Source organism: Halorarius halobius, from assembly GCF_024298865.1.
In the GTDB taxonomy this organism is placed as follows: Archaea; Halobacteriota; Halobacteria; order Halobacteriales; family Haloarculaceae; genus Halorarius; species Halorarius halobius.
Genome location: NZ_CP101161.1, coordinates 605,280 through 712,406, shown reverse-complemented (window position 1 = coordinate 712,406; position 107,127 = coordinate 605,280). Strand labels below are relative to the sequence as shown.

Below are 107,127 nucleotides of genomic sequence, written 5' to 3'. Positions count from 1 at the left end.
TTCGTCGTGCAGGGGCTACTGCTGTTCCGGTGGGTGACCGACCGGTGGTGGTGACCAGCCGGGAGGCCCCGCTCGCTCGCGCGTACGACCGGGTCGCGGCCCGGCCGGCATGGGCGGCCTGCATCGCCGTCGTGGCCGCGTCGGCGGCATCGGCGCTGGCCGGCGTGTCGCCGTCGCCGGCGGTCCGGTACGCGCCGCTGGCGGTCAGCGTCGTCCTGCTCGGACTCCCGCACGGCGCCGTCGACCACCTCGTCCCCGCCCGCGCCGGCGCGACGACGCGGCGCCGCTCGGTCCTCGCCGTCGGCCTCGTCTACCTGTTTCTCGGCGGCGCGTACGCGGCGCTGTGGCTGGTCGCGCCGGTACCGGCGGCGCTGTCGTTCGTCGCGCTCACGTGGCTCCACTGGGGGCAGGGCGACGTCCACGCGCTGACGGCGTTCGTCGGCGCGCCCCACCTCCGCGACCGGTGGCGCCGTGTCGTGACCCTCCTGGTCCGGGGCGGCCCGCCGATGGTCGTTCCCCTGCTCGCCTTTCCGGACCGCTATCGGGCCGTCGTCGCCGCGTGGGTCGGCCTGTTCGGCCGCTCGCTGGAGGTGGCGTGGCTGTTCGCGCCCACGACGCGGGCCGCCCTCGGGGTCGGACTGGCGGCCGCGACGCTGGCGACGCTCGCGGCAGGCTACCGGGTCGCGGGCCCGACCCGCGGCTGGCGGGTCGACGCCGGCGAGACGGCGCTTCTGTGGCTGCTGTTCCTGACGGTGCCGCCGCTGGTCGCCGTCGGGACGTACTTCTGCGTGTGGCACTCCCTGCGGCACGTCCTCCGGGTCGCCGCCGTCGACCGGCCGGCGTCGGCCGCGGGCGCGCTCCGTGGGTTCGCCCGCGACGCGGCACCGCTGACGGCGCTGGCGCTGGTGCTGTTGGGCGGGTTCGGCCTCCTCGTGCCGGCCGAGCCGTCGACGCTGTCGGAGTTGGGGGCGCTGTATCTCGTGTTCGTCGCCGTGGTGACGCTCCCGCACGTCGCCGTCGTGACGTGGCTCGACGACCGCGAGGGCGTGTGGGCCTGAGCCGCCAGTCCACGCGCTTTTACGTCAGCGCGCGGTAGAGCCGCCAATGAGTACCTCACGCGTCGCGGTCGCGTGTCCCTCGTGTTCGCCCGAGGAGCCGACCGCCCACGAAGTTCTGAAGGAGGCCGGGCTGTCGACGGTCCGGTGTACGGAGTGTGACCACGTCCACAAGGAGGACCTGTCGGGTCCCGAGACGGTCGAGCGACAGGTCGTCGTCTCGCAGGACGGCGACTCCTTCTCGGCGCGCCACGAGTTCCCGCCGGGGACGGAACTGGAGACGGGCGACGAGTTCCTGCTGGACGCGCCGGAGGCGCTGATGCAGGTGCGAATCACGTCGCTTCAGAAGGAGAGCGAACAGCGGGTCGACCGCATCGACGTCGAGACGGTCCAGACGGTGTGGACTCGCGCCGTCGGCAACGTCTCGGTCGACCTGACGCTCCACCCGAAAGGCGGCGAGGACGAGGAGACGCGGTCGCTGAAACTGCAGGTGCCCGGCGACGAGAAGTTCGAGGTCGGCGAGGTCGCGGAGTACGGCGGCGAGGAGTTCGAGATAGAGGGATTCGTCGTCCGCGACGGCGCCGAGGGGTACACCCTCTCGCAGTACGACCACGACGGCGACTGGGCGTTCGCCAAGGACCTCAAGCGGGTGTACGGGCGCGACCAGACCACGAGCGCGTGGTCGGCCTGGTAGGATGAGCCGCGAGGCGGCCCGCGGGCGGCTGGTCGACCGACTCGTCGAGACCGGCCGCATCGACGACGGCCGGGTCGCCGACGCGCTCCGGGCGGTGCCGCGCCACGAGTTCGTCCCCGAGTCGGTCCGTGGGCAGGCGTACCGCGACCGCCCGCTCTCCATCGGCGAGGGTCAGACAGTCTCCGCGCCCCACATGGTCGCGGTGATGTGTGACCTGCTTGACCTCGACAGGGGTGAGCGCGTCCTCGAAATCGGCACCGGCTGTGGCTACCACGCCGCCGTCACCGCGGAACTCGTCGGCCCGGGCAACGTCTACTCCGTCGAGTACCACGACGCGCTCGCCGAGCAAGCCCACGACCGGCTCGACCGACTCGAGTACGATGTCCACGTCCAGGCGGGCGACGGCCGCGAGGGCTGGCCCGAGCACGCGCCCTTCGACGCCTGCTACCTGACGTGTGCCGCCCGCGAGGTGCCCGACGCGTTGTTCGAGCAGGTGCGCGACTGCGGGCGACTGCTCGCGCCGGTCGGCGACCAGCGGCAGACGCTGTATCTGTTCGACCACGACGGCGACGGGTGGACGCGGACGGACCACGGTGGCGTCCGGTTCGTCCCGCTTCTCGGTTAGTCGAACAGCCCCTTGACGTCGTTCTCGCGGCTCCGCCGACGCTCGACCGCCTGTTCGAGCCGCTGGACGACGACGGGGAGCCGGTCGCCTCCGTTCAGGAAGTCGAGGACGAACGTCTCGAACTGTGTCAGCGTCCCCTCGTCGGCCCGGTCGGCCAGCCCGTACGTCGCGGCCTCCGCCAGCAGGTCGGGGTCGTAGCCCCGCGCCTCCGCGACCAGCGGCGCGGCGACGGCGGCCAGTTTGAAATCGGGACCGAACCGGAGCGGCTCCCCGCGGTGAGTCAGCTCCAGCACCGGCTCGCGCTCGAGGAGTTCCGGGTCGCGTTCGAGTCGCGCGAGCCAGTCGCGGACCTCGCCGACGTTCACGTCGTGGTCGTCGTCGAGGTCGGCGAGGTACTCGCGGGCACTCGCGGCGAGCCCGGTCGCGCCCGCCCAGTTCCGCTCGCGGGCGTGGTGGACGGCGGCGGTGAACTGGATGAGCCCCTGGAGGAGGTCCTTCTCGTCACCCTCTTCTAGGTCGAGCCAGCGGTCCTCCCAGGCGTCGTGGGCGGCGTGGTGGTACCCCTCGTTGTGGATGGCGATGCCGGCCCGGAGGTAGTCGACCGGCTCCAGCACGTCGGGGCGCTCCATACCCCCTGTTTCGGGTGCGACGGCTAAAGCGCGGCGAACGTTTATCCCCCGAGGCGTCCCCCGTCCGACGATGCCAGAGGAGTATTTCGAGGACCTGGAAGTCGGCGACAGCCGCGAGTTCGGTAGCTACGAGGTGACGAAGGAGGAGGTCGTGGAGTTCGCCGAGCAGTACGACCCCCAGCCGTTCCACGTCGACGAGGAGAAGGCCGAGGAGTCGCTGTTCGGGGGGCTCATCGCCTCCGGCTGGCACACCGCCGCGATGACGATGCGGATGCTCGTCGAGAACGTGATGAACGACTCGAAAGCCAGCGGTGCGGTCGGCGTCGACGAACTGCGGTGGAAACAGCCGGTGCGCCCGGGCGACACGCTCACCGCCGAGACGGAGATACTGGAGAAGGAGCCGAACTACATGCCCGGGATGGGGCTGGTCCACTCGGGGACGACCGTCTATGCGGACGGGACCGAGGTGATGTCGTACGTGGGGTTGGTGCTGTACGAGATGCGCGAGGCGTGAGCGAAGCGAACGCCTCGGAACGTCGAACGGCGAGCGGGGCGAGCCGTGAGATGCGGGAGCCGTGAGCGCAGCGAACGGCTCCGGATGAGCGAGCGGGAGCGACCGGCGGGAGCGACACGCGAGCGTCGCGGGGACGAGTGAGCGAGGCGGACGCCTCGACAGAGGTGTTCAGGCGTACATCCGCCGTTCGACGCGTCGTCGTGTGGTCGCCACCGCGTCGCCGAGGTCCGCGAGCGCCGCGAGCGCGGGGTAGCGGTCGTCGAGCGGGTCGTAGAGGTACGTCTGGAGGTCGGGGAACTCGTCGGACAGGCCCAGTTCGTCCCGGTTCTTCCGGATGTCGGCCTGTCGGTCGGCGGCGGCGGCGTCGCAATGCTCCCGGAGCACGTCGAGGCGCGCCCGGAGCGCGTCGAGCGCGCCGAACCCCCGGTCGGACAGCGGTTCCCCGTCGACCCGCTCCAGCTCCGTCACCGTCTCCGTGACGAACTCGCGAACCCCGTCCAGCGACTCGCGTTCGGCGTCGAGGGCACCGACGAGACGCGCCCGCTCGCGGCGCGCCTCGCGGGCGGCCGACAGCAGGCCGCGTTTCGTCCGGTCGTCGAAGCCGCCGTCGAGCGCCGCCGCCACGGGGGCGCCGAACTCCGCGCGGAGGCTCGCGTCGGTGTCGTCGCCGTAGTCCTCGTCGTAGTGGGGGACACTCATCACCGTCGCCTCGTAGGCGTCGCGGACGCGCTGGGTGCCGGTCGCCGGTCGCTCGACGAGGGCGGTGCCGGCACCGAGCTCCGGCGTGGCGTCCGCCGGAATCGACGCGACCCGGTCGGCGAAGGCGGTGACCGCCTCCCGCTCGTCGACGACCCGGCGGCGCTCGCGCCGCAGGAGCCGGTCGGCGTCCGCGAGGCGGTCGGTCACGGCTCCACCCGATCGTCGCCGCCCGCTCGCGCCAGGTAGTCGGTTGCCATCCTCGAGCGGGCGTGCGACGAGCGCGCCCAAAAGCGGTCGTATGTGGGGTACGTCCCGGTCGGGTCGGCCACGTTCGGCTCCGAACCGCTATAGAGTCAGCCCGCGCTCCCGACGTAGACGACGAGCAGGGCGACGGCGGTGAGCAGTCCCGCGAGCGCCGTCGGCGCGACTCGGCCGACGGTCAGCGGCGCGGTGAACCCTCCGCGGTCGTCCGGGCGGTCGTACCGGAGTTTCAGCAGGGCGGCGTTGACGAGCACGAAGACGACGAGCAGGGCGGCGTTGGCGACGCCCGCGACGGCCCCGAGGTCGCCGACCAGCACGAACGGCACGGTGGCGCCGGCGACGAGCGCGATGGCCGCGTACGGCGTCCGGCGGTCGGGATGGACCCGCGAGAACAGCGTCGGGAGCGACCGGTACTCGGATTTCGCCACGCCGTACACCAGCCGTGAGGTGGACACCAGCAGGATGAGCACCGTGTTCGCGGTGGAGGCCAGCGCGATGGCCGCGACCAGCGAGCCGGCGGCCCGGCCCGCGGCGGTGCCTGCCACGAGCGCCAGCGGCGAGGAGGACGCGCCGAGCACGCGCCAGTCGACGACGCCGACGGCCGAGAGCGCGACAGCGACGTACAGCACCGTCGTCGTGGCGATGGCGAGCACGATGGCCCGCGGGATGGTCCGCGTGGGGTCGGTCGTCTCCTCGGCGACGGTGACGATCGACCCGAACCCGAGGTACGCGAAGAACACGAGGAACGCCGCCTCGACGACGGCGGGCACGCCGCCCGGTGCGTCCAGCACCGCGACCGACCCCCACGTCCCCCAGCCGACGTAGACGACGACGAACAGGCCGGCCACCTCCGCGGCCGTCAGCGCGAGGTTCAGCCGCGCGGACGCCTCGATGCCCCAGTAGTTGACGAACGAGGCGGCCGCCACCAGCGCGAGCGCCGCCGGCACGGTCGGAACGGGCGCGAACGACGAGAGGTAGCCCGCAAAGGCGAGCGCGACGGCCGCCGTCGACACGGCGCCGACGAACACGCGCAACAGCGCGGTCAGTTCGGCCAGTCGCTTGCTGGCGAACGCCTCGCGGACGTACACGTAGTCGCCCTCGCCCTTCGGGAACCGGGAGGCGAGTTCCGCGTACGAGAGACCGGTGAAGGAGGCGACGACGGCCGCGACGAGGAACGCCAGCGCCACAGCCTCGCCAGCGAGTGCGGTGGCCTCCCCGAGGATGGCGTAGATGCCCGCTCCGAGGATGAGGCCGACGCCGTACACCGTCGCCTCGAACAGCCCCAGCGACCGCTGGAGCGACGGGGCGGCGGCCTCGCTCGCGCCCGGGCCGTCGGCGCCCGTCATCCCTTCCGGACGACCACGAAGTAGTAGATGGCGAACACCACGAGGAAGCCGACGAGGCTCAACAGCAGGGACGCCAGTCCCATCACGCCGGCCCACAGCGCCGCGTTCACGCCGGGCCGCTTCTCGGCGTCGCGGTAGGTGAAGTACGCGACGATGGCGGCGACGAGGAGGTTGAGCACCAGGAGCTCCGGCCCGACTGGCACGCCCATCTGGAGTAGCATACGCGGCGGTTCGACGTGCTCCGGTATCAGAATGGGGGCGACCCGAACGGGAGGGCCGCGAACGAGCACACGCTACGCGGCTCTCACGGCGCTGGTTCGTGGCAGAAACGTCCTGACGGAGATTTGAACTCCGGTCCCTGGCTCCGCAAGCCAAGAGGATAGTCCACTACCCTATCAGGACTCACTCTACGATACCCCGCTGGTGGGTAAAGGGGTTACGATTCGCCCCCCGGCGAGGGTTCAAGTAGCATGCCGCGGCCACCCGACGCATGACGAGGCGACCACGCCGCGGAAAACCGCTCGACTGCACCGGTGTGCCCGCACAACGACAATACTTAATCGGGACGCTACCATGCCATCGGTAGGAATGGGCGACATCGAGGACATCTACGAAGACCTCGACGCCGACGTGGAACTCGAGGAGTTCCGCGAGGCGGTCGAGGCCAAGGTCGAGCAGATGGGGGGGCTGGCCGACGAGGAGACGGCGGCCATGCTCATCGCACACGACCTCACCGAGGGGGAGGTCGAGGGCATCGCGGACATCGAGGCGGGCATGGAGGAGGTGAAGTTCGTCGGCAAGGTGATCTCGGTCGGCGACCTCCGGACGTTCGAGCGCGACGGCGATGACGACGAGGGCCGGGTCTGCAACATCGAGGTGGCCGACGAGACCGGCCGGATTCGGGTCGCGCTGTGGGACGACGACGCCGCGGCCGCCCAGGAGGAACTGGCGACGGGGCAGGTGCTCCGGGTCGCCGGCCGGCCCAAGGAGGGGTACAACGGGCTGGAGGTCTCCGCGGACCGCGTCGAGGGCGACGACGAGGTCGACGTGGACGTGGAGGTCGGCGAGACGGCTACCGCCGAATCGCTGTCGCTCGGCCAGTCGGACGTGAACCTCGCGGGCCGGGTGCTCGGCACCGACGAGGTGCGGACGTTCTCGCGGGACGACGGCTCCGAGGGCCGAGTCGCCAACATCACGCTCGGCGACGAGACGGGCCGCGTGCGCGTCACGCTGTGGGACGGCAAGGCCGACCTCGCGGCGGAACTCGACGAGGGCGTCTCCGTGGAGGTCGTCGACGGCTACGTCCGCGAGCGCGACGGCTCGCTGGAGCTCCACGTCGGCGACCGCGGCGCGGTCGAGCAACTCGACGAGGACGTGACGTACGTCCCCGACACCACGGCCATCGACGCGGTCGAGATCGGCGAGACGGTCGACATCGCGGGCGTCGTCCGCTCGGCCGACCCCAAGCGCACGTTCGACCGCGACGACGGCTCCGAGGGGCAGGTGCGGAACCTCCGCCTGCAGGACGACTCGGGCGACATCCGCGTCGCGCTGTGGGGCGACAAGGCGGACAAGGATATCGGCCCCGGCGACGAGGTGCTGTGTACGGACGTGGAGATACAGGACGGCTGGCAGGACGAACTCGAAGCGTCGGCGGGGTGGCGTTCCACCGTCTCGCTACTCGACGACGGCGCGACGGCCACGGCGGACGTGGACGCCGGGGGCGACGCGAACGACGACGCCGACGAGGAACCGAGCGAGCAGGGACTTGGCGCGTTCGCGGACGGCGAATCCCCGGATACCGGCCCCGAGGACGCGACCGACGATGCTCCCGATGCGGGCGAGACGACCGAGTTCACCGGCACGGTCGTCCAGACGGGCGACCCCGTGATGCTCGATAACGGCGAGGAGGCCGTCACCGTCGAGACGAGCGCGAACGTGAAACTCGGCGAGGAGGTCACCGCTCGCGGCCGGATGGACGGCGACCGACTGGACGCCGACGAGGTCTTCTAAACCACTTTTTGCTCGGGGGTCTCGCGCCTTCGGCGCCCGGCGGATGCTTGCTGTGATTTCCCGTCTCACCGAGCGTGTGAGCGGTTCGGACTCTGGTGACTGCGCGTAACGGAGTGGCCGTACTCACTTCGGTATCGCTTCAGGTATGGATTGGCTGTCGCTCGTGGTCGGTAGAGAGACGGGGTAGGACAGCCAGCGGCACTCCCACGTGACAATCACGTGAGTTGAAAGGTGGCTGACTGACCGTGCCGTCTACCTTGGTATCGTTGCTATCGCGATAAAACTGCTCCGGTATGAAGATACTCTGTATCGACCACAGCATCCGCCGAGTGAGGAAGCGAGCGAGGCGGTTCACCGCGCCGAACGCAGTGAGGCGCGGGACCAAGGCGCGACCGTAGGGAGCACCGCCGTGTCTTTTTGCTCCAGCTTTTTGTCGGGCGGCGAGCGGAGCGAGCCGCCCGTGCAGAAAGGTGGGTGCTGGAAAGGTGGGGTATTAAGACGCTCTCGCCCTGCCGAAGGTGTATGAGCGTCGAGTTGCCGTTCGCCCCGGTAGACACCATCATCCGGCGCAACGCGGGCGAGCTTCGCGTGAGCGCCGGCGCCGCCGAGGAGCTGGCTCGCCGCATCCAGATTCGCGGTGCCGAGCTGGCCGTCGAGGCGGCCGAGCGGGCGACCGAGGACGGCCGCAAGACCCTGATGGCCGCGGACTTCGGCGTCGACCCCGGCGACAAGGATGCGCTCGAACTTCCCATCGCGCCGGTCGACCGCATCGCGCGTCTCGACATCGACGACCGCTACCGCGTGTCGATGGACGCGCGGGTGGCGCTGGCCCGCCGACTCGAATCGTACGCCGACACCGTCGCGGCCGCGGCGGCCGTGCTCGCCCGCCACGCCGACCGGCGGACGGTGAAACGCGAGGACGTCGAGACGTACGTCGAACTCGGACCGTACTACGACACCGAATGAGATTCGGCTACCGCGACGACTGTCTCCGCCACGACACCGGCCCCCGGCATCCGGAGACGGCCGACCGCCTCCGGGCCATCCGTCGCGGCCTCTCGAAGGAACACGGCGTCGAGTACGCCGACGGCGGCCCCGCGAGCGTCGACGACGTCGAGGCGGTCCACGACCCCGACTACGTGACCGCCGTCGAGGAGTTCTGCGAGGAGGGCGGCGGCACGTGGGACGCCGACACCGTCGCCGTGGAGGCGACGTGGGAAGCGGCGCTCGCGTCGGCGGGGCTGGCGGCGTGGGCCGCCGACAGCGCGCTCGACGGCGACCAGGGCCGCGACACTCCGTTCTCCATCGGTCGGCCGCCGGGCCACCACGCCGAGTACGCCGACGCGATGGGGTTCTGCTTCTTCAACAACGCCGGCGTCGCCGCCGAGCGCGCCCTGGACCGCGACGGTGTCGACCGGGTCGCCGTCGTCGACTGGGACGTCCACCACGGCAACGGCACGCAGGACATCTTCTACGACCGGCCGGACGTGTTCTACGCCTCCATCCACGAGCGGGGGCTGTTCCCCGGGACGGGCAACCTGAAGGAGACCGGCCGCGACGACGGCCAAGGGACGACGCTGAACGTTCCCTATCCCGGCGGGTGTGGCGACGCGGAGTATCTCGCGGCCGTCGACGACGCCATCGCGCCCGCGCTGGCCCGGTTCGACCCGGACCTGCTTCTGGTGTCGGCGGGGTTCGACGCCCACCGGAACGACCCCATCTCCCGTCAGCGCGTCTCCACCGAAGGGTACGGTCTGCTCGCGCGCCGCCTCGACGAGGTGGCCGACGACGCCGGCGCGCCCATCGCGTTCGTGCTCGAGGGCGGCTACGGGCTGGACGCGCTCTCGGAGTCGGTACGGAAGGTGAACTCGGTGTTCGACGGCTACGACCCGGCGGACCCCGACGATGACGTCGACGGCCGGGCGGGGAGCGTGCTCGCGGATGTCCGCGACGTCCACGACCTCTAGATGTCGGCGACGACGTCAGCGACCTCCGCGACCTGCTCGGCGTCGAACGTCCAGCGGCCGAGCCACTCGTTTTCCGCCTCCTCTATCGCCACCAGCGCCGCCGGCTCACCTTCGCCGTTCGGCGAGTCGAACACGACGAACCACGAGTCGCGGTGGACGGGGGTGCGACCGCCGTGGACGTCCACGGCGTCGGGGAGCATCTCGCGGTCGATGTCGGGCACGCCGTAGACGTGCGTGTCGACGTCCGTGTCGCCCAGCCGTTCGTACACCTCGCGGGTACCGCGCTCGTCGTCGAGCCGCGAGAGCCGCTGGAACGACGACCGGAGCGTCCCGTCGCCGGCATCGAGCGCGAGGCTCTCGATGTGTCGGGAGATGAGCACGAGCAGGAGCTTCTCCTTGTTCGAGTGGGGGAACCCGCGGAGCCGGAAACTGGTGTCGTGCAGTCCGGTGAGTACCTCGGGGGCGGCGTACTTGTCGATGCCGCTGGTCCCCGTCCGATAGAGGTCGCTGTTGACCAGCAGGTAGGCGTCCATCAACTCGTCGAGCGACGAGGAGGCGACCACCTCGCCGTCCACCACGAGCACGACGAGGTCGGTCACCTCCTCGACGTCGCGGGTCACCTCGACGGTGACGTTCTGTGCCTCGAACGCCTGCTCCAGCAGTCGGGGCAACGGGGCGGGTTCCGAGGAGTTGAGCACCACCAGCGAGCGGGACGGCCCCCCGGACCGTTCGGCGAACACGCGGAGCTGTTCGAGCCCGGCGTCGTGCATGTCCCACGTTCGGGCCGCCAGCCGCATAAGTGGCACTGACGTTACGGTTTCGGGTCGAAGTACGTCGCCAGCTCGCTCCCGAACTCGTCGGCCAGGGCGGCCACCTCCTCCCCGGCCAGCACCGCGCGGTCGTCGAGCGCCGAGGCGACGTGAGCCCCGAGCGCCACGTCGAACAGCGCGTCGCTGTCCGCGAACGCCTCCGGCGTTCGGAACTCGCGGGCGCGCTCGACGACGTAGCGGTCGCCGTCGAGGAACGGGCCGTACGCCGCCGACTCGCGGTAGGCGTCGTAGAACCCCTCGGCGTGCTCGCGGACGCCGACCGGCGGTCCCTCGTGGCGCTCGACGGCCGGCAGTTCCGCGACCGCACACTCGACGAACAGCACCGCCGTCTCGTCGGCCGCCCGGAGCGACCGAAGCGGCGCGAACCCCCGCCGGTCGAGTTCGCCTTCCAGCCCCGACAGCGACTTATCCAGTTGCGGATACAGCTGGTCGTCCACGACGTCGGGCGCGTCGAACCTGACGGCGACCGGGTGAGTGCCCCGCTCGCTGACCTGCTCGCGCACCGCCTCGGCCGACAGCGGCTCCGGCTCCCGGGGCTCGAACAGCGCCGTCCGGGGGTCGCGGAGCAGTTCCCGGCTGTAGTGGACGAGTCGCGCGAAGTTCCGCTCGGAGAGTGCCGCCGCCACGTTCCGGCCGGGGTCGGTCGGGTCGACGACGACGAGGGGGTCGTCGAACGACCCCGAGCCGTGGCCCTCGGGGTCGAAACGAACGGGAGGGCTCCAGTCGGCCGCCGCCTCGACCAGTTCGCGGAACCCGCCGTGTTCGAGGACGAGCAGTTCCGTCAGGTAGCCCGCGAACCCGCGGGTGCGGAGGTCAGAGCCGTACGCGCCGATACCAGTCAGGAACGCCTTCGTCACCCGGACCTCGTCGGCAAGCGCGTCGTCGAGGTGCGAGTCGAGATACGCCGTGTGGAACGGCGTCCGGTCGACGGCCGAGCGGATGTCGGCGGCCGTCGCCACGTCGTAACAGGGGACGAGGTCCACGTCGAACCCGTCGACGGTACCCTTCACGTACGGGTGTTCGGCGAACTCCTCGTGGCCGTCCGGGAGGACGGCGTGGCCCACCGCCAGCCCGTACTCCTCCAACTGCTCGCGGGCGAGGTCGGTCGGGAACCGGACGAACAGGTCGACGTCGCGGTCGCCCGCCAGCCACGTCCCGCGGGCCGTGGAGCCGACGAGCAACACGTCGGCCTCGACCGGGAGGTCCGCGACGGCCCGCTCGGCCCGCTCTCGCAGGTCGGCGGTGGCCTGCCGGAGCGCCGCTTCCTCCTCGGCGTCCGGGACGACTCGCTCCCGGACGCGGTCGACGACGGCGGCGAACTCGCTCATGGCTCGCGGTTGGCCGAGCGGTCGTGAAAACGTGTCGATGCGGTCAGTCGGGGTCGGCCTCGCGCTCGCCGAGCGCGCGCGCCAGCGCGACGAGGAACGCCAGCCCCCGCTGGGTCTCCTCGTCGCGGAGCGCACGGAGCGTCGCCAGCGTCCCGAGTTCGTCGTCGGCGTCGCCGGCGGTCTCGACCGCGCGCAGCAGTCGCGCCACGTCGGCCGCCACCTCGGGGTCGCTCGCCAACTCGACGGCGTCGTCGTCGACGGCGTCTTCGACCTTCCGGAGCGTCTCGCCCGCGGCGGCGAGTTCGTCGAGCGTCCCGTTGCGTTCGAGCCGCGACAGCTTCCGGAGCGCGCGCTCGAGGTCCGCGGCGTTCGCGCCGACGGCCGCCGCCAGCGTCGCGGGCGAGCCGTTGCCGTCGCTCCCGCCGCCCAGAAGCATCGAACTCGTCTCCGCGAGGCCGCTGACGAGGTCGTCGTCCAGCGCGGAGGTGGCAAGCGAGGTGGTGTCCAGCACCGCGTTCGCGCGCTCCAGCCGCTCCACGAAGTCGAGCACCTCGCCGGGCCGCTCCTCGATGGCGCGGTCGAGCGCCGCCCGCGCCTCCTCGGGGGTCGCGCGCCGTCGGTCGTCCGAGCCTCCCATCGCTTCGGTACACGTCGTGGTCCCGGGGGGATGTGGTTTGCGGCTGACTCGCGGCCCGACACCGGGTGAACCCCTGTCGCGGTGTGGTCCGAAACGAAATCCATAAGAGGCGAATCGAACTACGTGGGGGTGAGCCGCCTTAGCTCAGATGGTAGAGCACCTCGCTGTTAACGAGGTGGTCCCAGGTTCGAGCCCTGGAGGCGGCGCTTCTCTCGGGGCCAGTTCGATAGCCGCCGGTCGTCGATTCCAGCGTTCTGGGACGCGGGTGGCGCCGCTTTACGTCGGGAGCCCGAACCGTCGGGTATGTACAACGACGTTCTGGTCCCGACCGACGGCAGCGACGCGGCCGACGCGGCCGTCGACCACGCCATCGATCACGCGCTTCGGTACGACGCGACGCTCCACGTCGTCCACGTCGTCGACGAGGAGTCGGTCCCGCCGACGCCCGACGCCGGGCGCGTCCTCGGAGCGCTCGAACAGCAGGGCCGCGACGCCATCGAGCGGGTCGCCCGCCGCGCCGGCGACGCCGGCGTCGACACCGTGGAGAGCGCCGTCGTCAGCGGTCCGCCACACGAGGCGATACTGGAGTACGTCGACGAGAAGGGGGTCGACCTCGTGGTGATGGGCACGCACGGCCGGCGGGGGCTCGACCGCTACCTGCTCGGGAGCGTCACCGAGCGGGTCGTCCGGCTCGCCGACGTCCCCGTCCTCGCGGTCCACCCCGCGGATACGGCGCAGTGAGGCGACGTTTCGACGGCTTTGCCAGAATCCCTTTTGTGAGATACCGGCCCCTCACGGGTGGATGCGCACGAACGACAGCATCGCGCCGTCCACCCCTGCGGGTGGACAGCACCGGCACGACAGACCGACCGACAACCGGGGAGAGAGCCGATGAGTGCCGGCCACAGCACCCGACAGTGGGAGCGGGCCGAGCGCCACCCACGGCTCCCGGGCGAGGACCTCGTCGCGTTCGAACTCGTGGGGAGCGACGACGTCTGCATGTACGACGACGACAACCCCGACGCGTACCTCATCGGGGACGGCGTCGAGGTGGGGACGAGACGGTAGCGGGGCGGGCACACGCTCCCGTCCGTCTCTGCGGGGTTGTGCGTCGTCAGCGACGGCCGCGTCGCTCGCGGGTCGCGTGCGGTGGGGAAGGAGGGGTGGAGACTGGAGGGCTGGAGGGCTGGCAGCCGACCCCTACGCGGGGCGCTTGTGGCCGTGGCCCAGCACCATCGCGGCGACGTTCACGGCGACGAGCGCGCCGAACGTCTCGGGGCGCGTCGTGAGCGCGCCGGTGGCGAGGAGGGGCACGTAGGTCAGCGGGAGGAGAGTGCCGACCCAGAACGTGACGAAGCTCACGAGGCCGACGACGGCGTCGGCGAGGCGTTCGAACGGGGCGAGCGCGTCGGTGACGTGGGGACCGATGGATTCGGACGTGGACATTGGGGTGCTGCCTCCGCTCTCGGCTACTGTCTACGACCCCATATACCGGCCAGACAGTTGCCACGATTTCGGGTGGATTCACCGCGTTATCGGCGGTGTGTTCGCCCGCACCGCTCGTTTTACGACGTGTTCTGCGGGCTGGAGAGATTTTATCGAGCGCGCAGAGCTATTATCGTCACAATCGACGGCATGGCGTCGCCGCGGGCCACGCCCCGCCGCTCGGACGGTCGCTGACCCGTGTGCCGGGGGCCGCGATCGGGTGGCGCGCGGCGGCCGCGCGTCCCGCGGGACCGAACCGTCATCCGTCCGGCGCGCGTACGGGGTGGCGATGGAGACGCTCGAACTTCCGACGGGCGAGGAGGTGACCCCCGAGGACGCCTTCCTGTTCGGCGGCTACCCCTACCGGTTCGTCCCCCGGGAGGGCGAGGGGTTCGCCCTCTCGCCGCTGTACTGGGGCGGCGGCGACATGGACGTGCCGTTCCCGAACCGGGAGGCGCTGGTCGCGGAGTGGGGCGCCGACGGCGAGGCGCGCGGCCCGATGAGCGACGAGGCGTGGCGAGCGTGGGTTGCGGAGGCCCGAGCAGACGACCGGTTCGGCGACGAGGAACTGGACGCGGTGGCTCGCGAACTGGGTATCGAGGAGCGGTCGCTTCTGGGTCGACTCCGCGACCGACTGACTCGCTGACGCGCGCCGTGGTAACTGCTCACGCCGACCTGTCGGATGGAAACCTATTATACCTATGATAGTGTAATGGGGAATAACCATGGCGACACGCCAGCAGTCCGCCACCGGGGCGGCCATGGACGGCTCGTACCACTCGTGTAGTTGCGGGGCCACCTTCGACTCCACGGAGGAACTCCTCGCCCACGCGCGAGAGGAACACGGGCTCTCCCCGGCGTAGGCTGTCGCCGCTCGTTCTCGGTCGGTCGCCGTGCCGTCAGTCGAACACGTCCGCGAACGCGTCGCGGTCCTGTCGTCTGGCCGCCGACATCTCGGCTGTCACGCCCGCGGCGTCGAGTAGCGACTCGAACTCCAGTTGGTAGCGGTAGCCGCGGCGCCGCGCCGCCTCGCGAGCGTCGAGCACCCGCGAGGCGTGGCGGACGGCCGCCTCGCTGACGCCGAGTTCGGCCGCACAGTCAGCGGTCGCGCGCCCCGCACGCCGCAGGGCCGCGAGCGCGCGGTAGTCGACCGGCCCCTCGAGGTCCGCGGGGGCGACCAGTTGCAGGTGGAGGCGCGCGCGGCCGACGACCGGCTCGCTGGCGCCGAGGCCGGCGGCGATGTCGGCGTCCGACCGTCCCGCGTAGAACCCACGGACGACGGCCACGAGGGCGTCGTCGTCGAGCGAGGTGCGGAAGCCGTACTCGGCGCGCATCTCGCGGACGACCGCCCGGAGCCCGGCCGCGAGGCGGCGCTCGTCGGGCGCCGCGTGGGCATCGGCATGCTGGCGCTCGGTGAACGTCGTCTCGCCACCGAGGCGTTCGAGGAGTGTCCTGAGTTCGTCGGTCTTGGTCATCGTAAACTTCTCCCGCCCCGGGGCGGCGACGCCTCGCGGTGCCGACACCGTGCGCTCGGGGCGGAGAATCTACCCTGCAGTACGCGCCCGGAGCTTATCTACTGTTCGCCCCCGCTCGGGAACCGCCGGCCAGGAGAGGGATGGTGCGCGGGGAGCCCGTAGCGCGTCCGCCGTCGCGTTCCCCGTCTGTTCGACGACGTACCGCTGGCCGACCATCGGGTCGAGCAGGCTGTCGACAGGCGCGCGGTCGTCCCGGAGCACGGGCACGTCGCCCGTCTCCGTCGTGCGCCGGTAGTTCCCGACCGCTTCCGAGAGGTCGATGCCGACGTCGCGCTCTCGGTTGCGGACACGGAGGTCGGCCTCCGTCAGCAGGTCGGGGCGCTTCGTCGCCACGAGTTCGACGTTCTGGACGGCGACGCCGCCGACCGTCGGGAACGCGTAGACGCGGGGGAACACGCGGTCCACGGTCTTGTACTCGGCGCGGTAGAACTTCGACGCGGGCCCGGAGGGTGCCGAGATGAGGTTGGCGAACAGGACGCCGTCATCGTCGAGTCGGTCGGCCGCGAGCCGCATGAACTCGACCGTCGTCAACTGGAACGGCACCTTGTCCCGCTTGTACGCGTCCAGCACGATGAGGTCGTACGTCTCGTTCGTCTCCCGGAGGTAGCGGCGGCCGTCCGTGACGTGAACCTCGAGCCGTTCGGACTCCTCGAGTGCGAAATACTCCTTCGCCACCCGCACGACCTCGGGGTCGATTTCGACCACGTCGACGGTGACGTCGTAGTCGTGGACGAACCGCTTCGGCCCGGTGAACCCGCCGCCGCCGATGAACAGCACCTCGTCGATGTCTTCCTCGAAGAGGAGGGGGAGATGGAAGTAGCGAGTGTACTCGAAGCCGTGGCCGGTCGGGTCGTCGAGCGGCATCGCGCTGTGGGGCTGGCCGTCGAGGTACAGCGTCCGCGTGCCGTCGAGGTCGACGACGCGCAGTTCCTGGTACGGCGTCTGCGTCTGGTAGACGACCTGCCCCTCGACGGCGACGCCGACGGCGCCGCTGCCGCCGGCCGCGACCAGCAGGACCCCGGCCGCGAGCACCGCCGCCGTCCCCTCGCGGCGCGGCGCCGACCGGACGAGGACGAGCGCGGTGGCGACCGACAGGAAACCGAACACGAGGCCGATGGTCTCGACCGACAGCGACGGGATGAGCAGGAACGTCGTCCCGAACGCGCCGACGATGCTGCCGACGGTGCCGACGGCGTACACGTGACCCGACGCCTCGCCGAGTCCGCCCTTCCGGGAGAGTTCGGCGGCGTAGGGGCTGACGAACCCGAGCAGGTACGTCGGCGGGCCGAACAGGAGGACGACCGCGGGCAGCGACGCGAACCGGCTGGGGAGGGGGACCGCCGATGCCACTCTGAGGAGGAGGTCCCCCGCAAACACGAGCACGGCGACGTACGCCGCGGTGTAGACGAACAGCCGGGCCATCCGTCGGTTCGAGGCGTCGGTCGCCGCGCGCTGGCCGCCGCGGTGGTAGCCGTAGCTCAGCGCCGCGAGGAACACGCCGATGATCGTCCCCCAGGTGTAGATGCTGCTGCCGAACTGCGGGGCGACGATGCGGCCGGCGAGTATCTCCAGCCCCATGCTCGCCACCCCGGAGACGAACACCGCGAGTTCGGGGAGCGTCGGTCGACGCGCCGCGTCGACCCACCGTGTTGCCATATCTCCCAGTCGAGGCCGCGGCAGTTAACGCTCCCGTCGGGGGCGAAACGCCTAATCGACCGTCTCACATACGGTAGCACATGACGGTCCGCGAGGCGACGGCCGACGACGTCGAGCCGATACGCGAGGTCGCCCGGCGCTCGTGGGAGACCGACTACCCGGACATCGTGAGCCGCGAAACAGTCTCCGAGGGCGTCGAGGCGTGGTACGGGGGCGAGCGACTGGCCGACGCCGTCGAGCGGCCGAGCGCGCTCGTTCACGTCGCAGTGGCCGACGGCGACGTGGTCGGGTTCGCACACGGGGAGCTCTCGGGCCGGACGGGCCACGTCCTGCGCCTGTACGTCGACCCCGAGCGCCGTGGCCGCGGCGTGGGTGGCGAACTGCTCGAGGTGACCCTCGACGCGCTGTTCGACGGCGACGTCGACGCCGTGGAGGCGACGGTGCTCGCGGCGAACGACCCCGGGAACGAGTTCTACCGCGCGCACGGGTTCGAGAAGACCGGAGCGGACACGACGACCATCGGCGACGAGTCCCACCCCGAGAACGTCTACCGGCTTCCCCGCGAAGCGTGGGACGAGCCGTGACGTGGGCGGCGTGCAGTAGCCTGTTCACGCGGACGGTTCGCGGTGGCCGGTACGCCGGGACGCCCGTTTTCGGGGACCGGTGTCCGGTCACTCTTCGAGCCCGTAGTCGCCGCCGTACTTGAGAAACACGTACACGAGCCCCAGCACGGACAGCAGTGCCATCGTCGCCGCCGAGACGACCGACAGTGCCGAGTCGGGCACCTGTGGCACGGGTCGGCCGCCGCCGTCGCCGGCCGGGGTACCACCGCCGGTCCCAACCTCCACGGTGCCGAGCATCCCCGCCGACTCGTGGGGGATACAGAAGTACTCGTAGGTGCCCTCCACCTCGAACGTGTGCTCGTACGACTCGCCGCCCGGGATGTCGCCCTCGGGGTAGCCGCTCCGGGCGGCCGACTCGCCGTCGAAGCCGCCGCTGGCGAAGTAGGCGGCCTCGTCGGGGATGTCGTCCTCGTAGGCGGTCACCGAGTGGCCGACGGTGCCGACGTTCTCCCAGACGACGGTGTCGCCCGGTGCGATGGCGATGCTGTCGGGGTCGAACACCAGGCCGTCGGTCATATCGACCGTGTGGGTCGTCGCCTCCTGTGCGGCGGCCGACCCGGTGGCCGCGGCGGTGCCGACGGCGGTACCCCGGAGGAACGTTCGCCGGGAGACGCTGTCCGGTTCGGCGGTCATCACCGCCCGTTCGACGCGGTCCCGGTTAGTTATCGAGCGCGTTCCGGGCGCCCGCGGCCGCTCCCCAGCCGGTAGTTCGAGCTTTCCGGGCGGTTCAGTCGTCGTGGGGGCCGCGCACGGTCAGTACCGGGACGGGCGCGGTGCGGACGAGCTTCTCGGTCACGCTCCCGAGCAGGTAGCGGTCGACCCCCGTCGTCCCGTGAGTGCCGACGACGAGGAGGTCGACGTCGTTGTCGTCGACGTACTCGAGGACGTTGCGGTGGATGGAGCCGGCGAACCCGACCGTCTCGGTCACCGACTCGACGCCCGCCTCGCGGGCCCGGTCGGCGGCCTCGTCCAGCGTCGATTCGGCGCGCTCCTCGAGGAAGTCGACCTGGACGCCCGTCCGCACGTCGATGCCGAGGCTCGCCACGTCGACGACCGACAGCAGATGGAGCGCCGCGCCCGTCCCCGTCACGACGTCGACGCCGAGCGCCAGCGCCGCGCTCGCGGGCTCGCTCCCGTCGGTCGGCACTAGCACGTCGCGGTAGGGGTAGCGGACGCGTGCGTCCTCGCCGGGCCGGAGCGTCAACACCGGCACGTCCGACCGGCGGACCACCCGTTCGGTCGTGCTACCGAGCAGTAGCCGCTCCAGCCCCCGCCGACCGTGCGTCGGCATCACCACGAGGTCGGCGTGGTCGTCGGCGTACGCGACGATTTCGCGATGGGGCTCGCCTTCCTCCATGGCCGTGACCGTCTCGACGCCGCGGTCGGCGGCCCGCTCGGCCGCGGCCGCGACGAACTCCTCGCCGGTCTCGCGTCGCCGCTCCCCGAGCGCGGAGTTCACCCCGGCGCCCCGCGCCACCCCGGTGTCGACGACGTTGAGGACGTGGAGCGTCGCGCCGCTGTCGGCCGCGAGGTCGAGCGCGTGGTCCAGCGCCGCGGCCGCCCCCTCACTGCCGTCGGTCGGGAACAGGATGCTGTCGAACATACGGCGACTACGACGACCGCGAGCAAAAAGCCGGCGCGCCGCCGACCTCTTTGTCCCGCGGCGCCGAGACGCCGGCATGGTCGACGAGCGCGTCCGCCGGCTCCACGAGCATCTTGCGGCGACCGCCGAACTGCCGCTCGACCGGACGGCGACGCGCTGGGTCGCGGAGGCCGAAGCCGTCGCGGCCGACTGCCGCCACATCGACAACCCGGCGGTGGTCCGCGACCGGGTGCGCGAGGTCGCCGAGCTACTGTCGAACGTCGAGTCGACCGGCCATCCGGAGGCCGACGACCACGTCGCGGCGGCCGCGGAACTCGCGGCCGACGTCGTCGACGAGGCGTGAGTGCCCTCCGGCGGTCGGGGGCGGAAAAGGGGAGCGGAAAAGCGGAGCGGGAAGCGCGAGGTACCCCCGGCATCGCGGGGCGAACTCGGGGGGCCGACTGCCTCACCTGATGGCGTCCGACCCGCAGTCGGGACAGGTCTCGACGCTGTCGTCGAGGCGGGCGAGGTCGTCACGCCCGCAGTCGAGGCAGATGCGGACCCGTGCTGTCGTCCCCATCGAATCGGCGTTCGGTCGGAAGTGGGTTAACCGTTCCCCCGGTTTTTGCCGGTGTGACGCGGGTTCACGCGCGGTTTCGCTCGTCCCCGGCGTCTCACCCGCCCCGGATGACGCTCGTCGCGCCGACCGTCTCCGCGACCACCCACGCGACGAACAGCGCGTACGTCGCGAGCAGGGTGTACGACTCGACGGTCGTCAACGAGAGGTCCGTCCGCAGGATGGTAAACAGGAGGACGGTCGCGGCCGTCAGCGCCGCGAGCATCGGCACCGCGGTGGCGAAGTCGATGGGGACGCTCCCGACGATGAGCACGCCGACCGGCACCGCCACCAGCAGGTCGAACGTGTTCGACCCGAGCACGTTCCCGAGGCTGGTGGCACCGTTGTCGGCGCGGGCCGACCGCACGCTGACGAGGGTGTCCGGGAGGCTCGTGGCGGCCGCCAGGACGGTGACGCCCGCGAGGAACTCGGGAACGCCGAACGTCCGACCGAGCGATTCGAGGCCGCCGACGAGCACGTGGACGGCCACGAGAATGACCAGCAGGCTGGCGGCGAGGCGGCCCCACTCGCGGGCCACCGGCACGTCGACCCGCTCGGCGGCGTGGTCGCTCACGTCCTGCCACTGGATGAACAGGTACAGCCCGTACAGAAGCAGGGGGAGCATCGCCAGCGGCCGGGTCACCTCGCCGACGAGCGTCGTGTCCGGGACGGGGGCGTAGATGACCGCCAGCGCGAACGTGACGACCAGCGCCGAGACGGATATCATGTAGAACTGGGCCTCCTTGTAGACGACCGTCCGGTTCGCCTCCAGCGGTTCGTCCTTCGCCAGCCCAGACAGTCCGGGTATCACGAGCACGTTGAAGATGGCGGAGCCGACGACGGCGCCGACGCCCATCTCGAACACGCCGGCCAGCGCCGCGACGACGACGCTCGCGAGTTCGGGGAAACTGGACCCGACGGCGACGACGACGGAGCCCTGCACGACCGCCGGGAGCCCGTAGTAGGCCGCCAGCCGCTCGGCGGCCTGCTCCAGCCAGCCGCTCCCGACCCAGACGACGCCCGACGCCACCACGATGAGCAGGACGTTCACGATGGGGGTGTCCGGCAGGCCGAGTACCATCGTCGGCCCTTCCGGTATCGGCGGCAAGAACCTACCGGTCGCGTTGTGAACTGGAAAGAACGTTCAGGAGTCGTGGTGCCGTACACGGGGGCATGGGCGACACCGAGGAAGGCCGTGAGAAACAGGCCGACGACGAGGAGCGGTCCCAGCGGGAGCACGAACTCGAGGAGGAACTGGAACAGCGGGAGGCCGACGAGAAGCGCCGTCGGGAGCGCGACGAAGAGGAGGAGGAGATGGACGACGGCGAGTGACTCACTCCCCGCGGAGTTCGTAGGTCACCTCGACGGCCGCCGCGACGGCCACCGGGTCGGGCCGGAACTCGGTGGTGTCCTGCCACTCGATGGACGACTCGACGATGCTCTCGAAGGAGTCGTCGGGCTCCACCTCGACGGCGCGGACGCTCCCGAGACCGCCGTCGGCCGCGGCGGCGGCCGCCTCCGCTTTCCCGTGAGCGGTGGCCATCGCGGCCGTGACCGCCTCGCGCTCCAGCGACTCGCGGGTCTCGGCGGCGACGCCGGTGCCGAGTCGGTGGACCGTCGCACCCGCGTCCGTCGCGGCCACGAGCGCCTCCTCGACGCCGTCGAGCGGCACGTCGACCGACAGCGCCGCCGTCGCGCGGTAGTCGTCCGAGTCGTCGCAGTCGAACCGCTCGGTCGGGTCGTCGAGGCTGAACTCCGTCGACCGGACGTCGTCGACGCCCGCCGTCGCGAGCGCGTCACGGACGCGCGCCTCGTGGTCGCGGGCCCGCTCGCGCGCCTCGGCGGCCGACGCCCCCTCGCCCGTCGCTCGCAGTTCGATACACCCCCGCGTCGGGACGGCGGTCGCCTCGCCGGTCGCCGTCACCGTCACCGTGCGTTCGGTCACGGCTCCCGGTGTGTGCCGTGGTAGCATAAACGCTGGGTGGCGACCGCCTCGCAGTATTTATCACGGTCCACCGAATAGCCGGGACTGCAAGGGCCCTTAGCTTAGTCTGGTTATAGCACCCGGCTCATATCGGGCGCTGACGCGCGTCAGGTCCGTGGGACACCGGGCGGCCGCTGGTTCAAATCCGGCAGGGCCCATCCCTCAGACGGCCGATTCTGGGCCACCACCGAATCTACGCATAGCACCTGCTACCGACCGAAAACAGGAGACTCGACCAGACGAAACCACCCGCTCGGAGTGGGCCCAACTACGGCCATGTAGGGGTCGCGCGCCGTCCCGCGACACTCGTGACCGAACGAGGCGGTGCGGCGTGACGAACGACCGGTGCCGGTGCCAGCACGACGGTGACGTGGGAAGAGGAGCGCGTGGTGGTCTCGACACACTACGGCTCCTCTCGATGAACTCGTATAGATAAATGATATATTGGTGCTATCGCCCGCCGTCTCACATAGGTTGCTTCCGGTGGTTTCGAGTTCCGAGTTGGCCGAGGAGTTTTATAGTACGGACACAGCAGGAGGAATTAACGCGGCGCGTCGGCCCGCTGTGAAGCGTTGCGAATCAGGTCGAGGTGACGCGGGAGAAGACAACATATGCAACTGAAGAATCTGATTACGGACGAGGACGCCGTTTCCCCGGTTATCGGTGTCATTCTGATGGTGGCTATTACAGTTATCCTGGCGGCCGTCATCGGGACGTTCGTCCTCGGCCTCGGCGACCAAGTGCAGAGTAGCGCTCCCAACGCGAACTTCGAGTTCACGTACGAACAGGATACGTCGCCCCCTGGCATTACAATCACTCACACTGGCGGCCAAGACGTTGATGCAGACAATGTGATAATCCAAGGGGCATCTGACGACAGCGACAACGCCGATACCAACAGTTATACTGGTTGGAGTGACTCGACGATCTCCACCGGTTCTGCATGGGACGGTAGTGTAGACAGTAGCGTAGACACCGTCCGTGTTGTGTGGGAGTCTCCCTCGGGTGGAACATCTAACACGATTGGTGAGAGTGAGGTCCCCTCATAAATGCAACTGCAAACCTTGGTCTCTGACGACGATGCCGTCAGCCCTGTTATCGGGGTTATCTTGATGGTTGCCATTACGGTCATTCTGGCGGCCGTCATCGGGACGTTCGTCCTTGGTCTTGGTGACCAAGTACAGAGCAGTGCCCCCAACGCGAACTTCCAGTTCGAGTACTCTGACGCGACAATCGACGATACTTCGAACGGTAATGGGCCGGCTGAAACAAAGGAAGTCGTGGTTACTCACGACGGTGGGCAAGACGTAAACACAGACAACATCGTTGTCCAAATCGATGGGTCGCCAGCATACGGGCTAGATTCCACCACGAATTCTGGCCCTGTGGGTGTCGCATTGCCGTTCGCAGGCGTTGACTCTCTGTCGACCGGCGACAGCGCAACCTTCTATTGGGTGAATACAGACTCGAACACCATTGAAGCAAGTGACACAATCACCGATACTGGCACATCGAGTCTTTCTGCTTCCGGCGGCTCGCCATTCTCTCCTGAAGTGATTGAGAGCGGTGATACTGTTAGAATTGTCTGGCAAGCCCCGGGCGGCGGTTCGTCGAACACCATCGGCGAGTCCGAAGTCCCGTCGTAGCGCCCGCGAATCACCCTCTCACCGTATTCCAGCACCGAACAATGGCTATTCTCGCACTCCAAGCACGTTCGCCGCCTCGGTCGGACTCCTCCCGCGGCCGCCGTCCCGGCGGACGTAGTTCCGTCGGTGCCGAGTAGAGAAAAACGAAGCAATATCGGCAGGGGAACGCCCGGTCAGACGGTCTCTCGGTGGCGTCTCCGGCAGGGGGTCGCCGACTCACTCCGGTCCGTGGATGTTCTGGCGCTCCGCTTCGAGCCGCTGACACCCGACGACCAGCGAGTCCGGAATTTCGGTCGCCGTCGAATGGAGCGCCTCGAACACCACCGCGACCTCCTCGAACCGCTCCCCGCGGGACGCACGCATCGGCTCGGTCTCCCACTCGATGAACCCGCGTTCGGCCAGCAGAGGCAGGTGCTGGTGGTACAACTCGGTCCGGAGCCTGTCGGGGTCCATCGGCACGTTCGGGTTCATCGCGCTCGCGGGAAGCAGTACGGAGCCTTCGGGGTCCGCATCCATCAGCGAGACGATCAACTGGCGGCGTGGCTCGGCCGACGCCGCCTCGAACACCCGGTCCCACCGTTCGATGATCCGTCGTCCGTTGTCGAACCGAACTTTCGTCATAGTTGAACTATCGATATCTTCCGATAATAATGTTCGAGTTCGTTTCGTCGAACCGAGACGGACCCGTCCGATACTCGTGCCGTGCGGTGTCCGCCATCGGTCCACGTGACACGGGTGCCGGCGTCAGAACGCCTTTGAACCTGGACTGTCAAGGCAACCCATGTCATCACACGAGAACGGCGTCGTGCACGCGGTCATCGACGCCGTCGCCGCCCACGAGGGGGTCGACGAGACGGACCTCGACCCGCCGCTGGACGACGCGATAGACGCCGACGCGCTGTCCGCGCTGTACGACGACCACTCCGCTCCGACCGTCCGGTTCAGCTACCGCGACCACACCGTCGTCGTCACCGGGCCCGACGCCGTGGAAGTCGAGACCGGCCCCTCGGCCTGACCAGTCGCCGCCGCGACGGCCGACCTGACTCGGTGGCACACCGGAAAACTGGGGGATTTCGTCGCCGGATGACCTGCCACGAATAATACCATCCGAGCAACTACACCGTGTTCGTCGTGTTCTGCGTGGTGAACGAATCGAGATGGACGACCGGCCGGGGCTCACGTCAGCGACCGTGGGTCACTTCGAGGGCGAACACGGGCTACGCGAGTGACGGCCGCCCCCGTTCCTGACGGGGGTCGCGCCCCGTGGGGCCAGCGACGTCACGTCTCGGCCAGTCGGATGCCGCGCGCGATGACGTACATCAGCACGACCCCCGTACCGACCGCGAGGACGAACTGCGCGACGATGGTAAACAGCGCGCCGACGCCGTTGCCGGCGAACAGGAGCGCGACGACGAACGGGACGAGCGCCAGTCCGCCGAACAGGGCAATCAGCCCCGCCAGCGGGTACGCTTCGCGCTGTATCTGGTCGCTGTCGAGGCCGCCGGTCTCCGGGTCGATGAACGGACGTGTCATCGTTCCCAGGTGAAAGCGTCGCGTGATGAACGTTCGGCTTCGCGTCGGGGGGCGGGGTCGCGTTCGGCCACCCCCCGTCGGTCCTCGCGCCCTCAGTTGAACCGGCCCGCGGGCAACAGTAGTTCCTCGAGCGCGGGGAGGTGTTTCACGTTGAACACCACCTTCGCCTCCTCGGAGGTGGGGGCACTGATACACGAGAGCCGGACCCCTTTCTCCAGCAGTTCCTGCGGCAGGATGTGGCTCTTGGGCATCGGCATCTCCCCCTCGTAGACGGCGACCGCACAGTTGCTACACGCGCCGCCGCGGCACGCGAACGGCCAGTCGAACCCGCGGTTCTCGGCGGCCTCCAGTAGCGACTCGCTCGGTTCGACAAGCAGGCGGCCGTGGTCGGCCGGGTCGAGGTCCGCGGCCGCGGCCTTCTCGAACAGGTCGTCGTCCGCGAGGCTCCAGCCGTGGTCCGCGAGCACGTCGTAGTCGAGATACTCGACGTGCGTCTCCGGTTCCGCCTCCTGTTCGGGGATGTCGACGCCGTCGTCGGCGCTCTCGGGGACGGGGTCGGGTGCGTCCTCGGCGGCCATCGCCGCCTCGTAGGCGCGGCGCACCCGCCGGAACTCCCCGACCGACCCCCCGTGGTCGGGGTGGGCGTCCTTCACGCGCTGGCGGTAGGCGCGCTCGATGGTCTCGGCGTCCGCGTCGGCGTCGACACCGAGGACGTCGAACGGAGAATCCACACGCATCGGTAGGAAACCGGGCGAGTAAAGCCTGCCGTCCCGGGCCAATCCTGCTGGCTGTCGGACGCGCCGACGGTGTCGACGGCCGCGGGCCGCAGGTCGCCCTGGGACCGCAGTTCTGCGGTAACAGATACTTCAGTGGGCTCGCCGTGGGTTGGCGGTAGCTGTATGCCACAGTTCCCCACTCGACGGTGGCTGACCGAGTACGCCCGCCGACTGGACGAGTGCGACGCGCTCGACGAGGTGGCCGCCGGCTGGGGCGAGCGATTCGACGGCGACGTGCTGCTGGTCATCGAGGACCTGCCGGTCGCGGAGACGACCGTCGGCGACCTGCCGCCCGCGATACGGTCGGAGATACCCGGCGCCGTCCGGTCGACCGTCTCGGAACTGACGCTCGCGGAGGCGACCGACTACCTCGACGCCGGCGTTCGGGCGGAACTGCCCGCGTCGGTCGCTGACCTCCTCGACCAGCTCGACCGGTACGTCGCCGACGGCACCGTCCGCGCGTACGTCGGGCTGGAGGAGGGTCGGTGTACCGGCGCGCGACTGCTCGCGCCCGACGAGGAGCCCGAGGTCGGGTTCGAGGTCCGTGGTTCGTACCCGACGTGGCGACAGATACTCGAGGGCCGGCCAGCGCTGTCGGCCGCGGTGGGCAACGACCTCTCGGTGCGGGGCAACGTCGTCCGGCTGGCCCAGTACGCGGCCGTCTTCCACCTGCTCGGGGACGTGGCCGCGGAGGTGGAGACGACCCACCTGTTCGACGGGCCGTCGCCGTCCGCGGGCGACGCGCTACTCGACGGCGCGCTCCGCGGTCCGATAACGGTCCAGCAGGAGGCCCAGCGCCGGGCCGCATGGGTCTCGCGGACGCTCGACCTCGTGTAGTTGCGGTCGGACGGCTCGGGCTACCGCATCTCGGCGAGCGACCGGACGGTGTCGGACATCAGCCACGCGGCGTCGTTGTCCGCCTCGGTCAGGCTCAGCGCGTAGAACGATTCGCGGCCGTCGTCGACGGTGATGCGGTAGCCTTCGGCGGTCAGGGGGGGTCTCTCTGCCTGCTCGGTCTGCTCCACGCCCGCCCCGAAGGGGTGGACGTTGAAGTGGCAGTCGGAACCGTACCAAAACTGCCGCAAACGTGCGGGAGTGGGGCGCTGTCGTCCGATTCTCGACTAGACCCGGACGCGGCGAGGCCCCGCTCGTACGGCCGGCTCACCCCACACGTTTAGCCCCGCCGGGTCGAACGTCCCGCGTCGATGTACCAGGGCCACTTCCCACCGCTGGGACGGGTCGGCGTCGTCGCCCCCCCGCCGCTCGGGTTCTTCGACGGCGAGGAGCGGTACGTCGACCTCCAGGCGTACGGGGAGGGTCCGGTCGACGACGAGCGCGACGCGGTCGTCGAGATGTATCTGACGTTCGACCCACAGTTCCGCACGCTCGGCGTCCCCCCGATTAGCGCGGCGGCCGTCCGCGAGTGGCAGGACGTACTGCTGGACGGCCACTGCGTGCTCGCGTGGCACGGCGACCGCGTGGTCGGGCAGGCGGTGCTCGTCCCCGACGGCGACGGCGACCACGAGTTCGCCATCTTCCTCCATCAGGAGTACCACGGCGCCGGCATCGGGACGCGGCTCACGGAGGCGACGCTGAGCTACGGCCACGAGCGCGGGGTCGACCGGGTGTGGCTCCTCGTCGAGCGCGACAACCGACCGGCGGTGGCGCTGTACCGCGACGTGGGCTTCGCCGTCACGTCGACGGTCGGCGCGGAGATGGAGATGGCGCTGACGATGGACTGGTGACTACTCGGTGCGGGCGGCCGCGACGTGCTCGCGTGCCTCCTCGCGGGTCATCCCGCGGACGCCACACGAGCACGACAGCAGGTCGGGCTCCGCGGGGTCGTCCACCTGCTCGACGGTCTCGCGCCGGAGTTCGCCGGCGTCGGCGTCGTACGCGAACGAGACGCGGTAGCTGACCTGTGTGACGCCCTCGATTGCATGCTCCGCGTCGGGGTCGGGGTTCGCTATCGCGTCGGCGTGTTCCGCCTGCATCGACTCCTTCCACTCCCGGAGCGTCGCCTCCGGGTCGCGCTCGTCGTCCATGTCCGCGGCGTGGCTCGCGGCGCACAAAAAGCCGTCTCACGACGACGCGGCCGCGAACTCGACGAGTTCGGGTTCGCAAATCCGATAGATAGCTTGGCGCCAGCCAAGAGTTCGTTCCCGTTTGGACAATCTTAACACGGGAAGGCGACAACAGTACACCGATGACCAAGTCGAATCAAGACTGGTGGCCCAACCAGTTGAAGCTGAACGTACTCGACCGGAACGAGCGCCCGCGCGACCCGATGGGCGAGGAGTTCGACTACGCGGAGGCGTTTGAGTCGCTCGACCTCGAGTCGGTGAAGGCCGACATCGAGGACGTGATGACCGACTCACAGGAGTGGTGGCCGGCCGACTACGGCCACTACGGGCCGCTGTTCATCCGGATGGCGTGGCACAGCGCCGGCACGTACCGGGTCAAGGACGGCCGCGGCGGCGCGGCCGGCGGCCGACAGCGACTCCCGCCGATCAACAGCTGGCCGGACAACGTGAACCTCGACAAGGCGCGGCGCCTGCTCTGGCCGGTCAAACAGAAGTACGGCCGGCGCCTCTCGTGGGCGGACCTCATCGTCCTCGCGGGCAACGTCGCCCTGGAGTCGATGGGGTTCGAGACGTTCGGCTTCGCCGGCGGCCGCGAGGACGACTACACGGCCGACGAGTCGGTCGACTGGGGCCCCGAAGACGAGTGGGAGACGACCTCCCCCGAACGGTTCGACGAGGAGGGCCACCTCGAACACCCGCTCGGCAACACCGTGATGGGCCTCATCTACGTGAACCCCGAAGGGCCCAACGGCGAGCCGGACGTCGAGGGCTCGGCGACGAACATCCGCGACACGTTCAGCCACATGGCGATGAACGACGAGGAGACGGTCGCGCTCATCGCCGGCGGCCACACGTTCGGCAAGGTCCACGGCGCCGACTCCGGTGACAACCTCGGTCCCGAACCCGAGTCCGCCCCCATCGAGGACCAGGGCCTCGGCTGGGAGAACGAACACGGCACCGGCAAGGGTCCCGACACCATCACCAGCGGCATCGAGGGGCCCTGGACCAGCGCGCCGACCCAGTGGGACATGGGCTACGTCGACAACCTGCTCGACTACGAGTGGGAGGCCCACAAGGGGCCCGGCGGCGCGTGGCAGTGGCGGCCGGCCGGCGAGGGGCCGTCGGCGGACCTCCCGGACGAGGTTCCGGACGCGCACCTCCCCGACCAGATGGTCGACCCGATGATGCTGACGACCGACATCGCCCTGAAGGAGGACGACGACTTCCGGGCGGTCCTGGAGCAGTTCCAGGAGAACCCCGAGCAGTTCCGGGAGTCGTTCGCGAAGGCCTGGTACAAGCTCATCCACCGCGACATGGGCCCGCCCGAGCGGTTCCTCGGCCCGGAGGTCCCCGACGAGACGATGCTCTGGCAGGACCCCATCCCGGAGGCCGACTACGGGCTGGTCGACGACGAGGCGGTCGCCACGCTCGAAGCGGCGCTCCGCGATTCGGAGCTGTCCCGCTCCCAGCTGGTGAAGACCGCCTGGGCGGCGGCGTCGACGTACCGCGACAGCGACAAGCGTGGCGGCGCGAACGGCGCCCGAATCCGGCTCGACCCCCAGCGGAACTGGGAGGTGAACGAGCCCGAGGAGCTGGAGAGCGTGCTCGAGACCCTCGAGGACATCCGCGAGGAGTTCAACGCCTCCCGGTCGGACGGGACGAAGGTGTCGCTCGCCGACCTCGTGGTGCTGGGCGGCAACGTCGCCGTCGAGGACGCGGCCGCCGAAGCCGGCTACGACGTGGACGTGCCGTTCGAGCCCGGCCGCACGGACGCCTCACAGGAGCAGACCGACGTGGAGTCGTTCGAGGTGCTCGAACCGGAGGCCGACGGCTTCCGCAACTACCTCGGCGACGGCTACGACGAACTGCCCGAGGAGAAACTGGTCGACAAGGCGGAACTGCTCGACCTCTCGGTCCCCGAGATGACGGTGCTGGTCGGCGGCATGCGCGCGCTGGGCGCGACCTACGGCGACACCGACCGCGGCGTCCTCACCGACCGGCCGGGCGCGCTGACCAACGACTTCTTCGTCAACGTGCTCGACATGGCCTACGAGTGGGAACCGGTCTCCGAGGACGAGACGGTGTTCGAGGGGTACGACCGCGACACCGGCGACCTCGAGTGGGAGGCGACCCGCTTCGACCTGATATTCGGGTCGAACGCCCGCCTGCGTTCCATCGCGGACGTCTACGGCGGCGACGACGGCGAGGAGAAGTTCGTCGAGGAGTTCGTCGACGCGTGGCACAAGGTGATGACGCTCGACCGGTTCGACCTCGAGTAAAGTCGGCGTCGACGCACCGCGCGTCGCCTACATCAACTGCGATTTCTCGCTCACGTCGAACCGGTAGAGTTCGGGCGCACCGGCCGCGAACGACGGCACCTCGCTCTCGAAGGCGTTGTAGTGGTCGCTGTCCATGTGTGCGTTCAGCGCGTCCGCGTCCTCGTACTGCTCGATGATGCGGACGACGTTCTCGTCCTCGAGGTCCGTCGTGACGCGGTAGTCGATGACGCCGGCCTCCTCGCGGGAAGCCTGCGCGAGGTCGGTGGCGGCGTCGATGGCCTGTTCGCGGCTGTCCGGGTCGACCGGAATCTCGGCGGTGAGTACTATCACGAGCGTCGAGTCGCCGGGAACCGACAAAAACCTTCGTCGCGGCCGAACGTGTTCGGTGCCGGAGCCACGGTCCCCCGGGCCGAACTGGGGGCATGGCCGCGATTCCGGGCGAACTGGAGACCGAGAGCGCGCCGCCGATGGCCGTTCCGCTCCGCCACTTCCTCGTCGGGTTCGGTTTCCTGCTTGCGGGTGCCGGCGCGGGACTGGCGGCCCCGCTGGGGGTCGCTCCCGGACTCGCGACGCTCGCACACGTCCATCTCCTGGTAGCGGGGTGGGTCTGTATCACCATCATGGGGGCGATGACGCAGTTCGTCCCCGTCTGGTCGGGTGTGTCGCTGTACTCGCGGCGTATCGCGCGGTTCGAGTTGCCGCTCGTCGCCGTCGGCGTCGCCGGGATGGCCGCCGCGTTTGCCGCGGGGTCGGTCCACTGGATACACGGGTTCGGCGGTCTCGCTGTCGCCGGGTTCTGGGCGTTCGCGTACAACCTCGCGCGGACGCTGTGGCGCGCCCGCCCGCTCGACGTGACCGAGCGACATTTCGCGCTCGCGCTCGCGTTCTTCCTCGCGGTGCCGGCGCTCGGGTTCACGCTCGCGCTCGACTACACGCTCCCCGTGGCCGGGTGGCTCGGCGTCCCCCGGTCGGGTCTGCGGGGTGCCCACGTCACGCTCGCGGTGTTCGGCGCCGTCCTCACGACGGTGCTCGGGGCGCTGTACCAGCTCGCGACGATGTTCACCGCGACCGACCTCCACGGCGTCGACGAGCCGCTCCGGCGGGTCGAGTCGAGCGCCTACCCGGTGGGGGTGGTGGCGCTCGCCGCCGGCCGCCTGTGGGGCGTCAGCCTCCTCGGGCAGGTCGGGGGCGCGCTCGTCGTCGTCGGCCTGCTGGCGTTCAGCGTCGTCCTCGCGCGGCGCCTGTGGGAGACGCGCCAGCCCTGGACCCCGATGCTGGTCCGCTACGGCGTCGTCGCCGGGGCGCTCGCGGTGTGGGCGGCGCTGGCGCTCCCCGCGTGGCTGACCGACCCGCTGGCGCCGACGGCGCTGTTCGGCGCGCCCGGTACGGTCCACCTGCTACTGCTCGGCGTCGTCGGGTTCGTCGTCTGTGGCACCCTGTATCACGTCGTCCCGTTCGTCGTCTGGGTCCACCGGTACAGCGACCGACTGGGGTTCGAACCCGTCCCGATGATAGACGACCTCTACGACGCGCGGGTCGCGCGCGCGGACCTGCTGTGTCTGCTCGCGGGCACCGGCCTGCTCGCGCTCGCCGACGGGGTCGTGCTCCCGGCGCCCGTCACCGCCGTCGGCGGGGGACTGCTCGTCGCCGGCTTCCTGCTGTTCGTCGGCAACCTCGTGTACGTGCTCCACGAACACGCGCCCGATTCGGTGGTCGGCGTGCTCCTCGGGCGGTTCGGGAGCGAGGCGGGCGTCGCCGGCCCGGGGAACGACCGCGCTTAGAACGGACTGGTGAACTCCTCGGCCGGCGTCGCGTCGTCGTCGGGCGTCGGCACCGTCCCCGTCTCTTCGTACCGGCGTCCGAGCGCCGCGAGTTCGTCGTTGACGGCGCCCGCCTCGTCGTGCATCGGGTGGAGGCGAACCCGGACGACGTCGTAGTCGTGCCGGTCCGAGAGCGCGTTCCACGCCCGGAACGACCCCTTCGTGAGGGTGTGGCTCTGGGGACAGAACGGCGTCGTCGGCGTGAACTCCGCCCACAGCACGCCCGGGTCGTCGGCGTCGGTGGCGTAGCGGTAGCCCGCGTCCGGATGCCGGTCGTCGAGGTTCAGCGCCGCGAGGTTGTAGCCGAACGTCACGTCGTAGACGCCCCGCGCCTCGAACACGTCCCGGGTAGTCCGGTGGACCGCGAGATGCGCCTCGCCCGTCAGCACGTCGTGGTCGTCGAGGAACGGGCCGGGGTCGGGAAGCAGGTCGGGGTCGAACGTGTCGTAGTCGCCGTCAGGGTCGGCGCTCCCGCCGCCGAACCGGGTGGAGAACGGTGGCATACCCGTCCTTGGGTCGCCCGCTTCCTGTGTTCGGGCGCGAACGTGTTCGGTTACACGACCTGGGCGAGCCAGTCGAACTGCGAGGTGAGTTCGTGGCGGCGCTGGCGTTTCACCACCGTCGCGTCGAACACGGGGCCGAGATACCGGACGTCGACGGCGAACTCGGTGGTTGCGGTCACCTCGCTCCCGCCGTCGCGGTCGGCCACCGTATAGCGGGTCTCCATCTCCGAGAAGATGCCGTCCCGCTGGACGTACGCGAGCGCCGCGCCCTCGCGGTTGACCATCTCCAGCGTCAACTCGATGACCAGCAGGCCCACGGCGTTGCGGAGTTCGATGACGTCGCCGTCGACGCCCACCTCGTCGAACCCGCCGGCGCGCATGAACGCCTCGACGTCGGCCATCGCCTCGCGGACCGCGGCCGGCGGCGCGTCCACCTCGCGGCTGACGGTGACTGTCTGCACGGGTTGGCTTCGGGCGCGGGACGGTTGGCCGTTACGCCCGACGGTGGCTCCGGGTCGACCGTCGCCGGCCCCGAACACCTTCGGAACAACCCCCATTCGACGGGTGGCCGTAGCGCCGACATGGTCGAGCGAGAGAGCCGCCAGCGCGTCGGTGACCACCCCCGGGCGGCCGAGCGCCCGGAGTGGGAGGTGTTCGTCCGCGAGAAAGAGGGCGCTCCGCTCCGGTCGGTCGGGAGCGTGTCGGCACAGACCGCCGACGCCGCCCACGAGGCGGCGACGAGACTGTTCGCGTGGGACGCGCCCGAGGTGTGGGTCTGCCCGGCCGACGAGGTGGTCCGTTACTCGACCCACGACCTCGACGACGACGCCACAGTCGCTACGCCCGAGGGAGGCGAGGAGCCCCGGACGGCCGGGTTCGAGCCATGATTTCGGTCAGCAAACTCCTCTGTGGGCTCGACGCCGAGGGCGACGGCCTCCGGTACGACGCGGCCGACGAGTCCGCGGAGCCGCAGATACGCGAGGAGAAACAGCGCCGGCCGGTCGTCGTCTGGAACCTCACGAAGCAGTGCAACCTCTACTGCGACCACTGTTACGCCGCCGCCGACACCGACTGTGCGCCGGGAGAACTCTCCACGGCGGAGGGGAAACGCCTGCTCGACGACCTCGCGGCGTACGGCGTCCCCGTGGTCCTGTTCTCGGGCGGGGAACCGCTCGTCAGGGACGACCTCGCGGAACTGGTCGCGTACGCCAGCGACCGCGGCGTCCGGCCGGTGTTGTCGACGAACGGGACGCTCCTCACGCCCGAGCGCGTCGAGACGCTGAAGGCGGCGGGACTCGCGTACGCGGGCGTCTCCGTCGACGGTCTCGCGGCCCGCAACGACGACTTCCGCGGCCAGCAGGGCGCGTTCGACGCGGCCGTCCGGGGCATCGAGACGTGTCTCGACGCCGGCCTCAAGACCGGGCTCCGGTACACCATCACCGAGGCGACCCTTCCGGACCTCGACGGCGTCGTCGACCTGCTACACGACGTGGGCGTCGACCGGTTCTGCTTCTACCACCTCGACTACGGCGGCCGCGGGAACGACATCCGGGACGCCGACCTCTCTCCCGAGACGCGACGGGAGGCGGTCGAGCGCCTCTGCGAGATGACGCTCGACTACCACGACCGGGGCCACGACATCGAGACGTTGCTGGTGGGCAACTACGCGGACGCGGGCTTCCTCGTCGAGTACGCTCGCCGCGAGTTCGGCGAGGCCCACGCCGCCCGCGTCCACGAGTACCTGCGGCGCAACGGCGGCGACCCGGCCGGCGAACGCGTCGCGGACGTCGACTACCAGGGGAACGTCCACCTCACGCAGTTCTGGCAGGGGTACTCGCTGGGCAACGTCCGCGACCGGCCGTTCTCGGCCATCTGGGAGGACGAGTCGAACCCCCTGTTGCGGACGCTCCGGAACCGCGAGGACCACCTGCGGGGACGGTGTGCCGACTGCGCGTACCGGAGCGTCTGCCGCGGCGGGTCGCGCCTCCGGGCGCTGTCGGTCCACGACGACCCGTTCGCGCCCGACCCGCAGTGTTACCTCACCGAGGACGAACGGGCCGGCCCCGTCCCCTCGCCGGCGGACGGCGGCCCCGCGGACTGACGCCGGCAAAGTTCATTAACAATCGTTATATTTAATGGGGCGGCCGTGGAGACACGAGTCGTGATGCGAGGGACCAGCCCCCCGCCGCTCGTGCCCGAGATGCCGACCGAGACTACCACGACCAGCGACCCCGCACTCGCCGCCGACGGCGGGGAGCGTGGCGCCCGCGAGCAGGTGTTCGACGCACCGCTCGTCCCCGACTGTAGCTGACTACGCCTCCTCGAGGTCGAACAGCGTCGCCACGTAGGCGGCCGCGGCCTCGCTGTCGTCGACCGCCGCCAGCGGCGGGGCCAGCAGGTCGTCGGTCAGCGCCCGCGACAGGTCCGCGACGACCGCCCGCTGGACCTCGGTCAGGTCGCCGGCCGCCTCCAGTCGCGCGAGCGCGCGGTCGAGTTCCCGCTCGCGGTGCCTGTCGCCCCACCGGCGGAGCGCCGCGGCGACGGCCTCCGGGTCGGCCGTGGGGTCGGGCGCCTCGGGGTCGGCCGGTTCCGGTGCCGGCATCGACTCACCCGTGGGAGGGGCCGGGGAGCGGCCCGTCGTAGCCGTCCGGTTCGTACGCACACAGCGGGTCGCTCGCCAGCGCGTCGCCCGTGTGGGCGTACGCCCGGGAGCGACTGCCGCCACAGACGCCCCGGAACTCGCAGGCCCCGCATTTCCCGTGGAGCGCGTCGCGGTCGCGTAGCGCCCGGAACAGGGGGTCCGACCGGTACGTCTCGACGAGCGGGTCCTGCCGGACGTTGCCAGCCGGCTCGGGGAGGAACCCCGAGGGGAAGATTTCGCCGACGTGGCTGACGAACGCGAACCCGTCGCCGGCGGTGATGCCGAGGCGGCGGCCGATGCCGTCGCCGTCGGGCGCGTCGTCGGGCCGTCCCGCCCGCTGGAGCGCGACCCGGCGGTAGTGGGGCGCTTCGGTCGTCTTGACGCCGAACGGCGCCGACTCCGAGACCTCGTGGAGCCACGCCATCACCGACTCGGCCCGGTCGGACGAGACGGGGTCGAGCACCCGCCCGCGGCCGACCGGGACGAGGAAGAACACCGACCACAGCACCGCGCCGAGGTCGGCCACGAGGTCACGAATCGCGGGTAACTCGTCGACGGTCTCCGCACAGACGGTGGTGTTAATCTGGAGCGGAAGCCCCGCGTCGCGGGCGGCCCGCGCGGCCCGCAGGGTCGCCTCGAAACTGCCCGACTCGCCGCGGAACGCGTCGTGGCTGGCGGGCGTGCCGCCGTCGATGCTGAGCGCCATCCGACGGAGGCCGGCGTCGGCGAGTTCGGTGACGGCCGCCTCGTCCAGCGAGTCGGTGCCGCTTGGCGTCATCGTCATCCGCAGTCCCTGCCGGGTGCCGTACTCGACGAGGTCGGTCGCGTCCGTGCGGGCCAGCGGGTCGCCCCCCGACAGCACGACCAGTTGGCCGTCGCCGAACCGCGCGGCCTCGTCGAGCAGGCGCTTCCCCTCACGGGTGGTGAGTTCGTCCGGGTGGCGAGCGGGGTCGGCCTCGGCGCGGCAGTGGTCGCAGGCGAGGTCGCAGGCCTGCGTCAGTTCCCAGACGAGGACGAACGGCCGCTCGTCGGTGTCGACGTCGCGCGGGTTCACGGCGACCGCCCCCGACCCCGCCGGGTCACCTCGGAGACGTGGCCGGCCGCCCGCTCGTCGACGTGCTCCATCTCGACGGCGGTCCCGAACGCCTCCAGCAGGGGGACGAACAGGTATCTCCCCGGGTGGCCGTGCGCGTGTGGCGTGACGAGCCGTACTGTCGCTCTCGCGGGCGCCTCCCGCACGGCGTCGACGGCCGCGGTGACGACGGCCGCCTCCGCCTCGGCGTACCGGTCGCCGGTCAACTCGACCCGTCTCGCCGTCGCGTCGTGTGTTCCGTCCGGCATGCCCGGGCGTACGGCAGGACCGCCCGAAACCGCCGCCCCGAACACGTTCGCCTCAGTCGCGCCAGACGGCGGTGACGACCCCCTCCTCGGTCTCGACGGTGTCGTGGCGGTAGCCCCGCTCGTCGAGTTTGGGAAACAGGTGCTGTGGGACGCGGTCGTTCACCTGCACCAGCACCGTCTCGTCGTCCAGTTCGGCCAGCCGCTCCAGCGACCGACGCAGTGGCTCCGGCGGCGGGAGCTCCCGCGCGTCGAGGTGTTCGACCGGGCGGTCGCCCGGGGCGTCGGTCCCGGCGGTCGGGTCGCTGCGTGACATGTCCGACGAGAGGGCCGGCACCGCCACCAGCCTCGCCCCGAACACGTTCGCTACTTCTTCGGGAGCGTGGCGACGAACTCATCGGGGCCGCGCTCCTCGACGGCGTAGCCGTCGGCGTCGAACGCGTCCACCTCGGCCTGCATCTCGTAGAACAGCGGCTTCGGGTCGTGGTCGTTCACCAGCGTCAGCGCCTCGCCGGCGTCGAGTTCCTCGAACCGCTCGTGGATGAGCGGGTGGCGCTCGGCCGGCGGCACGTCGCGGAGGTCCAGTTCTGCGTCGCTCATGCGTCCGACCGTGGCCGCCGCGACGGGGTAGCCGTTCCCCCGAACACGTTCTACGCGTGCTCGATGGTGACCCGCCACTCGCCGTCGACCTGTTCGGCCTCGTAGCTGAACCCCCGCCGGTCGAGGACGGCGTACAGCGGCTCCGGCTCGAACCCGTTGACGAGGACGAGGCGACCGTCCTCTGGTAGCGACTGAAGCGCCTCCTCGATGGTCCCGAACGGTTCGCCGCCCACCTCGCGGGCGTCGAGTTCCCGGACGTCCTGTGACATGTGGGTCCAGTCGGCCGGCGACCCCGATGACGGTTCCCCCGATGATGTTCGCCGCGGCGAAGGCTGTTGTACGTGGCTCCCGTCTGTGGCGTATGGACCCGCCAGCACTCGACCGGCGTCGCTTCCTCCAGTTGTCCGCGAGCGCCGCGGCCGCGGGGCTGGCCGGCTGTTCGGCCGGCTACACGCCCGCCCAGTCGGAGCCGAAAGGGCGAAGCCAGCAGGAGGAACCCGCTCCCGAGAGCGTGTTCACGCAGGTGTACCGCGAGGTCATCGACAGCGTCGTCCAGATAGAGACCGACGCCAGCGCCGGCACCGCGTTCGTGTTCGACGACGGTCACGTCGTGACGAACGCCCACGTCGTCGGCGACGCGGAGGCGGCGGACGTGCGGTTCCGCGACGGGACCTGGCGCGCGGCGACGGTCGCCGGCACCGACGCGTACAGCGACCTCGCGGCCGTCGCCGTCGACGACCGGCCGGATGCGGCGACGCCGCTCCCGCTCCAGTCGCCCGACCCGGTGGTCGGACAGGAGGTGGTCGCCATCGGCAACCCGTTCGGGCTCTCCGGGTCGCTGACGACGGGCGTCGTCAGCGGCGTCAACCGCTCGATTCCCAGTCCCGCGGGGTTTCGTATCCCCGACTCCGTACAGACGGACGCGGCCGTCAACCCCGGCAACTCCGGCGGCCCGCTCGTCTCGCTGGAGGGGGAGGTGGTCGCGGTCATCAACTCCGGCGGCGGCGACAACGTCGCGTTCGGCATCTCCGCACCGCTCACCCGCCGGGTCGTGCCCGCGCTCATCGCCGACGGCGAGTACGACCACTCCTACGTCGGCGTCGGTCTGCGGCCGGTGACACCCGAGGTCGCGGAGGCGAACGGCCTCGCGGAGCCGGTCGGCATCATCGTGACCGAGGTGTTCCCGGGGACGCCCGCCGCCGGCGTGCTGGAGGGGAGCGACGAGACCGCGGTCGTCGACGGCATCGAGGTGCCGGTCGGCGGCGACGTGGTCGTCGCCATCGACGACGTGCGCATCCTGACCGCGGAGGACCTCGGGAGCTACCTCGCGCTCCACACCAGCCCCGGCCAGACGGTCCGGCTGACGGTGGTGCGGGACGGCACCGAGCGGACGGTGCCGCTGGAACTCGGCGAGCGCCCGCCGCCGGAGTCGTAATCAGTCGGCGTGAGGCGGCGCGCTCCCGACTGCGTGGCTCCGCGTCCGGGCGGTCCGCCGGAACGTCGCGTCGTGGCCCGCTTCGCTGTGTTCGATGAAGTGGTCCCACGCGGCGTCCAGGTCCGCGGTGAACAGCCGCTCGCCGCAACACCGGCAGGTGGAGGTGAACGCTGGCATCCACTCGGTCGGCCGCGCCCGGGCGGAAAAGCCGTTGGTATGTGTGCAGGTGAGGGGTCAGGTGGGCTATTGAGACGCGTCCGGCTCGGCGGCGTCCAGCCCGTCGGCCTCCACGCCCGACAGCCGCATCGCGTTCGCCGTCACCGCGGTCGTCATGCCGGCGTCGCCGACCAGCACCGCCGCCCAGATGGGGACGAGGCCGAACGGGACGCCCGCCGCCAGCAGCGCCTTCGCCGCGAGGCTCGCCCAGACGTTCTGTCTGATGACGCCGTTGGCCGACTGCGAGAGGTCGTAGAGATACGGCAGTTTCGAGAGGTCGTCCGACAGCAGGGCGATGTCGGCCGTCTCGATGGCGGTGTCGGTGCCCGCGGCCCCCATCGCCACGCCCACCGTCGCCGTCGCCAGCGCGGGCGCGTCGTTGATGCCGTCGCCGACCATCGCCACGTCGTGCTCGGCGGTCAGCTTCCCCATCAGGTCGGTCTTCTCTTCGGGGAGCAGTTCGGCGTGGACCTCGTCGACGCCGACCTGCTCGGCGACGGCGCGGGCCGTGCGCTCGTTGTCGCCGGTCAACATCACCGTCTTCTCGACGCCCAACTCCTTCAGGCGGGCGATGGCGCCGCGCGCCTCCGGCCGCACCTCGTCGGCGACGGCGACCACGCCCTCCAGTACCTCGTCGGTGCCGACCAGCACGACCGTCTTCCCCTCGGCCTGGAGTTCGGGTACCGTCTCGTTCAACAGGTCGAGACAGTTGTTCCGCTCGCACAGCTGGCGGCTCGTCCGGGTGACGACGCCGCCGTCGGTCGCGGCGTGGACGTGCGAGAGGTCGAACCCTAGCTCCTCGAACAGGCCGGGCTTGCCGGCGTAGTGTTTCTCGCCCGCGAGGTCGGCCTCGACTCCTTTGCCGGTGATGGACGCGAACTCCTCGACCGTGGGGCCGTCGACGTCGCGGTCGTCGGCCGCCTCGACGATGGCCTCGCCGATGGGGTGTTCAGAGCGGGTTTCCAGCCCGCGGGCACACCGGAGCACGTCCGCTTCGGTGTTGTCGCCGAGCGGCACCACGTCCGTCACCGTCAGTTCGCCGCGGGTGAGCGTCCCCGTCTTGTCGAACGCGACGACGTCCACCTCGCCCATCGCCTCCAGGTGGTTCCCGCCCTTCACGAGCACGCCGTTCTTCGCGGCGCTGGTGATGCCCGAGACGACGGTGACGGGCGTCGAGATGACGAACGCACAGGGGCACGCCAGCACCAGAAGCGTCAGCCCGTAGACGACGGCCGTCGTCCACGTCACGCCGAGCAGGACGGGGGTCGTTAGCGTCACGAGCACCGCGAATCCGACGACGACGGGCGTGTAGTAGCCGGCGAACCGCTCGACGAACTGCTCGCGGTCGGTCTTGTTCGACTGGGCCTCCTCCACGAGGTCGATGACCTTCGAGAGGGTGTCCTCGCCGGCGGGCGCGGTGACCTGCACCTCCAGATACCCCTCCTCGTTGACGGTGCCGGCGTACACTTCGTCGCCGGTGGTCTTGTCGACGGGCACCGACTCGCCGGTGACGGGCGCCTGGTTGACGGCGCTCGTCCCCTCGGTTACCTCGCCGTCGAGCGGCACCTTCTCGCCGGGGCGGACCAGCACCGTCTCGCCCACCTGCACGTCCTCGACCCGAACCGTCCGCTCCTCGCCGTCCCGGCGGACGGTCGCCTCCTCCGGCGAGAGGTCGAGCAGTTCCCGCATCGACTGTCGGGCGCGGTCCATCGAGTTGCGCTCCAGCAACTCGGCGACCGAGAACAGGAAGGCGAGCGTCGCCGCCTCGAAGTAGAGGCGCTCGCCGAAGCCGACGCTGACCGTCAGCGCGCCGAGGATGGCGATGCTCATCAGCAGGTCGATGTCGAGGTTGCGGTTGCGCGCCGAGTAGTAGCCGTTCCGCAGGATGGCCTGCCCACCGGCCGCGACGGCGGCGACGAACAGCAGGTCCGCGAGGTGGACCGCCCGCCCGAGCAGGTCGACGGTCGGGCCCGCGAACAGCCCGCCCGACAGCAGGCCGACCGCGAGCCCGATCGCCACGAGCGCGCCGCTGGCCCACGTCTTGACCGCCCGCGTGCTCGTCCAGACGGACTCACCGCCCGGGTCGGCGGTCGGCTCGCCGTCCCGGCCGGCGACGGGGTAGCCCGCCGCCTCGACGGCCGCGACCACGCGGTCGGCGTCGGTCACGTCGGGGTCGAACTCGACGACGACGCTCCCCTGGGTCGGGCGCGTCTCGTAGCCGGTGACGCCCGCGGCGTCCGCGAGCGCGGTCTCCACCTTGCCGGCACACGACGCGCAGTCCATCTCCGGCACCGACAGCGTCAGCGTCGTCCCCTCGACGACCTCGTAGCCAGCCGCCTCGACCCGCTCGACGACGGCCTCGCGGCTCGTCGCTTCCGGGTCGAACGTCACCACCAGCGTCCCAGTGGTCGCCTGTGGTTCGACGGACACGACGCCCGCTAGCTTCGCCACGCTCGTCTCCACCTTGCCGGCACACGACGCACAGTCCATCTCGGGCACGGACAGCCGGAGCCGCTCGCCCGCTGGCGCCGTGCCGTCGCCGGTCGCGTCGTCGCTCATTACTCGGAGGGAAGCCCTCACCACGTATTAATCCAACTGCTATACATCCCCTCTTCGTACACATATATTATCAATTCGAGCCGATTGGATTGTTAAACAGCGGTCGTCGTCGACCGGGTCGCGCCGGCGTCGTGCGGCTCACTGCATCAGGGCGCGGTGGGTCACAGTCGCTCGGCGGACTCGACAACCGTAGGGATAAGTGTAGCGACCACGGACTCCCGTACATGCAGGTCGGCTCCCGAACGCTGATACTCAACCCCGTGAGCGGCACCGGCGACCACGCCGAGTACGTCGCTCAGAAGGCGCGGGGGAAGGGGTTCGCCGTGTGGCGAACCGAGGGGGCCGGCGACGGAGTCGAACTCGGGAAGCGGGCCGCCCGCGAGGACGTCCGCGAGGTGGCGGTCGCCGGCGGCGACGGCACCGTCAACGAGGTGCTGTGTGGCCTCGCCGCGGAGGACCACCTCGATGCGGTGACGCTGTCGGTGATTCCGGCGGGCACGGCGAACCTGCTGGCGAACAACATCGGCATCCGGGACATCGACCACGCGCTCGACCTGACCGACAGGAGCGACGTGCGGGCACTCGACGTGGGGTTTGCCGCCGACCGGCCGTTCCTCGTCTCCTGTATCGCCGGCCTCCCGGCGAACGCGTCGACGGCCGCCTCGAGCGACCTCAAGGGGAGCCTCGGCACCTTCGCGTTCGTCGTCACCGGGGTCCAGGAGGCGATGGAGTTCGACGGGCTGAACCTCTCGGTCGAGGCGGAAGGCGAGAACGGCGACGAGTTCTGGGAAGGGGAGGCCATCACCGTCCTCGTGGGCAACGCCCGGGAGTTCATCCAGGGCGGCGGGCAGGCGAACATGGAGGACGGTCTGTTCGACGTGGCCGTCGTCGAGCAGATGCCGCCCTCGGGGCTGGTCACGGAGGCGGTCGTCGACCGCCTGCTGGGCGAGAACACCGAGGCGGTCACCCATTTCCGGGCCAGCGAGGTCCGTATCCGGGAGACGGACGACGAGCCCATCACGTTCTCCCGGGACGGCGAACTCGCGGAGCACGAGCATCTGACGCTCCGCAACCGGCGGCGGGCCCTCGACGTGCGCGTCGGCCCCGACTACGAGCCCCCCTGAGACGACCCCGAGCCTTATCGCCCCGCCCGTTGCATCGCCGCCATGGCGAGCGTCGTCGGGAGCGGGCTTCTGTTCGTCGTCGCACTCGCGGCGCTGTTGCTCGCGGCCGACCGGTTCACCGACGCCGCCGAGCGGGTCGGCCTCTCGGTCGGCCTCTCGCCGTTCGTCGTCGGCGTCGTCGTGGTCGGTGCCGGCACCTCCATGCCGGAACTCACCGCGGCGACGCTGGCGTCCGTCCGGGGCGTACCGGGCATCGTCGTCGGCAACGTCGTCGGCGCGAACCTCGCCAACGTCCTGCTCATCCTCGGCGTGGCGGCCGTCGTCGGCCGCGACCTCCGGGTGAACCGCGAACTGATGCGGGTCGACCTCCCGCTGTTGGCGGCGTCGGCGGTCCTGCTGGTCGTGGCCGTCTGGGACTCGCCGTTCGCGCCCGTCGAGGGCCTGCTCGCGCTCGCGGCGCTCGCCGTCTACCTGCATTTCGCCATCTCGGAAAAGGACGAACTCGCGGCGGTCGGCTACGAGCCGACGCCCGCGCCGCCGGTGACTGCGGGCCCCCGGACCTACATCGCGCTCCTCGTCAGCCTGGGCGTCGTGGTGCTCGCCGCACAGGGCGTCGTCACGGCCGTCGTCGCCATCGCGGCACAGGCGGGCGTCGGGACGGAACTCGTCGCCGTCACTGTCCTCTCGGTGGGGACGACCCTGCCGGAACTGTCGGTGACCGCGCTGGCGGCCCACCGGGGCGACACCGAACTCGCCGTCGGCAACCTCACCGGCTCGAACATCTTCAACAGCCTCGCCGTGATGGGGGTGCCGGCGCTGTTCGGTCCGCTTTCCGTCGCCGCAAGCATCCGCACGTACGCGCTCCCGGTGATGGTACTCGCCACGCTACTGTACTTCTTCATCACGCAGGACCGCCGCGTCACCCGCTGGGAAGGGGCGACGCTTCTGGTGCTGTACGCCGTGTTCCTCGTCAACCTCGGGCGGTTCGTCTGACCGGGCGCTCGGGGCCCGCGCTGGGTCGTTCCCGTCGGTCAGTGTGCTCAACCCGTCACGACCCGCGGCGTCGCCCGTCCACTCAAGTCATCGACCCGAACGTGTTCCCGCGCCGTCTCGGGGCCTGAGAACCGGCGTCCGGGTTGATTGTCGTCGTCGGGCAAGCCACGAACGTGAGGTGACGACCCATGGTAACCACACGGCGGCGAATGCTCCAGGGACTCGGCATCGGCGGGACGGCGGCCGTCGCCGGCTGTAGCGCCGGCTACGGCGACGAGACCGAGACGCTCTCCCGGACGCCGAAGGCGTCCCGTGAATCGAAACAGCCGGTCGAGCGGGTGGCGGCGGACCCGACGGACCTCCCCGCGCCCATCGACCGGGACGAACCGACGACCCACGAGATAGAACTGACCGCGCGGGAGGTCCGAGCGGAGATAGAGCCCGGCGTGACGTTCAACTTCATGACGTTCGACGGGCAGGTGCCCGGCCCGATGATTCGGGTCCGGCAGGGTGACCGCGTCGAGTTCACCCTGACGAACGCCGACGGCAACGCGATGCCGCACAACGTCGACATGCACGCAATCTACGGGACGGGTGGCGGGAGCGTCGCCACGATGGCGGCACCCGGGGAGTCGAACGCCGAGGCGTTCACCGCCCGCTACCCCGGTGCGTACATCTACCACTGTGCGGTCCCGAACCTCGATTACCACATCTCCAGCGGGATGTTCGGGATGGTGCTGGTCGAGCCGAAAGAGGGGCTTCCCGAGGTGGACCGGGAGCTCTACTTCGGCCAGCACGAGGTGTACACCGACAGCAAGGCCGGCTCCGAGGGCCACCACGGGTTCGACATGACCCGGATGGCGAAGGAGGACCCCAACTACGTCCTCCTCAACGGCGAGAAGTACGCGTGGGCCGCCGCGCGCCACGGGCCGCTGGAGGCCGAGACGGGCGAGCGCGTCCGGGTGTTCTTCGTCGACGGCGGGCCGAACCTCTCCAGCAACTTCCACCCCATCGGCAACGTCTGGACGAACGCCTACCGCGACGGCGCGCTGGCGAGCGACCCCGAGAAGTACGTCCAGACGATGAAGGTGCCCCCGGGCTCCTGCATGGTCGGGGAGATGGACATGGTCGTCCCCGAGCGCATCAAACTGGTCGACCACGCACTCTCGCGGGTCGCCCGCAAGGGGATGCTCGCGGAGATAGACGTGACAGGCGAGAAGGTGCCCGAGACGTTCGACCCCTCGCCGGACAAGCCGGCCTCCGCCGACGAGGAAGGGCCCATCTACTGACCCGGCCCACCACCGCTGTCCGTCGCGGCCTCCGTTTCGGCGCGCTCACGGCGACTGTCGTGACCCCGGACGCGAAGAGCGAGCGACCGCTCTACACGAACACGCGGACGACGTGGCCGCCACAGCCACACTGCTCGACGTAGCGGTACTCCACGTCCAACTCGTCGAGCACGGGGTAGAGATACGACTCGGGGTGGCCGTGGGTCGCGTGCGTGACGAGGTTGACGTGCGTGCCCTCGGCGGTGTGGTCGACGGCGTCGACGGCCTGCGCGACGACCAGCTCGCGGTCATCGGCGTGTTTCGGCTTCTCGAGGTTCGCGGACCACGACCCCTCGTGGACGCGGTCGGTCACGGGTTCGACGTCGTCGTGGGAGACTCCCATACCCGGAGGTCGGTGCCGCGGACACGTCCGTTCGACCCCGAACATGTTCGGAGCCAACCGTAACCCCGCCTCGCACCTATCGCCCGTATGAGCACGACTGCCGACGCGGACGCCCGGGCGACGACCACTGTCGACGTGAAGGCGACGGGGAAGGTCCGTGACCGTCTCGGCGACCACCGGTTCGAGTTCACGTTCGAGGGGACGACCCTGCGGGAGTTCCTCGAGGCGTTCTTCGCGGAGTACGACTGCGAGGACCTCCTCATGGCGACGAGCGAGGCCGAGACGCACACGAAGGGGTGGGCGCCCTACGAGGGCGACCCGCCGGGCCGCTGGGAGGCGAACCCCGAGGGCGACCGCACCCGCCGGTACGCGCGCGTCCTCGTCAACGGGAAGTTCAACGAACTGCTCGACGGGTTCGACACGGAACTGGAGGACGGCGACCGCGTCGCACTGATGCAGCCGTTCATGTTCTGCTGTTGAGATGGCCGACGACGTCGTCGCGCTCGACGCGCTCGACGGAACGGTCGCCCCCGTGTTCGACGGCGACCCGCGGGTCGTCCGCCTGTCGCTTTCCGCCGGCGAGGAGCGCCCCCGCCACTCCCACCCCGACCGCGTCGTCGTCTGTCACGTCGTAGAGGGACGCCTCGACCTGCGACTCGACGGCGACCCGCTCGAGGTCGGTGCCGGAGAACTGGTGCGGTTCGACGGGGCCCGCGAGGTGGCGCCCCGCGCCCTCGACGACACTCGTGCGGTGCTCGTGCTTGCGGCTACGTCGTGAACGCCTCGTCCTCGAACTCCTCGAGTACCCACTCCAGTTCCTCGATGGCCCGCAGGATGGCTATCTCCGTCTCGTCTTCCAGCGCCGACTTCGGCGGGTCGTGGCGGTCGTACTCCTCCTCGAGATGCTCGATCCGCTCCCGAATCTCCGCTTCGGTTCGCATATCCGTCCGTCCGCGCGGCGCGTCTTGAGACTACCGCCACGACATCCAAGGCGCTCCGGCGCGTACGGGGGGACATGAGCGAGGGCGACAGCGTCCCCAGAACCGACGAGGAGTGGCGCGAGATACTGACCGACGAGGAGTACGAAATCCTCCGCGAGCAGGGCACCGAGCCGAAGTTCACCGGCGAGTTCATCGGCAAGGACGACGACGGGCAGTACACCTGCGCGGGCTGTGGCGCGGTGCTGTTCGACTCCGACACGAAGTTCGACACCGAGGGGTCGGGGTGGCCCTCCTTCTACGACGCCGAGGAGGGTGCAATCGAGTTCCGCGAAGACCGCTCGCACGGGATGGTTCGCACCGAAGTCGTCTGTGCGAACTGCGAGGGCCACCTCGGCCACGTGTTCGACGACGGCCCGGAGCCGACGGGCAAGCGGTTCTGTATCAACTCGGCGGCGCTGGACTTCGAGGGCGAGGACGAGTGAAACGAGTCCTCGGACCGGCGAACGGCGACCAACGGGAGCCGTGAGCGGCGAGGGCGAGCGGGGAGGCCGCGAGACGCGTCACAGGGCGTCCGCCAGTTCGAACAGCGGTTCCACGTCCGCGAGCGCGTAGTCGGTGAGCATCCGCTCCAGTTCCCGGAACGTGAGCGTGTCCGTCGCGCCGACGGCCGCGAGGTCGAGGTAGGCGGCGCCGAACCCCGGCACGTCGCTGTTCTGCACCGTCGGGTCGTCGGTACCGGTCGCGCCCCGCCACGCGCGCGGGTCGCGGCCGTGGTCGTACTCGCGCCATAGCGTCTCGGGCACGTCGACGCCGACCCGGTCGCAGGCGTCCTCGAACCGCGGGCGGCCGCCCCAGCGGTCGACCGCGCGGTCCCGCAGGTCGTCGTGCGCGAGGCCGTCGAGGAACGCGTCGACCCTGTCGGGTACCTCGTCGTCGCCGACCGCCGCGGCCGCGCGCTCGGCCCGGCCGCGGAGATGCAGGAGGTCGAACGCCTCCCCGTTGTACGTCACGAGCGTCTTCGCCGGCCGGGCGTCACACCAGTCGAGTACCCGGTCGAGGAGCGCGAGTTCGCTGGCGGCGTCGGTGCCGTCGCGGAACAGCACCGTCGACTCGACGCCCTCGGGCCGCTCGTAGCCCAGCGCCACTGCGAGCAACTCGAAGTCGTCCGAATCGCGGAAGTCCGGCCGCTCGTCCGGCCCCAGGTCGGGGCTGACCGTCTCGATGTCCAGCGCCAGTCGCACACCCGGAGGGCGACGGCGCCGCACTTCAAACGTCCGGGCGTCACCACGTCGACAGCGCGCCCGCGCCGTGACGGGCGGTGAGCACGGCGAGGAACACGCCGACCGCCGAGAACGCCGCGGCGGCGCCGACGTAGAACACCCACGCCATCCCGACGCCGGTCATGAGCCACCCGCCCAGAAGCGGGGCGGCGACGCTCCCGGGCCGCCAGACGAACTCGCGGATGCCGAACGAGGCGGCGACGCCGCCGTCGTCGTCCGTCTCGCCCTCGTCGGCGAACAGCGCCATGCTCGCCGGTTCGCGAAACGCGTCCGCGACGCCCAGGAGGGCGTTGCAGGCCACCAGCGGGAGGATGGCGGGCGTCAGCGTCGCAACCCCGCCGACGGGGCCAGCGACGCCCAGCGCCGCGACGAGCGGCGTACTCGCCAGCCACGCCGCGCCGGGCAGGCCCGCCGGCAGGCCGAGCGCCTCCCCGATGGCGGGCGTGAACGGGACGACCAGCGCGACCAGTCCGTAGGCGGCGCCGCCCGCCGCGACGAACGCCGCGCGGCCGAACCGGTCGGACAGGCGGCCGGTGTACGGCTGACAGACCATGTTCGCGGCCTTCTCGGCGGTGAACACGACGGCGACGGCGAACGAGCCGTACGCGAGGCCCCCTTTCGCGGCGGCGACGCCCGCGAAGATGGGCACCCACGTCCGGACGAGCGTGACGGCGACGGCGTACTGGCCGCGGAACGTCGACAGCGTCAACAGCCGTTCGTTGAGCGCCAGCGACCCGAACGGGAACCCCTCGATTCGGGTACCGTCGGGGCCGACGAACGCGACGACGGCGACGGCGGCCGCGACCAGAAGCACCGTGATGAGCGTGTAGATGGCGGTGAACCCAAGCGTCTGGTACAGCACGCCCGCCGAGAGCGCGCCGACGATGCCCGCCAGCAGGCGCGCGGCGTTCGCCTTCCCGATGTGGTTCGCCCGCCCGCCGACCGGCGCGCGCTCGCCCACCAGCGCCAGCGAGAGGAGGGACGCGCCGGTGGCGGCCGCGCCCTGGAGTGCCCGCGCGCCGACGAGGTCCCACGAGCCGTCGACGAGCGCGAACGCGACGTACGTCACCGCCGACAGGCCGACGGCCGCAAGCAGGACGCACCGCTTGTCGCCGGCGTCGCCACCCCACGCGAACGGGACGATGGCCGCGGTCTGTGCGAGCGTGAACGCCGCCGTGAACAGGCCGATGACCAGCCCCGAGGGGTCGTAGAGGTCGATGTACGTCGGCAACAGGGTGGCGAGCGTCGCCAGCCCGAACCCGCCCGCAAAGCGCGTGAGATAGAGCGCGGCCAGCTGCCCCCGGTCGGTGTCCATACCGGGCGTCTGACCGTCCGCGGGAAGTCGGTTCCGGAGCGGCGTCCCCTCGGCTCGCCGTTCCCCCGACCGCCGCGAGTGACACCCCTTTTGCCGCTTGCCGCCGACGCCGGACTATGGACACCGACGAGTTCCGCGACCGGGTGGGCGACCTGCTGGTCGAAGCCGAGGGGGACCTCGACGAGGCGACGATGGCGGCCGTGCTGACGGCTTACGCCGCGCGGCTCCGCGACGAGGTGCGGTTTCCGCTGGGGATGGAGCCAGCCGAAGCGCAGGCGCTTCGCGGGGAACTCGACGACCACGTCGGCGAGGTCATCGAACTGGAGGCCGCGGTGACGCCCGAACTGCTCGACCAGTTGGACCTGCAGTTGCGAGCGTTCGAGGGGCCGGCCGACGAAAACAGGGAGTGAGGGTTACAGGTCGGTCGTCGTGCTGCCGGCCTCGCCGGGGTTGGTCGAGGTGCCGACGACGACGTTGGTCTCGGTGCCGCCGTAGGTGGCGGTCGTGCCCTTGAGGTCTGCCTCCGCGTCGATTTCGACCGACGCCGGACCGAACGTGTACTGACCGCTACTGCTCGGCGCCTCGACGAAGTAGCTCCTGACGACCTCGCCGCTCTTGATATCCTCGGCTTTCACCGTACCCAGCGACACCTCGCCGGTGTCGGGGTCGCGGCTGACGCCGTCGTTGCCGAACTCGGTGAGTGCCCACGGCGACTCGTCGTACAGTTCGACCGTGGCGTCGTCGTCGACCTGCGGGCTGATGTCCCGCAGGCGGAGCGTCACCTGGTTGGTCTGCCCGGCGGTGAACGCCGACCCGTCGTCGCTCCGAGCGCCCGACGCCGACAGCGTCGGGAGCGCGGGCGCGGTGTAGCTGACGGTCAACTCGAAGTTCGACCGGACGTCGTAGCCGTTGACCGCGCCGGGGACGTTGACGATTTTGGCGACCACGTAGTACGTCCCCGCGCCGCTGACGGAGACCGAACCGGAGCCCTGTCGTCCCTGCACGCTGGCGACGATGTTTGGTTCGCCGTTCTCGGCGGGGTTGGCGGCGTCGTAGACGAACAGGTCGAGCCACGGGGCATCCTTGGCCATCCCCTTGTTGCCGCCCGAGTAGAACTGATGGGCGATGTCGACCGTGACGGCGTCGCCGTCCTCGAGGTCGAGATAGCCCGCGACCGCACGCGAGTCCTCGGGGATGTAGAGGCCGACCGCCTCCTCGCTGGTGGCGCTGGCGGTGTCGCTCGGGTCGACCGTCGAGGTGTCGACGAGCGCATCGTCGTCGGCCGCGACCAGCGGCCGGGAGACGGCGTCGACGGCGGCGTCGGGGTTGACGCGGCCGTACCCCTCGTAGGGGTCGCGACCGCCGTGCTCGTAGGTCGGCTGGTGGGGCGTCGTCTTGGCGTTGTGGTACGGCGCGGCCGTGAACGGCGTCTCGCTCGCCGTGGCGAGGATGGCCTGCTTCAGCCGCAGGGTCTCCTCGAGGCCGGTCTCGGCCGGCTCGGGTAGCGCGATGTCGTCGGGCGCGTCCTCCTCCATCGCCTGTGCGACCAGTCCCGCGGTGCCGGTGGTGTACGGCGAGGCCATCGACGTGCCGCCGATGGAGAGGAAGTCACGCGGCGGGTCCCCCGCCTCGAACGACTCGTCGGGGCTCGGCGCGAGCGCCGCACGGACGAGTTCGTAGTACGAGGGGACGGGGTGGCTGACGCCCGCGAGCAGGGTGATGACGTCCGGCTTCAGATCGCCGCCGGGCGCGGTGACGTCCGGCTTGCGGTCGACCGGGACGCCGTCCTCGGCGTCCTCGCTTTCGCTCTCGTCGACGGTCGCGAGGCCGCCCGACGAGTAGGAGGCGATGCCGTCGAACGGGCCGGTCGCGACCACGGAGATGGCCTCGTCCTGGCCCGCTGCCGAGCCGTTGCCGTTCGCGGGCGTGATGGCGTTGCCCGCCGAGGCCACGGTGAGGATGCCGCCCTTCGCGATGTTCCGAATCTGGCTCGGAAGGGGGCTGGTCGCCCCGCCCGCGCCGCCGACCGGCGCGCCCAGCAGGAAGCCCCACGACATGTTGACCGCGCGGATGTTGAACGCGTCCGCGAACGTCTCGGCGTGGGCCGCGAGGTCGGCCGTCGGCTCGGAGAGCCCCTGCAGACCGACGATGGACTGGTTGGGCGCGACGCCGCTGTGGACGGCCTGCCCCTGGTCTTCGACCCGCTCGCCGACCGCGTCCACCGGCGAGTGGTAGGTACCGACGGCTATCTCGTCGATGCGGCCCGCGGTGGGGGTCCCCTCCTCGGGGTCGGCGGGTGCGTCCACCGTGCCCACGGGGGCGCCCGCCGCCACGGCGGCGTCCTGCGTCCGCGACGGGCGCACGCGGACGGTGTACGTCGCCGTCCCGGAGTCGTGGACCGCCGGTTCGTCGGCGATGATGCTGTCGAACCGGGCGGGCGAGGTGTGGACGACCTCGTCGTCGTGGACGATCTCGATCTTCACCTGCTCGCCGAAGCCGGAGGCGAACACCGTCTCCTTCGCGCCGACCTCGACTTCGTACTCGATGAAGTCACCCGGCACGAGCACGGTACGCGGTTCGTGGACCGTCGTGTTGTCGTGGTCGACGGTCGAGGCGCGACCGGAGCCGGCCATCGTGGAGGCGACGTGGCTCCCGTGGCCGTCGGGGTCGCGCGGCCGGTCGAAGCTCCCGTAGCGGGTGCCGGCGTCGTACCAGCCGACCGTCTTCGGCGTCGTCGCGTCCGCCGCCGTCGGGTCGTCGGGTACGTCCGCGAACGGGTCGATGCTGTCGGTCGACTCGAACGTGAACTGCGGCCCGCCGTCGCCGCCCTTCACGGTCTTGTTCTGAACCTTCGCGGTCAACTCGTACGTCGCCTGCGCGTTGATGTACGTCTCGATGACCAGCCGGTACTTCACGTCGGGGTCGACCTCGACCGCGATGGTCTCGCCCGCCCCGGTCTGTGGGTTGAAGTTGGTCGACGCGCCGACCTGCTTCCAGTTCCCGTCCACGAACTTCTCGAGGAGGAGTTCGTTGTCCGCCCGCTGGGGCGTCCACGTCAGGTTCGCATCGATGTAGTTGGCCTCCTTGCTGTCGACGCTGTCGTCCGTCTTCGTCTTCGCCGTCGACGGCGTGAACGTGACCATCACCTTCCGCTGGCTCTGGCCGGCGTCGGCCACGCCGGGCCCGATGGTGCCCGAGTCGGTGAGCGTCTCCAGGGTGGTGAACGTCGTCTCCGCGTCGGCCTCGGTGAAGTCGGCGCCGTCGGTGTCGGCCAGTTTGACCGACCCGTCCTTGATGTCCGCGAGGATGCCGTTCCACGGCCCGAGGTCCGGATGCCGCGCCGCGACGCCCGAGTCCGTCAGCGCGACCGTCCTGTCCGGTCGTCCCCGATAGCCGCGGTCCCACACCTTCTGTGCCTCGACCGTCCGCCAGTTCAGAAACCGCTCGCCGATGCCGCTCTCGGCCGCCCCGACGGCGTCCGTTCCCACGCCGAGCAGGCCCGCCCCGGCGACGGTGCCGGCGGCCTTCATGAAGCTCCGCCGGCCGATGTCGTTCGAACTGTCGTCGCTCATGTGTGCCTCTGTTCGTGAGTTCCGACATCGAACAAAAGGGGTTCTGACAAACGCGTCCAAACCTCCCCCGCGGCGACGTGGGTGGTCGCGTGGGCCGAAGCTTTTGCCCGAGCGCCCCAACTCTCGAATATGGCCGACCTCTCGCTCGACCCCGAACAGCTCGACCGCTACTCCAGACACATCATCATGGACGAGGTGGGCCCCGAGGGGCAGGCGGAACTGCTCGACTCGCGGGTGCTGTGTCTCGGCGCCGGCGGCCTCGGTTCGCCGGTTATCCAGTATCTCGCGGCGGCGGGCGTCGGCACGCTCGGCATCGCGGACGACGACGTCGTCGAGCGGTCGAACCTCCAGCGACAGGTGATTCACGCCGACGCCGACGTGGGGCGCCCGAAGGTGGAGTCGGCCCGCGAGTACGTCGAGCGGCTCAACCCCGACGTGACCGTCGAACCCCACGAGACGCGCGTCACGACCGAGAACGTCGAAGACCTGATAGCCGACTACGACATCGTCGTCGACGGCTCCGACAACTTCGCCACCCGGTATCTCGTCAACGACGCCTGCACGCTCGCGGGCGTCCCGTTCGCCCACGGCGCCATCCTCCGGTTCGAGGGGCAGGTCGCTACCTTCGACGGCGAGGGGCCCTGTTACCGGTGTATCTTCCCCGAGGCGCCCGAACCCGGCACGGTTCCCGACTGCGCGACGGCGGGCGTGCTCGGGGTGTTGCCGGGCGTCGTCGGCACCATCCAGGCGACGGAGGCGATAAAGCTCGCGCTGGCGTACGGCGAGACGCTCGCCGGCCGCTTCCTGTTTTACGACGCCGCGGACATGACGTTCCGCGAGATACCGGTCGAACAGCGCCCGGACTGCCCCGTCTGTACCGAGGGCGGCATCGAGTCGGTCCACGACGTCGACTACACCGACACCTGCGCGGTCGACGCCGACTGAGCTCGTTCTGTCGGCCGAAATTCGGCGGTGAGTTTATATCGTGCTGACACTCACTGGGTGTAATGAATCCGGTTCTCGAAGATGAGTTGAAAGTCGTTCTCAGGCACTCCCGCGACGTGATAACCGTCCTCGACGGCGAGGGGACGGTTCGATACGCCAGTCCCGCCATCGAGGACGCGCTCGGCTACGACCCCGAGGAACGGGTCGGCCGGGACGTGTTTCGGGACCTCCATCCCGAGGACCGCGAGCGCGCCCGCGAGACGTTTCGGCGCGCCATCGCGGACGACAGCGGCACCGAGTACCGCGTCGAGTACCGCATCCGCCACGCCGACGGCTCGTGGCGCTGGTTCGAGACCGTCGCCTCCAGCGACCGCCTCGAGTCCATCGGCGGCTACCTGCTCACCTCGCGGGACGTGACCGACCGCGTCGAGCGCGAGCGCGAACTCGAGTCGAAGAACGAACAGCTGACCGTCCTGAACCGCATCGTCCGCCACGACATCCGCAACGACATGAGCGTCGTCTCCGGCTGGCTGGAACTGCTGGAGGCGGAGCTCGGCCCCGACCAGCGCGAGGTGGTCGAGCGGACGGTGCGGGTCGCCGACCACGTCGTCGACCTCACCGACGCGCTCCGGGACGTGATAACCGTCATCGAGGAGTCGGGGGAACTGGACCGCCGGCCGACGCCGCTCGGCGACGTGCTCGACGCGGAACTGGAGAAGGCTCGCCTCGCGTTCGAGACGGCGCGGTTCGACGCGCCCGACGTGGGCGACGTGTCCGTCGAGGGAACGCCACTGCTGTCGTCGGTGTTCGGCAACCTGCTCCGCAACGCCGTCCAGCACAACGACAGCGAGACGCCCGTCGTCACCGTCGGCGTCGACGCGGGCGACGACTGGGTGGTCGTCACCGTCGCCGACGACGGCCCCGGGGTTCCGGACGCACAGAAGTCGCGCGTGTTCGAGCAGGGGACGACCGGCCTCGAATCGGGGTCGACCGGCCTCGGCCTCTATCTCGTCGAGACCATCGTGACCGCCTGCGGCGGCGAGGTGTCGGTGCGGGACAACGACCCTCGGGGTGCCGTGTTCGAGGTTCGGCTCCGGCGCGCCTAACGCGTCCGGAGTTCCTCGGCGACGTAGACGCCCGGTAGCTCCGTCTCCCGAACCTCCGCGGTCACCTCCTGGCCCTCCCCGGCGGCCGACGCGGTGACGACTGTCACCGCCTCGATGGGGTCGCGCCGGACGAACGCCGCGATGCGCTCGAGCCACGAGGGTCGGCCGCCCTCGCGGACGACGAGGATACGCTTCGAGGCCGCCATCTCGGCGAGTTCGTCGGTCAGGTCGTACTCCGCCTGCTCGCCGTCTTCGACGACGTGGAGCACCTCGCCCGTGAGCGTCCGGTCGGCCATGCATCCGGTTCGGTCGGCACGGGGTTCAGCCTTCGGCTTCCACCACGGGGTCGAACTGCTCGCCCGTCCACCGCCACACCCGTACCGACTCGTCGGGCACCGAGACGATGCAGTAGAGATGGTCGGGCCACGTCGCCAGCCGCTCGTCGGTGGCGCTCGGCGCCGGCGGCCCGCGGGGATGCGAGTGATAGAACCCCACCACCTCCTCGCCCCGCTCCTCGATGGCCCGCATCGCCGCCACCTGCTCGCCGGGGTCGAGTTCGTAGCGTGTCCCCGGCGTGTCCGCGACGTTCGCCACCCGCTCGATGGCGGTCACCCGGTCGCCGCGGCCGGCGAGGACGCCACACACCTCCTCCGGGGCGCCCTCGCGGGCGTGAGCGAGCAGTTCCGCGCGGACGCCCGCGGCCAGTTCCATCGCGGTCAGGCCACCCGGCGGGCGAGCGGGCGGGCCACGTCCTCGGGCGGCGCCTCGAAGCTGTCGGGGTAGAGGAGCCCCGCGAGGTGTTCGAGCGTGTCCACCAGCCGCGGCCCCGGGCGGTTGACGTAGTGGTGGCCGTCCATCGCGTACGCCCGGCCCTCGCTGACTGCCGTGAGGTCGCGCCAGCCCTCGCGGTCGGTGAGCGTGTCGAGGTGGTCGAACGTCTGGTCCAGTTGGTAGCCGCAGGGCGCGACCACCAGCACGTCGGGGTCGTACGCCCGGACCTCGCTCCACTCCCGCGGTTTCGAGTCGAGCCCCGGCTCCTCGAGCCCGTATTCGGCGCCGAGCGACGTGACCATCCCCGGCACCCAGTGGCCCGCGACCATCACCGGGTCGGTCCAGTCGAGGACGGCGACGCTCGGGCCGTCCGCGGGCGCCCGCTCGGTGACCGCGTCGACCCGGTCGCGGAGACCGGCGACCACCTCGTCGGCGCGCTCCTCGCGGCCGAACACCCGGCCCAGTCGCTCGATGTCCGCGAACACGTCGTCGAGCGAGTGGGGGTCGGTCGTCACCACCTCGCAGTCGAGTCCGAGTTCGTCGACGGCCTCCTCGACGAGCACGGAGTCGACCGCACAGACGTCACAGACGCCCTGCGAGACGACCACGTCGGGGTCGGCCCGTTCCAGCGCGTCGAGGTCGATGCCGTAGACGCCGTCGCCGCGTTCGGCCGTCGCGACCTGCTCGTTGATAGCGTCGGGCGAGGCGTCGGGATCGACGTTCGCGTAGTTGACTGCGGGCTTGTCGGCGGCCTCGGGCGGCCAGTCGCACTCGTGGCTGGTGGCGACCGGTTCGACGCCGAGCGCGTAGGCGATTTCCGTGGCCGAGGGCAGCAGCGTGACGACGCGCATACCCCGGCTTGGGGCGCTCGGGGGTTAAACCCGCGGCGGTCGGTCGCCGGTGGCGGGTCGTGACTGACTGTCACGGTGCCGCCAGAACTAAGCCGGGTCTCGTCCACGTTCGCGTGACGCGTTCCATGAGTCGCCGGCCCGCGTGTCGTCCGGTGTTCGACCCCCTCTCGCCGCCCGCCGCGCGGCGGGCCCGATAGCTGCAGCACTCGGGTCCGCCTCGCTCCGTTCTGGAGTCGCAGTCCACTCACCACAGACACACGTAGATGCCGCATTCCGCCGCGGCGCCGGCGACGCGCCGGCCGCCGCTCGACGATTCGCCGTTCCGACAGTCGCATCGCTCTCGACCACGCTCCGGACCGACCGACGGGGGTGGCCGATGACCGCCACCCAGTCGCTGTGGCGCAACCGGAACTTCCGGCGGTTCTTCGCCGGCCAGTTCGTCACCAACGCCGGCGACAGCCTCTACTCGGTCGCGGTCCTGTGGCTCGTCTTCCAGTTGAGCGGCTCGTCGCTGCTCACGGGCGTCGCCAACGCGGTCCTCCTGCTCCCGTGGCTGTTGCAGATACTCGCCGGGCCGGTCGTCGACCGCCTGCCGCTCAAGCCCGTGCTGGTCGGGTCGCAGGTCGTGCAGGGCGTCGTCGTGCTCGCCTTTCCGCTGGCGGCCGCGTTCGACCGGCTGAGCGTCGGCGTCGTGTTCGCCGTCGTCCCCGTGTTGACGCTGGCGACGCTGGTGATGGCGCCGATGCAGACGACGCTCGTCCCGCGCATCGTCCCCGAGGGGCGGCTCTCGCGGGCCAACTCCGCGCTGGCGACGGTCACGCTCGGGCTGGACATGGTGTTCGACGCCTTGGGCGGCGCCGTCCTCGCGGTCGTCGACGCGACGACGCTGTTTCTGGTCGACGCGGCCACGTTCGCGCTCGCCGGCCTCCTGTTCGCCCGCATCGCCCTCGCGCGCGACGAGTCAGCGGACGACGACGCCGACGGGTCGGCCGACGCCGAACCGGTGCTCCGGTCGTACCTCGAGGACATGCGCGTCGGGGTGGAGACGCTCCGCGGGAGCGTGTTCGTCGAACTGGTGGCGCTGACCGCGGTGGCGAACCTGGCGACGGGCGTGACGCTCGCCACACTCCCGGCGTTCGGCGACGCGCTGGGCGGCCCCGCCGTCTACGGCGCGATGCTCGGGGCGCTGGGCGTCGGCCGCCTCGCCGGGTCGCTCGTCGCCCCCTACCTCGAAGGCGTCGGCTACGGCCGGGTACTTCTCACCCAGTTGCTCGCGGCCGGCTGTTGGCTCGCGGCGGCGTACGCGCCGTCGGCGCCGGTCACGGTCGTCCTGTTTGGCCTCGCGTGGGTGCCCGCCGGCGCCAGCGGCGTGCTCACGTCGACGCTGAACCAGACGGTGTTCCCGGCCGACCGCCTCGCCCGCGTCTCGTCGGTCAAGGGGACAGCCTCGGGGGCGACGCTCCCGCTCGGCTCGCTTCTCGGGGGCGCAGTCGCGGAGGCGCTCGGCCCGACGACGACGATGGGGCTGGCCGCGTTCGGCTTCAGCGTCACGGGGCTGTACGTGCTCGTCCGGCCGCGACTGCGGCGGCTTCCGGCCGTCGCGGACGCCACGCCGGCGGCGTTCGGCGTGACCGTCGACGAGCGGTGACGCTCCCGGTCGGTCTCACGACCGCACTAGCACGGCGACGGCCGCGCCGCCGCCCACAAGCAGGGCGAACCAGTAGCTCATCAGCCGGTAGACGAGCGCGATGGCAAGCGCCGCCGCCGTTCCGATGCCCGGGACGAGCGCGACCAGTAGCGCGACGAGGGCGAACTCGACGCCGCCCAGTCCACCGGGGGAGGGGGTCAACCCCGCGAGCGTGGAGGCCGGCACGATGAACAGGACGAGCAACAGCCCCACGGGTTCGCCGAGCGTCTGTGCGGCGGCGTACAGCGGGAGCGCGAAGAACACCCACCCGGCGTACGCAAACACGATGGCCTTCACCAGCGCCACGCGGTCGCGGGCGATGCGGTCGAACGCGTCGAACAGGTCGTCGACGCGCCGGCCGACGCCGTCGACAGAGACGCGGTCGGTGATGCGCGCGACGGGCGCGACGACCCGGAGCACGCCGCCCCGGACCCACTCGCGGTAGCGCCACGCGCCCGCGACGATGGCCGGGACGCCGACCGCCATCAACAGGAGGCCGCGCGCGAGCCCCTCCGCGATGGGCGGCAGTTCCGCCTGCACGAGAAGCACCGACATCCCCACCGCCGAAAACGAGAAGAACGGCAGGAGGTTCAGCAGGTCCGCCGTGACGACGGAGGCCAGCGAGTCCTCGTAGGTGGCGCCGGTGTCCCGCGAGAGCACGTACGCGATGAACGGCTCGCCGCCGGCCTGCCCGAGCGGCGTCACGTAGTTGGCGAACGTCGCGGCGAAGTAGGTGACGACGAGCCGCCGGTACGGCACCTCGATGCCGGCGACGCCGAGCACGACCTGCCACGCTTTCCCCCAGAGTGCGAGACACAAAAGCGTGGAGAGACAGCCGGCCGCGAGCCATCGGGGGTCGGCGTCCGACAGCGCCCGCGACACCTCACCGAGGCCGATGCCCGCGGCGAACAGGTACAGCAGGATTCCTGCGATGAGGAAGCCCAGAAGCGTCTTGGCGGCGGTCTCTCGGTCGACGAACTCCAGTACCTCGCGGGACACGCGTTACTCGATGTAGCCGAGGTCCTCGAGGCGGTCCTTGGTCGTCTCGTCCATGTCGTCCAACACGTCGTCGTCGGGGTCGTAGTCGTCGTCCCACGTCTCGCCGACCCGCTCCTCGAACTCGCGGAGTCGCCGTTCGACCGCCTCGATCGTCTCGTCGGGGTCGCCCGCCAAGTTCTCCGTCTCGCCGGGGTCGCGGTCCAGCCGGTACGCCTCGTCGTCGATGCGCTCGTTGCGGATGTACTTCCCGTCGGTCCGGCGGGCCGCGCGCATCCGCGAGTAGTAGCGCGACTCCTCGTCGAGGTCGATGCCCGCCTCCTCGGCTTTCGTCTCCAGCTGTTTGAGCTCGACCACGGGCCGGTGGTACTCGACGAACGCGTACTCGCCGTCAGCGAACTCGCGATAGTCGGCCGACAGAAGCGACCGCGTCGGGTCGAGCGGCTCGCCGACGGCGTCGACGCCCGCGAACTCCAGCACCGTGTGATAGAGGTCCTGCAGTTCGACCTGCTGGTCGCTCCGGCCCGGGTCCTCGCCGGGCGCCTTCAGCATGAGCGGGACGTTCACCAGCGGGTCGTAGATGCAGAACTCGTGGCCGTAGATGCCGTGTTCGCCGTGGAGTTCGCCGTGGTCCGCACAGACGACGACCAGCGTGTCCTCCCACTGGTCGGTCGCCTTCAGGTGGTCGAACAGCCGCTCGAGTTGCGCGTCGATGTGGCGAATCTCGGCGTCGTACAGCCCGCGGATGTCCTCGAACTCCTCGTCGGAGATGTCACGCGCGCCGGAGTTGTACTCCTTGGAGTTCTGACACACTTCCGTGGGGTCCACGTCGGGGGCGAACTCCTCGCGGTACTGTTCGGGCGGGTAGACGGGGAGGTGGGCGTCCATCAGGTTGATGAACGCGAACCACTCCTCCGAGTCGTCGACGAACTCGATGGTGTTGTCGATGACGTCGGGCGTCTTCGAGTCGGCGCCCTCGCCGCCCGCGAAGTACTCGTGGACCTCGTTGCCCAACTCGACGAGGCGGTTGGCGACCGCGCGCATGCGGTCGTTGTCGTTGATTTTCTGCCAGAACGACGCCAGCGCGCCCGAGAGGAAGTCGCCGGGCATCACCTCGAAGAAGTTGTCCTGGTCGTCGAACCCGGCGGTCAGGCGCGTATAGGGGGTAATCCAGGCGTTCGAGGAGTAGCAGGCCGTGTCGTAGCCCGCCGCGGACATGGCCTCCGCGAGCGTTCCCACGTCGTCGGGGAGGTACGGCTGTTCCTGGCTCGCGCCGTGCTGGCTCGGGTAGAGACCGGTGAACATGGAGGCGTGGACCGGCAGGGTCCACGGGGCGGGCGCGACCGCCTCCTCGTAGACGGTCGCCTCCGCCGCGAACTCCTCCAGCCCGGGCGTCGTGGGCTTGCCGTAGCCGTACGGCGTGAGATGGTCCTTCCGGACCGTGTCCATCACGACGAAGAGGACGTTGTCGCCCGAACTGTCGTGCATACTCCGAGGAACCGCCCCGCCGTGGATAAATCTCGTGGTATGGCCCGCGTTGCCACCGTTTCGGGTCGAGCGCACGCCGCCACGCGACGCCCCCGGTCCCGCGAAAAACCGATACGGTCCCCGGGTGAACGTGGGGGTATGCGGCTCCCCGGTGACCGCCCGCTCGCGCCGGACGTGCTCGGCGTGTACACCCTGCTGTTGGCGCTCGTCGGCGCCCGCGCCACCGACATCCTGCCCGACGTGACGCTACTCGTGTACGTACCCGCCGTGGCCGCCGCCCTACTCGTCGATACGGCCCTGCACAACGTCGCCGGCCTCACCCGGACGCTGTACTACCCGCTCGTCGTGCTGTTCACGTTCCCGTACGCCGTCGCGCTCGTGGTCGCGGGCCGGTGGCTGGGCCAGCGGCTACGTGGCTGAAAACTGGAGGCCGGTCAGAACGGGGCTTCCGGTCCTTCGTCGTCGTCGCCGCTCGAAGACTCGCCCGGGAACGACGGCGAGACGTTGCCGCCGGCCATCCCCTCGCTCCCGCCGTCGCCCATGCCGGTGTCGGCGTGGACCGTCGAGATCTCGGGAATCTCCTTGGTCATGCGAGACTTGATGGCCTGGATGGTCATGGGGGAGATGCCACAGCCGGAGCAGGCGCCGCCCAGCTGGATGGTGACCGACCCCTCCTCGCGGTCGAGGTCCTGGATAGCCGCGCTCCCGCCGTGCATCTGAATCTGCGGGAAGTTGCGGCGCAGGAAGTTCGAGATGCGCTCCCGAAGCTCGTCTTCGCCGTCCGCGCTTTCCGTGCTCATGTCCGCCGATATGGGGTGACGGTGCTTAGGCGTTGTGCCCTGCGTGGCCGAGCGTAGCGAGGCCACGGGGGAGCGAACGGTGAGGTTAGCGAGTCGTGAGCCGCGAGCCGCGGTCAGTGAGCGTAGCGAGCGCCCCGATGTGGGCGGGAGCGCCACGCGAGCCGAATGCCGAACGGAGCGAGCGACCGCCACGCAGTCACTCCGGCACGTCGAACACGCGCCGCAACTCGGTCTTCAGCTCCTCGACGTACACGTCGAGCAGTTCGTCGAGTTTCTCGTCGCTCACGACGACGACGCCGTCGATGCGGTCGTGGGGGTCGTCGGGCAGTTCGACGGTGAACTCGCCGTCGCCCTCGTAGTGGGGCTCCGACTCGTTGAGAATCGACTGGTCGATGCCGTGGACGAGCGTGGAGTCGTACCGCTCGTTCATCCGGTTGAACGCCGACTTGTACGCCTGCTGGAGTTTCGGGAAGTAGTCGACGTACTTCTGTTCCTCGAACGTTTCCGGGTCCAGGCTCATACCTCCACTCGGCGGTTCGGGAAGAAAAGTCGGGCGGTCGCTCGCTCAGGCGGCCTGTCCGTCGTGGAACGGTACCTCCAGCAGGCGCGCGTCACAGTCGCGACAGCCCACGGCGACCACCTCGTGGGAGCGACAGCACGACTCCACGACCTCGGTGCCGGCGGTCACCTGCCCCTCACAGGTCGGGCAGGTCTCGAGGAACACCCGGAGGCCGCCGAGCACCTGCGCCTTCGCGCTCACGGCGAGTCGGTCCCAGTCGTCGACGTGCTGGGGCAGTTCCGCCGCGGCCGCGAGGTCCGCAATGAGCGCCGCCCGCGACTCCCACTGGCCGAGGCGTCGGTCGCCATCGAACGCCTCGAACCCGCTGTCGTGTTCCTCGAACCGGAGGCTCCCCGGGTCGATGTCCAGTTGGTCGGCCAGCGCCGCGCGGTCGGCGTCGGCCGCCCGCAGGTCGGCCATCCGGTCGTGCCACGCCGCGCGGAACGCCTCGGTGAGACAGAGGTCGTCCTCCTGGGCGCAGGGCTCGACGACACCCGCCGACAGCAACAGCGACTCGGGGTCGACGTCGGTCCGGAGGTCCCCGTCTGACGCGCCGGCCGCGAGCCCCCCCGACGCCTGCGGCCCCTTGTCGAAGTACGCGAGTAGCCAGTCGGGGAAGTAGCGCTTCGTCAACTCGGGCGTCCCGGGGACCAGATACCCCCGGAGCCAGATGGCGGCGACCGAGACGCCGAACACGCCCCAGAACGCCACCCACCACCAGGGGCCGACGGCGAGGCTCCAGGCGTAGCCCGCGGCAGCGGACAGACAGACCGCGAGCACGATGTTGACGGCGGTACAGGGGGTACAGCGGTTCTCGCCGGTGTACTCCGGCTGGCGGAGCCGGTCGACGACGGGGGTGGCCATACCGGTTCTGTTCGCGCCGAGCGAGTTATGCTTCACGCCTGTCCGGCCGTCTCGCCGGTCCCGGACGTCCGCAACGCCGTTGCCGGATTTTGGCTCGACTTACCGCGTCGCCCCGGTGGGTTCGGTCGTCCTACTTCCGGCCGTCGCTGAACTACCGCTCGTGGGCGGCCCCTCTTGCGGTTCGAGTGGTGTGTTACCGTAACACAGCCGTACGCCACGCAAACACACGCCTGCGGCCTCGTACGCCGGGATTTCGGTACAGATGGCGGGCTATAACAAATGCCACCTCGCCCAGATGCACGACTGCCCAGTTTCGACGGGCAGTGATCGAGATGTCACAGCAACTCTACCAGCCGCCGACCGCGCAGCACCAGGCCACACAGGTACCGACGTACCAGCAGCAGACCCAGCCCCAGCAGATGCCCCAGCAGTTCGGCCAGCAGGTCCAGCCGCAACAGCAACTCCAGCCCCAGCAGAGCCAGATTCAGCCCCAGCCGCACCAGCAGGCACAGCCGCAACAGGTGCCCCAGCAGTTCGGCCAGCAGGTCCCGTCCCAGCAGACGCCGGCTCCGGTCAGCTACCAGCCGGGGTTCCAGCCGCAGTCGCATCTCTCGACGCAGACGCTCCAGCCCCAGCAGTCCCAGCAGGCCCAGAGCCAGCCGCCGATGCTCGGCCAGGCGTACGGGGCCGAGACGATGGGTTCGGAGATCCGAAGCGCCGTGAGCCAGCGGTTCGCCGAGTCGGTCCCCAACGAAGTCGTGACGCTGACGAACGACCTCGACCGCCTGGCGACGGTCTCCGAGTGGGCGAAGAACCGCGCCACCGAGCGTGGAATGCCCCGGCTCGCCCGCGTGTGTGACGACATCCAGGACATCGCAACGCTAGAGAAGAAGCTCGTCATCCGGCAGTCGCCGTTCGCACAGCCCGTCGGGGAGGCCTCGCGTCAGGTCATCCAGAACGGCATCGCGGAGCTTCAGCAGCACCTGAGCCAGCCCGAGGTGCAGGAGGCGCTCTCGGAGGCACAACAGAGCGTGGGCTCCATCCAGAACGCGCTGTCCCGGCTCCAGTCGTTCGGCACGCAGGGTCAGCAGTACGGCCAGGTGGGCGGGACCCAGCAGTCCATCGGTATCCAGTGACCATGTCGAGCAACCCGTTCGACCAGCCGCTCAGGCCCGAACGACAGCCCGGACAGGGTGTCCCTCAGGGCGTCCCCCAGCAGACGTCCGAGCAGTTCCTCGGAGGGTCGTCGGTGCCGGCCGCGGTGCCGGCTATCGACGTCGTCAACGGCTCCGAGGACATCTCGGTGTACGTCGACCTCCCGGGCTACGCCGCGGAGGAGATCGACGTCCGGGGCGACGAGACGGCGCTCGTCGTCTCCGCACAGCGGATGGTCGAGTTCGACGACACGAGCAGCGTCCTCGTCCACGAGCGGCCGGCCCGCATCGAGCGGCATATCCAGTTGCCGGCGCCCGTCGACATCGACAAGGCCGAGGCCGACTACGACGAGGGCGTCTGCACCATCTCGCTGCCGAAAGCCGCCGCCGAACGCTACAAACGCATCGACCTCAGGTAGCGTTCCCGTCCCGCTTTTTTCGCGACGACCGCTTGCTCCGGGAGGCGACCACGTCGAGTCCCGGGCTGTAGTAGTAGACGGGGTCGGCGTCCGGCCGCGCGAACCCATGAGCCGACAGCAGGCTGTTCACCTCGACGTCGGCCGCCGCCGGGTACAGCGTCCAGGAGTCGTGCTCGACATCGGTGTACCGCATCGACCCGTCCTGTGTCTCGGTGTAGAACCGGTAGCGCTCGGCGAGGAACTCGCCGAACGGGTCCTCGGGCGCGGCGAACGGCTCGCCGGTCGGCCAGTAGGTCGCATCGTAGCGGGCGGGGCGGGCCCCCGGATGTAGCCGCCGGCTCTCGAACCGCACCCGGCCGTCGGTCGTCTCCAGCGAGATGCGGGCGTAGTAGTACGGGAGGTGGTGGAACAGCCGCGCGCCGACGACGCTTGCCACGCCCTGTGCGTCGAGGCTGAAGAAGTAGACGCTCGGGACGCCGTCGCGGGTCACGTACGTCCGGACGTTGAGTTCGGGCAGGCGGATACCGAGCGCCTCGGGCACGCCCTTCGGCCGCACGGCGACGTTGGTGAACGGCACGACCGAGAGCCACGCCGACCCGTCGTACGTGTCGGGGTCGAGTTCCGTCGGGAGGTGCGCGTCCATCACCGCCGGGTCGACCGGCCAGTTCTCGAACAGCAGATGCCGCCAGCCCATCTCCAGCGGGACGACCATGCGACCGCTTGGGAACCGACAGGAAAGTCGGTTCGGGTCCGACCGGGTTGACGGCTGGATGATGAGACTTTGTGCTGGAACGCACGACGTTTTGGCCGTCCAAGCCCGTTAGTACGAGAACTATCTGGACGAAAACTTCTGACTAGTAACCTATTAGTGACCAATCCTTCCTCAAGTACGCCAGTACCGACGGGTGAGAACAGCGCTTCCGCTCTCGACGCCACGTATCGGCCGGGAGTCTCCCTCGGATTAGCCGATGCCGGTCTCTTGGCGAAGCGCGTCGATTACCTGTACCGCAGGCACGACCGGCCCGGCGGCAACGTCATACGCCTCGCGGAGAATGCAATCGACGAGCTTCCAGACGTTGTACAACAGACACGCGAACGCGAAGTTGAAATAGCGGAGGGCGTGACTCGTTGACGTCGTCGGGACCACGAACGGCTTCACGCTCTTGTACGCATTCTCGATCTCCCACCGCTGTCGATACCGTCGAACGAGTCGCCGAACCGCTTGCCGGAGGGCCGCCGCATCGGCCGTCTCCGTCGGTACGTCGGCGTTCGTTTCGAACACCAGATACGAGTCCGCCGCTGGTTCGTCGTCCTCGTCGTCCCCAAGGAGATCCGTCCCGAGGTGGTGGAACGCCGCCTGCTCGCGCTCGTCTGGCCCCACGTCGACATCGAGCGTCTCACCGAGGTCATTCCATAACTGCTGCCGGGCATCGGGCTCGTACGCAGTTACGTCGACGCTGCCGTCGCTGTCCGACCCCTCGGTCCGAAGATACAGCGTCTTGCGCGTCGGGCCAGCCGGCGTGGCTTCCTCTTCGACGTGAACCTCGCGGCCGGCTTGGGTGAGCCGCTGTTCGGTCGCCTGTTCGGACGTGTGCTTGCGTGTCGGCGTCAGATACTGGACTCCCTGGGCTTCACACGCTTGTTTCACCGCGTCGCCATCGAACTCTCGATCTGCGAGCACCACCTCGATGGCGACGTGGTCGACCGCCGACTCGAGCAGGTCGGCGACGATCTCCGCACGGGCATCGCCGCGCCGAACGGGTCGGACATCGAGGATGAGCGGGCAAGCCGCATCGACGATCTGAATCGTCGCCCAGTGGTACGCGTACTCGTCGGTGGGGGCTTTCGTACCGAGCACGTCCGCGTCGAGGCCCTCACGGTCGCCGTAGAACGGCGTGCCCGTCGTGATGTCGATTGCGACGGTCACCTCCCGGTCGAGTCGCCCCTCGCTGCGTGCGTCTGCGACGAGGCGGCCAACCGCGTCCTGTACCATTGCGCGATAGTCGCTGCTCGCCTGCTTGCGGAGTTGCGCGCGATGGTTGTGGCCGAGCGGCGTGACGCCGTCCGCGTGGTGGGCCTGAAGTTGCGCGCCCGCGTTGATGTAGCGACTGTCGTGGAGTCCGACAGCCGTCTGTAATCGCCAGAACGCCGCCTCGGGAATCGTCGCGTTGGCCGCACGATCAAGTTCGAGCGCGTCGAAAACCGTCTCTTGCGTGGCGTCGGCCACTCGTTCAGCGTCGTTGATAACCGGCGACGCAGCACCGAGGCGGCCGTCTCGATGGGGGCCGTCGTCGTGTTCAGGTTCGTCGCTCTGGGCCGGTCCTGGGAGCTCGAGGTCGTGGTCGCGGCCGACGGCTGCGACCGCAGCGCCCGCAGTTCGAATCGCCCCCCGAAGGTCGGCGTCGAAGCGAGTGTTCCAGGTGCGCCAGAGCGTCGATTGATCTGGAATCGTCTCGAAGCCGAGTCGCCCTGCGAGATACGGGTCAGTGCGGAGCCGACGGCGGAGTGCAGTCTCGGTCGACATCCCGAGGGCGTGTTTGCCGATGAACGCCCGCACCATCGCGGCGAGCGGATACGACGCGTGCCAGTGGGGATACTCGTCAGTAATCGTATCGGGAACTGGAATCGCCTCGAGAATCGTCGCCAGGTCGGTCGCTGACTCCGTGGAACTGGTGGCGCGGGCGGCCGCAGCTGCGCGGGGAGGGAGCGCCGCAGTGGCGGTCGCATCGCTGGCCGTCGCAGATGGCAGCCGGTCGGGAGAGGGAGCGGGAGGCGGCGACACGGGAACGGTTCATGGATATCGGTCTGTCTTTCGGTATATAAACTATCACATGGGACTCCTAGCTAGAGCTGTATTGCCGGGTCGGTCGGGTCGCTCCTACTCACCGTTCCCACCTCCCCCGCGGCATTCTGCCTCCCATTGAGACAGGCGACTGTTCCGAGTTCCCGGCCACGTCGTATCCCCGACGAGATAGAAGCCGTCGACGCCGACGTTGGGAGCCAGGAGTGGTGGCTCTGTCTGCGGACTCGTGTACCGGGCGCGACTAGAGCCGATGGTGACGCACCTCCTGAAAGCCGATCCTACTCGGAGTACGTCACGAGTAGCCTTGGTCGCTGCCGTGGTGGTAGTGACCGATGGCCCTGGTCTCCCGGACGCTCGAAATCGTTCTCTGTATCACGCTGGTCACAGCAGCTGGGGGAATGGCGCTCGGGCACCCAGTCGCCCCCCACGCAGCGGCGAGCACCGAGCCGTCTCCCGCCCCGTCCGTCCCGACAGCGAACGACACGTCATCGTATCCGCCTGGGACGTCGGCAACCGGGATTCACAACGCGACCCGCCTCGTGCAGGCTCACGAGGCCACGCTCGCCAGAACATCGTACAGGAGCCGCGCAACGTACGAACACGTCGCTCGCGCGGCCGATACCGGTACAGGCGGGAACCTCACGGTTCGAGAGTACGTCGTGACCGTCGAGCGCGATCTTCAGGCCGCGGAGGTGTCGATTGCCGGGGCGATTGACAGCAACGTCTACTGGTTCACCCAGGACGCCACGATGGCCAACGTCAGTTCGCGGCAGTACGGCCCGGAGTCGCTGTATCAGTACGAGACCGGTCCCGGGAGCTATCTCACGGAGTTGCGCCCCACCATGGTCAACTTCTCGTCGGGCCTGCTGGAGTCGTATCTGCGCGACCTCGAGTGGGAGCTGTTGAGTTCGGTTCCGGCCGGCGACCGGACGTTGTACGTGTACGGCTCGACAGGCATCGACGAGGGCGTCGAGCCCAACATCGGGGACACGCCAGTCGTCGCTTCGACCCGGGGTATCTCCGCGACGCTCGTCGTCAGCGACCGGGGCGTCGTCCGGGCGTTCACGGCTAGTGAGTTCCATATCTATCGAAACGAGACGGTGACGTTTCGCCAGTCGTATGCGGTCGAGGGGCTCGGCGAGACGGACGCCACGGCCCCGGCGTGGACCACTGACAAACTGGCACAGTTCGGCGTCTCGCGCACGGCCAACGGGTCCACCATCGCACTCAGGCATCGCGGCGGGGTGGTCGCCACGACCCCCGGCGTGTTCCTCTACACCGACACGGCGGGCTATCAGACGACCGTCAACGCCACGGTCGCACCTGGTGAGACCATATATCTGTATCTAACACGCAATGCCAGTTCGAACGTCACGCTCCGGGCGAGCACCGACCTATCGGCGGTGAATCGCTCGATTGTGGCGCTGCCCGAGGGGAGACTGTCGGTGAGTGCCTACCGGTATATCCATCGCTCGTCGGACACAGGCATCGTGGCCGAAGTCACGATCCACGGTCCCGGAGCGTCCCAGAGGGATTATAACCGAACTACGTCCGGGGCTTCGGTTCCGCTAGCTGGTGGGTAAACGAGTCCAGTATCGCTGTCACTTGATCTACCATCGTGGACGTACGAGGTACGCGCCTGTATTCAACACGGCCGTGCCAGAGTATCCGCGGCTGAGGATTTCGACAGAGCCTTTCAAGGATATAGACGGGTACACCGGAATCCGGGCTAACGTTGAGTCGCCGGATTGGTCGGGGTCGCTCCTACTCTCCGTCCAAGACCGATTCGGCGGCGATCCGGCTGCCTTTGATACAGGCGACCGTTCCGAGCCCTGGCCACGTTGTATCCCCGGCGAGATAGAAGCCGTCGATGCCGATGTCGTGGGGGACCGCGTGCTGGTTCGTGTTCGAGAGCGTCTGGCGGTAGCCGCCGATTGCGCCCCGGGGCCGGTTCGTGAACGCCTCGTACGTCACGGGCGTCCCGATCTCGTACACCGCTGGATCGGTCGCTAACTCGGGATAGACTGTCCGAGCGCCTTCGATCAATCGGCGACCGAGTTCGGTCTTCTGTTGCTCGTAGGGTTCGTCGTCGAGGCCGTGCCAGGCGTCGACGTCGCAGTGCGTCGAGAGCATGACCGCCCGATATCCCTCGATTCCGCTGCTTCCAATCGGTCCTACTTTCTCGGGACCAGCTGTGCGCGGTCCTTTCATCGTCGCATCGAGATAGTTCTGCGACCCATCGTAGTCAACGACGGTTCGGAATGGATTGGTGGGCTCGTCGGGCGCTCCTTCGAGCGTGACCGGTGCTACTCCGCCCGGAGTCGTCTGGTCTGCTGGATCTGTCATCTGGACCGGGGGGTTCGAGACCGTCTTGTCGTCCGGTGTGTCGAAGGAGATCTCGATGGCGGAGTTGATTCGCCAGGCTGGAAATGGATTTTCACTGGCAGTGTACTCTTCCAGGGTCTCAAGGAAGTATCGCTAATCGCATCGGAAACCGAGACGGGTGACCAGGGGAATGCGGTCGACACGCGGAGTGGGATACAGACGTTCTATCGGTTACGGCAGTTATCCCGGTGGTTCGCAGTTGTATCCGGTGTCAGCCCCGTATGGACGCATCGTCACGTCGACAAACACGAGATCGTCATCGCAATGGGCAGTCACCAAGGCTACAACTCGGTTATCACGGTAGATGATAACGATAACTGTTGAATCATCTTTAAATTCGTCAATGGAACTCTGGTTCTCCTCATCGGGACTAAGGGTATAATTTCTGTAAAAACGGGACTGATATTGGGGTAATTCAATTGCTGTCACGAACCCATAGTCGCCGTCGAGTTGGTAATTACTGAGCCCTGGCCCCGGTGACGCTCTATCAATCTCGCCTCCTCTCTTCCGGATAATCACCTCCCTATTGTTTAATTCACTATCAACCACCCACACTTCGAATGTATGGGTAACGTTCGCTGAATTATTGACCGAAAGTGTAACTGGACCCTCTTGGCCAGCTGGTCTATCCGATGTGAGGGGTGAACACCCGGAGAGAACGATAAGTACCCCCAGACAGAGCGCAGAGAAAACGTGCTTCAATTCGGCTGTCCCGTCGTCCATAATCGCGGTTCAGGGAGCACCGTCATCAATAGCCGCCGCATATCGACTCGCACGGTACAACGACTGATGACAACCCCCGGAAGGGTCGACGGAATCTGAGTGAGTAGCCAACCTGCGGTTGTTCCGTCCGAGATCGGACCAGTCTGGGAATGAAATCGTTCGAAATAGAGGATGGAGTCACCGCTACCGGCACCCGTACGAGCCGTATGCGTCACCGTATTGACTCGGGCGAGTGTAAACTCCAACTCCAACCAAGGCCCGACCGCCACAATTTGCACTCACCCACCAGCCGCTTATATTCGGGTCCTGATAGAGGACTACAACAACAGCCGCATTTCGATTAAACTCCGAAATAGTGCTCCGGTTTTCTTCTCCCGGTTTGAGTATTGTTCGCCCGTGAAGGCGCGCTGATTCGGGCATCTCAACTTTCGTCCACGGATGTGGGCCAGAGGATGTCGTAGCTATTCCTTGATCAATCGACCAGTTCGCAGTAAGTCCGTCACTCCGTTGTGTTGTTACTGTCGCCGGGAGTTCAACCACCCAGACCTCGAAGGTTTGTGTCTCGTTCGCCGAATTATTGATAACAATAGAAACAGGACGGTCTTGAGTAGCCCCTTCATCGAACTGGAGGGCAGCACACCCGGCGATAAGAAGGAGACTAACACAGAGGATTAGACGGGTACGCATATGGATTAGTCCATCTGGGTATGAATAGTAATTTAGCGATTAATCAATCTAATCTTCATCTACACCTACTACACTGAAGTGGGGAACAGTGGATTCGTTTCTTCCCTTTCAACGGAACGTGCAGAGATGGACGTCCCACTTTTTCTATGAACCATCACCGGATGTGGCGGTGCCCCATTTCTAAACGTATCCTCGTAAAGCCATGAACCATACCGGTCAAACGGCGTAAATGGAGTGAAACCTGCCTCTGACGCAAACTGGTCAAATGCGACTTGCTGCGTGAGATCTCCCTGAGTGACCCACTCTTCCCCCTCATCAAACTCGTTTTGATCTTCCAATGTTCCCCCCACATATAGCGCATGGGCAGGATACATGCTCGCGTCCCAAACCCGAACGAGCGTCGTCCCGTCGGCCATGAAGACGAAGTCGAGGAAAGAGTAAAACGTCGGGACGAACAACATAAAATCGGCTATTATCTTTGGAATGTTCGCACCTGGAGCAATAGATGCCAGTGTCCTCCCATCCGCTTTGAGCTGTTCGAGATAAGGATCACTCCCACCGAGGATGATCGACGCTCTGTACCCTTCGACCCCTTCAATCGGCCCCACTTTCTCGGGGCCGGCAGTCAGCGGACCTTTCACGGTCGCCTGTTGATAGTTCTTCGAACCGTCGTAGTCAACGACAGTTCGGAATGGATTGGTGGGCTCATCGGGCGCTCCTTCGAGCGTGACCGGTGCTACCCCGCCCGGAGTCGTCTGGTCTTCCGGATCTGTCATCTGGACCTGCGGGTTCGAGACCGTCTTGTCGTCCGGTGTATCGAAGGAGATCTCGATAGCTGAGTTGATTCGCCAATCTGGAAATGGATTTTCACTGGAGGTGTACTCTTCGAGCGTCTTCGTTCCGGTAGCATCAGTAAGACTTTGCTCTCGGACGGTATCGAAGTCGCCGTGGAACCACTCGTCGAATAACCACGGAATAGCGCTGCTTCGTAATCCTCCGTTGACGCTATCCGGCGGGTCGTTCTCGTCGTACCCCAAAATGGTCGTGACGACGTTCGCCGTTTCCGTCTTGTTGGGCATTACTGTGACACCTCCCAGACGAACGTGTCGCCGTCGCACGTTTCGCGTATATTCCCGTTTTGTAAGACCTCCGCATAATATGCTACTGTGCCGCCATTACTGAACTCGTAATACCCATCCTGCCTCGTTGCGTTCTGAGAAGTGATTACCTGATCAGTCATCGGCCCATATGCTCGCTCCATATCTCGTTGTTTTCTTGCCCACCTTGCGTTCGTTACCAGATTCCTCTCCCTCGTCAGTCGGATGTTATCGACATACACAACACCGTTGTAATCGAACGACTTCGATGGCGGGTGGTCGGTCGGATACCAGACGATTTCCAGTCGCTTGGGTGAGTTCAACTTGGTCGTACTCAATCCACTCATATCCCACCCAAGGCGGCCACCATACCGTTGGTCTACGTTCATGGTGGGTGAATGCTCGATCCCGCCTGGATTGGAGTAGTGGTACTCGAACCGGAACTTCACCGGGGAATCCGAGTTTTCCACGGATGCAGGCAACACATCTGCTACCAGATACGGCGTGCTGGTGAGATCTGCCTGCTGGATATATTCCTCGTTCCGAATGGCTGGCTCCGGATCGCTATCGATACGCACCTTCAATACGTCGTTGCCCTGCGTCACTGCCGCTGGCTGTTCGTCGACACTCATCCGGCTAAACTGTACGCTACTGTCAGAGGACCACCCATCGAGGCCGCCCTCGAACTCACCGAGCAAACTCGTCTCTTTGATACAGACATAGTCGAAATACCCGCTGGCGCCATTCCCTACGTGAGCGTTGTAGCCGACCGTGCCGGTCTGCCACGTCCGGTCGTCGGCGACCGACACCTGGCCGAGTTGGGTCTCGGTGGTGTCGTACAGTGTGAAGATGTGTGTGCCGTCGGTGCGCCAGTCCACCTCCAGTTCGTACCACGTATCGGGCGAGAGCCCCAGTCCCGTCTGTTCGGCCAGCGTCGTGATCGTCCCCTGGACCTTCTTCCGGATGCGGATTGTCCCCGTGCTGACGTCGACGTACGCGTAGTAGCGGTTCTCGAAGTCCTGGACGCCGTAGGTGAGCACGAGCGAGCCGTCGATGTCGGAGCTCGCCCGCACCCAGCCGCCGAACACGTCGCCCGCCGCTGGCTCGTACGGCAACTCCGCCGTTCCGTTGAGATGGCAGTGTGCGCCGCTGAGTTCCAAGGCTTGGCCGCCGGTCCGGGTCGGGCTCGACACCAGCGTCGCCGCCGACTCGTTGTTGTTCTCGAACGTGTAGTCCTCCGTGAGGTCGGTGTCTTCGAAGTCGTCGATGACGTGCGGGAACGACGCTGGCGTCGCTTCGGTCGTGAGGTAATCGTAGTAGACGGCTTCGCCCGACCCGAGGTAGGCGTCGAAGCCGACGTGGCCCCAGTCCCACGTCGTATCTGTCGCGCTCACCTGCGCGAGCTGTGTCCCCGACTGATCGAACAGCGTCGCGGTATGCACGCCGCCCTCACTCCACTCGAGTTCGACATCGTACCACGTGTCCGCCGCGAGTGGACTCGAGGTGGTCGTGACGTCCAGATCCGTCGAGGAGCCGCCCTCGTACCGCTGGAGTTCGAACCCGTCGTCGGCGAACGCGACGCGGACGAAGTAGCGATTCCCGTGGTCTTGGACGCCATACGTGAAATGCGTGAGGTTTGCGCCACCGGTCGCCCGGACGCGATACGTAATCGAGTCCCCCTGTGCGAGCGTCAGGGCCTCCGGCGTGCTGATCATCTCGACGGTGGTGCCGGCCAGTTCGAGTGCATTCGACTCGTGATAGACGGGGGAGGCGACCACGGACGCCCCCGTACTTCCCGTGTCGAACGTGTAGTCGTCACCGAGCGTGCCGGTTTCGAAGTCCTCGAAGATAGCCGTCTGCGAGGGCGGTTCGGCAAGGGCGGTCTGGCCGACGTAATCGAAGTAGGCGGGTGTCCCGCCGCCCCCGTAGAATCCGACCGTGCCGCCCGTGTGCGTGGTGTCAGTCACCTCGGTCGTGGCAGCGAGTTCCGTGTTCGAACTATCGTACAGGACGGCCGTCAGGGTGTCCGTATCGAGGTCGATAGCGAGCCGATACTCTGTTCCTTCGTTAATCGTCACGGACGCGGATGCGAGGGTGGTGCCGCTGCCCCCGGCTCGGCGTCCGAGATACAGCGTATCGGTGTCGGCATCTGCCGCCGCGTAGTAGCAGTCGGCCCAGGGATTCGAGGGGCTCTGCGCGCTGACGAGGAGGCCGGGGTTGCCGGCGCTGCCGCTACCCGCCATAATTCGACAGCGGTACTCGTAGCCGCGGGGCGTCGTCGCCGATTCGTGGGCGATCTTGCCGTACGTTTGGGTTGCTTCGAGCGTCTGGGCCCCCTCGAGTGTGGTCGTGCCCTGGACCGTGTAGCGGCTCGTGTGGCCGCTGTACTCGCTGAGATCCCCGTCTTCGAAATCGTCGAGCACCGTGTCGACGGCGGCCGCCGGCTGGGTCAACCCGGCTGCGAGACCACCGCTACCGAGACCTATTCCGGCGCTGGCTGCCCCGAGCGTCCGCATATATGCCCGGCGGTCGAGTCGCGGCCGGTCGGTCTCGGCGTCTGTCGTCGTATCGGTCCCCCTCGGTCCACCCCGATTTATATTGTTAGTCATTCCTTACCACACGATGACTCACCCTCAAATGGTCTTATATTAACATTTCGGCATGAATGGTCAACGTCGTGTTGTCTCGCTAATAAGATAGCACCTGTCCAACCGACGATGGAGAAGCTACAAGTTCAGTTGTAGGTCGTGCATATGCATCGGATAGTCGCAACGTCTGTTGACGGCAGTTCTGTATCGTGGCATGTGATTTATCGCCGTCGCGTGGCGCCACCGCGGTCGAGCGCCGAACGCCGCCGAGAAAGCGCCGCGTCGTTACTCCTCGCGCTCGATTCCCTCGCCACCGCGCCCCTCGCCGCCGGCGAATCGGTCGGCGCCCGCCTCGGCCGTGCGGAGCGCGCGCGACCCGTGCCAGCCTTCGAGGCCGAGGCCCTGCTGGAGCGGCGTGCCAACCCCGTCGTAGACGGCCGCGCGGTCGGTCAGCACCGTCTCCTGGGGGAACTCGGCGATGCGCTCGCCCAACTCGACGGCCGCCTCGCGGGCCTCGCCCGCGTCGACGACACGGGTCGCGAGCCCCCACCGCTCGGCCGTCTCGGCGTCGACGGCGCGGCCGGTGAGTATCATGTCGAGCGCGCGACCCAGTCCCACGACCCGGGGGAGCCGCTGGGTGCCGCCGTCGACCAGCGGGACGCCGAACCGGCGCTCGAAACAGCCGAACTCGGCCGTCTCGCTCGCCACGCGGATGTCACACCACAGCGCCATCTCCAGGCCGCCCGCGACACACGGCCCTTCGACGGCGGCGATAGTGGGTTTCGAGACCCGCTCTCGGGTGAATCCGAGCCACCCCTCCGGGGAGTCGTTCAGGTCCATCGCCTTCAGGTCCGCGCCCGCCGAGAAGGTGCCCTCGCTCCCGGTCAGCACGCCGACGGCGGCGTCGCCCTCCTCGAAGCGGGTCCACGCGTCGAGCAGTGCGTCGGCCGTCTCGCTGTCGATGGCGTTGCGGCGCTCCGGTCGGTCGACCGTGACGACGGCCACCGGCCCCTCGCGGTCGTAGTGGACGCTCATGCCCGGGAGTGCCGTCCCTCGGGCTTAAATCCGGTGCGTGGCCGCGTCGTCGGCCGATTCCGCGGGAGGGGCGGCGTTCGGGGCTTGTCAGGGATGAATCACATATCACGATACAGAATCGTGGAGTAGGAGCCGGCCTTCGACCACGTGGACACCGGATTCTGTGGGTCGAGGCGGCCGAAATCAGCCGAACGAGAGCACGAACCGGAACAGCAGGTACAGCGACCCGCTGGCGACGAGCGCCATGGCGGCATCGAGCACGACGCCCGCCCGGAGCATGTCGTCACGCTCGACGTGGCCGGTGCCGAACGCGATGGCGTTGGGCGGCGTCGCCACGGGGAGCGCGAACCCGAAGGAGGCGGCGACGGCGCCGACCACCGCGAGAAACGCCGCCGCGCCGTCGCCGGTGGTTCCGAGTGCCGTGGCGTAGCGGGGGCCGACGCCGACGAGGATGGGGGCGAGCACGGCCGCTGTCGCGGTGTTCGAGGCGAGTTCCGACAGCGCGACGACGCCGACCACGAGGCCGAAGACGAGCACCGCGACGGGGATGTCCCCGACGGTTTCGACCGCGGCGGTCGCCAGGTACGCGACCGCGCCCGAGCGGTCGAGCGCGTCCGCGAGCGCGATGCCACCGCCGAGCAGAAGTAGCGTCCCCCAGTCGATGTCTGTCACCTCGTCCCACTCGACGGCGCCGAGCGCGAACAGCGCACCGACGCCGAGCAAGCCGACGACGACGTAGTGGAGCAGACCGCGCCCGCCGAACAGCGCCGCGTGGACGTCCGTCGGGAGCTGGCCCCGGACCAGGAAGCCGAGGCCACCCACCAACCACAGGACGGCGGTCGCCGCGACGACGGCCACCGTCACCCGGGCGTCGCGGTCGAGGCCGCCGGCCGACGCCAGCCCCTCGGTCGCGGTGCGGCGCGCACGGGCCACGTCCACTTCGCCAGGCGGGAACAGCCACAGCAGCAGGAGCCACGCGACCGGCAGGCCGACGGCGACGACCGGCAGACCGATTGCGAGCCACTCGGCGAACCCGACGTGGATGCCCGCCTCCGCCAGCGCCGCGACGACGATGGCGTTGGGCGGCGTGCCGATGAGCGTGCCGACGCCGCCGATGCTGGCGGCGTACGCCGTCCCCAGCAGCAGCGCCCGCTCGAAGTTCGGCCGCTCGTTCCCGTTCGGCGCTCCGCCGTCGGTTCCGACGGCCCCCGCTCGGGCGACGCTGACGGCCACCGGCACCATCATCGCCGTCGTCGCGGAGTTCGACAGCAACATCGACAGCCCCGCGGTCGTCACCATCACCGCCAGAAGCAGGCGCCGGGGCGAGGTACCGAGCGACCGGACCACGAGGAACGCGACCCGGCGGTCGACGCCGTGGCGTTCGAGCGCCGCCGCCAGCACGAACCCCGCGAACAGCAGGAAGACGACGGGGTCGGCCATCGGCGCGAACGCCGCGGAGAGCGTCGGCTGGGCGCCCGTCACCGCCGCCAGCGGCGGGACGAGCGCCGCCGTCACGGGGAGGGGGAGCGCGCCCGTTATCCAGCACCCGGCGGCGAACGCCGCCACGGCGAGCGCGGCCCGCGCCGCGGGCGACAGCCCCGAGACGGGGACGACGCCGACCAGCGCCGCCGACAGCACGCTCCCGGCGAGCGCGGCGCGTCTCACGACGTGGCGCCTCCGTCGCGGTCCATGGCCGAGTCCCCACCGTGGGCGGGCAAAGACCTGTCGCCGCGGCCCCACGTAACACCCCACCGTTTCCGATGAAACGCCACCGCAGGAACGCGGTTCGGGCCCCGGCGATTCAGTTCCGCCGCGGTGCCACCGTCACTGCTCGTCGGCCGAGTCGACCGGGCCGTCGTGGTCCAACAGGTCGGCGTCGTCGGGGTCTAGCCGCCCCTCCGAGTGCTGGTCGAGAAAGTAGAGGTAGTCGCCGTCGAGTATCTCCAGGTCCGTGGGGTGGCGCCGCTCGACGTGGCGACGGAACGCGAGGAGCGTGTCGTCGCCGCGCTCGCTCTCGGGGAACGTCGCGCCACACTCAACGCACTCGAACACGCGGGGGTCCATGTTCGGGGTAGGGCCCGAAACGAGAAGGCTCTATCCCAGTTGCTCGCCGACGATGCGGTCGGCCGCCTCGACGAACGCCGCCTCCGTGCCGGCGGGGATAGTCGCGCCCGCGGCGATGTCGTGGCCGCCGCCCTTTCCGCCGACCTCGGCGCTCGCCTCGCTCATCACCGCCGAGAGGTCGAGCCCCTGCCGGACGAGGCTTCCCGTCCCTCGTGAGGACACCTTCGTCTCCTCGGGGGTGTCCTCCGCGAACGCGATGACGGGTTTGGAGCGGTCGACGCCGTCGGCGCCCATCGACATCCCCGCGATGATGCCGACGATGGTCTCGCGTATCTCGCTCCCGGCGTCGAACCACTGGAGGTTGTCCTCGTGGGTGACGCCGTGGCGCTTCACCCACTGGAGCCCCTCCGAGAGGTTGCGCCGGTGCTGGCGGAGCAGGCCGCGGGCGGTGTCGAGCGCCGCCCCGCGGTCGCCGAGACAGACGGCGAGGCCCACGTCCTCGCGCTCGTAGCGGGCCGTCGCGTTCAGAAGCGTCGAGAACTCCGAGGCGTCCCGCAGTTCCGTCCCCGACGGCTCATCCAGCAGGGTGTAGGTGGTGCCGACGAGGCGGTCTATCTTGCGGGCGGGGACGCCCCGCTTGACGGCGTGTTGCACCAGCGCGCTTGCCACCGTCTGTCGCTCGTCGTCGGTGAGGTCGACCCACCGCTTCCAGTCGCCCTCGTCGTCCCTCGTCTCGACGTCGAGGTCCTCGAGGAAGGAGATGGCTCCCGACTGGGAGTTGGAGATGCCCGGCACGAACACGTCCGTCGCGTACTCCAGTAGCTTGGGGAGCGGGCGCGTCTGCTTGCCGTAGACGGCGAGGTCCTTCCCCTCCGCGAGCACGCCCGCCTCGACGCCCTCCGCGACGATGGCGGCGTTGGCGCCGTGGAGTTCGCCCGAGGAGTCCTGCATGTCCCCGACCGCGCCGACGACCGTGGTGGCCGCGAGGTCCCGGTTGTCCTCGCCCAGCGCCCGCGCGAGGACGTAGGCGGCGCCTGCCCCCGACAGCTCCTTCGCGCCGTCGATGCCGACGAGCAAGGGGTTGAGGTGGTACTCCGTGTCGGCGCCCTCGACCGGCTGGTGGTGGTCGGCGACGACTGGCGTGAACGCGCCGCGCTCCTCGTGGCGGGCGATGTCGTCCAGTTGGCCGGAGCCGAAGTCCGTGAACAGCACGACGTCGTACTCGCGGGCCGCGATGCCGGCGACGGCGTCGGCGTCGAGCTGTTTCTGGAACGTCTGCTCGTGGGCGATGCCCGCGCGTTCGAGCGCGGCGCTGGCGACGGCGGCGCTGGTGAGGCCGTCGGCGTCGATGTGGGAGGCGACCAGCACCTCGTCGGCCGCCCGGAGCCGGTCGGCACAGGCCGCGGCGCGGTCGGCCAGTTCGGGGACGGGCGGGCTCGTCGTCATGCGGGCCACCTCGGCGGAGCCGCGTCGGCGAACGAGGTCATCACAGCGGGACTGGGGCGGTTTCGGATATAAACGTCCGGCCGCCGGCCCCGGTGTCTCGGGGTTATAAACGAGGGCCGCGATAACAGTCGTGTATGGTAGCCACGGGGACGGTGGTCACGCTGGTCGTCGCCGGGGTCGCGTCGCTGTTCATGGCGTGGGCCATCGGGGCCGGCTCCTCGGGGTCGACGCCGTTCGCGCCGGCGGTCGGCGCCAACGCCATCAGCGTGATGCGGGCCGGCTTCGTCGTCGGCCTGCTCGGACTGGGTGGCGCGTTCCTGCAGGGGGCGAACGTCACCGAGGCGGTCGGCACCGAACTGCTCGTGGGCGCGCCGCTGACGCCGACGGCGGCCATCGTCGGCCTGCTGACGGCCGCGGTGCTCGTCGCTGTCGGCGTGTTCGCGGGCTACCCCATCGCCACGGCGTTCACCGTCACCGGCGCCGTCGTCGGCGCGGGGCTGGCGCTCGGCCGGGCGCCAGCGTGGGCGAAGTACCAGGAGATAGCGACGCTGTGGCTGCTCGTCCCGTTCGTCGGTGGCGGCGTCGCGTTCGCCACCGCGAAACTCCTCCGCGACGAGCGGGTGCCCGAACCCGTCGCGGTACCACTGCTCGGGGGGCTCGTCGGACTGGTGCTCGCCAACGTCGAGTTCGTCCTGCTGGGACCGTCGGGGGGCGCGCTCGGTATCGCCGCCGCCATCACCCGGGCGCTCGTCGGCGGCACGGTCACGCCGCGAACGCTGTTCGCGGGCAAGGCGGCCGTCACGCTCCTGCTTGGCGGGGCCATCGCCGCCGCCTTGCGGTGGGACCTCACGAACGACCCCGCCGCCGGCCAGCGCCACTTCCTGCTGGCGCTGGGGGGGCTGGTCGCCTTCTCGGCCGGCGGCTCGCAGGTGGGGCTGGCGCTCGGTCCGCTGCTCCCGCTTCTGGGTCCCGAGACGGTGGCGGTGCCGCTGCCGGCACTCCTGCTCGCCGGCGGTCTGGGCCTGCTGGCGGGGTCGTGGACCGGCGCGCCCCGGATGATAAAGGCGCTCTCGCAGGACTACTCGTCGCTGGGCCCCCGGCGGTCCATCGCGGCGCTCATCCCCTCGTTTCTCATCGCCCAGTCGGCGGTGTTCTTCGGCGTACCCGTCTCGTTCAACGAGATAATCGTCTCGGCCATCATCGGGTCGGGGTACGCGGCCGGCGGCGCCGGCGTCTCGCGGAAGAAGATGGGGTACACGGTGCTGGCGTGGGTGGGGTCGCTCGCGCTCGCCTTCGCCGTCGCCTACGGCGGGTTTCTCGCCGTCTCGGCGGTGCTTTAGTCCTCGATTTCGACCGTCTCGTCGAGTTCGGGCTCCGGCTCCTCCTCCCGGTCGAGACGGGTGACCCGCGCCTTCATGATGCGGGTGTTCTCGACCTCCTCGACGCGTATCTCGACGCCGTCGAACGCGATGAGTTCCCCCTCCTCGACGAGTCGGCCGGCGCGGTTGAAGATGAAGCCGGCGATGGTCTCGAACTCCTCGCCCTCCGGGAGGTCGATGTCGAGCGTCTCGTTGACCTCCTCGATGTTCACCTCGCCGCGCACGATGGCGGTGTCGCTGTCGACGAACTCGATGGGCTCCTCCTCCTCGCCTTCGAGGATTTCGCCGACGATTTCCTCGGTGAGGTCCTCCATCGTCACCAGCCCCTCGGTGGTGCCGAACTCGTCGATGACGATGACCATATGCATCCGGTTCGAGCGCATCTCGGCGAGCAGTTCGTCGACGTTCTTCGACTCGGGAACGTGGAGCGTCGGCTGGATGAGGTCCGCGAGTTCCAGTTCCTCGCCCTCGCCGTAGTTCATGTCCCGCACGAGGTCGCGGATGTGGACGACGCCGGTGATGTTGTCGAGGCCGCCCTCGTAGACGGGGAGCCGTGCGTGGCCCGACTGGATGCAGGTCTCGATGGCCTCCTCGATGGAGGCGTCCATCGGGATGGCGTCCATGTCGAGCCGCGGCGTCATCACCTCCTTGGCGATGGTGTTGTTGAACCGGAAGATGCGCTGGAACATCTCGCGTTCGTCCTCCTCGATGACCCCCTCGCGTTCGCCCGTCTCGATGATGTCACGTATCTCGTCGCGGGTGACGTAGGAGGTCTCGATGGCCGAGCGGCCGCCGGTCACCTTGTTGACGACGCGGGTCAGGTAGTCGAAGACGACGACCAGCGGAAGCAGGAGATACTCCGCGAGCTTCAGCGGCCGGGAGACGCTGAGCGCCCACGACTCGGTGTTCTCGACGGCGTAGCTCTTGGGCGCGGACTCGCCGAACAGCAACACCAGGGCGGTGATGCCGAACGTCGCCGCGAGCACCGCCTGGCCCCGCGAGAGGAAGTAGCCGAGCAGACCCGTCGCGATAGAGGACATCGCGATGTTGACGATGTTGTTGCCGACGAGGATGGTGACGAGCAGGCGGTGGGGGTCGTCGCGGAGCTCCTTCAGCGCGCTCGCGCCCGGCTTCCCCTCGTCGGCCAGCGATTCGACCCGGTGGCTCGCCAGCGAGAACATCGCTATCTCCGACGACGAGAAGAACGCCGAGAGGACGATGAGCACGACGATGATCGCCACTCCGACCCCGATGAACACCCCCTCGCTGATGCTGGCACCGAACACCGATACCTGCGCGGGGGCAAGCAGAGACGTGGCTGCGCCCATTTTTCAGACTGCCGTGAGTTGTCCGGGGAGGGGATTAAGACTTGTCATAAGTGCGGGTTCCCGCGGGCGGTGTCCGCGGGCGACACGCTTAGGGGACGAACGGCCCTATCCGGTCGCATGTCCGACGACACGGCCATCACGCTCTACCGGCTCCAGGGCTGTCCGTTCTGCGAGCGGGTCGTACGGGTCCTGCAGGACAACGACGTACCGTACCGGTCCCGGTTCGTGGAGGCGCGCCACTCCCGACGCGACGCGGTCAAGCGGCTGACCGGCGCCCGCACCGTCCCGGCGCTCGTCGACGAATCGACCGGCGTCACGATGTCCGAGAGCGCCAACATCGTCGACTACGTCGAGGCGACGTACGGCCAGCGGGAACAGGAGTCGGTTCGCGCCGACGGTGCGGGAGGTGACGCCTGAATGGAGCTGGGGTTCGACGTCGTCGAGTTCGAGGCGTCCGACCACGTCGCCGCGGGCGAGACCGCGCCCGACTTCACCCGGCCGCTCGCAACCGACGAGTTCTGGGAGGACCGGTCGCTGTCGGAGCTCGCGGCCGACGACCCGGTCGTGCTCGTCTTCCACCCGATGGACGGCGACTTCCCGGCGACGTACATCTGGCAGGAGATTCGCGACCGCGAGTGGGTCGACGACTGGGACGCCCACGTAGTCGGCCTCTCCATCTCGACGCCGTACGAGCACGAGGAGTTCCTGCGCGAGTGGCGCGACTTCGAGGCGTTCCGGCTGTTCTCGGACCCCTCGAACGAGGTCGCCGAGCAGTACGGCATCGTCCACGACCTCGACGGGATGACGGGTATCGCGGAGCCGAAGCCCGCCGTCTACGTCGTCGACACCGACATGACGGTCCGGTGGGCGTGGGTCGCCGAGGAGTGGCCCGACTTCCCGCCGTACGACGCCGTCGAGGAGGCCGTCGACGACCTGTAGCATGGACGAGGAGACGCTCGACCGCGCCGCCGAGGCCATCCGGGACGGCGGGCTCGTCGTCTACCCGACCGAGACGGTGTACGGGCTCGGCGCGGACGTCACGAACCGCCACGCCGTCGAGCGCGTGTTCGAGGCGAAGCGGCGCGACCGCTCGAAGCCGGTGTCGCTGGCCGTCGACTCCGTCGCCGCCGCCCGCGGCGTGACCAGCCCCACCGAGCGCGAACTCGAGTTCATGCGCGAGTTCCTCCCCGGCCCGGTCACGGTTGTCGTGGAGCGCGGTCCCGGCGTGCCGGACGTCCTCACCGGCGGCCGCGACCGCGTCGGCGTCCGCATCCCGGACCACGAGGTGGCGCTGGCGCTGCTTGAGCGGCTCGCCCTCCCGATAACGGCGACGAGCGCGAACGTCTCCGGCCGCGGGAGTGCCCGCCGGGTCGCCGACCTCGACCCGGAGATACGCGATGCGGCCGCGGTCGTGGTCGACGGGGGCGAGACGCCGGGGGGCGGCTCGACCGTCGTGGACGTCGAGGCCGGCGAGATACACCGGCGCGGCCCGCTCGCGGACGACATCGAGGCGTGGCTACAGCAGCGACCTGAGTGACCGGGTCGTCACGCCGCACTCCTCGCGGTACTCGCAGGGGTCACACCGCGCGTCGTCCGAGAGGCGGGCCGGCGGCCCGTCGATGGCGTCGGCGCGGGTGACCGCCTCCCGGTAGATGGCCTTCCGCCGCGTCGACAGCGGGAGTTTGCGGACGACGCCGTGGGCCGGGTACTCGACGTAGGCGTGGCCCACTTCGACCTCTTCCTCCCACGACAGCGCCTTCGCGGCCGCGACGGCCCGTGCCGTCTGTGGTCGCCACGCGCCCTCGTCGGGCGGGTCGCCCGCCGAGACGACGGAGACGGCGAGCGGGTCCTCGAGCACCTTGTGGGCGATGCCGCGCGCCTCTCGGCCTTCGAGCAGGACGTTCGTCCGCGGGGGGTTCGCGAGTGCGTCCCACGCGTCAAGCCGCTCGCGGGCACACGCGAGGTTCGTCCGGTACTGGGTCGGCGTGACCGCGATGGGCTCCCTCGAGAGGTCGTCGTCGGGGTCCCGGAGCTCCGGGTAGCGGAAGGCGAGGCTCCGCCGCTCGCGGACCGTCTCGGGCACCGTGTGGTCGCCCTCGCGGAGCCGGTAGTACAGTTTCCGGGGACAGTACGCGGCGGTGGCGAGGTCGCTGAACGCGTGCATCGGGGGCCGTGGCCGCGTTCCGGTACTTGAACTCTCGGTTCAGTAGTCGCCGCCGTAGCCGCCCCCACCGTCGTCCCCGTCGGTCGGGGTGGGTGAGTCGGTCGGCATCGTGGTCGCGGTGTCCGACGCCATCGCGTCGTCGCCGACCACCACCGAGCCGACCATCCCCGCGCCGCGGTGCGGGACGCAGTAGTAGTCGTACCGGCCCGCCACGTCGAACGTGTGGGTGTGGGTGAAGCCGGCGCTCTCCGTCGACTGGCCCGTGGCCTCCCAGTTCGCTCCTTCGGGCTGGGAGTCGACGGTGACGGTGTGGCCGCCGGAGTCCCACCGGAACCGGACCGTCGCGCCCACCTCGACCTCGAGGGTCTCGGGGTCGAAGACGAGCGAGCCGTCCGGGCCGACGACCACCGTCGCGTCGGCGGCCGGCGTTCCCGCGTCGGTGCTCGTCGGGGTCGACGTTTCGGTTGCCGTCGCCGACTCGGTCGGTGATTCGGTGTCCGCCTGCCCGCCCGGGCCGCCCGTACAGCCAGCGAGGCCGACCGTCAGCGCCACGCCGCCGAGGAACGTGCGTCGTGAGGGTGCCATGCGAGACGGTGGCACGGACGGCCGTATCAGCGTTTTCCGAACTGCGTCCAAAGTTCGTCCCACCTCCCGGCTACTGCCAGGTGATGTACGCGAGGAACGCTAACGCGACGAGTTCGAGACCACACAGCAGGGTCATCCCGGCTTGCACCTCGACCGTAGTCTCCGTGAACCAGCCGATGAACGCCGGGTGGACGAGATAGAAGTAGAGCCACAGCGCGTTCTCCACGAGGAGGAAGGCCGCGACGACAAGCATCGCCAGCGTGTGCTGTGCCCCGTGGCGTCGGTAGCCCTGGAGCCAGACCCACCCCAACCCCAGCAGCAGTAGCACGTTCACGGCCGCGGCGACGCGGGCCGCGTCGAGCCAGAGGCTCATCGGTTCACCCCTTCGCAGTTCGCCCGTATAGGTCGTTTCCAAATTTCGTCCGAACTCATAGCACGGTCCCCAGTATCTCCTCGAGCGTCTCGCGGTTCGCCTCCGCCTGCTCGGTCAGCAGGTAGACGGCGCCGTAGTCGTCGCCCGCGCGCCGAACGACGCCGTTGTCCAGCAACACGTCGAGGTGGTGCCGGATGGTCGTGTAGTCGTAGCCCAGTGCCTCGGCCAGTTGGTTGGCGTTCCGCGGCCGCTCGTCGAGCGCCCGGACGAGTTCGGCCCGCGTGGGCCCGCCCCGGGAACTCGCCAGCACGTACCAGAGAACGCCCTCCATCTGCTCGCTACTGTTCGGGCGGAGACTAAAAACCGTGCCCGCGCTCGCACCCGACGGGGTGGTCGCCCCTCCCAGCCAGGGCTTACTCGGCGCGTCCACCCGGCACGCGCCGGTCGTTGCCGGTCACGGTCGGGTCGCGGCGTCTCGGATGATAAACCGGCGGGTAAGCCGGTCGTACACGGTACGTTGATACCGCTCGGGGTGGCGTGACGGATACATGAGCGAGGTGGACGCCGGGTTCCGCGCGCTGGCACACGGCCGCCGACGAACTGTGGTTCGGTTCGTCGTCGACCACCGGACCGTATCGCTCCCCGACCTGGCCGAACACGTCGCCGAACGGGAACTGGACGCGGACCGTACGGCGGTCCCGGACGAACTGGTGCGGGACGTCTACTTCTCGCTGTATCACACCCACGTCCCCGTGCTGGAGGAGGTGGGCCTCATCGACTACAGCCAACAGCGGGACCTCGTGCGGGCCGCAGGGGGCGCGACCGCGGTCCTGCGGGCCGTGCGCGACGAGGTGGAGGAACTCCTGTAAGGTCAGTCGTCGGCGGGTGCGGCACCCGTATCCGCGGCGCCGACCGCCGGCCCGCCGTTCGATTCCAGCGCCTCGACGATGAGTTCCGCCACGTCGACGATCTCGATTTCCTCCTCGAAGCCGCCGGTCTTGCGGCCGTCCTCGTACATCGTCATGCACATCGGGCAGGCGACGACGAACTTCTCGACGGCGTCGCCCGCGTCGGTGTCCTCCAGCGCCTCGCGAAGGCGCTCCTCGCTGGGTTTTTCCTCCTCGTCGAGCTCCATCCAGAGCCCGCCGCCGCCGCCGCCACAGCAGTAGGAGTTGGCGCGGTTGCGCGGCATCTCGTGGAGGTCACAGCCGGTCGCACGCACCAGTTCGCGGGGCGCTTCGTACTCGTCGTTGAACCGGCCGAGGTGGCAGGGGTCGTGGTAGGTGACGGTGTAGTCGAGTTCCGTCCCCGAGAGCCCGAGTGCGCCGTCGTTCACGAGTTCCTCGACGGCCTGCGTCCAGTGGAGCACGTCCACCTCGCCGTCCTGGTTCCAGGCCTCCTCGATTTCGAACGGCATCATGGGGTCGTCCGCGAACTCCTCGAAGTCGACCTCCGGATACTCGTTCTTGAACGTGTTGTACGAGTGGGGGTCGGTGCAGACGATGTTGTCGAACTCGCACTCTTCGAACGACTCGACGTGGTGGCCCGCCAGTTCCACGAACAGGAACTCCTCGCCGACCCGGCGGATGTCGTTGCCGTCGTACTTCTCGTCGTCGAACAGGATGCCGAAGCTCACGTCGGCGTGCTGGAGTATCTTCGCCAGCGACCGCGCGACCTTCTTGTTCCGGTCGTCGTAGCTGGGGTAGTCGCCGACGTACCAGAGGTAGTCGACCGACTCATCGCGGGCGTCCGTGATGTCGAACTCGAGTTCGTCCGCCCAGTTGGCGCGCTTGCGCTGGGGGTCGCCGAACGTGTTGCCCTTCTGCATCACGTTCTGGAACACCTCCTGGATGGGCGCCTGCAGGTCGCCCTGGTCGGTGAGTTGGCGGTTCATCCGCGTGAAGCTCTTGAGGTGCTCGATTTCGACCGGGCAGGCGTCCATGCAGGCCATGCAGGCCATGCAGGACTCCATCGTCTCGGCGGCGATGACGGAGTCGCCGCCGTCGGCGATTATCTCCTTGGTCTCGCCGCCGGCGTCGACCTGTTCGCGGTACTGCTTCAGGTCGAGGATGACGTCGCGCGGGTCGAGGTTGCGCCCGGAGGCGTTGGCGGGACAGACCGACGAACAGCGGCCGCATTTCGTGCAGGCGTCCTGGTCGAGCATCTCCTTCCACGAGAAGGAGTCGATGGACTCCGCGCCCGTGTCGGCGTCGAGATCCGCGGGGACGCCGGGCAGGCGCTGGCCGGCCTTCTCGTCACGGGTGACGACGTTCGCAAAGGAGGAGATCATGTGGAACGGCTTCGCGTACGGGATGGCCGCGATGAACACGAACGCCAGCAGTGCGTGGCTCCACCACGCCAGCGGGTACAGCGCGGTGGCGGCCTCGGGGGTGAGGCCGGCCGCGAGCAACACGTCGGCGACGAACCAGCCGACGAACGAGACGGTCTCGAACTCGGGGAAGCCGGTCCCGAGGATGCGCATCCCCTCGACGAGGTAGCCGCCGACGCCGAGCAGGAACAGCGACCACACGAGGAAGGCGTCCTCCCAGTTGGTGTGCTTGCCGTGGAGCCGCTCGTTGCGGGTGACGTACCGGCGGTACAGTGCGATGCCGAGCCCGACGACGAACAGGAAGCCGAGCGCGTCCATCACCAGCGAGTACGAGAGGTAGAAGTCACCCACGAAGAACGACTGTCGCTCGCCCGTCAGAAGCATCGTGAGATTCCGGTAGATGTCGATGTCGAATCCGATGATGGCGGTCCCGATGAGCAGGGTGAAGAACCCCCACATGATGAACGCGTGCATCACCCCTCCGACGAGGTCGCGGTTGAACTGTTTCTCGTTCGATGCGACGATTTTCGCGGCGTCGACGACCCGGCCCGGCAGGTCGTCGAGGCGGTCGAACCAGTCGTCGTCGCCCTCGGCGTAGCGGGCGAACCGGCTGTACACCCCGTAGAAGAAGACGACGATGGTCACGGCCGCGAGGTAGTAGAAGGTGACCTCGCCGGTCGGCGTGATCTGCCAGAACGTCTCCCGGGTGATCGTTTCGCCCGCTTGCAGGGGCGGCGTCACAGGCATAGTCACGCAAGGGGACGTGACGCGCTTAAATCTTCTTACCCGCAGATGCAATCCTTGCGAAATACGGCGGTTTCAGCGTCTGAGGCCGTGTTTTGCCGGTGGAGTTATACCAGCGCGAACGCGGCCAGCGCGCCCCCGGCGGCGACCCCCCACCAGTCGGCCCGCGAGAATCGGAGGTCCGGGAGCGTCGGGTTCCACGCGAGACACCGGGCCTGCAGGGCGAGCGCGAAGGTGTCGGCTCGCGAGAGCGCGCGGTTCAGGCCGCCGACGGCGACCTGTCGCATCCGTTCGTGGACCGGCCGGCGGTCGCCCAGGCGGGCCGCCGACGCCTGCCGAATCCGCCCCAGGTCGTCGCGCAACACGGGGAGGAAGCGGAACACGAAGCCGACGCCGAGGCCGAGAAACTGGCCCGGTTTCCCGGGGACGCTCCGCTGGATGGCGGCCCGCGACTCCCGGGCGGGGGTCGTGTGGACGTAGAAGGCGCTCACGACGAGCACGAGCAGGACGCGATAGGAGGCCAGTGCGGTCGCCAGCGTCGCCTCGATTCGGAGCCAGGGCGGACCGAGCGTCGCCCCCGCGACGAGCGGGGCCGCAAGCAGGATGGGGAGCGCGTAGCGGTAGCCGTACGCGACCCGCCAGGGCCGGAGTCGGGCGGCCGCCAGCAGGCCGACGGCGACGGCGGTCAGCACCGCCAGTCCTCGGGGGGTGGTGTGGGCGAACGCGGCCGCGACGAACGCCGCCTGCACGAACAGTTTCGTTCGGGGGTCGAGCCGGTGGGCCGGCGAGTCGCCCGGCGTGTATCTCAGCACGGCCGGACGCCCAGCGCGTCGAGTTCGCCGGCGGCGTCGTCGGGCGGCGCGTCGAGCGCCACCTGTCCGTCGTTCATCACGACCACGCGGTCCGCGACCGCCAGGTGGTCGCGCAGGTCGTGGGTGACGACGACGACGCCCGTGCCCGCCTCCGCGAGGTCGGTCAGCCGTTCCATGACGGACTGACGGGCGGGCCAGTCGAGGCCGGCGAACGGTTCGTCGAGGACGAGGTGGTCGGGTTCCATCGCCAGCGCGCCCGCGATGGCGACACGCGCCTGCTCGCCGCCCGAGAGTTCGTCGATGCGCTCCTCGCGCCGGTCGGCCATGTTGACCGCCGACAGCGCCGCCGTGACCCGGCGGTCGATTTCGTCGTGCGCGAGCCCCAGGTTCTCGGGGCCGAACGCCACGTCGCCGCCGACCGTCGCGGCGACGAACCCGTCGCGGGGGTCCTGAAACACCATCCCGACGCTGGTGCGGGCGGCGACGAGGTCCTCCTGCACCCGGGTGTCGTCGACCAGCACCTCGCCGGAGTCGGGGTCGAGCAGGCCGTTGAAGTGGCGGACGAGCGTCGTCTTGCCGGCGCCGTTCGGCCCCGCGAGCACGACGTACTCGTCGTCGTCGATGGCCAGCGAGACGCCGTCCACGGCGACGGTGTCGCCGCGCCGATGGACGAGGTCCCGCGTCGCTATCATTCGGCCGTGATGGCGTCCGAGCGGACGATGCCGAGCGCGGCGGCCATCTTCAGCGCCTCCGCGGGCAGGAACACGACGGCGCCGGCGACGACGGCCCGCAAGAGCGTCCACTCGGGCGACGACCGCAGGACGAGATACAGCTGTGCGGTGCCGAGCGCGTAGATGACGACGGTGCCGACGGCCATCCCGGCGACGAGCCGACCGACGCCCACGTCGCGGAAGGAGCCGAGTTCCCGGCCGTGGACGACGTAGCCGATGGCCGCGGCGGCGATGGGGTACGACAGCAGGTAGCCGCCGCTCGCGCCGAACAGCGTGCCGAGGCCGGCGGTGCCGCCGGCGAACACCGGCGCGCCGACGACGCCCGCCAGCAGGTACAGCACCATCGCCACCCCGCCCCACACCGGGCCGAGCATGATGCCCGCGAGGAACACGCCGAGCACCTGCAGGGTGACCGGCGCCGGCGACAGCGGGTACGGGAACGAGACGAACGCGAACGCACCCATCAGCGCGGCGAACACCGCCGTCCGGGCGAGGTTCCACGCCACCTCTTGCCCGACGAGGTCGACGTTCCGCGTCTCCGTGCTCATCGCTCACCCTCCTGCGCCGTGTCAGTACCGAGCATACGCCGTGGTTCCCGTAAACGAACTTGGAACTGTCGGTTGACGCATCCCCCCGGCAGGTATAAATACGCCGAGAGTGTACTTCTGCAGTCACGATGGACGAGAAGACAGAGGAACTCCGCGACATCTTCATCGACGTCACGGACGAGGACACCGTGACCGAGGAGCAGGCGGACGAGCGGGGTTCCTTGACCGGCCAGGATGGAGACGCGGACCGCGTGCGGGAGGTGGTCGCGGAGATGCGGGAGGCCACGGAGTTCGGGACCGACCTCGACGACGAGGCGCTCGCCCGTGTCGTCCGCGGATTTTACGAAGGCGACAGCGACACGGACATCGCGGAGGCGCTCGATGTCTCCCGGAGCGTCGTGTTCCGCGCGCGGATGGACCTGCATCTCGTTCGCGAGCGCGACACCGACGCGCCGTTCACGCTTGCGGACCTCCGCGAGATGCTCGCGGCAGACATGACCGTCGACGCGATGGCCGAGGAACTGGACGTGTCGGCCTCGACGGTGCGCCGCTACGTGCGGGTCGTGGAGGCGCAGAACGCCGCCCGGCGGGTCTCCCATCGCTTCCAGTCCGAGTTCGAGGACGCGTTCACGGACGCGGACCTCTCGGCGAACATGACCGAGGAGGTCAAGGAGGACGGCCTGGAGGACGCCACCGAGGGGATGGAGACGGACGTCTCCTTCTAGTCCAGTGTTTGCACGGCAAGCCTCCGGCTCGCCGGCAAACACTGGAGGAAAAAGACACCGCGCCGCTCCCTTGCTCACGGCTCGCTACGCTCGCCGTTCGCCACGCGGTTCTCCCTCCGGTCGAACCGCGCCCCGGTCGCGGCTTGGTCCCTCGCACGCCGCTGGCCGCGCACGGCGTCGCGGCCAGCGCGCGCCTCCCTGAACTTTATCACCGAATCCGCAACCACCGACCTCGTGACGTAACTACTGCGGCGGGGCGAACTCGGCCGTCGTGCGACCCACCGCCCCGCCGACCACGGGGTCGCCTGCTCGCTACAGCCACTCGTCGCCGTCCCAGTCCTCGCGGAGCATCGCGTACAGGTAGGTGTCGACGAACTCGCCGTCGATGAACTTCTCCTGTCGCTGGACGCCCTCGCGCTCGAAGCCGAGTTTCTCCATCACGCGCTGGGAGGGGCGGTTCGGCTCGAACACGCCCGTCTGCACCCGATTGAGGTTCAACTCGGTGAACGCGAACTCGACGATGAGCGCCGCGCCGCGGGGTGCGTACCCCTCGCCGTGGAACTCGGGGTCGACCCACGCGCCCATCCACGCGTTCGCGTTGACGTGGTCGATGCGCCAGATGCCGATTGAGCCGACGGGCGTGGGACCGTCGTCGCCCTCGGCGCAGATGACGAACCCGTAGCCGTCGTAGTCGCCGTCGTTACCGGAGTGCTCCTCGAACTCCCCGTCGATGGCCCGCAGGTTCTTCGGCTCGGTGTTCCGCAGGAGCCGCCGCACTGCGGGGTCGTTGACGTTCCGGTGGTAGAACTCGTTGTCCTCGCGCTCGCGTGGGCGAAGCGACACCTCGCCGTCGGTCGTCCGCCGGAACAACGGCCCCGGCATCAGGAATCACCCCACTCCTCGGCGAGAATCGAGTAGGAGACGGCGTCGCGGAACTCGCCGTCGACGAGTTTCTCCGCGCGCCGGGTCTCCTCCTCGACGAAGCCGACCCGTTCGAGCACGCGACGCGACGCCTCGTTGCCGGCCAGCGCGACCGCGTGAACCCGGTGGAGCCGCTGTTCCTCGATGGCGTAGCCGACGAGGAGTTCGACGGCCGCGGTCGCGTAGCCGTTGCCCCGCTCGTCGGGGTCGAGGAAGTAGGCGATGTCGCCGTGGGACTCGGGGCGCTCGACGTCGAACAGCGAGACGAAGCCGACGGGGTCACCGGGGGCGTCGCGCGGACAGACGAGGAACTGTGCGCCCTCGCCTGTCGTCTCGGAGACGTGCTCCTCGAACCACTCCTCGATGGCCGTCTCGTTCTCCGGCCGGGAGAACGTCATCCCGTGGCGAATCTCCGGGTCGTTGCGGAGGCGCTTGAGGAACTCGAGGTCGTCCTCCTCGACCGTGTGGAGCGCGACCGCCTCGCCCGTTCGGAACGCGGGGCCCGGCATCAGACACCACCCCACTCGTCGGTGAGAATCGAGTAGCGCATCACGTCACGGAACCGGCCGTCGACGTACTTCTCGTCGCGCTGGACGCCCTCCTCGACGAAGCCGACGGATTCGAGCGCGCCGCGCGACGCCTCGTTGCCGACCAGCGCACGGGCGATGACCTTGTGGAGCCGCCGCTCCCCGAGCGCGTGGTCGACCATCAGCGCCGTGGCCTCGGTGGCGTAGCCGTTGCCCTGCGCGTCCGGGACGACCCAGCAGGCGAGTTCCCCGGTGCCGTGGGTGTCGTCGATGTCGAACAGGACGATGATGCCGACGGGCTCGTCGGTGCCGTCGGGGACGACCAGCAGGCCGACGCCGTCGTCGGTGTCGCTGTGCTGTTCGTGCCGTTGCTGGGTCTCGTAGGCGTTTTGTGGCTCGGATGTCGTCAGCCCATGACGGATGCGGGGGTCGTTGCTGTACCGCTGGGTGAACTCGAGGTCGTCCTCCTCGATGGGATGGAGGGCGACGGCGTCACCCGCGAGGAATACGGGTCCTGGCATACCTGAACCGAGTAGAGGGGCCCCCTTAGCCGTTCCGTGAAACTGAGAACTGTTGGCACACCCACACTACAGCGCGCCGAGCAGGCCGAGCGTGATGGCCGCGAGGATACACTCGAAGGAGAGCGTTCCGAGCGCCGACAACGCCACGAACTCCCGGTCGTCCATCTCCGCGAGCCCCGCGGGGACGGTGAGCATCCCGCGGGTGAAAAGCAGGGAGTTCGAGACGGGCACGACGACCGGCCCCCACCGGTCGAACCAGCCGTCGAACCGGTCGAGTTTCTCCTCGGAGATGCGGAACCAGCGCTTCTCCAGCAGGTACTCGCGGCCGCCGCGTTTCGCCAGCGAGAACAGCGCGAACTGGCCGATTGTCGCACCGACGACGGCGACGCCGATGATGAGCGCGTACTCGACGGGCGACTCCCCCAGCAGGAGGATGGCCGCGGGGACGATGCCCTCGCTGGGCATCACGTACATCAGCATCGCCCCCTCGAGCACGAACACGCCCAGCAGGATGAGGAAGGCGTACTCGGAGTTCAGGATGTCACGGACCACGGGCATCGCCTCCCGGAGCGCGTTCTCGATGATGGGGGGAATCGACCCGCTCTGGAGGGACGACAGCATCTACCTGCGGTAACTCAGGCGCCGGTAAATCCCTTTTGACACCGAACGATGTGGTTTTGACCCTCCCCTCGTAACCCCGGGCATGGAGTTCACCGAGCGGCCACGTCGCCTGCGTGGCGACGGCGTCCGCGAGATGGTCTCGGAGACGTCGGTGTCGGCGTCGGACCTCATCGCGCCCGTGTTCGTCGACGCGACGGCCGACGAGCGGGTCCCCATCGAGTCGATGCCGGGCCACGAGCGGGTCCCCGTCGAGGAGAGTGTCGCCCGGGTGCGCGAGGTCATGGAGACGGGCGTCGAAGCGGTGATGCTGTTCGGCATCCCCGAATCGAAGGACCCGGAGGGAAGTCGCGCGTACGCGGAGGACGGCGTCGTCCAGCGGGCGACCCGCCGCATCACCGACCGGACCGACGCCTACGTCATCGCTGACCTCTGTCTGTGCGAGTACACCGACCACGGCCACTGTGGCGTGCTAGAATCCGACGCCGCCGCGGACCCCGAGTTGACCGTCCGCAACGACGCGACGCTCGAGTTGTACGCGAAGACCGCCGTCTCGCAGGCCGAGGCCGGCGCCGACATGATAGCGCCCTCGGGGATGATGGACGGACAGGTCGCGGCCATTCGCGAGGCGCTCGACGGGGCAGGCCTCGCGGACGTGCCCATCATGGCGTACGCCGCGAAGTACGCCTCCGCGTTCTACGGACCGTTCCGCGATGCCGCCGACGGCGCACCCGCGTTCGGCGACCGGCGCCACTACCAGATGGACCCCGCGAACCGCCGGGAAGCGAAGCGGGAGGTCCGTCTCGACGTCGAGCAGGGCGCGGACGTGGTGATGGTCAAGCCCGCGCTCCCGTATCTCGACGTGGTGCGGGACGTCCGCGAGTCCGTCGACCGGCCCGTCGCCGCCTACAACGTCTCCGGCGAGTACGCGATGCTCCACGCCGCCGCCGAGCAGGGGTGGCTCGATTTGGAGGCGGTCGCTCACGAGTCGCTGCTGTCCATCAAGCGGGCGGGCGCGGACCTGATTCTCACCTACTTCGCCGAGGACGTCGCGGAACTACTGTAACGTCCGGAGCGACTCCCCGCTCGGGCTACGTCCGTCGCGCGTGCAAGCGTCACACCCCACGTTCGGCAGATTCTGCCGTTGACGACCGTCCAGTTCCCCGACCGACGCGCGTCCGGTTCTCTAACGAAGAACGACCTTATATTGATATTATTGTATCGCATTTCGAACGAACGTCATTAGTTGCGGCGGAAATTCTGAAACTCGCAACCAAACCATTATATAGCAAACCTCCGTGAGCATCGACCGCATACGAGGTCACGAACATGGCCGAAAAAGGAGAAAACATGGACGTTTGCAGTCCGATTGACGGAGGTACTGACTGATGATGGAGTTCGTTCCGATGCAGGGTGACATCACCGCCATCGCCGACAGCATCAACGCGGTGTGGGTGCTGGTGGTGACGTTCCTCATCTTCTTCATGCAGCCCGGGTTCGCGCTGCTGGAGGCCGGACAGGTACGCGCCAAGAACGCCGGCAACGTCGTGATGAAGAACATGACCGACTGGTCGATGGGCGTGCTGGTGTTCTTCCTCGTGGGGGCGGGCGTCTCCGCGATGGCGGGGATGCTCGGCTCGCCGAGCGTCGAGTTCTCGGTCTCCTCGGCGTTCGCGTACGTCAACGACCCCACGGCGTGGGTCGGCTGGCTGTTCGGCGCCGTCTTCGCCATGACCGCCGCGACCATCGTGTCGGGCGCGGTCGCCGAGCGGATGAAGTACTCCGCGTACGTCGTCTACGCGTTCGTGCTGGTCGCCGTCCTCTACCCCGTCGTCTCGGGGTCGACGTGGGGCGGCACCGGTCTGCTCTCCTCGACGGGGTTCCTCGGGGAGGCGCTCGGCGTCGGCTACAAGGACTTCGCGGGCGCGACGGTCGTCCACGCGATGGGCGGCATCGCGGGTCTGACCGCCGCCTACATGGTCGGCCCGCGCAAGGGCCGGTTCGACAGCAACGGCGACGCGAAGCCGATTCCGGGCCACAGCGTCCTCTTTGCGGTCATCGGGACGCTCATCCTCGCCTTTGGCTGGTACGGGTTCAACGTCGGCACGCAGGCGACGGTGCTGACGAGCGACGGCGGCTTCAACGGCGCCGCGCTCGGCCGGGTCGCGCTCAACACGACGCTGGCGATGGGTGCCGGCATGCTCGCCTCCACGATGGTAACGACCGTCCGGGAGGGGAAGCCCGACCCGCTGTTCGCCGCGAACGGTCTGCTCGCGGGGCTGGTCGCCATCACGGGCGCCTGCGTCCACGTCTCCTGGCCCGGTGCGCTCGTCATCGGCATCGTCGGCGGCGTCCAGACGCCGCTCGTCTACCGGTGGGCCGTCGACTCGCTGGGCATCGACGACGTCTGTGGCGTGTTCGCCGTCCACGGGTCGGCCGGCTTCATCGGGACGATGCTCATCCCGTTCTTCGACGTGGCCGGGTTCTCGCTGAACCAGCTCGTCATGCAGGTCGCCGGCTCGCTGCTCATCGGCACCTGGACCGTCCTCACCTCGATGCTCGTGCTCGGCGCCATCGATGCGGTCATCGGCCTGCGCGTCAGCGAGGAGGAGGAGGAGGTCGGGCTCGACCAGGGCGAACACGGCATGTCCGCCTACCCCGAGTTCACCGTCGAGAGCGGTGGGGACGGCCCCGCCGCCGTCGCGGACGGCGGCCGCGAACTCCGGACCGACGGGGGTGAGTCCGAATGAGCGACATCGAGATGGTCGTCGCGTACGTCCGCCCCGACAAACTGGCTGACGTGAAGCGGGGGCTCGCCGAGGTCGGCGCGCCCTCCCTGACCGTCACGGACGTCTCCGGGCGCGGCTCTCAGCCCGCCAAGACGAGCCAGTACCGCGGCGAGGAGTACACGGTGGACCTCCACCAGAAGGTGAAAGTCGAGTGCGTCGTCGCCGACGTCGAGGGGAGCGACGTGGCGGAGGCCATCTGCGAGGCCGCCAAGACCGGCGAGCCGGGCGACGGGAAGGTGTTCGTCCTGCCCGTCGACGCGGCCTACCAGATCCGCACCGGCAAGACGGGGCCGGAAGCGGTCTGACCGTGTCCGGGCGCTCCGGGGGGGAGGAGCCGGCCCGCCGGCGCGCGGACGAGCGCGTCGGCCGCGCCGGCCTCGCGGTCGACGAGGGGCGACTGGATGCACTCGAATCGGACGGCCGGATACGGGGGTACGCGCCGCTCGTCGACCACGACGCCCTCGACGCCCGGACCGTCGTCGTCCGGCTGGCCGTCGCGCCCGGCGACGTCGACGGGGTGGCCGACTGCCTCCGCACGCTCGGCGGGGCCCACGCGGTGTTCGAGTTGACCGGCGGCGACAACCTCCTCGCCGTCTGTCGGTTCACGGACGACACCGGCCGCGAGGCGTTCCTCGCGGCGCTGGCGATGGACGACCGCGTTCAGCGCGTCGTCGCGGACGCCGCGGTCCGGACCGCGACAGAGGGCGACCGACGCGGCCTGCTGTAGCGACCGCGCGTCGGCCCGTGTGGCCCGTTCCCGCGCGTCAGGCGGTGGACGGCCGTCCAGACTCTCTCGCGACGAACGCACGATTCCTTGACGAAGAACGACCTTATATCCGTAATATCGTACGGCATATTGGACGCCCGTTCCTTATACTCCAGACAACTTTGCGATTTTCAAGCTAACGCTTATGTAGGATAGTTCCGTCACGGCTGGACGTGAGTTGGAGTCAAACTATGGTAGAATACGAGACGAAGGTGGACGCTCGTCCACGTGATTGCGAATGAACGGTATCGCCTTGCAGTCGGGGGTGGACGTGGCCGCGCTCGCGGAGGGGGTGAACCTCCTGTGGGTGCTGACGGTCACGTTCCTCATCTTCTTCATGCACGCCGGCTTCGCCATGCTGGAGGCGGGGCAGGTGCGCTCGAAGAACGTCGCCAACCAGTTGACGAAGAACATGCTGACGTGGAGCATCGGCGTCATCGCCTTCTTCCTCGTCGGCGCGGGCGTCTCCACCATCGTCGGCGGCCTGACCGGCGGCGGCGAGTACGCGCTCGCCGACCTCACGGCGACGTGGTCGGCCGGGTCGGACGGCTGGGTGAGCTGGCTGTTCGGCGCGGTGTTCGCGATGACCGCCGCGACCATCGTGTCGGGCGCGGTCGCCGGCCGCGCGAAGCTCCGCGCGTACGTCACCTACACGATACTGCTGGCGGCAGTCATCTACCCCGTCGTCGTCGGCTTCACGTGGGGCGGCGGCATCCTCTCGACCATCGGCTTCCACGATTTCGCGGGCGGCGTCATCGTCCACGGGATGGGCGGGGTCGCCGGCCTGACCGCGGCGTGGATCATCGGCCCGCGGATGGACCGCTACAACACCGACGGCTCGGTGAACGTCATCCCCGGCCACTCGCTGACGTTCGCGGTGCTGGGGACGCTCATCCTCGCGTTCGGCTGGTACGGGTTCAACGTCGGCACCGCGGCATCGGTGTTCGACGCGACCGCCGCCGCGGACGAGGGCATCCTCTCGCTGGGCGCGTTCGACTACGTCGGTCGGGTCGCGCTCACGACGACGCTCGGAATGGCCGCCGGCGCCATCGGCGCGGGCGGCACGGCGCTGTACAAGACCGGCAAGGTCGACACGCTGTACGTCGCCAACGGGATGCTCGCGGGGCTGGTGGGCATCACCTCCATCACCGACGACATCCTCTGGGTCGGCGCGCTGTTCGTCGGCCTCGTCGCGGGCGCACAACTGCCGCTCGTGTTCGGGTTCGTCGAGAAGCGGCTGAAGATCGACGACGTCTGTGCCGTCTTCCCGGTCCACGGCTCCGCGGGCCTGCTCGGGGCTCTGCTGTACCCGGTGGTCGCGGTGCCGACGTGGGCGGCCGGCTTCGACGCCGCCTTCTTCCTCGACGCGCTCGTCGGGCAGGTGGCACTGGTGGTGCTCATCACGGCCTGGACCGTCGCCGCGACCGCGGCGGTGTTCGGGCTCCTGCGGTCGCTGGGTGAGGCCCGCGTCTCCCCCGACCACGAACGCGAGGGGCTCGACGTCTCGGAACACGGCGTCGACACCTACCCCGAGTTCGGGGGGCCCGAGACGGCCGCCGACGGGGGCCGCGTCGTCGGGGACGACGGTATCGTCCGCACGGACGGCGGCCGCCCCAACGACGGCGACATCAAGCTCGTGATGGCGTTCATCCGCCCGGACAAGCTCGCGGACGTCAAGCGCGGCCTCGCCGAAGTGGGTGCGCCCTCGCTGACGGTGACGAACGTCTCGGGGCGCGGTTCGCAACCGGCGAAGACCGGCCAGTGGCGCGGCGAGGAGTACACGGTCGACCTCCACCAGAAGGTGAAGGTGGAGTGCGTCGTCGCGGACGTGCCCGCCGCCGAGGTCGCGGAAGCCATCCGCGACGCGGCGACGACGGGCGAACCGGGCGACGGAAAGGTGTTCGTCCTACCGGTGGAGAACGCCCACCAGATTCGTACCGGGAAGACCGGGCCGGAAGCCGTCTGACTACGCCTCCTTCTTGCCGTTCAGCGAGACGACCGTCCCGCCGGCGGTGACGACGACGGTGTTTCCCGCCGCGTCGCTCCCGGCGTAGCCGTCGGGGCGGTACGTCCACCGCTCGGTGCCGTCGAACGCGAGCGCGGCGACCAGCCCCGCCCGCGGGGCGTCGACGAACACCGTCTCCGGCCCGGGGTCGACGCCGAGATAGCCTCGCGTGTCGGGCTCGTACCGCCACCGCACCTCACCGGAGACGGGGTCGAGGCGGGCGACGGTTCTGCTGGAGACGAACAGGTCGCCCGAGAACCGGCGGGCGGTCGGCGAGAACTGCCCGCGGAACCCCTCCGCGGTCCACCGTGTCTCGCCCGACAGCGGCGACAGCGCGAGCAGGCGGCCGTCGTAGTCGCCGACGTACACCGTCTCGCCGAGCGCGCCCGGGGCGTCGGTGACGCCCGAGACGGTGAACTCGAACGAGCGGGACCACTGTTCGTCGCCGGAGGCGAGCGCGAGCGCCTGCACCGCGTCGGTGCCGACGAACACCGACTCCCGGTTGTACGCCGGGCCGTCGACCCTCTCGTCGGCGGTGACCTGCCACCGCTGGTCGCCCGTCGCCGGGTCGAGCGCGCGCAGGCCACCGAACGTCTCCGCGAACAGCGTGTCGCGGTAGCGTCGTGCGCCGACGGCGTCGCCGCTGTCGACGCGCCACCGTTGGCTCCCGTCGCCGGCCGCCAGGGCGTACAGCGACTCGCCGCGGGGGCCGACCTCGTCGTCGCGCTGGCCCACGACCACCGTCTCTTCCGTGGCGTCCATCGGGAACACCGGCCCGTTCCCCTCGAACGACCAGACGACGTGGCCGTCGGCGAGCGACAGCGCGTAGAGGTCGGTCGCCTCACGCTTGCTCGGGCGGCCCGTGGCGACGTACACGCGGTCGCCCTTCACGACGGGGTCGTGCTGGACCGGGTTCGGGAGGTCGACGCGCCACGCCGTCGACCCGTCCTGCAGGGACAGCGCGTAGAACGGGAACGAGTCGGCTGTCTCCCCATCCGTGGCGTCACGGCCGACGTACAGCGCCGGTTCGGGTGCGTCGGGACCGACGCCGATGCGGGGGGCGGTCAGCGCCGCGTGGGGCAACTCGCGGGACCACCGGACGGCCGGGTCCGCGCCCGCTCTCGGCGTGGCCGAGGGAGCGGACGGCGTCTCGCTCGGGGGTGGTGTCCCGGTGGGCGTTCCGGGTGTCGAGCCGTCGGTACAGCCGGCCAGCGTCGTCGAGAGCGCGGCGGCCGCGGTCAGCAAGCGGCGTCTGGAGGGCATCGTCGGCCGCACGGCCGCACTCGGTAAAGCCCTTCTCCCCCCGTGTGGGCGGCTATCGGGGGGTTTACCACGGCCGCCGACCGACGCTCGCGCATGGCCAACGACGAACTCATCGCCGCCCTGCGGGAGGCCGAGGCCGTGAAGTTCGGCGAGTTCGAACTGTCACACGGCGGCACCTCCGACTACTACGTCGACAAGTACCTGTTCGAGACGGAGCCGCGGTGTCTGGAACTCATCGCCGACGCGTTCGCCGAACGGGTCGGAGACACCAAACTCGCGGGCGTCGCGCTCGGGGCCGTCCCCCTCGTCGCGGCCACCAGCGTCGCCACGGGCACCCCCTACGTCATCGTCCGCAAGAAGGCCAAGGAGTACGGCACCGGCAACCGCATCGAGGGCGCCTTCGAACCGGGCGAGGAGGTGGTCGTCCTCGAGGACATCGCCACCACCGGCCAGTCGGCCGTCGACGCCGTCGAGGCGCTCCGGGAGGCGGGCGCGGTCGTGAACCGCGTGCTCGTCGTCGTGGACCGCGAGGAGGGCGCCCGCGAGAACCTCGCGGACGCGGACGTGGAACTGGAGGCGCTCGTCACGGCCTCCGAACTGCTCGCCGACGCCGAGTGACCACGCGCGTGGATAGATTCCTTCCGTAGCGGACCGAAACCCCCATAGTCGCACACCTACGCAACTGTGGGTATGAACAGAGCGGAGAAGGCCGCCCTCCAGTTGCAGGCGGTCGACGTGTTGCGGACGCTGAAGGAGACGCGGACGTACGACGAACTCGCCGCCGAGACGGGACTGCCGGCGGGCGACCTGAACCGCTACGTCAACGGCCACGTCCTCCCCGGCGTCGAGCGCGCCGAGGCGGTCGTCGGCGGCGTCGGCCGCGAGATGCTCGCCGACGAACTCGCCGCCCGCATCGAGCGTGACCGGGACGGCTACGTCGACAACTCGCAGGTCGTGTTCGACCAGTCGCTTCTGGACCTCGTCGCGCCGGTCGCCGCCGAGGCGTTCGCGTTCGACGCGCCGGACGTGGTGTTGACTGCGGCGACCGACGGCATCACGCTCGCGTCGGCGATGGCCTCCCACTTCGGCGCGACCGTCGCGTACGCGAAGAAGTCGAAGGAGACGGCCGTCGAGGAGTTCATCGAGTCGCGCCAGCGGCTCGACTCGGGTATCGAACTCACCTACTACCTCCCCGCGCGGGCCATCGGCTCCGGCGACACGGTGCTGGTCGTTGACGACCTCATCCGCTCGGGCGAGACGCAGGAACTCCTCCTGGACATCGCGGACCGCGCGGGCGCGGACGTCACCGGCGTGTTCGCGCTCATCGGCGTCGGCGAGGAGGGCATCGACCGGGCGCGTGAGCGGGTCGACGCGCCCGTCGGCGCCCTGACGACGCTGGAGTAGCGGTCCTCACTCCCGGCCGATGTACAGCGAGACGCGTCCGGTGGCGACGGTCTCCCCGTCGCCCTCGCGGCGCACCTCCACCGTGACGACGCCCCGCGAGTAGCCCGACCGCACCACCTCGGCCTCCGCGACGAGGTCGTCGGTCGCCGGCTGGACGAAGCTCACGTTCAGCTCCGTCGACGCGTGAGGCGTCTCCAGCGGCTCGTCCAGCGTCGTCCGGAGCGCCGCGCCGCCGCCGTGGTCGATGAGCGTCGAGACGACGCCGCCCTGCATCGCGTCGGACCCCGGGTTCGTCAGCGCGTCGTCGTGCGGGAGCCGCAGGCGCACGTACCCCTCGCGCTGGTCCGTGATGGCGATGCCGAGGTCCCGGAGGTGGTCGTGGTCAGCGAGGAACCGCTCGTTCGCGTCGGTCATGACGCCCACTCGACGGACCGGCGGCAAAAGTGCTCCCCCGGCGGCTCGCCGCGGACGCTCCCTGATTATGCGTGAACGTGCATATCTCCTCCCGTCCGGTAGGAAAATACTTAAGTCCTGACTGTTCGCTGTGCTCAGACGTGCAACATGGGGCTTAACGACACGCTGGCCGACTTCTTCGGCTTCGACGAGCACGACACGGACCTCCGGACGGAGGTGCTGGCGGGGATGACGACGTTCCTGACGATGAGCTATATCGTCGTCGTCAACCCGGCCATCCTCTCGAACGCCATCCAGATCGAGGGGGTCTCCGACCTCCGGACGTTCCAGATGATCGCGGTCGTGACGCTCATCGCGGCCGCGGTGGCGACGCTGGTGATGGCGCTGTACGCGAACAGGCCGTTCGGACAGGCACCCGGGCTCGGACTGAACGCCTTCTTCGCGTTCACGGTCGTCCTCGGACTGGGTATACCGTGGCAGACGGCGCTGGCGGCCGTCGTCGTCGAGGGAGTCATCTTCATCCTCCTGACCGCGGTCGGTGCCCGGGAGGCCATCATCCGACTGTTCCCCGAACCGGTGAAGCTCTCCGTCGGTGCGGGTATCGGCCTCTTCCTCGCCATCATCGGGTTAGAGGAGATGCACGTCGTGGCGGGCGACCCCGCGACGTTCATCACGTTCAGCCCGGTGCTGGCGACCGACCCCGTCGCCATCCTGTCGGTGGCTGGGCTGTTCGTCACGCTGGCGCTGTACGCCCGCGGCGTCCGTGGCTCCATCATCATCGGCGTCATCCTCACCACGCTCGCGGGCTACGCCGCGAAGGCGCTCGGCTTCACCGCCGGGCCGGCCGTCGAGGCCGCCAGCCAGGCGGGGGCGACCCTGAAGACCCCGGTTCCAGTCGCGCCGAACGTCCCCATCGTGTACGAGGCCTCCTCGTACAACATCGCGCCGCTCGCCGGTGCGTTCATCGAGGGGCTCCGGAACGTCGAGCCGTTCGGCTTCGCGCTCGTGGTGTTCACGTTCTTCTTCGTCGACTTCTTCGACACCGCGGGGACCCTCACGGGAGTCTCCCAGATAGCCGGCTTCCTCGACGAGGACGGCAACCTTCCCGACATGGACGAGCCGCTGATGGCCGACGCCGTCGGCACCACCGTCGGCGGGATGCTCGGCACCTCCACCGTGACGACGTACATCGAGTCCGCGACCGGCGTCGAGGAGGGCGGCCGCACCGGGATGACCGCGCTGGTCATCGGTGTCCTGTTCCTGCTGTCGCTGGCCGTCGTCCCGCTGGCGGCGGCGGTGCCGACGTACGCCTCGCATCTCGTGCTCGTGGTCGTGGGCATCATCATGCTCACCAACGTCGCCGAAATCGCGTGGGACGACCTCACGTTCGCGGTGCCCGCCGGCCTCACCATCATCGTGATGCCGTTCACCTTCTCCATCGCGTACGGCATCGCGGCGGGTATCGTCTCGTACCCCATCGTGAAGGCGGCGGTCGGTGAGTTCGACGACGTGGGTGCGGGCCAGTGGGTGCTCGCGGCGCTGTTCGTCGTCTACTTCATCGTGCGGACGGGCGGCGTACTGTCCGGCGTCGCGGGCTGACGGCGCTCCCGGCCGCCGGAAATCCCGGCGGGTATCAGTAGCTTAAAGCGCGTGGCTGGCCGCGTTGGAGTAATGACAAGCCTCGGAACGGCGAGTGCCGCCCCCGGCGAGAAGAGCGTGGGGCGGCTGCCGGTCGGCGAGGCCCGCGACGGCTCCGAGGTGTCGCTTCCGGTCTGTGTCGTCAACGGCGCCGACGACGGGAAGACGCTCTACATGCAGGCGGTCTCCGACGGCGACGAACTCAACGGGCTCGGGGTCGTCCACCGGGTCGTCCCGCGGCTCGACCCGTCGGAACTGGCGGGCACCGTCCTCGTCGTCGGCATCGTCAACTGGTACGGCTACCAGGTGGCCGAGCACCGCAACCCGGTCGACGACACGAAGCTGAATCGGGCGTACCCCGGCGACGAGTCCGGCACCGCAAGCGAGCGCATCGCCGCCGCGACGTTCGACGCCGCCACTCGCGCGGACCTCGTGCTCGACCTGCACCAGGGGTCGACGAGCCGGATGATAAACGAGACGCGCGTTCGCTGTGGCCACCGCCACCGCCTCCACCGCGACTGTCTCGAACTGGCGAAGGTGTTCGGCTGTGGCCACATCCTCGACCAGAAGGGTCCGGACGGGCAGTTGGCCCGTGCGGCCCCCGACGACGGCGTCCCGACCATCGACCCGGAACTGGGCGGCGCCGTCGGCTGGGACGAGACATCCATCCGGACGGGCGTCCGGGGCGTGATGAACGTCCTCACTTACTACGGCTTCCTCGAGGGCGACGTGGAGCCGACTCCACAGGTGCGCGCCACCGGCTTCGAGCAGTACGGCTCGCCGTCGGGGGGGCTGGCCGTCCTGAAGAAGGAACTCGGCGAGGAGGTGGCCCGCGGCGACACCCTGTTCGAGGTGACCGACGTCTTCGGCGAGCCGAAGGCGGAGGTGACCGCCGACTCCGAGGGCGTGTTCTGGCGGAGCCGTCGGCTCCCGCAGGTCGCCACCGGCGAGTACGTCTGTTCCGTGGGGACCGACGTCGACGAGTACTGACCCGGGAACAACGTTTTGCCGCAGGGGTGCGACCGCCCGACGACTGATGAGCAAGCAGGTGCTCGTCGTCGACGACGACGACGCCATCAGACGACTGCTCGACCACCGGCTCGGGAGCGCCGGCTACGAGGTAACGGTCTGCGAGGACGGCCGGGATGCCGCCGACCGCCTCGAGGCGGGGTTCGAGCCGGCGCTGGCGGTGCTCGACGTGATGATGCCGCGGCTCGACGGTACTGGGCTTCTGCGGATGATACGCGGGGGAGAACTGCCGGTCGACTCCGACCTGCCGGTGATACTGCTCACCTCCCGGGGCCGCGAGGAACAGGTACTCGACGGGTTCGAACGCGGCGCCGACGACTACGTCACCAAGCCGTTCAGTAGCACCGAACTGCTCGCCCGGGTACGGAGGCAACTGGATGACTGACGGGGGCCGGGGCTGATGGCGGCCCCCGTGCCCACCGACCTGTCGCCGCTCGTCGTCGCGGCGCTGGTGTTGGGCGTCGCGCTGACGGTGTCGTTCTCGCTCACCGTCGGCCTCTCGGTGTACCGCGCGGCGGCGAGGGCCCGCCGTGACCGACACCGCGACCGCCTCCGCGAGGAACTGCTCGACCGGGTGTTCACCCCGACCGCCGGCTGGGAGCCGTGGGTCGCGGGGCTGTCGGCACTCGAACGCGAGGTGGTAGAGTCGTTGCTCGACGAGTATCTCCGCGAACTCCAGGGGAGCGACGCCGAGCGCCTGCGGGACCTGGGCGAGGCGCTCGGCATCCCCGCGCGGTCGGCGCGTCGTCTCGACCGCCGCCGCGAGTACGACCGCCTGCAAGCGCTGACGTGGCTCGTCTTGCTCCAGCGGCCCGACCTCTGTCGGGCGTCGAATTTCACCCCCCGGACCCCCAGGGAGCGTGCCACCGTCACGCGCCTCTATCACGACAGCGACGCGCCGACGACGGTCGCCGACGGCCTCACGCTCCTGCTGGACGGCACCGACGCGCCGTTCACGGTGTTCGGACAGGACACGCTCTACCGGGTCGCCCGCCGCGACCCGGCGGCACTGCTCTCGATGGCGGCTACCCGCGCCGACGCGTGGCCGGAGTCGCTGTTGGTGCAGGTGCTCGAGGTCTGTCGCGAACTCGAATCCAGCGTCGGCGGCGGTGACATCTCGTGGCTGACGGCGACGCTGGAAGCCGAGTCGGCGGCCGTCAGAGCCGCCAGCGCTCGTGCGCTCTCCGGGCTCGGCTGGCGCGAAGACCTCCGTGGCGGTCGGTATCTGGAGCGGCTGACGGGCGACCCTTCACCACGGGTCCGCGCCGCTGTGTACCGGACGCTCGCCGACTGGGGCGACGAGCGGGCGCTGTCGGTCCTTGCGGGTGCGCTGGCGACCGAGACGGACGCGCGGGCGCTGGTGACGGGCACCGACGCGCTGGCCCGCCGGCGGGACCGACCGGACGCGCCGGAGGTGCCCGCGGCCGCGTGGGCCTGGAGCCGCGAGCAGGCCGACTACGACCGGCTGGCACGCCACGGCAGGGAGGTGGAGCCGTGACGACTGTCGCCGGCTGGTTCCTCCGGGGGTTGGCCGCGTTCGGCGTGGTCGTCGTCGCCTACTACGCCGTCATCAACGTCTTCTACCTCTGTATCCACGTCCTGGCGCTGTTCGAACTCGAGGAGGACGTTCGCGAGGCCCGGTGGGACCCGCCGTTCCGCCGGTTCGCCAGCCCCTTCTACCCCGGCATCGGCGTGGTGGTGCCGGCGTACAACGAGGCGGCGACCATCGTCGAGAGCGTCCGGTCGATGCTGGCGCTGAACTACCCGGACCTGGAGGTGGTCGTCGTCAACGACGGCTCCACCGACGCCACGATGGACCGACTGCGGGAGGCGTTCGACCTCGAGGCCGTCGACGCGCCGGTGCCGTTCGACGTGCCCTGCGAGCCCATCGACGACGTCTACCGGTCACGGAGCACCGACCAACTGCTCGTCGTCGACAAGGCCAACGGCGGGAAAAGCGACGCGCTCAACGCCGGCATCTGGCTGACCGACATGCCGCTGTTCTGTGCGGTCGACGCCGACACGGTCATCGACCGCGACGCGCTGTTGCAGATCGTCCGCCCGTTCCTCGAACGGCCGGACACGGCCGTCGCCTCCGGCGGCGTCGTCCGCGTCGCCAACGCCTGCGACATCGAGGACGGCGTCGTCGAGCGGGTCGGCCTCCCGAAGACCGGTCTGCCGGGCATGCAGGTGATGGAGTATCTGCGGGCGTTCTACTCGGGGCGGCTGGGACTCAACCGCGTCAACGGCCTCATCCTCATCTCCGGCGCGTTCGGCCTGTTCCGGACGGATGTCGTCCGGGAGGTCGGCGGCTACCGCCACGACACGGTCACCGAGGACTTCGAGATAATCGTCCGCCTCCACCGGCATCTCTCGGACGCCGGCCGCGAGTACACCGTCGACTTCATCCCCGAACCGGTCGCGTGGACTGAGGTACCCGCGAGCCGCCGGGTGCTCGGCCGCCAGCGCCGCCGCTGGTACCGCGGGATGGTCGACACCGTCGTCGCCCACCGGGACATGCTGTTCAACCGCGCGTACGGCCGGGTAGGCACGCTGGTCATGCCGATGTTCGTCGCCGCCGAGACGTTCGGCCCGCTCATCGAGGGGCTGGGCTACCTGATACTCCCGCTGGCGTGGTACT

The 107,127-nt window shown here is 69.3% G+C and carries 125 protein-coding genes, 3 tRNA genes and 1 pseudogene (2 of these 129 running past the window's edge); 60 read left to right on the top strand and 69 right to left on the bottom strand.

The genetic code is table 11. The annotated features are described in order from the left end of the window. The 4 genes in view from NL112_RS03770 to pcm are tightly spaced (at most 46 nt apart) and all read left to right on the top strand, a layout consistent with a single transcriptional unit that may run on beyond the window. Positions 1–54, top strand: partial view of a lycopene cyclase domain-containing protein gene (locus NL112_RS03770; protein WP_255151299.1) — the end only. Its footprint begins 690 nt before the window's first position; only the last 54 of its 744 coding nucleotides appear in the window; the start codon falls outside the window, past its left edge; it ends in the stop codon at positions 52–54. After that, entirely contained in the window at positions 30–1,058 is a 1,029-nt protein-coding gene (locus tag NL112_RS03765; protein WP_255151298.1) for a Brp/Blh family beta-carotene 15,15'-dioxygenase, read from the top strand. The genes NL112_RS03770 and NL112_RS03765 overlap by 25 nt, the downstream gene beginning before the upstream one ends. Before the next feature lie 46 nt (positions 1,059–1,104). After that, positions 1,105–1,749 carry an HVO_0476 family zinc finger protein gene (locus tag NL112_RS03760; protein ID WP_255151297.1) on the top strand — a complete coding sequence of 215 codons (645 nt, stop codon included), beginning with the start codon at positions 1,105–1,107 and terminating at the stop codon, positions 1,747–1,749. A 1-nt stretch (position 1,750) separates the two neighbouring features. Beyond that, complete coding sequence (pcm, locus tag NL112_RS03755; RefSeq protein WP_255151296.1) at positions 1,751–2,374, top strand: protein-L-isoaspartate O-methyltransferase; 624 nt, start codon at positions 1,751–1,753, stop codon at positions 2,372–2,374. Here the strand turns inward: pcm and NL112_RS03750 are convergent. Then, positions 2,371–3,003, bottom strand: coding sequence for a DUF309 domain-containing protein (locus NL112_RS03750; protein WP_255151295.1), 633 nt, complete (start codon positions 3,001–3,003; stop codon positions 2,371–2,373). The two genes, pcm and NL112_RS03750, sit on opposite strands and share 4 nt — an antisense overlap. Before the next feature lie 70 nt (positions 3,004–3,073). Between NL112_RS03750 and NL112_RS03745 the strand changes: the two genes are divergently transcribed. Beyond that, the gene (locus NL112_RS03745) at positions 3,074–3,517 is read left to right on the top strand and encodes a MaoC family dehydratase (protein ID WP_255151294.1); all 444 of its coding nucleotides are present in this window, start codon (positions 3,074–3,076) and stop codon (positions 3,515–3,517) included. 168 nt (positions 3,518–3,685) lie between these two features. Here the strand turns inward: NL112_RS03745 and NL112_RS03740 are convergent, their stop codons facing one another. From NL112_RS03740 to NL112_RS03725, 4 genes are all read right to left on the bottom strand, one after another. After that, entirely contained in the window at positions 3,686–4,423 is a 738-nt protein-coding gene (locus NL112_RS03740; protein WP_255151293.1) for a DUF7260 family protein, read from the bottom strand. Positions 4,424–4,569: 146 nt separating this feature from the next. Then, a complete protein-coding gene (locus NL112_RS03735; protein ID WP_255151292.1) occupies positions 4,570–5,823 on the bottom strand; it encodes an APC family permease in 1,254 nt (417 codons plus the stop codon). After that, positions 5,820–6,044, bottom strand: a complete 225-nt coding sequence (locus NL112_RS03730; protein WP_255151291.1) for a hypothetical protein — start codon at positions 6,042–6,044, stop codon at positions 5,820–5,822. Before NL112_RS03730 ends, NL112_RS03735 begins: the two co-directional genes overlap by 4 nt. Positions 6,045–6,152: 108 nt before the next feature. Then, a tRNA-Arg gene (locus NL112_RS03725) sits at positions 6,153–6,225 on the bottom strand. 186 nt (positions 6,226–6,411) lie between these two features. On the opposite strand from NL112_RS03725, the gene NL112_RS03720 reads away from it, so the two are divergent. From NL112_RS03720 to NL112_RS03710, 3 genes are all read left to right on the top strand, one after another. Then, positions 6,412–7,836: a single-stranded DNA binding protein gene (locus NL112_RS03720; RefSeq protein ID WP_255152633.1), complete on the top strand. Its 1,425-nt coding sequence runs from the start codon at positions 6,412–6,414 to the stop codon at positions 7,834–7,836. A gap of 522 nt (positions 7,837–8,358) precedes the next feature. Further along, complete coding sequence (locus tag NL112_RS03715; RefSeq protein WP_255151290.1) at positions 8,359–8,802, top strand: histone; 444 nt, start codon at positions 8,359–8,361, stop codon at positions 8,800–8,802. Next, entirely contained in the window at positions 8,799–9,803 is a 1,005-nt protein-coding gene (locus tag NL112_RS03710) for a histone deacetylase family protein (RefSeq protein ID WP_255151289.1), read from the top strand. The genes NL112_RS03715 and NL112_RS03710 overlap by 4 nt, the downstream gene beginning before the upstream one ends. On the opposite strand, the gene NL112_RS03705 is transcribed toward NL112_RS03710, so the two are convergent. From NL112_RS03705 to NL112_RS03695, 3 genes are read right to left on the bottom strand one after another with little or no spacing between them, the layout of a single operon-like run. Continuing rightward, positions 9,800–10,573 (bottom strand): DICT sensory domain-containing protein, encoded by a 774-nt coding sequence (locus NL112_RS03705; RefSeq protein ID WP_255151288.1) that lies wholly within the window; start codon positions 10,571–10,573, stop codon positions 9,800–9,802. The two genes, NL112_RS03710 and NL112_RS03705, sit on opposite strands and share 4 nt — an antisense overlap. Positions 10,574–10,614: 41 nt before the next feature. Beyond that, complete coding sequence (gene cca / locus NL112_RS03700) at positions 10,615–11,961, bottom strand: CCA tRNA nucleotidyltransferase (RefSeq protein WP_255151287.1); 1,347 nt, start codon at positions 11,959–11,961, stop codon at positions 10,615–10,617. 43 nt (positions 11,962–12,004) lie between these two features. After that, on the bottom strand, positions 12,005–12,598 hold the full coding sequence (locus NL112_RS03695; RefSeq protein WP_255151286.1) for a DUF1641 domain-containing protein: 594 nt from the start codon (positions 12,596–12,598) through the stop codon (positions 12,005–12,007). A 133-nt stretch (positions 12,599–12,731) separates the two neighbouring features. On the opposite strand from NL112_RS03695, the gene NL112_RS03690 reads away from it, so the two are divergent. The 3 genes from NL112_RS03690 to NL112_RS03680 all read left to right on the top strand — a co-directional run bounded on the left by NL112_RS03690 (position 12,732) and on the right by NL112_RS03680 (position 13,666). Then, positions 12,732–12,804: transfer RNA gene (locus NL112_RS03690), tRNA-Asn, on the top strand. 97 nt (positions 12,805–12,901) lie between these two features. Continuing rightward, entirely contained in the window at positions 12,902–13,339 is a 438-nt protein-coding gene (locus tag NL112_RS03685; protein WP_255151285.1) for a universal stress protein, read from the top strand. Positions 13,340–13,489: 150 nt separating this feature from the next. After that, positions 13,490–13,666, top strand: coding sequence for a hypothetical protein (locus NL112_RS03680; protein WP_255151284.1), 177 nt, complete (start codon positions 13,490–13,492; stop codon positions 13,664–13,666). Between the two features lie 132 nt (positions 13,667–13,798). On the opposite strand, the gene NL112_RS03675 is transcribed toward NL112_RS03680, so the two are convergent. Then, positions 13,799–14,044, bottom strand: a complete 246-nt coding sequence (locus NL112_RS03675) for a DUF8028 family protein (protein ID WP_255151283.1) — start codon at positions 14,042–14,044, stop codon at positions 13,799–13,801. Positions 14,045–14,372: 328 nt separating this feature from the next. Between NL112_RS03675 and NL112_RS03670 the strand changes: the two genes are divergently transcribed. Then, the gene (locus NL112_RS03670; RefSeq protein ID WP_255151282.1) at positions 14,373–14,729 is read left to right on the top strand and encodes a type 1 periplasmic-binding domain-containing protein; all 357 of its coding nucleotides are present in this window, start codon (positions 14,373–14,375) and stop codon (positions 14,727–14,729) included. Positions 14,730–14,808: 79 nt separating this feature from the next. Continuing rightward, positions 14,809–14,946, top strand: coding sequence for a hypothetical protein (locus tag NL112_RS03665; protein ID WP_255151281.1), 138 nt, complete (start codon positions 14,809–14,811; stop codon positions 14,944–14,946). Positions 14,947–14,982: 36 nt separating this feature from the next. Here NL112_RS03665 and NL112_RS03660 read toward each other — a convergent pair whose 3' ends face one another. Beyond that, entirely contained in the window at positions 14,983–15,558 is a 576-nt protein-coding gene (locus NL112_RS03660; RefSeq protein WP_255151280.1) for a conditioned medium-induced protein 4, read from the bottom strand. A gap of 69 nt (positions 15,559–15,627) precedes the next feature. After that, the gene (locus NL112_RS03655) at positions 15,628–17,274 is read right to left on the bottom strand and encodes a spermidine synthase (RefSeq protein WP_255151279.1); all 1,647 of its coding nucleotides are present in this window, start codon (positions 17,272–17,274) and stop codon (positions 15,628–15,630) included. An 80-nt stretch (positions 17,275–17,354) separates the two neighbouring features. Between NL112_RS03655 and NL112_RS03650 the strand changes: the two genes are divergently transcribed. After that, the gene (locus tag NL112_RS03650; RefSeq protein ID WP_255151278.1) at positions 17,355–17,858 is read left to right on the top strand and encodes a GNAT family N-acetyltransferase; all 504 of its coding nucleotides are present in this window, start codon (positions 17,355–17,357) and stop codon (positions 17,856–17,858) included. 87 nt (positions 17,859–17,945) lie between these two features. Here NL112_RS03650 and NL112_RS03645 read toward each other — a convergent pair whose 3' ends face one another. Both NL112_RS03645 and NL112_RS03640 read right to left on the bottom strand, forming a co-directional pair. Further along, entirely contained in the window at positions 17,946–18,530 is a 585-nt protein-coding gene (locus NL112_RS03645; protein ID WP_255151277.1) for a plastocyanin/azurin family copper-binding protein, read from the bottom strand. Between the two features lie 94 nt (positions 18,531–18,624). Beyond that, entirely contained in the window at positions 18,625–19,500 is an 876-nt protein-coding gene (locus NL112_RS03640; protein WP_255151276.1) for a universal stress protein, read from the bottom strand. Between the two features lie 76 nt (positions 19,501–19,576). On the opposite strand from NL112_RS03640, the gene NL112_RS03635 reads away from it, so the two are divergent. After that, positions 19,577–19,843 carry a DUF8152 family protein gene (locus NL112_RS03635; RefSeq protein ID WP_255151275.1) on the top strand — a complete coding sequence of 89 codons (267 nt, stop codon included), beginning with the start codon at positions 19,577–19,579 and terminating at the stop codon, positions 19,841–19,843. Between the two features lie 310 nt (positions 19,844–20,153). Here the strand turns inward: NL112_RS03635 and NL112_RS03630 are convergent, their stop codons facing one another. Continuing rightward, positions 20,154–21,176, bottom strand: coding sequence for a sodium:calcium antiporter (locus NL112_RS03630; RefSeq protein WP_255151274.1), 1,023 nt, complete (start codon positions 21,174–21,176; stop codon positions 20,154–20,156). Between the two features lie 92 nt (positions 21,177–21,268). Between NL112_RS03630 and NL112_RS03625 the strand changes: the two genes are divergently transcribed. Next, complete coding sequence (locus NL112_RS03625; RefSeq protein WP_255151273.1) at positions 21,269–21,427, top strand: hypothetical protein; 159 nt, start codon at positions 21,269–21,271, stop codon at positions 21,425–21,427. A 1-nt stretch (position 21,428) separates the two neighbouring features. On the opposite strand, the gene NL112_RS03620 is transcribed toward NL112_RS03625, so the two are convergent. Continuing rightward, a complete protein-coding gene (locus NL112_RS03620) occupies positions 21,429–22,040 on the bottom strand; it encodes an SIMPL domain-containing protein (RefSeq protein ID WP_255151272.1) in 612 nt (203 codons plus the stop codon). Between the two features lie 90 nt (positions 22,041–22,130). On the opposite strand from NL112_RS03620, the gene NL112_RS03615 reads away from it, so the two are divergent. The 3 genes from NL112_RS03615 (at position 22,131) to NL112_RS03605 (ending at position 23,725) form a co-directional block, all read left to right on the top strand. Next, positions 22,131–22,237 (top strand) — tRNA-Ile (locus NL112_RS03615). Between the two features lie 453 nt (positions 22,238–22,690). Continuing rightward, on the top strand, positions 22,691–23,128 hold the full coding sequence (locus NL112_RS03610) for a type IV pilin domain-containing protein (RefSeq protein WP_255151271.1): 438 nt from the start codon (positions 22,691–22,693) through the stop codon (positions 23,126–23,128). Then, positions 23,129–23,725 carry a type IV pilin domain-containing protein gene (locus NL112_RS03605; RefSeq protein WP_255151270.1) on the top strand — a complete coding sequence of 199 codons (597 nt, stop codon included), beginning with the start codon at positions 23,129–23,131 and terminating at the stop codon, positions 23,723–23,725. Between the two features lie 216 nt (positions 23,726–23,941). On the opposite strand, the gene NL112_RS03600 is transcribed toward NL112_RS03605, so the two are convergent. After that, positions 23,942–24,346: a hypothetical protein gene (locus NL112_RS03600; protein ID WP_255151269.1), complete on the bottom strand. Its 405-nt coding sequence runs from the start codon at positions 24,344–24,346 to the stop codon at positions 23,942–23,944. Between the two features lie 160 nt (positions 24,347–24,506). On the opposite strand from NL112_RS03600, the gene NL112_RS03595 reads away from it, so the two are divergent. Next, the gene (locus NL112_RS03595) at positions 24,507–24,740 is read left to right on the top strand and encodes a HalOD1 output domain-containing protein (protein ID WP_255151268.1); all 234 of its coding nucleotides are present in this window, start codon (positions 24,507–24,509) and stop codon (positions 24,738–24,740) included. Between the two features lie 263 nt (positions 24,741–25,003). On the opposite strand, the gene NL112_RS03590 is transcribed toward NL112_RS03595, so the two are convergent. Continuing rightward, positions 25,004–25,258 (bottom strand): hypothetical protein, encoded by a 255-nt coding sequence (locus NL112_RS03590; RefSeq protein ID WP_255151267.1) that lies wholly within the window; start codon positions 25,256–25,258, stop codon positions 25,004–25,006. A gap of 92 nt (positions 25,259–25,350) precedes the next feature. Beyond that, the gene (gene fer / locus NL112_RS03585) at positions 25,351–25,989 is read right to left on the bottom strand and encodes a ferredoxin Fer (protein WP_255151266.1); all 639 of its coding nucleotides are present in this window, start codon (positions 25,987–25,989) and stop codon (positions 25,351–25,353) included. Between the two features lie 168 nt (positions 25,990–26,157). On the opposite strand from fer, the gene NL112_RS03580 reads away from it, so the two are divergent. Next, positions 26,158–26,871 (top strand): sterol carrier protein, encoded by a 714-nt coding sequence (locus NL112_RS03580; RefSeq protein ID WP_255151265.1) that lies wholly within the window; start codon positions 26,158–26,160, stop codon positions 26,869–26,871. 20 nt (positions 26,872–26,891) lie between these two features. Here the strand turns inward: NL112_RS03580 and NL112_RS03575 are convergent, their stop codons facing one another. Further along, positions 26,892–27,059, bottom strand: a complete 168-nt coding sequence (locus tag NL112_RS03575) for a hypothetical protein (RefSeq protein WP_255151264.1) — start codon at positions 27,057–27,059, stop codon at positions 26,892–26,894. Between the two features lie 180 nt (positions 27,060–27,239). On the opposite strand from NL112_RS03575, the gene NL112_RS03570 reads away from it, so the two are divergent. Next, positions 27,240–27,779 (top strand): GNAT family N-acetyltransferase, encoded by a 540-nt coding sequence (locus NL112_RS03570; protein WP_255151263.1) that lies wholly within the window; start codon positions 27,240–27,242, stop codon positions 27,777–27,779. Here NL112_RS03570 and NL112_RS03565 read toward each other — a convergent pair whose 3' ends face one another. Beyond that, positions 27,780–28,079, bottom strand: a complete 300-nt coding sequence (locus NL112_RS03565; protein WP_255151262.1) for a hypothetical protein — start codon at positions 28,077–28,079, stop codon at positions 27,780–27,782. It lies immediately after the preceding gene. Positions 28,080–28,240: 161 nt separating this feature from the next. Here NL112_RS03565 and katG point away from each other — a divergent pair, with 161 nt between their 5' ends. Further along, positions 28,241–30,397: a catalase/peroxidase HPI gene (katG, locus tag NL112_RS03560; RefSeq protein ID WP_255151261.1), complete on the top strand. Its 2,157-nt coding sequence runs from the start codon at positions 28,241–28,243 to the stop codon at positions 30,395–30,397. A gap of 27 nt (positions 30,398–30,424) precedes the next feature. On the opposite strand, the gene NL112_RS03555 is transcribed toward katG, so the two are convergent. Beyond that, positions 30,425–30,727 carry a putative quinol monooxygenase gene (locus NL112_RS03555; RefSeq protein ID WP_255151260.1) on the bottom strand — a complete coding sequence of 101 codons (303 nt, stop codon included), beginning with the start codon at positions 30,725–30,727 and terminating at the stop codon, positions 30,425–30,427. 92 nt (positions 30,728–30,819) lie between these two features. On the opposite strand from NL112_RS03555, the gene NL112_RS03550 reads away from it, so the two are divergent. Then, entirely contained in the window at positions 30,820–32,178 is a 1,359-nt protein-coding gene (locus NL112_RS03550; protein WP_255151259.1) for a hypothetical protein, read from the top strand. Here the strand turns inward: NL112_RS03550 and NL112_RS03545 are convergent. Both NL112_RS03545 and NL112_RS03540 read right to left on the bottom strand, forming a co-directional pair. Next, positions 32,175–32,720: a DUF7998 family protein gene (locus NL112_RS03545; protein WP_255151258.1), complete on the bottom strand. Its 546-nt coding sequence runs from the start codon at positions 32,718–32,720 to the stop codon at positions 32,175–32,177. The two genes, NL112_RS03550 and NL112_RS03545, sit on opposite strands and share 4 nt — an antisense overlap. Before the next feature lie 50 nt (positions 32,721–32,770). Then, positions 32,771–33,181, bottom strand: a complete 411-nt coding sequence (locus tag NL112_RS03540) for an SRPBCC family protein (protein ID WP_255151257.1) — start codon at positions 33,179–33,181, stop codon at positions 32,771–32,773. A 120-nt stretch (positions 33,182–33,301) separates the two neighbouring features. Here NL112_RS03540 and NL112_RS03535 point away from each other — a divergent pair, with 120 nt between their 5' ends. From NL112_RS03535 to NL112_RS03525, 3 genes are all read left to right on the top strand, one after another. Continuing rightward, positions 33,302–33,607: an Htur_1727 family rSAM-partnered candidate RiPP gene (locus NL112_RS03535; RefSeq protein ID WP_255151256.1), complete on the top strand. Its 306-nt coding sequence runs from the start codon at positions 33,302–33,304 to the stop codon at positions 33,605–33,607. Next, entirely contained in the window at positions 33,604–34,821 is a 1,218-nt protein-coding gene (locus NL112_RS03530) for a TIGR04347 family pseudo-SAM/SPASM protein (protein WP_255151255.1), read from the top strand. The genes NL112_RS03535 and NL112_RS03530 overlap by 4 nt, the downstream gene beginning before the upstream one ends. A 63-nt stretch (positions 34,822–34,884) precedes the next feature. After that, positions 34,885–35,031: a hypothetical protein gene (locus tag NL112_RS03525; RefSeq protein ID WP_255151254.1), complete on the top strand. Its 147-nt coding sequence runs from the start codon at positions 34,885–34,887 to the stop codon at positions 35,029–35,031. On the opposite strand, the gene NL112_RS03520 is transcribed toward NL112_RS03525, so the two are convergent. From NL112_RS03520 to NL112_RS03495, 6 genes are read right to left on the bottom strand one after another with little or no spacing between them, the layout of a single operon-like run. After that, positions 35,032–35,322 (bottom strand): hypothetical protein, encoded by a 291-nt coding sequence (locus NL112_RS03520; protein WP_255151253.1) that lies wholly within the window; start codon positions 35,320–35,322, stop codon positions 35,032–35,034. 4 nt (positions 35,323–35,326) lie between these two features. Next, positions 35,327–36,415, bottom strand: a complete 1,089-nt coding sequence (locus NL112_RS03515) for a TIGR04053 family radical SAM/SPASM domain-containing protein (protein ID WP_255151252.1) — start codon at positions 36,413–36,415, stop codon at positions 35,327–35,329. Next, a complete protein-coding gene (locus NL112_RS03510) occupies positions 36,412–36,702 on the bottom strand; it encodes a CGCGG family rSAM-modified RiPP protein (protein ID WP_255151251.1) in 291 nt (96 codons plus the stop codon). The genes NL112_RS03515 and NL112_RS03510 overlap by 4 nt, the downstream gene beginning before the upstream one ends. Positions 36,703–36,754: 52 nt before the next feature. After that, entirely contained in the window at positions 36,755–37,015 is a 261-nt protein-coding gene (locus NL112_RS03505; RefSeq protein ID WP_255151250.1) for a DUF2249 domain-containing protein, read from the bottom strand. Between the two features lie 50 nt (positions 37,016–37,065). Further along, positions 37,066–37,299, bottom strand: a complete 234-nt coding sequence (locus NL112_RS03500) for a DUF2249 domain-containing protein (RefSeq protein WP_255151249.1) — start codon at positions 37,297–37,299, stop codon at positions 37,066–37,068. A 50-nt stretch (positions 37,300–37,349) separates the two neighbouring features. Then, on the bottom strand, positions 37,350–37,568 hold the full coding sequence (locus tag NL112_RS03495; RefSeq protein WP_255151248.1) for a DUF2249 domain-containing protein: 219 nt from the start codon (positions 37,566–37,568) through the stop codon (positions 37,350–37,352). Between the two features lie 92 nt (positions 37,569–37,660). Here NL112_RS03495 and NL112_RS03490 point away from each other — a divergent pair, with 92 nt between their 5' ends. Beyond that, positions 37,661–38,734: a S1C family serine protease gene (locus tag NL112_RS03490; RefSeq protein ID WP_255151247.1), complete on the top strand. Its 1,074-nt coding sequence runs from the start codon at positions 37,661–37,663 to the stop codon at positions 38,732–38,734. Here NL112_RS03490 and NL112_RS03485 read toward each other — a convergent pair whose 3' ends face one another. Together NL112_RS03485 and NL112_RS03480 are read right to left on the bottom strand one after the other, a co-directional pair. Further along, positions 38,735–38,911: a hypothetical protein gene (locus NL112_RS03485; protein ID WP_255151246.1), complete on the bottom strand. Its 177-nt coding sequence runs from the start codon at positions 38,909–38,911 to the stop codon at positions 38,735–38,737. 66 nt (positions 38,912–38,977) lie between these two features. Further along, the gene (locus NL112_RS03480) at positions 38,978–41,509 is read right to left on the bottom strand and encodes a heavy metal translocating P-type ATPase (protein WP_255151245.1); all 2,532 of its coding nucleotides are present in this window, start codon (positions 41,507–41,509) and stop codon (positions 38,978–38,980) included. A gap of 224 nt (positions 41,510–41,733) precedes the next feature. Between NL112_RS03480 and NL112_RS03475 the strand changes: the two genes are divergently transcribed. The 3 genes from NL112_RS03475 to nirK all read left to right on the top strand — a co-directional run bounded on the left by NL112_RS03475 (position 41,734) and on the right by nirK (position 44,915). Then, a complete protein-coding gene (locus NL112_RS03475) occupies positions 41,734–42,633 on the top strand; it encodes a diacylglycerol/lipid kinase family protein (protein ID WP_255151244.1) in 900 nt (299 codons plus the stop codon). Between the two features lie 42 nt (positions 42,634–42,675). Further along, entirely contained in the window at positions 42,676–43,626 is a 951-nt protein-coding gene (locus NL112_RS03470; protein WP_255151243.1) for a calcium/sodium antiporter, read from the top strand. Positions 43,627–43,814: 188 nt separating this feature from the next. Beyond that, on the top strand, positions 43,815–44,915 hold the full coding sequence (gene nirK, locus NL112_RS03465; RefSeq protein ID WP_255151242.1) for a copper-containing nitrite reductase: 1,101 nt from the start codon (positions 43,815–43,817) through the stop codon (positions 44,913–44,915). 91 nt (positions 44,916–45,006) lie between these two features. Here the strand turns inward: nirK and NL112_RS03460 are convergent, their stop codons facing one another. After that, on the bottom strand, positions 45,007–45,297 hold the full coding sequence (locus NL112_RS03460; RefSeq protein WP_255151241.1) for a CGCGG family putative rSAM-modified RiPP protein: 291 nt from the start codon (positions 45,295–45,297) through the stop codon (positions 45,007–45,009). A gap of 87 nt (positions 45,298–45,384) precedes the next feature. Between NL112_RS03460 and NL112_RS03455 the strand changes: the two genes are divergently transcribed. Together NL112_RS03455 and NL112_RS03450 are read left to right on the top strand one after the other, a co-directional pair. Further along, complete coding sequence (locus NL112_RS03455; RefSeq protein WP_255151240.1) at positions 45,385–45,777, top strand: MoaD/ThiS family protein; 393 nt, start codon at positions 45,385–45,387, stop codon at positions 45,775–45,777. Position 45,778: 1 nt separating this feature from the next. Beyond that, positions 45,779–46,075: a cupin domain-containing protein gene (locus tag NL112_RS03450; RefSeq protein WP_255151239.1), complete on the top strand. Its 297-nt coding sequence runs from the start codon at positions 45,779–45,781 to the stop codon at positions 46,073–46,075. Here the strand turns inward: NL112_RS03450 and NL112_RS03445 are convergent. After that, positions 46,065–46,238 carry a hypothetical protein gene (locus NL112_RS03445; RefSeq protein WP_255151238.1) on the bottom strand — a complete coding sequence of 58 codons (174 nt, stop codon included), beginning with the start codon at positions 46,236–46,238 and terminating at the stop codon, positions 46,065–46,067. The genes NL112_RS03450 and NL112_RS03445 overlap by 11 nt on opposite strands. Before the next feature lie 74 nt (positions 46,239–46,312). On the opposite strand from NL112_RS03445, the gene msrB reads away from it, so the two are divergent. Then, positions 46,313–46,720, top strand: coding sequence for a peptide-methionine (R)-S-oxide reductase MsrB (msrB, locus tag NL112_RS03440; RefSeq protein ID WP_255151237.1), 408 nt, complete (start codon positions 46,313–46,315; stop codon positions 46,718–46,720). Between the two features lie 78 nt (positions 46,721–46,798). On the opposite strand, the gene NL112_RS03435 is transcribed toward msrB, so the two are convergent. Further along, the gene (locus NL112_RS03435; protein ID WP_255151236.1) at positions 46,799–47,479 is read right to left on the bottom strand and encodes a hypothetical protein; all 681 of its coding nucleotides are present in this window, start codon (positions 47,477–47,479) and stop codon (positions 46,799–46,801) included. 40 nt (positions 47,480–47,519) lie between these two features. Further along, positions 47,520–48,833, bottom strand: a complete 1,314-nt coding sequence (locus NL112_RS03430; RefSeq protein WP_255151235.1) for an MFS transporter — start codon at positions 48,831–48,833, stop codon at positions 47,520–47,522. Between the two features lie 116 nt (positions 48,834–48,949). Here NL112_RS03430 and NL112_RS03425 point away from each other — a divergent pair, with 116 nt between their 5' ends. Then, positions 48,950–49,243 (top strand): hypothetical protein, encoded by a 294-nt coding sequence (locus NL112_RS03425; RefSeq protein ID WP_255151234.1) that lies wholly within the window; start codon positions 48,950–48,952, stop codon positions 49,241–49,243. Between the two features lie 3 nt (positions 49,244–49,246). Here NL112_RS03425 and NL112_RS03420 read toward each other — a convergent pair whose 3' ends face one another. After that, a complete protein-coding gene (locus NL112_RS03420; RefSeq protein ID WP_255151233.1) occupies positions 49,247–52,405 on the bottom strand; it encodes a S8 family serine peptidase in 3,159 nt (1,052 codons plus the stop codon). Positions 52,406–52,534: 129 nt separating this feature from the next. On the opposite strand from NL112_RS03420, the gene ubaA reads away from it, so the two are divergent. Beyond that, complete coding sequence (gene ubaA, locus NL112_RS03415) at positions 52,535–53,350, top strand: SAMP-activating enzyme E1 (protein WP_255151232.1); 816 nt, start codon at positions 52,535–52,537, stop codon at positions 53,348–53,350. Positions 53,351–53,412: 62 nt separating this feature from the next. Continuing rightward, a complete protein-coding gene (locus NL112_RS03410) occupies positions 53,413–54,456 on the top strand; it encodes a PAS domain S-box protein (RefSeq protein WP_255151231.1) in 1,044 nt (347 codons plus the stop codon). On the opposite strand, the gene NL112_RS03405 is transcribed toward NL112_RS03410, so the two are convergent. From NL112_RS03405 to NL112_RS03395, 3 genes are read right to left on the bottom strand one after another with little or no spacing between them, the layout of a single operon-like run. Then, positions 54,453–54,752, bottom strand: a complete 300-nt coding sequence (locus NL112_RS03405; RefSeq protein ID WP_255151230.1) for a DUF7526 family protein — start codon at positions 54,750–54,752, stop codon at positions 54,453–54,455. The genes NL112_RS03410 and NL112_RS03405 overlap by 4 nt on opposite strands. Positions 54,753–54,777: 25 nt before the next feature. Continuing rightward, positions 54,778–55,167, bottom strand: a complete 390-nt coding sequence (locus NL112_RS03400) for a desampylase (RefSeq protein WP_255151229.1) — start codon at positions 55,165–55,167, stop codon at positions 54,778–54,780. A 5-nt stretch (positions 55,168–55,172) separates the two neighbouring features. Further along, a complete protein-coding gene (locus NL112_RS03395; protein ID WP_255151228.1) occupies positions 55,173–56,078 on the bottom strand; it encodes an ABC transporter substrate-binding protein in 906 nt (301 codons plus the stop codon). 376 nt (positions 56,079–56,454) lie between these two features. Between NL112_RS03395 and NL112_RS03390 the strand changes: the two genes are divergently transcribed. Continuing rightward, on the top strand, positions 56,455–57,726 hold the full coding sequence (locus NL112_RS03390) for an MFS transporter (protein ID WP_255151227.1): 1,272 nt from the start codon (positions 56,455–56,457) through the stop codon (positions 57,724–57,726). A gap of 15 nt (positions 57,727–57,741) precedes the next feature. On the opposite strand, the gene NL112_RS03385 is transcribed toward NL112_RS03390, so the two are convergent. Beyond that, positions 57,742–58,764 carry a lysylphosphatidylglycerol synthase transmembrane domain-containing protein gene (locus tag NL112_RS03385; RefSeq protein WP_255151226.1) on the bottom strand — a complete coding sequence of 341 codons (1,023 nt, stop codon included), beginning with the start codon at positions 58,762–58,764 and terminating at the stop codon, positions 57,742–57,744. Between the two features lie 3 nt (positions 58,765–58,767). Beyond that, on the bottom strand, positions 58,768–60,249 hold the full coding sequence (locus NL112_RS03380; protein WP_255151225.1) for a sulfatase: 1,482 nt from the start codon (positions 60,247–60,249) through the stop codon (positions 58,768–58,770). Between the two features lie 138 nt (positions 60,250–60,387). Here NL112_RS03380 and NL112_RS03375 point away from each other — a divergent pair, with 138 nt between their 5' ends. Next, entirely contained in the window at positions 60,388–60,669 is a 282-nt protein-coding gene (locus NL112_RS03375; protein WP_255151224.1) for a hypothetical protein, read from the top strand. 14 nt (positions 60,670–60,683) lie between these two features. On the opposite strand, the gene NL112_RS03370 is transcribed toward NL112_RS03375, so the two are convergent. From NL112_RS03370 to NL112_RS03360, 3 genes are all read right to left on the bottom strand, one after another. Continuing rightward, positions 60,684–61,049 carry a NifU family protein gene (locus tag NL112_RS03370; protein WP_255151223.1) on the bottom strand — a complete coding sequence of 122 codons (366 nt, stop codon included), beginning with the start codon at positions 61,047–61,049 and terminating at the stop codon, positions 60,684–60,686. Between the two features lie 196 nt (positions 61,050–61,245). Next, entirely contained in the window at positions 61,246–61,569 is a 324-nt protein-coding gene (locus NL112_RS03365) for a DUF5783 family protein (RefSeq protein WP_255151222.1), read from the bottom strand. Between the two features lie 45 nt (positions 61,570–61,614). Next, positions 61,615–62,472, bottom strand: a complete 858-nt coding sequence (locus NL112_RS03360; protein WP_255151221.1) for a DUF8054 domain-containing protein — start codon at positions 62,470–62,472, stop codon at positions 61,615–61,617. 332 nt (positions 62,473–62,804) lie between these two features. Here NL112_RS03360 and NL112_RS03355 point away from each other — a divergent pair, with 332 nt between their 5' ends. Next, on the top strand, positions 62,805–63,608 hold the full coding sequence (locus NL112_RS03355; protein WP_255151220.1) for a hypothetical protein: 804 nt from the start codon (positions 62,805–62,807) through the stop codon (positions 63,606–63,608). A gap of 2 nt (positions 63,609–63,610) precedes the next feature. After that, complete coding sequence (locus tag NL112_RS03350; RefSeq protein WP_255151219.1) at positions 63,611–64,045, top strand: Hsp20/alpha crystallin family protein; 435 nt, start codon at positions 63,611–63,613, stop codon at positions 64,043–64,045. Here the strand turns inward: NL112_RS03350 and NL112_RS03345 are convergent. After that, positions 64,038–64,757: a YqjF family protein gene (locus NL112_RS03345; RefSeq protein ID WP_255151218.1), complete on the bottom strand. Its 720-nt coding sequence runs from the start codon at positions 64,755–64,757 to the stop codon at positions 64,038–64,040. The genes NL112_RS03350 and NL112_RS03345 overlap by 8 nt on opposite strands. Before the next feature lie 249 nt (positions 64,758–65,006). Further along, the gene (locus tag NL112_RS03340) at positions 65,007–66,827 is read right to left on the bottom strand and encodes a transposase (protein WP_255151217.1); all 1,821 of its coding nucleotides are present in this window, start codon (positions 66,825–66,827) and stop codon (positions 65,007–65,009) included. Positions 66,828–67,180: 353 nt separating this feature from the next. On the opposite strand from NL112_RS03340, the gene NL112_RS03335 reads away from it, so the two are divergent. Then, on the top strand, positions 67,181–68,431 hold the full coding sequence (locus NL112_RS03335) for a hypothetical protein (protein WP_255151216.1): 1,251 nt from the start codon (positions 67,181–67,183) through the stop codon (positions 68,429–68,431). A 181-nt stretch (positions 68,432–68,612) separates the two neighbouring features. On the opposite strand, the gene NL112_RS03330 is transcribed toward NL112_RS03335, so the two are convergent. The 8 genes from NL112_RS03330 to recJ all read right to left on the bottom strand — a co-directional run bounded on the left by NL112_RS03330 (position 68,613) and on the right by recJ (position 78,873). Further along, a complete protein-coding gene (locus tag NL112_RS03330; protein WP_255151215.1) occupies positions 68,613–68,981 on the bottom strand; it encodes a phytoene desaturase family protein in 369 nt (122 codons plus the stop codon). 432 nt (positions 68,982–69,413) lie between these two features. Then, the gene (locus tag NL112_RS03325) at positions 69,414–69,956 is read right to left on the bottom strand and encodes a hypothetical protein (RefSeq protein WP_255151214.1); all 543 of its coding nucleotides are present in this window, start codon (positions 69,954–69,956) and stop codon (positions 69,414–69,416) included. A gap of 755 nt (positions 69,957–70,711) precedes the next feature. Next, the gene (locus NL112_RS03320) at positions 70,712–71,722 is read right to left on the bottom strand and encodes a hypothetical protein (RefSeq protein ID WP_255151213.1); all 1,011 of its coding nucleotides are present in this window, start codon (positions 71,720–71,722) and stop codon (positions 70,712–70,714) included. Beyond that, positions 71,722–74,349, bottom strand: a complete 2,628-nt coding sequence (locus NL112_RS03315; RefSeq protein ID WP_255151212.1) for a hypothetical protein — start codon at positions 74,347–74,349, stop codon at positions 71,722–71,724. Before NL112_RS03315 ends, NL112_RS03320 begins: the two co-directional genes overlap by 1 nt. A gap of 264 nt (positions 74,350–74,613) precedes the next feature. Beyond that, positions 74,614–75,363 carry a crotonase/enoyl-CoA hydratase family protein gene (locus NL112_RS03310; protein ID WP_255151211.1) on the bottom strand — a complete coding sequence of 250 codons (750 nt, stop codon included), beginning with the start codon at positions 75,361–75,363 and terminating at the stop codon, positions 74,614–74,616. A 183-nt stretch (positions 75,364–75,546) separates the two neighbouring features. Then, the gene (locus NL112_RS03305; protein WP_255151210.1) at positions 75,547–77,028 is read right to left on the bottom strand and encodes an SLC13 family permease; all 1,482 of its coding nucleotides are present in this window, start codon (positions 77,026–77,028) and stop codon (positions 75,547–75,549) included. A 159-nt stretch (positions 77,029–77,187) separates the two neighbouring features. Continuing rightward, entirely contained in the window at positions 77,188–77,427 is a 240-nt protein-coding gene (locus NL112_RS03300; protein ID WP_255151209.1) for a hypothetical protein, read from the bottom strand. A gap of 30 nt (positions 77,428–77,457) precedes the next feature. Further along, on the bottom strand, positions 77,458–78,873 hold the full coding sequence (gene recJ / locus NL112_RS03295; RefSeq protein WP_255151208.1) for a RecJ family nuclease: 1,416 nt from the start codon (positions 78,871–78,873) through the stop codon (positions 77,458–77,460). 134 nt (positions 78,874–79,007) lie between these two features. Between recJ and NL112_RS03290 the strand changes: the two genes are divergently transcribed. Then, complete coding sequence (locus tag NL112_RS03290) at positions 79,008–80,213, top strand: inorganic phosphate transporter (protein WP_255151207.1); 1,206 nt, start codon at positions 79,008–79,010, stop codon at positions 80,211–80,213. Here NL112_RS03290 and NL112_RS03285 read toward each other — a convergent pair. Next, positions 80,210–81,580 carry a hemolysin family protein gene (locus NL112_RS03285; RefSeq protein WP_255151206.1) on the bottom strand — a complete coding sequence of 457 codons (1,371 nt, stop codon included), beginning with the start codon at positions 81,578–81,580 and terminating at the stop codon, positions 80,210–80,212. The two genes, NL112_RS03290 and NL112_RS03285, sit on opposite strands and share 4 nt — an antisense overlap. 117 nt (positions 81,581–81,697) lie before the next feature. Here NL112_RS03285 and NL112_RS03280 point away from each other — a divergent pair, with 117 nt between their 5' ends. The 3 genes from NL112_RS03280 to NL112_RS03270 are packed head-to-tail and all read left to right on the top strand — an operon-like array spanning position 81,698 to position 83,117. Next, the gene (locus NL112_RS03280) at positions 81,698–81,997 is read left to right on the top strand and encodes a glutaredoxin family protein (RefSeq protein WP_255151205.1); all 300 of its coding nucleotides are present in this window, start codon (positions 81,698–81,700) and stop codon (positions 81,995–81,997) included. Continuing rightward, the gene (locus NL112_RS03275) at positions 81,998–82,519 is read left to right on the top strand and encodes a redoxin domain-containing protein (RefSeq protein WP_255151204.1); all 522 of its coding nucleotides are present in this window, start codon (positions 81,998–82,000) and stop codon (positions 82,517–82,519) included. Between the two features lies 1 nt (position 82,520). Next, positions 82,521–83,117 (top strand): L-threonylcarbamoyladenylate synthase, encoded by a 597-nt coding sequence (locus NL112_RS03270; RefSeq protein WP_255151203.1) that lies wholly within the window; start codon positions 82,521–82,523, stop codon positions 83,115–83,117. On the opposite strand, the gene NL112_RS03265 is transcribed toward NL112_RS03270, so the two are convergent. The 4 genes from NL112_RS03265 to NL112_RS03250 form a co-directional block, all read right to left on the bottom strand. Then, complete coding sequence (locus NL112_RS03265; RefSeq protein WP_255151202.1) at positions 83,097–83,744, bottom strand: hypothetical protein; 648 nt, start codon at positions 83,742–83,744, stop codon at positions 83,097–83,099. The two genes, NL112_RS03270 and NL112_RS03265, sit on opposite strands and share 21 nt — an antisense overlap. Positions 83,745–83,783: 39 nt before the next feature. Further along, positions 83,784–84,329, bottom strand: coding sequence for a plastocyanin/azurin family copper-binding protein (locus NL112_RS03260; RefSeq protein ID WP_255151201.1), 546 nt, complete (start codon positions 84,327–84,329; stop codon positions 83,784–83,786). 70 nt (positions 84,330–84,399) lie between these two features. Beyond that, positions 84,400–84,702, bottom strand: a complete 303-nt coding sequence (locus NL112_RS03255; RefSeq protein WP_255151200.1) for a DUF8036 family membrane protein — start codon at positions 84,700–84,702, stop codon at positions 84,400–84,402. Positions 84,703–84,757: 55 nt separating this feature from the next. Beyond that, positions 84,758–85,033 (bottom strand): winged helix-turn-helix domain-containing protein, encoded by a 276-nt coding sequence (locus tag NL112_RS03250; RefSeq protein WP_255151199.1) that lies wholly within the window; start codon positions 85,031–85,033, stop codon positions 84,758–84,760. A 217-nt stretch (positions 85,034–85,250) separates the two neighbouring features. Between NL112_RS03250 and NL112_RS03245 the strand changes: the two genes are divergently transcribed. After that, the gene (locus tag NL112_RS03245) at positions 85,251–85,571 is read left to right on the top strand and encodes a DUF7344 domain-containing protein (RefSeq protein ID WP_255151198.1); all 321 of its coding nucleotides are present in this window, start codon (positions 85,251–85,253) and stop codon (positions 85,569–85,571) included. A gap of 2 nt (positions 85,572–85,573) precedes the next feature. Here the strand turns inward: NL112_RS03245 and NL112_RS03240 are convergent, their stop codons facing one another. From NL112_RS03240 to NL112_RS03225, 4 genes are all read right to left on the bottom strand, one after another. Then, positions 85,574–87,778, bottom strand: a complete 2,205-nt coding sequence (locus NL112_RS03240; protein WP_255151197.1) for a heterodisulfide reductase-related iron-sulfur binding cluster — start codon at positions 87,776–87,778, stop codon at positions 85,574–85,576. A gap of 104 nt (positions 87,779–87,882) precedes the next feature. Next, entirely contained in the window at positions 87,883–88,587 is a 705-nt protein-coding gene (locus NL112_RS03235; RefSeq protein ID WP_255151196.1) for an energy-coupling factor transporter transmembrane component T family protein, read from the bottom strand. After that, complete coding sequence (locus tag NL112_RS03230) at positions 88,581–89,279, bottom strand: energy-coupling factor ABC transporter ATP-binding protein (protein ID WP_255151195.1); 699 nt, start codon at positions 89,277–89,279, stop codon at positions 88,581–88,583. The genes NL112_RS03235 and NL112_RS03230 overlap by 7 nt, the downstream gene beginning before the upstream one ends. Beyond that, on the bottom strand, positions 89,276–89,866 hold the full coding sequence (locus NL112_RS03225) for a biotin transporter BioY (protein WP_255151194.1): 591 nt from the start codon (positions 89,864–89,866) through the stop codon (positions 89,276–89,278). The genes NL112_RS03230 and NL112_RS03225 overlap by 4 nt, the downstream gene beginning before the upstream one ends. A 128-nt stretch (positions 89,867–89,994) precedes the next feature. Between NL112_RS03225 and NL112_RS03220 the strand changes: the two genes are divergently transcribed. Then, positions 89,995–90,591, top strand: a complete 597-nt coding sequence (locus tag NL112_RS03220) for a conditioned medium-induced protein 4 (protein ID WP_255151193.1) — start codon at positions 89,995–89,997, stop codon at positions 90,589–90,591. A 312-nt stretch (positions 90,592–90,903) separates the two neighbouring features. On the opposite strand, the gene NL112_RS03215 is transcribed toward NL112_RS03220, so the two are convergent. The 4 genes from NL112_RS03215 to NL112_RS03200 form a co-directional block, all read right to left on the bottom strand. After that, positions 90,904–91,473 (bottom strand): GNAT family N-acetyltransferase, encoded by a 570-nt coding sequence (locus tag NL112_RS03215; protein WP_255151192.1) that lies wholly within the window; start codon positions 91,471–91,473, stop codon positions 90,904–90,906. Continuing rightward, positions 91,473–92,021 (bottom strand): GNAT family N-acetyltransferase, encoded by a 549-nt coding sequence (locus NL112_RS03210; protein WP_255151191.1) that lies wholly within the window; start codon positions 92,019–92,021, stop codon positions 91,473–91,475. The genes NL112_RS03215 and NL112_RS03210 overlap by 1 nt, the downstream gene beginning before the upstream one ends. Continuing rightward, on the bottom strand, positions 92,021–92,560 hold the full coding sequence (locus NL112_RS03205) for a GNAT family N-acetyltransferase (protein WP_255151190.1): 540 nt from the start codon (positions 92,558–92,560) through the stop codon (positions 92,021–92,023). The genes NL112_RS03210 and NL112_RS03205 overlap by 1 nt, the downstream gene beginning before the upstream one ends. A gap of 66 nt (positions 92,561–92,626) precedes the next feature. Further along, on the bottom strand, positions 92,627–93,118 hold the full coding sequence (locus NL112_RS03200) for a DedA family protein (protein ID WP_255152632.1): 492 nt from the start codon (positions 93,116–93,118) through the stop codon (positions 92,627–92,629). A gap of 145 nt (positions 93,119–93,263) precedes the next feature. Between NL112_RS03200 and hemB the strand changes: the two genes are divergently transcribed. The 5 genes from hemB (at position 93,264) to NL112_RS03175 (ending at position 98,699) form a co-directional block, all read left to right on the top strand. Further along, on the top strand, positions 93,264–94,244 hold the full coding sequence (gene hemB / locus NL112_RS03195) for a porphobilinogen synthase (protein WP_255151189.1): 981 nt from the start codon (positions 93,264–93,266) through the stop codon (positions 94,242–94,244). 322 nt (positions 94,245–94,566) lie between these two features. After that, positions 94,567–95,928 carry an ammonium transporter gene (locus NL112_RS03190; RefSeq protein ID WP_255151188.1) on the top strand — a complete coding sequence of 454 codons (1,362 nt, stop codon included), beginning with the start codon at positions 94,567–94,569 and terminating at the stop codon, positions 95,926–95,928. Continuing rightward, on the top strand, positions 95,925–96,272 hold the full coding sequence (gene glnK1, locus NL112_RS03185) for a nitrogen regulatory protein GlnK1 (protein ID WP_255151187.1): 348 nt from the start codon (positions 95,925–95,927) through the stop codon (positions 96,270–96,272). The genes NL112_RS03190 and glnK1 overlap by 4 nt, the downstream gene beginning before the upstream one ends. 2 nt (positions 96,273–96,274) lie before the next feature. Next, the gene (locus NL112_RS03180; RefSeq protein WP_255151186.1) at positions 96,275–96,694 is read left to right on the top strand and encodes a hypothetical protein; all 420 of its coding nucleotides are present in this window, start codon (positions 96,275–96,277) and stop codon (positions 96,692–96,694) included. Between the two features lie 277 nt (positions 96,695–96,971). After that, on the top strand, positions 96,972–98,699 hold the full coding sequence (locus tag NL112_RS03175; RefSeq protein WP_255151185.1) for an ammonium transporter: 1,728 nt from the start codon (positions 96,972–96,974) through the stop codon (positions 98,697–98,699). Here the strand turns inward: NL112_RS03175 and NL112_RS03170 are convergent, their stop codons facing one another. After that, positions 98,700–100,001 (bottom strand): outer membrane protein assembly factor BamB family protein, encoded by a 1,302-nt coding sequence (locus NL112_RS03170; RefSeq protein ID WP_255151184.1) that lies wholly within the window; start codon positions 99,999–100,001, stop codon positions 98,700–98,702. 93 nt (positions 100,002–100,094) lie between these two features. Here NL112_RS03170 and pyrE point away from each other — a divergent pair, with 93 nt between their 5' ends. Next, the gene (gene pyrE / locus NL112_RS03165; RefSeq protein WP_255151183.1) at positions 100,095–100,619 is read left to right on the top strand and encodes an orotate phosphoribosyltransferase; all 525 of its coding nucleotides are present in this window, start codon (positions 100,095–100,097) and stop codon (positions 100,617–100,619) included. Positions 100,620–100,691: 72 nt separating this feature from the next. Next, entirely contained in the window at positions 100,692–101,405 is a 714-nt protein-coding gene (locus tag NL112_RS03160) for a phosphoribosyltransferase family protein (protein WP_255151182.1), read from the top strand. A gap of 6 nt (positions 101,406–101,411) precedes the next feature. On the opposite strand, the gene NL112_RS03155 is transcribed toward NL112_RS03160, so the two are convergent. Next, positions 101,412–101,819 (bottom strand): PaaI family thioesterase, encoded by a 408-nt coding sequence (locus NL112_RS03155; RefSeq protein WP_255151181.1) that lies wholly within the window; start codon positions 101,817–101,819, stop codon positions 101,412–101,414. Between the two features lie 147 nt (positions 101,820–101,966). On the opposite strand from NL112_RS03155, the gene NL112_RS03150 reads away from it, so the two are divergent. From NL112_RS03150 to NL112_RS03130, 5 genes and pseudogenes are all read left to right on the top strand, one after another. Then, positions 101,967–103,418, top strand: coding sequence for an NCS2 family permease (locus NL112_RS03150; protein WP_255151180.1), 1,452 nt, complete (start codon positions 101,967–101,969; stop codon positions 103,416–103,418). Between the two features lie 72 nt (positions 103,419–103,490). Further along, complete coding sequence (locus tag NL112_RS03145) at positions 103,491–104,447, top strand: succinylglutamate desuccinylase/aspartoacylase family protein (protein WP_255151179.1); 957 nt, start codon at positions 103,491–103,493, stop codon at positions 104,445–104,447. A gap of 46 nt (positions 104,448–104,493) precedes the next feature. After that, positions 104,494–104,871 (top strand): response regulator transcription factor, encoded by a 378-nt coding sequence (locus NL112_RS03140; protein WP_255151178.1) that lies wholly within the window; start codon positions 104,494–104,496, stop codon positions 104,869–104,871. Between the two features lie 15 nt (positions 104,872–104,886). After that, positions 104,887–105,984: a HEAT repeat domain-containing protein gene (locus tag NL112_RS03135; protein ID WP_255151177.1), complete on the top strand. Its 1,098-nt coding sequence runs from the start codon at positions 104,887–104,889 to the stop codon at positions 105,982–105,984. Beyond that, positions 105,981–107,127 (top strand): annotated as a pseudogene (locus NL112_RS03130) (glycosyltransferase family 2 protein); its annotated part runs 275 nt beyond the window's last position; the annotation flags it as partial. The gene NL112_RS03135 and the pseudogene NL112_RS03130, both read left to right, overlap by 4 nt.

Coding starts and splice junctions, on each gene's coding strand:
- NL112_RS03410 (WP_255151231.1), top strand. CDS start 53,413: ATGAATCCGGTTCTCGAAGATGAGTTGAAAGTCGTTCTCAGGCACTCC.
- NL112_RS03760 (WP_255151297.1), top strand. CDS start 1,105: ATGAGTACCTCACGCGTCGCGGTCGCGTGTCCCTCGTGTTCGCCCGAG.
- NL112_RS03605 (WP_255151270.1), top strand. CDS start 23,129: ATGCAACTGCAAACCTTGGTCTCTGACGACGATGCCGTCAGCCCTGTT.
- NL112_RS03325 (WP_255151214.1), bottom strand. CDS start 69,956: ATGGACGACGGGACAGCCGAATTGAAGCACGTTTTCTCTGCGCTCTGT.
- hemB (WP_255151189.1), top strand. CDS start 93,264: ATGGAGTTCACCGAGCGGCCACGTCGCCTGCGTGGCGACGGCGTCCGC.
- NL112_RS03750 (WP_255151295.1), bottom strand. CDS start 3,003: ATGGAGCGCCCCGACGTGCTGGAGCCGGTCGACTACCTCCGGGCCGGC.
- NL112_RS03310 (WP_255151211.1), bottom strand. CDS start 75,363: ATGAGCGTCCACTACGACCGCGAGGGGCCGGTGGCCGTCGTCACGGTC.
- NL112_RS03170 (WP_255151184.1), bottom strand. CDS start 100,001: ATGCCCTCCAGACGCCGCTTGCTGACCGCGGCCGCCGCGCTCTCGACG.
- NL112_RS03510 (WP_255151251.1), bottom strand. CDS start 36,702: ATGCCGGACGGAACACACGACGCGACGGCGAGACGGGTCGAGTTGACC.
- NL112_RS03285 (WP_255151206.1), bottom strand. CDS start 81,580: ATGGGCGCAGCCACGTCTCTGCTTGCCCCCGCGCAGGTATCGGTGTTC.
- NL112_RS03365 (WP_255151222.1), bottom strand. CDS start 61,569: ATGAGCCTGGACCCGGAAACGTTCGAGGAACAGAAGTACGTCGACTAC.
- NL112_RS03660 (WP_255151280.1), bottom strand. CDS start 15,558: ATGACCAAGACCGACGAACTCAGGACACTCCTCGAACGCCTCGGTGGC.
- NL112_RS03205 (WP_255151190.1), bottom strand. CDS start 92,560: ATGCCAGGACCCGTATTCCTCGCGGGTGACGCCGTCGCCCTCCATCCC.
- NL112_RS03705 (WP_255151288.1), bottom strand. CDS start 10,573: ATGCACGACGCCGGGCTCGAACAGCTCCGCGTGTTCGCCGAACGGTCC.
- NL112_RS03580 (WP_255151265.1), top strand. CDS start 26,158: ATGCCACAGTTCCCCACTCGACGGTGGCTGACCGAGTACGCCCGCCGA.
- NL112_RS03420 (WP_255151233.1), bottom strand. CDS start 52,405: ATGAGCGACGACAGTTCGAACGACATCGGCCGGCGGAGCTTCATGAAG.
- NL112_RS03400 (WP_255151229.1), bottom strand. CDS start 55,167: ATGGAACTGGCCGCGGGCGTCCGCGCGGAACTGCTCGCTCACGCCCGC.
- NL112_RS03590 (WP_255151267.1), bottom strand. CDS start 25,258: ATGACACGTCCGTTCATCGACCCGGAGACCGGCGGCCTCGACAGCGAC.
- NL112_RS03320 (WP_255151213.1), bottom strand. CDS start 71,722: ATGCCCAACAAGACGGAAACGGCGAACGTCGTCACGACCATTTTGGGG.
- NL112_RS03475 (WP_255151244.1), top strand. CDS start 41,734: ATGCAGGTCGGCTCCCGAACGCTGATACTCAACCCCGTGAGCGGCACC.
- cca (WP_255151287.1), bottom strand. CDS start 11,961: ATGAGCGAGTTCGCCGCCGTCGTCGACCGCGTCCGGGAGCGAGTCGTC.
- NL112_RS03145 (WP_255151179.1), top strand. CDS start 103,491: ATGACAAGCCTCGGAACGGCGAGTGCCGCCCCCGGCGAGAAGAGCGTG.
- NL112_RS03640 (WP_255151276.1), bottom strand. CDS start 19,500: ATGTTCGACAGCATCCTGTTCCCGACCGACGGCAGTGAGGGGGCGGCC.
- ubaA (WP_255151232.1), top strand. CDS start 52,535: ATGGCCGACCTCTCGCTCGACCCCGAACAGCTCGACCGCTACTCCAGA.
- NL112_RS03360 (WP_255151221.1), bottom strand. CDS start 62,472: ATGGCCACCCCCGTCGTCGACCGGCTCCGCCAGCCGGAGTACACCGGC.
- NL112_RS03140 (WP_255151178.1), top strand. CDS start 104,494: ATGAGCAAGCAGGTGCTCGTCGTCGACGACGACGACGCCATCAGACGA.
- NL112_RS03230 (WP_255151195.1), bottom strand. CDS start 89,279: ATGATAGCGACGCGGGACCTCGTCCATCGGCGCGGCGACACCGTCGCC.
- NL112_RS03735 (WP_255151292.1), bottom strand. CDS start 5,823: ATGACGGGCGCCGACGGCCCGGGCGCGAGCGAGGCCGCCGCCCCGTCG.
- NL112_RS03240 (WP_255151197.1), bottom strand. CDS start 87,778: ATGCCTGTGACGCCGCCCCTGCAAGCGGGCGAAACGATCACCCGGGAG.
- NL112_RS03375 (WP_255151224.1), top strand. CDS start 60,388: ATGCGGCTCCCCGGTGACCGCCCGCTCGCGCCGGACGTGCTCGGCGTG.
- NL112_RS03455 (WP_255151240.1), top strand. CDS start 45,385: ATGAGCACGACTGCCGACGCGGACGCCCGGGCGACGACCACTGTCGAC.
- NL112_RS03380 (WP_255151225.1), bottom strand. CDS start 60,249: ATGCACGACAGTTCGGGCGACAACGTCCTCTTCGTCGTGATGGACACG.
- NL112_RS03355 (WP_255151220.1), top strand. CDS start 62,805: ATGTCACAGCAACTCTACCAGCCGCCGACCGCGCAGCACCAGGCCACA.
- NL112_RS03275 (WP_255151204.1), top strand. CDS start 81,998: ATGGAGCTGGGGTTCGACGTCGTCGAGTTCGAGGCGTCCGACCACGTC.
- NL112_RS03500 (WP_255151249.1), bottom strand. CDS start 37,299: ATGAGCGACGCAGAACTGGACCTCCGCGACGTGCCGCCGGCCGAGCGC.
- NL112_RS03675 (WP_255151283.1), bottom strand. CDS start 14,044: ATGTCCACGTCCGAATCCATCGGTCCCCACGTCACCGACGCGCTCGCC.
- NL112_RS03255 (WP_255151200.1), bottom strand. CDS start 84,702: ATGAGCCTCTGGCTCGACGCGGCCCGCGTCGCCGCGGCCGTGAACGTG.
- NL112_RS03625 (WP_255151273.1), top strand. CDS start 21,269: ATGGGCGACACCGAGGAAGGCCGTGAGAAACAGGCCGACGACGAGGAG.
- NL112_RS03495 (WP_255151248.1), bottom strand. CDS start 37,568: ATGTCACAGGACGTCCGGGAACTCGACGCCCGCGAGGTGGGCGGCGAA.
- NL112_RS03595 (WP_255151268.1), top strand. CDS start 24,507: ATGTCATCACACGAGAACGGCGTCGTGCACGCGGTCATCGACGCCGTC.
- NL112_RS03695 (WP_255151286.1), bottom strand. CDS start 12,598: ATGGGAGGCTCGGACGACCGACGGCGCGCGACCCCCGAGGAGGCGCGG.
- NL112_RS03745 (WP_255151294.1), top strand. CDS start 3,074: ATGCCAGAGGAGTATTTCGAGGACCTGGAAGTCGGCGACAGCCGCGAG.
- NL112_RS03370 (WP_255151223.1), bottom strand. CDS start 61,049: ATGAGCACGGAAAGCGCGGACGGCGAAGACGAGCTTCGGGAGCGCATC.
- NL112_RS03200 (WP_255152632.1), bottom strand. CDS start 93,118: ATGCCCGTGGTCCGTGACATCCTGAACTCCGAGTACGCCTTCCTCATC.
- glnK1 (WP_255151187.1), top strand. CDS start 95,925: ATGAGCGACATCGAGATGGTCGTCGCGTACGTCCGCCCCGACAAACTG.
- NL112_RS03650 (WP_255151278.1), top strand. CDS start 17,355: ATGACGGTCCGCGAGGCGACGGCCGACGACGTCGAGCCGATACGCGAG.
- NL112_RS03210 (WP_255151191.1), bottom strand. CDS start 92,021: ATGCCGGGCCCCGCGTTCCGAACGGGCGAGGCGGTCGCGCTCCACACG.
- NL112_RS03645 (WP_255151277.1), bottom strand. CDS start 18,530: ATGACCGCCGAACCGGACAGCGTCTCCCGGCGAACGTTCCTCCGGGGT.
- NL112_RS03470 (WP_255151243.1), top strand. CDS start 42,676: ATGGCGAGCGTCGTCGGGAGCGGGCTTCTGTTCGTCGTCGCACTCGCG.
- NL112_RS03460 (WP_255151241.1), bottom strand. CDS start 45,297: ATGGGAGTCTCCCACGACGACGTCGAACCCGTGACCGACCGCGTCCAC.
- NL112_RS03395 (WP_255151228.1), bottom strand. CDS start 56,078: ATGCGCGTCGTCACGCTGCTGCCCTCGGCCACGGAAATCGCCTACGCG.
- NL112_RS03160 (WP_255151182.1), top strand. CDS start 100,692: ATGAACAGAGCGGAGAAGGCCGCCCTCCAGTTGCAGGCGGTCGACGTG.
- NL112_RS03720 (WP_255152633.1), top strand. CDS start 6,412: ATGGGCGACATCGAGGACATCTACGAAGACCTCGACGCCGACGTGGAA.
- NL112_RS03250 (WP_255151199.1), bottom strand. CDS start 85,033: ATGGAGGGCGTTCTCTGGTACGTGCTGGCGAGTTCCCGGGGCGGGCCC.
- NL112_RS03535 (WP_255151256.1), top strand. CDS start 33,302: ATGGTCGAGCGAGAGAGCCGCCAGCGCGTCGGTGACCACCCCCGGGCG.
- NL112_RS03390 (WP_255151227.1), top strand. CDS start 56,455: ATGACCGCCACCCAGTCGCTGTGGCGCAACCGGAACTTCCGGCGGTTC.
- NL112_RS03345 (WP_255151218.1), bottom strand. CDS start 64,757: ATGGTCGTCCCGCTGGAGATGGGCTGGCGGCATCTGCTGTTCGAGAAC.
- NL112_RS03330 (WP_255151215.1), bottom strand. CDS start 68,981: ATGCTCTCGACGCACTGCGACGTCGACGCCTGGCACGGCCTCGACGAC.
- NL112_RS03630 (WP_255151274.1), bottom strand. CDS start 21,176: ATGGTACTCGGCCTGCCGGACACCCCCATCGTGAACGTCCTGCTCATC.
- NL112_RS03190 (WP_255151188.1), top strand. CDS start 94,567: ATGATGGAGTTCGTTCCGATGCAGGGTGACATCACCGCCATCGCCGAC.
- NL112_RS03300 (WP_255151209.1), bottom strand. CDS start 77,427: ATGGACCCCCGCGTGTTCGAGTGCGTTGAGTGTGGCGCGACGTTCCCC.
- NL112_RS03530 (WP_255151255.1), top strand. CDS start 33,604: ATGATTTCGGTCAGCAAACTCCTCTGTGGGCTCGACGCCGAGGGCGAC.
- NL112_RS03545 (WP_255151258.1), bottom strand. CDS start 32,720: ATGCCACCGTTCTCCACCCGGTTCGGCGGCGGGAGCGCCGACCCTGAC.
- NL112_RS03425 (WP_255151234.1), top strand. CDS start 48,950: ATGGACACCGACGAGTTCCGCGACCGGGTGGGCGACCTGCTGGTCGAA.
- NL112_RS03520 (WP_255151253.1), bottom strand. CDS start 35,322: ATGCCGGCACCGGAACCGGCCGACCCCGAGGCGCCCGACCCCACGGCC.
- NL112_RS03450 (WP_255151239.1), top strand. CDS start 45,779: ATGGCCGACGACGTCGTCGCGCTCGACGCGCTCGACGGAACGGTCGCC.
- NL112_RS03260 (WP_255151201.1), bottom strand. CDS start 84,329: ATGGCACCCTCACGACGCACGTTCCTCGGCGGCGTGGCGCTGACGGTC.
- NL112_RS03685 (WP_255151285.1), top strand. CDS start 12,902: ATGTACAACGACGTTCTGGTCCCGACCGACGGCAGCGACGCGGCCGAC.
- NL112_RS03220 (WP_255151193.1), top strand. CDS start 89,995: ATGGACGAGAAGACAGAGGAACTCCGCGACATCTTCATCGACGTCACG.
- nirK (WP_255151242.1), top strand. CDS start 43,815: ATGGTAACCACACGGCGGCGAATGCTCCAGGGACTCGGCATCGGCGGG.
- recJ (WP_255151208.1), bottom strand. CDS start 78,873: ATGACGACGAGCCCGCCCGTCCCCGAACTGGCCGACCGCGCCGCGGCC.
- NL112_RS03480 (WP_255151245.1), bottom strand. CDS start 41,509: ATGAGCGACGACGCGACCGGCGACGGCACGGCGCCAGCGGGCGAGCGG.
- NL112_RS03505 (WP_255151250.1), bottom strand. CDS start 37,015: ATGTCACGCAGCGACCCGACCGCCGGGACCGACGCCCCGGGCGACCGC.
- NL112_RS03280 (WP_255151205.1), top strand. CDS start 81,698: ATGTCCGACGACACGGCCATCACGCTCTACCGGCTCCAGGGCTGTCCG.
- NL112_RS03445 (WP_255151238.1), bottom strand. CDS start 46,238: ATGCGAACCGAAGCGGAGATTCGGGAGCGGATCGAGCATCTCGAGGAG.
- NL112_RS03525 (WP_255151254.1), top strand. CDS start 34,885: ATGCGAGGGACCAGCCCCCCGCCGCTCGTGCCCGAGATGCCGACCGAG.
- NL112_RS03600 (WP_255151269.1), bottom strand. CDS start 24,346: ATGACGAAAGTTCGGTTCGACAACGGACGACGGATCATCGAACGGTGG.
- pcm (WP_255151296.1), top strand. CDS start 1,751: ATGAGCCGCGAGGCGGCCCGCGGGCGGCTGGTCGACCGACTCGTCGAG.
- NL112_RS03150 (WP_255151180.1), top strand. CDS start 101,967: ATGGGGCTTAACGACACGCTGGCCGACTTCTTCGGCTTCGACGAGCAC.
- msrB (WP_255151237.1), top strand. CDS start 46,313: ATGAGCGAGGGCGACAGCGTCCCCAGAACCGACGAGGAGTGGCGCGAG.
- NL112_RS03335 (WP_255151216.1), top strand. CDS start 67,181: ATGGCCCTGGTCTCCCGGACGCTCGAAATCGTTCTCTGTATCACGCTG.
- NL112_RS03610 (WP_255151271.1), top strand. CDS start 22,691: ATGCAACTGAAGAATCTGATTACGGACGAGGACGCCGTTTCCCCGGTT.
- NL112_RS03730 (WP_255151291.1), bottom strand. CDS start 6,044: ATGCTACTCCAGATGGGCGTGCCAGTCGGGCCGGAGCTCCTGGTGCTC.
- NL112_RS03680 (WP_255151284.1), top strand. CDS start 13,490: ATGAGTGCCGGCCACAGCACCCGACAGTGGGAGCGGGCCGAGCGCCAC.
- NL112_RS03350 (WP_255151219.1), top strand. CDS start 63,611: ATGTCGAGCAACCCGTTCGACCAGCCGCTCAGGCCCGAACGACAGCCC.
- NL112_RS03265 (WP_255151202.1), bottom strand. CDS start 83,744: ATGCACGCGTTCAGCGACCTCGCCACCGCCGCGTACTGTCCCCGGAAA.
- katG (WP_255151261.1), top strand. CDS start 28,241: ATGACCAAGTCGAATCAAGACTGGTGGCCCAACCAGTTGAAGCTGAAC.
- NL112_RS03155 (WP_255151181.1), bottom strand. CDS start 101,819: ATGACCGACGCGAACGAGCGGTTCCTCGCTGACCACGACCACCTCCGG.
- NL112_RS03670 (WP_255151282.1), top strand. CDS start 14,373: ATGGAGACGCTCGAACTTCCGACGGGCGAGGAGGTGACCCCCGAGGAC.
- NL112_RS03430 (WP_255151235.1), bottom strand. CDS start 48,833: ATGGACACCGACCGGGGGCAGCTGGCCGCGCTCTATCTCACGCGCTTT.
- NL112_RS03565 (WP_255151262.1), bottom strand. CDS start 28,079: ATGGACGACGAGCGCGACCCGGAGGCGACGCTCCGGGAGTGGAAGGAG.
- NL112_RS03135 (WP_255151177.1), top strand. CDS start 104,887: ATGGCGGCCCCCGTGCCCACCGACCTGTCGCCGCTCGTCGTCGCGGCG.
- NL112_RS03245 (WP_255151198.1), top strand. CDS start 85,251: ATGAGCGAGGTGGACGCCGGGTTCCGCGCGCTGGCACACGGCCGCCGA.
- NL112_RS03710 (WP_255151289.1), top strand. CDS start 8,799: ATGAGATTCGGCTACCGCGACGACTGTCTCCGCCACGACACCGGCCCC.
- NL112_RS03405 (WP_255151230.1), bottom strand. CDS start 54,752: ATGGCCGACCGGACGCTCACGGGCGAGGTGCTCCACGTCGTCGAAGAC.
- NL112_RS03570 (WP_255151263.1), top strand. CDS start 27,240: ATGTACCAGGGCCACTTCCCACCGCTGGGACGGGTCGGCGTCGTCGCC.
- NL112_RS03175 (WP_255151185.1), top strand. CDS start 96,972: ATGAACGGTATCGCCTTGCAGTCGGGGGTGGACGTGGCCGCGCTCGCG.
- NL112_RS03290 (WP_255151207.1), top strand. CDS start 79,008: ATGGTAGCCACGGGGACGGTGGTCACGCTGGTCGTCGCCGGGGTCGCG.
- NL112_RS03215 (WP_255151192.1), bottom strand. CDS start 91,473: ATGCCGGGGCCGTTGTTCCGGCGGACGACCGACGGCGAGGTGTCGCTT.
- NL112_RS03635 (WP_255151275.1), top strand. CDS start 19,577: ATGGTCGACGAGCGCGTCCGCCGGCTCCACGAGCATCTTGCGGCGACC.
- NL112_RS03715 (WP_255151290.1), top strand. CDS start 8,359: ATGAGCGTCGAGTTGCCGTTCGCCCCGGTAGACACCATCATCCGGCGC.
- NL112_RS03655 (WP_255151279.1), bottom strand. CDS start 17,274: ATGGCAACACGGTGGGTCGACGCGGCGCGTCGACCGACGCTCCCCGAA.
- pyrE (WP_255151183.1), top strand. CDS start 100,095: ATGGCCAACGACGAACTCATCGCCGCCCTGCGGGAGGCCGAGGCCGTG.
- NL112_RS03490 (WP_255151247.1), top strand. CDS start 37,661: ATGGACCCGCCAGCACTCGACCGGCGTCGCTTCCTCCAGTTGTCCGCG.
- NL112_RS03270 (WP_255151203.1), top strand. CDS start 82,521: ATGGACGAGGAGACGCTCGACCGCGCCGCCGAGGCCATCCGGGACGGC.
- NL112_RS03315 (WP_255151212.1), bottom strand. CDS start 74,349: ATGACTAACAATATAAATCGGGGTGGACCGAGGGGGACCGATACGACG.
- NL112_RS03485 (WP_255151246.1), bottom strand. CDS start 38,911: ATGCCAGCGTTCACCTCCACCTGCCGGTGTTGCGGCGAGCGGCTGTTC.
- NL112_RS03665 (WP_255151281.1), top strand. CDS start 14,809: ATGGCGACACGCCAGCAGTCCGCCACCGGGGCGGCCATGGACGGCTCG.
- NL112_RS03550 (WP_255151259.1), top strand. CDS start 30,820: ATGGCCGCGATTCCGGGCGAACTGGAGACCGAGAGCGCGCCGCCGATG.
- NL112_RS03225 (WP_255151194.1), bottom strand. CDS start 89,866: ATGAGCACGGAGACGCGGAACGTCGACCTCGTCGGGCAAGAGGTGGCG.